Raw genomic sequence first — 114,247 nt, 5'->3', positions numbered from 1 at the left:
CGTTCACCGCTGCCTTCGCGGCAGCCGTCGAACGCATGCTCGATCCGGCGCTGCTCCGGGCCGAGATCCTCACCGACGGCCCCTTGCGCGGTGAAGAGTTCGACATCGTCCACGCCGCGCACCTGCGCGATGCCGGGCCGTGGGGGCAGGGCTTCCCGGAGCCGCTGTTCGATGGCGAATTCGCCGTCGTGGACTGGCGCGTGGTCGGCTCCCGGCACCTGAAACTGACACTGCGCCTCGATGGCCATGCGCGGCCGTTGTCGGCGATCCATTTCGGCGGCTGGCGCGAGATCGCGCCCGCTGCGCGCGAGCGTCTGGTGTACCGCCTCGCACCGGACGACTACCGAGGCGGCGATGCCGTGCAGCTCGTGGTCGAACACCGCGAGCCGCTGCCGACCGCCTGAGCCGTTCGACCGCGTGCGCCACCATGAATGCGGGTGCAGAATGCATCGCCGCGCATGCGGCTCAGCAGTCGCCGCTCCGGCGCTGCCGTCCAGCCGGGAGAGCTCATTGAAGACCGTCCAGACCTTGACCCTCGCCATTGCGCTTGCCATGGCACCCGCGATGTCTCCCGCCGCCGCCGTGGCCGAACCCGCCGATGCCCTGACGCTCGGCGCGGAACGTCGCGGGGAGATCACCAGCCGGTCCAGCCTCAATCACCAGGACGGCTCGCGCAGCCAGCTCTACCGCATCGATCTGCGCGAGGGCCAAGTCGTCGCCTTCAAGCTCGAGGGCGCGCTGCGTGGCAGGCTCACGGCCTTCCATGACGGTGATCTGGTCGCGACCTCCAATCCCGAGCGCGAATCGGCGCCACTGGTCGTGCGCGCCAGGCGAGCGGGCAGCTACACCATTGCCGTCAGCGGGGTCGATGCCAGTGCATATGGTCCGTTCACGTTGCAGGCCACGGCGATCGAGGCCTACAACGGCGAGACCCTGCGCGTGGGCGCGGCGATCAGTGACTGGACCGATGCGCGTCGCCAGCTGCCGCTGCAGATCGACGAGGCCGGCTTCTACACGATCGACATGATGTCCGACGATTTCGACTCGGTGCTCAAGCTCGATGGTCCTGGCGTTGCGCTGAGCAACGACGACGGCGGCGACGGCAGCAACGCGCGTATCAGCGCACGCCTCGCGCCGGGCACCTACACGCTGACGGCCGAAGGCTATGGCGGCGATCGCATCAACGGGCTGTACCAGATCCGCGTGGCCGCGCGTCCGCTGCCTGAAGGCGGCTTGCGGGAAGGCGGCGCACTGGACGTCGGCAGCACGTTGACCGGCCTGTACGAAGGCAACGCGCATGCGTACACGTTCTCGCTGCCGGCGCGTCGCGTCGTCCGCATCGACATGCGCAGCGACGAGATCGATCCGTTGATGCACCTGGCCGGCAACGGTGTGGAGAAGACCGACGACGACGGCGGCGACGGCCTCAACGCGCGCATCTCGATGCTGCTCGAGCCGGGCGACTACACGCTGCGCGCCGACGCTGCATCCGCGGGCGCCGGTCTGTACACGCTGGCGTTTGCTGCGTCAGAAGCGCCGGACAATGTCGGCGGCGGCACGCTGGCGGCGGGCCGTCCGATCGAGGCCACGTTGCTGCCCGGCATGACCGACCGCTGGACGTTCAACATCCGCAGCGCTGGCGAGTACGCCATCGCAATGCACTCCGACGACGTCGACAGCTATCTGCGCCTGAGCCGCGACGGCCAGGAAGTGGCGACCGATGACGATGGCGGCGGCGCATTGAATGCACGCATCGCACAGCGGCTCGAGTCGGGCAGCTATGTCGTCGAAGCTTCGTCGGTGGACGGCGACACCGGCGGCAATTACCGCATCTCGCTCGAGCGTCGCTGACTCCGGCGACCGGTTCTGCGCAGGGCGGGGCAGGGCCGGTCTGGCAGCAGATCGAGCGGACCGCACGATGCATCGCCGCGGTTATGGCCGTGATTGCGCCGCGGTGGGCTCCGCGTCCACTTCGGCTTCTCCGGCGCCCCAGTGAATCTGCGCCCGGCTGCTGCACGCGGCCGCGGCACCCGATGCGATCGCGGCTTCCGGGTCGCGCAGGATTTCCGCAATCGTCGCGTCAGTGACGGCATCGCTTCCCCACAGACCGGTCCACGCCGCGCGCCCGCCGCGCTTGGATGCGTAGAGCGCGCGGTCGGCCAGGCCGACTGCATCCTGCCAGCCACCGCGGCTCGTCGCACTGCCAGGAAGAAACGGCCAGCAGGCGAAGCCGAGCGAGATCGACAACGGCACTGCGCCCACCTCGTCGATCTCGAACGATGCGCCGCCGATCGCGTTCCCCAGCCGCTCGGCGATCTCGGTGGCGGCACGCAATTCGATGCCCGGGCAAGAGACCAGAAACTCTTCGCCACCCCAGCGCGCCACCAGGTCGCCCGGGCGACAGCAGTCGATCAGCCGGGCGGCAATCTGCACCAGGATCGCGTCACCGGTGGCGTGCCCGTAGCGGTCGTTGCATTGCTTGAAGTGGTCGACATCGATCAGGAACACCGCGTTGCGCAGCGCAGGCCGTGTCGGGAGCGGGGTGGCCCCCAGGCGGCGCATCGCGGCGCCGCGGTTCTCCAGCCCGGTCAGTCCATCGGCTGATCCGAGGTGATGCAGGCGCAGGTTGACCCGGCGCTGGTACCACCAGAATGCGAGCATCAGCACGGCCAGCACGATGGCGCAGATCACCGCGGCATTGCGCAGCCAGCGCGTGTGCATCAGGTTCAGCGCTTCGACCTGCTGCGCCTCGCGCAGCGCGATGATCTCGCGCTCGCGCACCTGGTCCAGCAGTTTCGCCTGCAGCCCGGCCAGGCTGTCGAGGTTCTGCGAGCGCAGGTTCCGGACCTCCGACCCCAGCAGGGCCTCCTGCGCATCCAGCGCTTCTTCGAACCTGCCGCCCGCGCGCAAGGCTGCGATTTTCGCCCGCACCGCATCGCTGTACTCCCTGCACGGCTGCGCCGTGCCGACCAAGGCCATCGCGTGTTCCGCGTGCGTGCGCGCCACGTCCGGCGTGCCGTCGTCGAGCGCAAGCCTGGACATGCGCAGCAGGGTGATGGCAGCGCCCGCCCGGTCACCGGACTCGGACTGCAGGTCGGCGATGCGCCGCAGCTCGACCATGGCGGACGCGGTTCCGCCCTTTGCCAGCCGGGACCGGATGGCGATGCGCTCGGCGCGCGCACGACGCCCGATGTAATCGTCGTCGTCTCCCAACTGCGCAGCGGCGTCGAAGTTGACCAGGGCGTCGCGGTCTCGGCCCGCACGCAGGTAGTTCAGGCCGCGGTTCAAGTGCAGCAGGACCGTCTGCTTTTCGGGCAGATCCGAGCCGGCGATGATCTCGTCGGCCTGCTCGAAGAATCGCTCGGCAGCCTCGTAGGATTCGAGTTCTTCGCTGTAGATGCTGCCGACGTTGATCAGCATCACGGTCTGGGCGATGGCGGATTCGTCGAGTTCCGCCGCTTCGTACGCGCGAATGTAGAGATCGAGCGCGCGCGGGATGAAGCCGACGCTATGCAGGGTCGATCCGGCATTGGACAGCGCGCGCAGCTGGAACGCGGGCGGCATGGGATGCGCCTGCAGCAGCGATTCGACGCGATCGACCGATGCGCTAGCGCGCCTGCCGTCACCGAGCAACGCCGCGGCGCGGCCGAGGCAGCTCTGCAGCTTCATCTCTTCATCGTGTGCCAGCGGGCCGCGCGCGAGGACCGCGTCGGCAAGTTGCAGCGCGGCCGCGGGATCGTGCTGTCGCAGCTCGAAGCAGCGATCGATGTCGGCGGCGGCAGACACCGGAGTCGGCGGCGTCAACGCCGAAACCGGTGCGATCCAGGCCAGCGTCGCGCCCGCCAGAGCGGCGGCCAGCCGGAACGTCCATCTTGTGCGTGTGGTCATGTGGTCGCGTTGTCCTGCCAGGGTCCCCGTTGGCAAGCATCGAGTCTAAACAGATTCGCTATGCACCTGCCCGGGCGCGGTGCGCGGCATGGCCGAGGACTTGTTAGAATCCCCGGTTTTCCGCGGTTCCCAATCCCATGCTTGAACTCAATCCCGTTCGCCAGCGCATCGCCGACCTTCGCGGTCGGCTGGATGCGCTCAGGGGGTTTCTTTGACTACGACGCCCGTCGCGAGCGTCTGGAAGAAGTCGAGCGCGAGCTCGAAGACCCGAACATCTGGAACGATGCCGAGCGCGCACAGGCGCTGGGCCGCGAGCGTTCGTCGCTCGACAAGACCGTCAACGGCATCCGCAGCCTGACCGAGGGGCTGGAAGGCGCCAGTGAACTGCTGGAGCTGGCCGAATCGGAGAATGACGAGGACACCGCGCAGGCGGTGGTCGAGGACGTCGAACGCTTCGGCAGCGAGGTCGACAAGCTGGAATTCCAGCGCATGTTCTCCGGCGAGCTGGACCACGCCGCAGCGTTCGTCGACATCCAGGCCGGCGCCGGTGGCACCGAGGCCCAGGACTGGGCCGAAATGCTGCTGCGCATGTATCTGCGCTGGGCGGAAAGCCGCGGCTGGAAGGCCGAGCTGATGGAGGTTTCCGGCGGCGAAGTCGCGGGCATCAAGTCCGCGACCGTGCGGATCGAGGGCGATTTCGCCTACGGCTGGCTCAAGACCGAGATCGGCGTGCACCGGCTGGTGCGCAAGTCGCCGTTCGACTCCGACAACCGCCGGCATACCAGTTTCACATCGGTGTTCGTATCGCCGGAAGTCGACGACAACATCGAGATCGACATCAACCCCGCCGATCTGCGTACCGACGTGTACCGCTCGTCGGGCGCCGGTGGCCAGCACGTCAACAAGACCGAGTCGGCGGTGCGCATCACCCACATCCCGACCAATACCGTCGTCGCCTGCCAGACCGGGCGCAGCCAGCACCAGAACCGCGACACCGCGATGAAGATGCTGGCCGCCAAGCTCTACGAGCTGGAACTGCAGAAGCGCAATGCGGAGAAGGACGCGCTGGAAGCCACCAAGTCCGACATCGGCTGGGGCAGCCAGATCCGCAACTACGTGCTCGACCAGAGCCGCATCAAGGATCTGCGGACCGGCGTGGAGCGCAGCGATACGCAGAAGGTCCTCGACGGCGATCTCGACGAGTTCGTCGAGGCCGCGCTCAAATCCGGCCTCGAGGCCGGCGCCAAGCGCACCGACGCGAGCTGAGTTTCCAGAGCCAACCCATGGCCGCGCGGTTGCGGCCTGGTGGTCCGTGTCGAGGTTCATCTGGCGCACACGGACCGTCAATGCGCCACTCCGTACGATGGCGCCTTCCCGGCGTCCGGTCGCGCAACGACCGGACGGTCCGCCCCCCGGCAGCCGGCCTTTCATGCCCGGCGTCCGTATTCACCTCCGCGTTTCGATGCAGATCCGCGGTTCCACTTCGCAGAGATCGCCATGAACCAGCAACCCGCCAATCCGCAGCCCGTCGACGAGAACGCTCTGATCGCGGAGCGTCGCAGCAAACTGGCCGCGCTACGCGGGCAGGGCGTGGCCTTCCCGAACGATTTCCGGCGCCGTGACGAGGCCGGCGCATTGCAGGCGCGCTACGGTGATGCCGAGCGCTGGAGCGGCGAGGCGCTGGAGGCCGAGGGGGTGCGGGTCGCCGTGGCCGGGCGGCTCATGGCCAAGCGGCTCATGGGCAAGGCCGCATTCGCGCAGATCCAGGATGTGAGCGGCCGACTGCAGCTGTTCCTTCAGTCGTCGACGCTGGGCGATCGTTACGACGCATTCAAGACCTGGGACGTGGGCGATATCGTCGCCGCCGAAGGCACGCTGATGCGGACGAAGACCGGAGAGCTTTCGGTCAAGGTCGAGACGATCCGCCTGCTGACCAAATCGTTGCGCCCGTTGCCGGACAAGTGGCATGGCCTGTCCGACGTCGAGCAGCGTTACCGCCAGCGTTACGTCGACCTGATCGTCTCGCCGGAAGCACGCGCGGTGTTCGTCAAGCGCTCCCGGATCATCTCCGCGATCCGCCAGTGGCTCGACAGCCGCGACTTCCTCGAAGTCGAAACGCCGATGATGCATTACGTCGCCGGCGGCGCCGCAGCCAAGCCGTTCATGACCCACCACAACGCGCTCGGCCTCGACCTGTACCTGCGCGTCGCGCCCGAGCTTTATCTCAAGCGTCTGGTCGTGGGCGGTTTCGAACGGGTCTACGAGATCAACCGCAACTTCCGCAACGAGGGCGTGTCGACCCGGCACAACCCGGAGTTCACGATGCTCGAGCTCTACGAGGCCTACGTGGCCTACGAGGAGATCATGGACCTGGCCGAGGGGCTGATCCGCGATGTGGCGAAGCAGGCGGTCGGTACCACGGCGCTGGAGTGGGACGGCCATGCGATCGATGTCGGTCCGGCGTTCCGCCGCTGGAAGCTCGAGGAAGCCGTGCGCGAACTCAATCCGGAGATCACGGTTGCCGACTGCCGCGACCGTGACGCCCTGGCCGCGCACTGCGCGCGCCTGGGGCTGCACGTCAAGGCCGGCGACGGCTGGGGCAAGCTGCTGCTCGAGATCTTCGAAGAGACTGTCGAGGCCGGCCTGATCCAGCCGACCTTCATCACCCATTATCCGGTCGAGGTCTCGCCGCTGGCGCGCGAGTCCGATGACGAAGCAGGTATCACCGACCGCTTCGAACTGTTCATCGGCGGCAAGGAGTTCGCCAACGGATTTTCCGAGCTCAACGATCCCGAGGACCAGGCCGCGCGCTTCCGCGCCCAGGTCGATGCGCGCGCCGGCGGCGACGACGAGGCCATGCACTACGACGCCGACTACATCCGTGCGCTGGAGGTCGGATTGCCGCCGACCGGCGGGCTGGGCATCGGCATCGATCGTCTGGTGATGCTGCTGACCGGCTCGGCATCGATCCGCGACGTGCTGCTGTTTCCCTATATGCGACCGCAGGTTGACGGCTGAGGGCCCCAGCTGCCCCCGCCAGACGGCCATCCGGGCCGCGCCACGAGTTGGACATCCCGGTGCGGCGGGGCCGGAATGGCGGATGTTGCTGGCGCGGGACTTGCTTCGGATGAACCCCGGCCGCGATGATGCGGCTGGGATCACTGGAGGAAGCTCGGCATGAACATCGTCATCGTCGACGATCAGACGTCCGCGAGGACCATGCTGCGTCACATCCTCGAGGACATCAGTCCCGAGCTGGAAGTGTTCGACTTCGGAGATCCCGAGGTCGCGCTGCGCTGGTGCGAGGACCACCGCGCCGACCTGCTGCTGCTCGACTACCGGATGCCGATCGTCGATGGGCTGGAATTCGCCCGGCGGTTCCGGCGGCCGATGCTGCATCGCGACGTGCCGATCGTCCTGGTCACCGTGGTCGGCGACGAGCCGATCCGCCAGGCGGCGCTGGAGGCGGGGGTCATCGATTTCCTGGTCAAGCCGGTCCGTCCTCGCGAGTTGCGGGCACGCTGCCGCAACCTGCTGCAGTTGCGGCAGCAATCCGAATCGGTGAAGCAGCGCGCGCTTTCGCTGGAGCAGCGCCTGCTCAAGAGCATGCACGAGGTCGAGGAGCGCGAACGCGAGACCCTGACCCGGCTGGCGCGGGCGATCGCGTATCGCGACGCCAGCACGAGCGCCAACCTCGAACGCGTTGCTGCGGTCGCGGGCATGGTCGCCGAGGCGATGGGGCTGTTCGAGGACGAGGTGCGGATGATCGAGCTGGCTGCGCCGCTGCACGATATCGGCAAGATCGCGATCCCCGACGCCATCCTGATGAAGCCCGGTCCGCTGACCGCCGAGGAGATGGCGACGATGCGTGAACACCCGCAGATCGGCTACGAGCTGCTCAGCAACAGCCAGAATCGCTTCATCCAGCTCAGCGCCCTGATCGCGCTGCGGCATCAGGAACGCTTCGACGGCACGGGCTATCCCGATGGTCTGGCCGGTGAGCAGATTCCGCTCGAGGCACGGATCGTCGCGATTGCCGACGTGTTCGACGCCCTGATGTCCAAGCGCCCCTACAAGCGCGCCTGGTCGATCGAGGAGGCGCTCGCCTACATCGCCGAGAACAGCGGGCGGCATTTCGATCCTCGCTGCGTGGAGGCGATGCTTGCGAACGTGCCCCGTCTGGAGCTGATCTGTGCGCGCTTCGGCGGGCGCCCGGCGGGATCGCTGCAGTGATCCGCCCGGGATGAACGCCGTCAGCTGGCTGGAGGATCGACTGTCGGGCCGCCCCGACAGCGAGCATGGCCAGGCATCGATCCGGCTCGCCCTGCTGTTCGTGGTGCTGGTCTTTCTGCTATGGACGGACCACACCGGAACCCGTCTGCCTGCCTTCGAGCAGGTCATGGCGATGGTGATCGTGGGCTTCTGCATCGGTGCGACATTGCTGATGTGGATCGTCGCGCGCCCGGAAACTTCGCATCCGCGCCGCGTGGTCGGAATGTTTTCCGATTACGGCCTGATGGGCGCGGCCATGACCGTGATGGGTGGGCCGATCGGCTGGGTGTACGTGCTGATCCTGTGGGTCACCGTGGGCAACGGCCTGCGCTTCGGCAATCGCTACCTCTATGCGGCGATGACCATGGCGGCCATCAGCTTCGGCAGCGTGCTGATGCTTACCCCGTACTGGCACGCGAATCTCAGTCTTGGCATCGGCCTGCTGATCGGCCTTGTCGCGATACCGCTGTACCTGTCGGGCCTGCTGCGCGACCTGACCAATGCCACCAGCGAGGCCAAGCGCGCCAGCGAGGCCAAAAGCCGCTTCCTGGCCAATATGAGTCACGAATTCCGCACGCCGCTCAACGGCCTGGCGGGTGTGTCCGAACTCCTGGCGACCACCCGGCTCGACGACGAGCAGCGCGAATATCTGGGCACCATACGCGCGTCCACCTCGAGCCTGCTCTCGCTGGTCGAGGACGTGCTGGACATTTCCGCGATCGAAGCGGGCAAGCTGCGCGTCGTCGTGCAGCCGTTCTCGCTGCGCGAGGTGGTCAACAGTGTCGATCTGGTGCTGCAGCCCGGAGCGCGCGCCAAGCGCCTGGACTACGTGTCCACGGTCGCCGACGACGTGCCGGACCTGCTGCTCGGGGATCCGGCCCATCTGCGCCAGGTGCTCACGAATCTGGTCGGAAACGCGGTCAAGTTCACCCGCGCCGGTTCGGTCCGGTTCGACGTGGGCACCGCCTCCGGCCCGTCGGACACGCTGCGGCTGAAGTTCACCGTCGCAGACACGGGCATCGGCATTCCCGCTTCGGCCAGGGCCCGGTTGTTCGAGGCCTTCGAGCAGGCCGATACGACCCTCTCCCGTGGCTTCGGCGGCACAGGCCTCGGGACCAGCATCGCCAAGCGCCTGACCGAGGCAATGGGCGGGACGATCGGATTCGAAAGCACCGAGAACGCGGGCAGCCGTTTCTGGGTGGAACTGCCGTTCGAGCAGGTGGATGCGCTCGGCGCGGCAGGCCCGGACCAGGCCGGTTTGCTGGAGCCCGTGACGCGTATGGATACGCAGCCGGTCAATGTCATCGCGTTCAGCGATCCCTTCATGCGCCATCGTCTGCGCGTGCGCAGCATGCGCGTGCTGATCGCCGACGACCATGCGGCCAACCGCATGGTGCTGGAACGCCTGCTGCAGAAGGCCGGCCACAGCGTGACGAGTGTGACCGGTGCCGAGGACGTGCTCGATGTGCTGGCCAGTGACGACCATGACGCGATCGTCGTGGATCTGCACATGCCCGGCATGAGCGGCCTGGACATGTTGCGGCAGATGCGGGTGATGGAGGCAGGTTCCGCGCGCACGCCGGTGATCGTGCTCAGCGCCGACGTCACGCCGTCATCGATCGCGAACTGCCGGAAGGCCGGGGCCTACGCCTTTCTGGCCAAGCCGGTGGTCGCCTCGCGCCTGCTGGACCTCCTGGCGGACATCGCGGTGCCCGGGTCGCGACCGGTGCGCGAGGCCGATCCGATTCCGGTGGCGGCGGCGCCACGCGATGGCGTCCTCGACACCGGCGTGCTCGAAGAGCTCGCATCGCTCGGTCTGGGCGACAACTTCGTGGTCACCTTCGTCGCCCAGTGCATGGACGATGCGCGCACCTGTCTGGCGGGGATCGATCAGGCCGGGCAGGGGGAAGACTGGTCTGCGATGCGCGACCATGCGCATGCGCTCAAGGGCGTATCGGGCAACGTCGGGCTGGTGCAGCTGGCGGCTGGCAGTGGCGAGATCATGGCGCTGCCGGACTGGGAGCTGCGACGCGAATGGCGCCGACGTCTCGACACGCTCGCGGCGCAGTTCGACGAGGGCGGTCGCGCCCTTCGCGCGCGCGGACAGGCTGGGTCCGCGCGCGACCGGGGAAGGGAGTGCTGATCTGGTAGATCAGCGGGCAGCGGCACCGGCGTTGGGCAGGTAGCTGCGACGGGTTTGTGCCTTGACGATGCGGTCCATCGTTCTCAGCGAGCGGTCGTCGAGTGCGAGCGCGGTATCCACCCAGACCTCGGTGATCCGCATGAGCTCGTCGAAGCCGACCGGCTGCGCGATACCGCGCACGGTGTTGAGGGCGATGTGCGCATGGGGTGCGCGCTGCTGCCGGCGGACCAGGTCCGCAACCGCAGCCGGGCCTTCGCCGCGCGGCACGAGGACGTCGACCACGCCCATCTCGTGCATCTCTTCGGCGCTGAAGAGGTTGCCTTCGAGAATGATGCGCTCGGCAAGTTGCGGCGCCACCCGCTTGCTGAGGAACGAATAGGCGCCCATGCCCGGGAACAGCCCGAACAGCACTTCGGGCAGGCCCATCTGGGCGCCTGCTTCGGCGACGATCGTCTGGCACGAGAGCGCAAGTTCGAAGCCGCCGCCCAATGCATCGCCCTGGACCAGCGCAATCATCCGCACGTCTCCACCAAGGCCCGAATGGATGTGGTGGACGCCGTCCACGCACTTGCGGGCGTAGGCCAGCAGATGTTCGCGGTCTGCGGCCCGGATCAGCTGGGCGAAGAGGGCAAGATCACCGCCGAGATTGAACGCGTCGGCGTCGGAGGCGACCACCACGTGGCGGAGGCGACCGGGCTGGCGCTGCTGCTCGCGCAGGGTGATGGAATTGAGGAAGCTCCACATGTCGTCCATGAGGCCGGGCCGGAAGCAGGGGCGATCCCCTGCGGCCAGCTGGCTGTGCATGTACATCCAGTGGACGAGATTGGCCGGATCCGACTCCACCCGCATGTTCGGGTATGGGCGGATGCGCAACAGTTGTTCGACATTGTTCATGGTGATCCCCTTGCAGAGGACCCCACCGGCCGGGCCCCGGCAGGGCCCGATTGATACAGATATGCCCGATAGCGCTTCTATGCGCTCATCGGGCCAACAGGGCAAGGATTTCGCCGCCTCCGTCACAGAATGCGGCGGAACCCAGCCTGTTATGTGATGCGTGTCACGCTTTCTTGGGTTCGTCCCGCAATTCGCGCCGCAGGATCTTGCCGACGTTGGTCTTGGGCAGCTCGTTCCGGAACTCGACGATGCGCGGGTGCTTGTAGCCGGTCAGGTGCTGGCGCGCGTGGGCCTTGACCTGCTCGGCAGTCAGCGTCGGATCCTTGCGGACGATGATGACCTTCACCGCTTCACCTGATTTCTCGTCATCCACACCGATCGCCGCCACCTCGAGCACGCCCGGCATCATCGCGATGACGTCCTCGACCTCGTTGGGATACACGTTGAATCCGGACACCAGGATCATGTCCTTCTTGCGATCGACGATGTAGAAGAACCCCTTCTCGTCCATGCGGGCCATGTCGCCGGTATGCAGCCAGCCGTCCGCATCGATCGCATCGGCGGTGTCCTGGGGGCGCTGCCAGTACCCCTTCATCACCTGCGGGCCGCGGATGCACAGCTCGCCGACTTCGCCGACAGGCAGCATCGCGCCGTCTTCATCCTTGATGCAGGCATCGGTAGACGGCACCGGCAAACCGATCGAGCCGTTGTACTCGGGCAGATCCATGGGATTGATGCACGCGGCGGGCGAGGTCTCGGTCAGCCCGTAGGCCTCGACCAGGGTCACGCCGGTGACCTTCTTCCAGCGTTCGGCGACGGCGCGCTGCACGGCCATGCCGCCGCCCAGCGTGAGCCGGAGCGGGCTGAAATCGATCTCGGAAAAACCTGGTGTGTTGAGCAAGCCGTTGAACAGCGTGTTGACGCCGGTGATCGCGGTGAAGGGCTCACGCTTGAGCTCCTTGACGAAGCCCGGCATGTCGCGCGGATTGGTGATCAGGATGTTCTTGGCCCCGAGCCGCATGAAGACCAGCCCGTTCGCTGTCAACGCGAAGATATGGTAGAGCGGCAGCGCGGTGACGATGGTTTCCTGGCCCGGTCGCGCGCGCGGACCGATCCATTCCGAGGCCTGCAGCATGTTGGCGACGAGATTGCGATGGGTGAGCATCGCGCCCTTGGCTACGCCCGTGGTGCCGCCCGTGTACTGCAGGAAGGCAATGTCGTCGAGGGTGATCGTGACCGGCGGCAGCTCGTGCTTGTGCCCGAGTGCAAGCGCCTCGCGGAACCGGATCGCGCCGTGGATGGCGTAATCGGGAACCATCTTCTTCACGTACTTGAGCACGAAGTTGACGATCGGACCCTTCGGGAAACCGAGCAGGTCGCCAAGGCCGGTGGTGATGACCTGTTTGACCTGGGTATCAGGCAGCACGTCCTGGACGGTCTTGCCGAAGTTGTCCATGACCAGCACTGCGGACGCACCCGAGTCCACCAGCTGGTGGCGCAGCTCGCGCGCGGTGTACATCGGATTGGTATTCACCACCGTCAGCCCGGCGCGCAGGACGCCGAACGTCGCGATCGGGTACTGGAGGCAGTTGGGCATCATGATCGCGACGCGATCGCCCTTCTTGAGCTTGAGTTCGCCGAGCAGATACGCCGCAAAATCGCGGCTGCGCGCGTCGAGTTCACCGTAGGTGAGCGTCTTGCCCATGTTGGAGAAGGCGACGTTGTCGCGGAATTTCGCGATCGCCTCGTCGAGGACTGCCGGAACCGAGCCATACTGCTCGGGATCGATCTCCGCCGGTACGCCTGCAGGATAATTCGCCAGCCACGGGCGTCGCTCGGTCATGCATTCCTCTCCCAGATTGAAGGCCGTCACTCGGACTGGCGAACGTGCCTGTGCAATGCGCCAGATTGGAGCATAGGCACCGGGGGGAGGCAAGGCGCGTCGCGGCGTAAATGCAGGCGTTCGGTGCATGGTCGCTGCGAAAATCCCGACGTTTGCCACAACCCGGAGCCTCCATGCCATTGCCATATCTCACCGCGCCCCGCTGGAGGATTGCCGTTCCGGCCGCGGTAATGGTGCTGCTTGCGACGACGCTGGTCGCCTGCGGCGGCGCGTCGTCCCCCGAAGAAGCGGTTCGTTCGCAGGTCGCGGCGCTGCAGTCGGCGATCGAGGAGCGCAGCGCATCCGCCGTGGCCGAACTTCTCGACGAGGATTTCATCGGGCCGCAGAACATGGACCGCCGCGCGGCGCGGCAGATGACCGCAGCCCTGATGCTGCGCCATCAGCGTATCGGGGTGATCACCGGCCCGCTGGACGTGCAGCTCCAAGGCGAGGATCGCGCGCTCGTGCGAGCGCGCGCCGCGCTCACGGGCGGCGAGGGGAGCGCACTTCTGCCCGACAGCGCGCAGGCCTGGCGGATCGAAAGCGGATGGCGGTTGCGCGGCGGCACATGGCGAATCACCAGCCTGACCTGGACGCCGGCCCTGCAATAGGGCCGGCGAGCGGCGACGCTAGTCGAAGTCGTACTGCATGCCGGGCCCTGCTGCGGCCAGGAAGTTGCCCTGCACGTAGTCGATCTCGGCGCCGAACAGGATCGACATGCTCGCTGCGTCCTGCACGAACTCGGCGATGGTGCGGATACCGAACTCGCGTGCACGACGGGCGATCTCGCCGATCCGTTGCTGGTTCTCGGTATTGGTGGGCAGATCGTCGGTGAAGCTGCGATCGAGCTTGAGCAGATGCGGTTGCAGGTGGCTGAGCAGCTGGAACGAGTCGAGGCCGACACCGAACTGCTCGAGGGCGAAACGACCGTCGAAACGGGCGATGCGCGCCGCGAAGGCCTGGGCCGCCTTGAGATGGGTGAACACCTTCGATTCGGGTAGCTGCAGCACCAGGTACTCGCCCGGCACCTGCTGTTCGGCGAGCTGTGCCCCGACGAAGTCGGCGAAGGCATCGCCGTCCAGCGAGGCCTGGCTGACCTTGACCAGCAGGGTGGTGGGCTGGCCGGCGCGGAGGCGTTGCGCGATCGCCGCGATCGCCCGCGAGGCCACGTACCGGTCGATCTCGGCGAGCATGCCGTTGTCTTCTGCGATCTGCAGGAAGGTGCTCGGAGGGATCAGTTCGCCGTCGCCGCCGTCGAGTCGCAGAAGGATCTCGTAGACTGCGGCGTTGTCGCCCTGCAGGTTGATGATCGGCTGGTAATGCAGCACAAACCCGTCTGCATCGAGTGCGCCGCGCAGCCGGGCCACCCAGGCCTGGACGCGCTCTTCCTCGACGCGGTCGACCGCGCTGGGGTCGAACACTTCGCAGCGATTGCCGCCGGTGCCCGATGCGGACTCCAGCGCGTTGCTGGCGCGCGCAAGGACCTGGGCGACGTTGGCGATCTTCTCGCCGACCTGGACGCCGCCGATGCTGATGGTGACGGTGCTCGAGCGTTCGGCGATCTCGACCACATGGTCGGCGAACCCGGCGCGCAGGCGCTCGGCGGTCGTCACCGTTGCGTGGTAGTCGCTGGCGCGTAGCAGGACCGCCAGGGTATGGCCGCCATAGCGGGCGACGGTCGCGTCGTCCCCGAGCAGGGAGCGCAGGCGCGCGGCGACGGCCGCCAGCAGATCGTCGGCATGGTCGAGCCCGATGTCGGCGAGCAACTGCTGGTGGTGGTCCGGCTCGAGCATCAGGAAGCCGTACTGCACGTCGGACTGCGCCGCGTCATCGACCGCATCCTCGATCGCGCGCAGGAACGTGGGCCGGTTCAGCAGCCCGGTGACCTGGTCGCGGTGGCGCAGTTCCTCGAGCTCCAGCACGAGGTCGGCACCGATCTCTTCGCGCCGGCGCAGGATCACCTGCAGGCAGGGCTCGCCCTCGTACTGCGCCGCGGTGAATTCCATCGCGGCCGGGAACGCTTTGCCGTCCAGGCCGCGCGCCTCGATCTCGTGTCGCGGCGGGGGCGGCTCGCCCTTGCTCAGGGATTTGAGCAAAGTCTTGAAGGAGTCGACGTGCTGCGGCGCGACCATGTCGAGCAGCGAGACCCCCTCCATGTCCTCGAAACTCTCGTAGCCGAACACTTCCAGATAGGCCGTGTTCGCGCGGATATGCATGCCCTCGTGGATGTAGGCGATCGCATCGCGCGACGAATCGATCAGTGCATCGCAGCGGCGTTCGGTCTCGCGCACCCGCGCTTCAAGCCTGCGCAGGCTGCGGCGCGCATCGCGATCGGCCCAGGCCTCGCGCACGCAGGCAAGCACCTGCTGGGGCGTGTGCCGGAGCGCGACGGCGCGGGCGCCCGACTGGATCGCGTCCACATAGTCGGCCTCCACCAGCGCATCGACCAGGGCGATCACCGGCAGGTCGCGACCGCTGTCGGCGACCCGCTGCATGACCTGCCCGAACGGCAGCATGCTGGATCCACGCGCGGCGATGACCACGTCCGGAGACTGGCTGCCGATCATGCGGCCGAGCTCGTCGTCGGATTCGGGCCGCAGTGGACGCACGGCGATGCCGGCGTTGCGCAGTCCGCTGGCGATCGCTTCCGCATTCTCGACGAGGTCGTCGACGATCAGCAGGCGCAGGGCAGTGTCGGCTCGGGTCGACATTTGGGTCTCCATGACAGACCGCCTTATGCCATGGGGGGCGCAATCCGTCCATCAGCGGCGGCGCTGATCGCGCGCTTGGATGCATCGCCTGCGACCTCGCGCACAAGACGGGGCACGAGATATCCGGAATGGCGCGCCACGAGGGCCGCATGCAGCGCGAGCGCGGTCTCGTCGTCGACTTCGAAATGCGCGGCGCCGGCCACCCGGTCGAGCTGATGCAGGTAATAGGGCAGTACCCCGGCATCGAAGCTGCGCTCAGCCAGGGCGGCGAGCGCGTCCACATCGTCGTTGACCCCCCGCAGCAGCACGGCCTGGTTGAGCACGGTGGCGCCGGTCGCGCGCAGGTCGCGCATTGCGGTATCCACCGAGGTATCGAACTCATTGGCGTGGTTGGCGTGCACGACGATCGCGACGGGCCAGGGCAGGGACGCGAGCCATCCGGTCAGCTCGGCGTCCACGCGTTCGGGCAGCACGATCGGCAGGCGCGTATGCAGCCGCAGGCGGCGCACGTGCGGCAGCTCGCGCAGCGCATCGGTGAGTTCGGCCAGCTTCGCGGTGGCCAGCGACAGGGGGTCGCCACCCGACAGCAGGACCTCCTCGATGCTCGGGTCGGCCGCGATCGCCGCGATCGCCTCGCGCCATGCACCCGCCGCCGCGGTCTCCTCCGCATAGGGGAAATGACGGCGGAAGCAGTAGCGGCAATGCACCGCGCAGCTGCCGGTCGCGACCAGCAACGCACGGCCGGCGTACTTGTGGATCACGCCTGGCCCGGCTTTGGCCGCGCCATCGCCGACCGCGTCGAGCGTGAAGCCGGGCACGGGACGCATCTCCGCGTCCAGTGGCAGGACCTGGCGCAGCAAGGGGTCGTGCGGGTCTCCGTGGCGCATGCGGGCCACGAAACCGCGTGGTACGCGCAACGGGAACTGTGCGGCGGCTTCGGACGAGACGCCGAGCGCCAGGTCCTGGAGGCCGAGCAGGGCGAGCAGCTCGCGCGGGTCGCGGACAGCCTCGCGCCAGGCCTGCTGCCAGCGGCGCGGCTGCATCGGAAGAAGGGCTGCGGGTATCATGTGCGATTGGATCCAACAGACAGAGCCACCCGCGCGTGTCGCGGGCGGTAACCCCGTAGTGTAGCCGCCGGCGCGCCCGGCCCAGCAGGAGCAGATGATGGCCAGTTATGGCATGAATGACGTCAAGAACGGCCAGAAGATCCTGGTCAACAGCGAGCCGTGCGTCATCATCGACACCGAGTACGTGAAGCCGGGCAAGGGCCAGGCGTTCACTCGCATGAAGTATCGCAACATCAAGTCCGGCCGCGTCGTCGAGCTGACGATGAAGGCAACCGACTCGGTGGAAGTGGCCGACGTCATGGACACCGACATGCAGTATCTCTACAGCGACGGCGAGTACTGGCATTTCATGAACCCCGAGACCTTCGAGCAGGTGCAGGCCGACAAGGCCGGCATGGGCGGCGCGGAGAAGTGGCTCAAGGGCGAGGAAGAATGCGTGGTGACGCTGTGGAACGGCACCCCGATCGCGGTGCAGCCGCCCAACTTCGTCGAGCTGCAGATCACGGAGACCGATCCGGGCGTGCGTGGTGACACCTCCGGCGGCGGCGGCAAGCCGGCGACGCTCGAGACCGGCGCCGTGGTGCGCGTGCCGCTGTTCGTGGGCCAGGAAGAGGTCATCAAGGTCGATACCCGTTCGGGCGAGTACGTCAGCCGGGTCAAGTGATGACGCGAGGTGTCCGGGCCGGTGCCTGCACGCAGCTGCTTGCGATCAAGTCGGGCCCCGCATCCGCGGGCGGCGCATGTCCACTGCGGAGCGTGCATGTATCGCCCCGGGCGTCCGTGTTGCCGGCGGGAGACGATGTCCAGCGCATCGGCCGATCTTCGCTTCATGACGGACTTCCGGTCAGGGGATCGAAGGCGACCCCTGCGGCTGGGCGCGAGGCTGCGCCTGGGGCCGGGGCGGACGCCAACCGCATCGGGGGCGATCGGGGTTTGCAACGCGGCTGCCGATCTGCGCGTCACCGCCGATGTGGTGCGCATCGAAAGCGCGCCCGGCAGTGAAGAGGACACGTTGAAGAGGGCACGTTCCTGCGTCGCCGCACGGGCCGGATCCTGCGCTACGGCGGCACCCGCCATGGCGTGGACGCACTGGTATCGCCCTTCCACTGGCGCCACGCCGCCGAGGACGAATGAGCATGCATGACGAAACCCCGCAGGCCATCGACCTGCTGATCGAAGCGGCGCACGTGGTGCCGGTGGAGCCGCACGCGGTGGTCCTCGACGACCACGCGGTTGCGGTGCATCGCGGCGAGATCCTCGCCGTGTTGCCGATCGCCGAGGCCCGGCAGCGTTATGCGCCGGCCGAAACGGTGGCACGTCCGCAATCGGCGCTGCTGCCCGGGCTGGTCAATGCGCATACCCATAATCCGATGACGCTGCTGCGCGGGATCGCCGACGACCTGCCACTCAAGGTCTGGCTGCAACAGCACATCTGGCCCATCGAAGGCGCAGTGATCGGCCCGGAATTCGTCGCCGACGGCGTTACCCTGGCGCTGGCCGAAATGCTCCGGGGCGGCACCACCTGCGTCAACGAGAACTACTTTTTCCCCGACGTGCAGGCCGCTGTCTACAAACAGCATGGCTTCCGTGCGCGCGTCGGTCTGCCGGTGATCGATTTCCCGACCGCCTGGGCCTCGAGCGACGACGCGTATTTCGAGCGCGCACGCGAGGTGCACGACCAGTGGCGCGACGATCCGCTGATCGCGATGGCCTTTGCCCCGCACGCGCCCTACACGGTCGGCGACGCGAATTTCGAACGCATCCGCATGCTCGCCGACCAGCTCGACCTGCCGGTGCACCTGCACCTGCACGAGACCGCGCAGGAGGTGCAGCAGTCGCTCGACAAGTATGGCCAGCGCCCGCTCGCGCGGCTCGATCGGTTGGGGCTCGTCAACGACCGGCTGATCGCGGTGCACATGACCCAGCTGACCGAGAGCGAGATCCATCTGTGCGCCGAGCGCGGTGTCAGCGTCGTGCATTGCCCGGAATCCAATCTCAAGCTGGCCTCGGGCTTCTGCCCGGCCTGCGCGCTCGAGCGGGCGGGCGTGAACCTCGCGATCGGCACCGATGGCGCTGCCAGCAACAACGATCTCGACATGTTCGGCGAGACCCGCACAGCGGCGATCCTGGCCAAGGCGGTCGCGAACGATGCTGCCGGCTTCGATGCATTCACCGCGCTGCGCGCCGCCACCCTGGGTGGGGCGAAGGCGGTCGGATTCGGTCACCTGGCCGGCTCGATCGAGCCGGGCAAGCAGGCGGACCTGATCTGCGTGGACCTGTCGCCGGTCGAAACCCAGCCGCTGCACCATGTGGTCTCGCAGTTGGTCTACGCGACCGGGCGCCACCAGGTGAGCGATGTCTGGATCGCCGGGCAGCCGAAGCTGCGGTCGCGCACACTGGTCGGGTTCGATCTCGACGCCATCACCGCGAATGCGCGCCAATGGCGCGAGCGCATCGCCACATTGCGCCCCGGCGCATGATGGCATCAAGTCCGAAGTACGTACGCAAGACGAGGGCAGCATGAACGCAGCACGCGACAACTTCCATCAGGCAGAACTGGACAAGTTCGGCGCGCTCGCCAATCGCTGGTGGGATGTCGACGGCCCGCAGAAGCCGCTGCATGCACTCAATCCGGTACGCCTGGACTACATCATCGGCCGTGCGCGACTCGACGACGCGCGGGTGCTCGATGTCGGCTGCGGTGGCGGCCTGCTCAGCGAAGCGATGGCGCGGCGCAACGCCCGGGTCACGGCGATCGACCTGGCCGAGGATCTGGTCAAGGTGGCCAGGCTGCACGGACTCGAGAGCGGAGTGGACGTGGATTACCGCGTGCAGTCGGTCGAGGCGCTCGCCGCCGAGCAGCCGGGCAGCTTCGACGTGGTGACCTGCATGGAGATGCTGGAACACGTGCCGGATCCTGCCGCGATCCTGCAGGCCTGCGCCACGCTGCTCAAGCCCGGCGGAACCCTGTTCGTCTCGACCCTCAACCGCACGCCGGCCGCGTTCGCGCTGGCGATCATCGGCGCGGAGTACGTGGCCCGGCTGCTGCCGCGCGGCACTCATCAGTACGCGTCCTTCATCAAGCCGTCGGAACTTGCGGCGTGGCTGCGCGCGGCAGGCCTGCAGCTCGAAGAGGTCACCGGGCTGATGTACGAGCCCTGGCGCAACGGCGCGCGATTGATGTCGCGCACCGACGTGAACTACCTGGCCTGGGCACGGAAACCCGAGTGAGTCCGTCCGCCCCCCGCGCGGCGTTCCCCGCCTGCGCACTGTTCGATCTCGACGGCACGCTGCTCGACAGCGCGCCGGACATGCTCGCGACCGTCAACCGCATGCTCGCCGCCCGCGGCCGTGCGCCGCGCGCGCTGGCCGATATCCGCCCGGTCGTCTCGCGCGGCGCGCGGGCGATGGCGTCAGTGGCGTTTCCCGAACTCGATGCCGAAGGCATCGCAGCACTGGTGCCCGAGTTCCTGGCGGTCTACGCCGAGGAACTGGGCCGCCACGGCGCGCCGTTCGAAGGAATCGAGCCGATGCTGGCCGCGCTGGAAGCGGCCGGTACCCGCTGGGGCATCGTGACCAACAAGCCCGAATACCTGGCCGCGCGCCTGCTGCCGCAGCTGGGTTGGCAGGATCGCTGCGCGGTGCTGGTCGGCGGCGACACCTTGGCCGAGCGCAAGCCGCATCCGTTGCCCTTGCTGCACGCCGCCGAGGCGATCGGTGTGGCGCCCGGCGACTGCGTCTATGTCGGCGACGACGCGCGCGACATCGCCGCCGCGCGAGCCGCAGGCATGCCTTCGGTGGTCGCGCTGTGGGGCTACCGCCTGGAAGAGGACGACCCGATCGCCTGGCAGGGCGACGTGATGCACGACGCACCGGATGCGCTCGCGGTGCCGCGCGGCTGGCCGGCGCCATGAGCGCTGCATTGCGACCGGCCGACGAGGATTTCGTCGCCAAGTGGCAGGCGCGCTGGCCCGAATGGCGCATCGGCATGGCGTTCGTCGAACCAGCCATGCGCGAGCGTGCAGCCGCATGGTTCTCGCTGCTCGAGGAGTTCGGCGACGCCGCATGGGCAGGGGCCGAGGCGACCCCGGGCCTGGCCAAGCTCGCGTGGTGGCAGGAGGAGCTGCAGGGCTGGGGCAAGGGTGCGCGGCGCCATCCGCTGGGGACGCACCTGCAGCGCGTGGATGCCCCATGGCAGACGCTGGCGCTCGCCCTGCGGCTGCTCCCGGCGACCCGCGAACATCCGAACCAGCTCGCCGGCAACCTGGCGCAGACGCAGGATCTCGCCCTCGCGATCGCCGCATGCGAGGCGCGGCTGTTCGGAGACGGCAGCCGCGACAGTGGCGATGGCCGCATCACGGCGGTCCCGCTGCTCGCCCAGCAGGCCCTCGTGCGCATCGATCGCGCGCTGGCCGCGGAGCTGCTCCAGCAGTGGCCCTCGCGCGACGCCGGCACGCGCCCGCGCCGCATCGCCAACGCCATCAGCGGCGCGCGGCTGGCGATCCTGGCGCGTACGGACGAGGCGCGGCCGGTACCTGCATTGCGCGTGCTGTGGTCGAGCTGGCGCGCCGCCCTGGCGCGCTGAATCCCGTTCCAATAGGGTCGGCGGAAACGCAGCGTTGCGGGGGCCGTGTTGGGCGAGCCGGTAGACTGCGCGTCTTCGCTTCATGTCGGTGCGCGCGCCGCCCGACGCTTCATTTCCCGCATTCCGCCGCGAGCCCGTATTGAACACCGCATCGATCACCGACCGCCTCCCCGACGTTGCCGGCGACCAGGCCCAGGCCGCACGCCTGCTGGACTGGGTCGGCATGGGCAACATCGCCATCCCGCTGCGCATCGAGGATGCCAATGGCGGAACTGTGACGGTCCCGGCTTCCGCAGATATCGGTGTGAATCTGATCGATCCCGATGCGCGCGGGATCCATATGTCGCGGCTGTACCTGCATCTGCAGGATGCATTCTCGAGCCAGACGCTCGACCGCGGCACCATCGCGCGGGTTCTGCGCGACTGCATCGAGTCACAGCGCGGGCTTGCCGACCGAGTCCAGCTGACGCTGCGCTATGGGCAGTTGCTACGGCGCCCCGCACTGGCCAGCGCGCACAGTGGCTGGAAGACATATCCGGTCGAAATCGATGCGGTGCTGTCACCGGATGGGCTGGCGCTGACACTCGCGCTGTCGGTCGAATACTCCAGCACCTGCCCGGCGTCCGCTGCGCTCTCGCGCCAGCTCAATGCTGCCCGCTTCGCCGGCGACTTCACCCCGTCCACCAGCGGTTTCGACGCAGTCCGCGAATGGCTGGAATCGCCGCGCGGTCTGGCCGCGACCCCGCATGCCCAGCGCAGTCGTGCCGATGTGCGCATGCGCCTGGCCGACGACGTCGATGTGTTTCCGGTCCTCGCGATCGTCGATGCCCTGGAGCACGCGCTCGGCACGCCGGTGCAGACCGCGGTCAAGCGCGAGGACGAGCAGGCCTTCGCCAGCCTCAACGCCGAAAACCTGATGTTCTGCGAGGACGCCGCCCGCCGTGTATCGGCGGCCCTGTCGTCGGATCCGCGCATTGCCCGTTTCGAGGCGACGGTCTCGCATTTCGAGAGCCTGCACGCGCACGACGCGATTGCCCGGGTCAGCGGTCCCTGAGGTCTCCGCCAGCGGGGTACGGGCGGGATTGACCGGCCCGGAAGGCCGCATCGACCTGGCGAATCGCAGACCCTCCCGTCACCGCATCCGGTCCAGGGCGCGTCAATGATCGGCTGCTTGTGGCGGCGCGCGGATCGGATTGGATTGCCGCGCTGGCTCCGACTCGCCTGCGGCGTCGCTGCCGGGGAATGATGTACCCATCAGCTGATCTGGATACGCTTGGCGCGCAAGAAGCGCTGGCGCATCCCGTCAGGGCCGCTCCAGCGCAAGCTGGGGATCGACCCGCACATCGAGCCAGTTCATCCCCCAATGCAGGTGCGGCCCGGTGGCGCGTCCGGTCGCGCCGACCGCGCCGATGACCTGGCCCTGTTCGATCCGATCGCCCACCTTGGCATCGATGCGCGAGAGATGCAGGAAGTTCGAACTCACGCCATGCCCATGGTCGAGCAGCAGGGTGCCGCCGGTCAGATAGAGGTCGGGCGCGGCGAAGGTGACGATACCGGCGGCCGGTGCCCTGACCGGAGTGCCGGTCGGTGCCGCAATGTCCATGCCCGAATGCGGCGAGCCCGGCTGTCCGTTGTAGGAACGGGCGCGGCCGAAGCGCCCGCTGATGCGGCCCTCCACCGGACGGATGAACCCGTTGCCGAAATCGACACGGTCGTCGTCGCGCTGGCGGGCCTCGGTGACCTGCGCCTGTTCCCGCCGGATGCGCTCGGCGATCGCCGGCGGCGGATTGACCGTGGCCGGCGGCACACCGTTGACGCGTTCGACCGGCCAGTCGCGTGGCGTGATCGCGATGGAGGCCGGGTGGCGGCTGCCATCCGGGCGTGTCACGTCCAGTTGCACCGGGCCGGTTTCGTCGCGGCCGATGCCCAGGACCACGGTGCCGTAACCGCTGACCCGCAGGTCGCGATCGCGGAACCGGACCCGGCTGCCTGCCGGCACCTTGCCGACGACGAGGCTCCCCTGCTGCACCTGCGCCGGAAAGCGCACATCGCTCGTGTCCTGCGCGACCAGCGGCGCCGCGAGCAGGAGCGAAAGGACGATCAGCGCCAGCGCGAGCTGGGAACGGCGAAGCAGGGTCATGCGTGGTCCGGGTGGGAGTCGGATGGAGGGGCGCGCACGCTACACGTCAGCCGATGAAGGCGGTGCAGCGCGGCGCTCTCAGCGGGCGAAGGCGAGACGCTGCCCGGCCGGCTCACCGACGAGCTGGCTGCCATCCCATGCGAGGCGGCCGTTGACCCAGGTCGAGGCGATGCGCGAGCGGAAGGTCGTGCCCTCGAACGGTGACCAGCCGCACCTCGACAGCACCTGCTCGCGCTGCACGGTGAAGGGGACGTCTTCCACCATGACCAGGTCGGCGAAGTAACCCTCGCGCAGGAAGCCGCGCTCGGCGACATCGAACAGCTGCGCCGGCGCATGCGCGAATTTCTGCACGACCCGGGTGATGTCGAAATGGCCTTCGTGCACGCACTCGAGCGCGGCGACCAGGGCGAACTGCACCAGTGGCAGGCCACTCGGCGCGCGCGTGTACGGGTTTTCCTTCTCGCTCAGCAGGTGCGGCGCATGGTCGGTGGCCAGCACGTCGATGACGTCGTCTGCCAGCGCGCGCAGCAGCGCCTCGCGGTCGGAGGCGTCCTTGATCGCGGGATTGCACTTGATCAGATGACCCAGGCGCGCGTAGTCGGCGCGGTCGAAGCGCAGGAAGTGGATGCAGGTCTCGGCGGTGATGCGCTTGCGCAGGCGGCCCGCGGCATCGACCAGCGGACCGCGCTCGAACAGCGCCAGTTCGTCTGCGGTCGAGATGTGCAGCACATGCAGGCGGGTGTCGTGGCGGCGGGCCAGCGAAAGCGCCAGCTGCGTCGACTTCATGCAGGCCTCGCGCGAACGGATGTCCGGGTGGCATTCGGCGGGGATGTCCTCGCCGTACTTCGCCACGTACTCGCGCTGGATCGCGTCGATCGTCGGCGTGTCCTCGCAGTGCGTGATGATCGGGACCGGCGTTTCGCGGAAGATGCCGTCGAGCGTGTCGGGATCATCGACCAGCATGTTCCCGGTCGACGCACCCATGAACACCTTGACGCCCGGCGTGGTCAGTGGATCGATGCGACGCACGTGGTCGAGATTGTCGTTGCTCGCGCCCATGTAGAAGCCGTAATTGGCCCGGGCGCGGCCGGCGGCGCGGTCGTACTTGTCCTGCAGCACGTCGGCGCTGAGCGTCGGCGGGCTGGTGTTGGGCATGTCCATGAAGCTGGTCAGGCCGCCGGCGACGGCGGCGGCCGACTCGGTCGCCATGTCGGCCTTGTGTTCCAGGCCCGGCTCACGGAAGTGCACCTGGTCGTCGATCATGCCCGGCAGCAGCCAGCGGCCGGCCGCATCGACCACGGTGTCGCCGCTGCGCGCGTCCAGTGCACTGCCGATCGCGGCGATGCGGCCGTCGGCGCCGATACGCAGGTCACCATCGAAAATCCGGCCTTCGTTGACAAGGCGTGCGTTGCGGATCAGGGTCGAAGTCATGCTCGGGGGTCCAGTTTCGGCATCGGCACGGGATCGTGTCCGCCCGGATGCAAGGGATGGCAGCGGAGAAGCCTGCGCAGCGCAAGCCAGCCGCCCCGCAGCACGCCGAAACGGGCGAGGGCAACCATCGCGTAGCTCGAGCAGCTGGGATGGAAACGGCAGCGCTGGCCGAGCAGGGGGCTGACAAAGCGCTTGTAGCCGCGCAACACGAGGATGAGCAGGCGCGCGATCACGACAGGTCGGCGAGGGCGATGAACACAGGGGTGGGGGCGGTTGCCGCTGCAGGGTTAGGCAGGGTATAACACGCCGCTTCCCCGCCCAAGGGAATGACAAGGAAAGCAGCTCGTGGCAGTCAAGAAACCCGCAAAGAAGGCCGTCAAGAAGGCCGTCAAGCCCGCAGCGAAAGCGCCTGCCGGGAAGAAGGCTGCCCCCGCCAGCAAGGCTGCGGCGAAGAAAGCGCCCGCCAAACCGGCTGCGAGCAAGGCACCGGCCAAGGCGCCTGCGAAGAAGGTGGCCAAGACTGCGCCTGTCAAGGCACCCGCGAAGAATACGGCAAAGGCGGCTTCGGCGAAGACCGCACCCGCCAAGGCACCTGCGAAGAAGACGGCGACAGCGGCTCCGGCAAAGACCGCGGCCGCCAAGCCGGCGACGAAGCCGAAGCCCGCAGCCGCTCCCGCGGTTGCGAAGACGCCCGTCGCAAAGAAGACGGCACCGGCGAAGTCGATCAGCGACAAGCCGGTTGCCGCACCGAAGGCGGGGGCCCCGAAGACGGCTTCCGCCCCGGCGAAAACCGCCGCGCCGAAACCGGCGCCGGCATCCACTCCCACAAAGCGTCCACGTCCGGCCGGCAAGGTCGCCGTCGCGGGCGTTGCGCGCCAGCAGGTTCCGGCGCCAAGAACAAAGGTGAAGGTCGTGCAGTACAAGACCGATGCAGAAACAGGTCGTCCCATTCTTCCGCAGGGCTACAAGCCCAGCGCCGACGAGGAGTACATGAGCCCGTTGCAGCTCGAGTATTTCCGCCAGCGCCTGCTCAACTGGCGCGCGGATCTGGTGGAGGAATCGAAGCAGACGATCGAAAACCTCAAGGACGAGGTCCGTGACGTCGGCGACGAAGCCGAGCGCGCAACCCGTGAAACCGAGAACTCGCTCGAACTGCGTACCCGCGATCGCTACCGCAAGCTGATCGGCAAGATCGACAGCACGCTCAAGCGCGTGGATTCGGGCGAATACGGCTACAGCGTGGACTCGGGCGAGGAGATCGGTCTCGATCGCCTCGAGGCACGCCTGACCGCCGAGCGCACCATCGACGAGCAGGAGCGCTGGGAACACCTGCAGAAGCAGATGGGCGAGTGATCACCGCGCCTCGGCGCTGACGAAGGAAGCCCGCGCAAGCGGGCTTTTTTCTTGGCTGTCCGATCCGCGGGCGCTCATTGCAGATCGCGCAGGTCGAGCCGCCGCAGTCTGGGCGCCCGCCAGGCGGTCGTCGCGACCACCCCCATCGTCACGAAGCCACCGAGCACCACCGCCGGCACCAGCCCGAGCAGGCGCGCCATCGAGCCCATGTAGAACGCGCCGATCTCGTTCGAGGAGCCGACGAACAGACCATTGATCGACGAGACGCGTCCGCGCATGTGATCCGGGGTCGCCAACTGCATGATCGTCGAGCGCATGACCACCGAGATGCCGTCGCACATGCCCGACAGCAGCAGGAAAAAGGCCGACAGCCAGAACGCCGTCGACAGGCCGAAGCCGACCATGCACAGCCCGAAGCCCGCAACCGCGAACAGCAGGATGCGCCCCGCGTTGCGCTGGATGGGATGGCGCGCCAGCCAGATACCCATCGCGACCGAACCCAGAGCGGGCGCGCCGCGCAGGATGCCCAGGCCTTCGGGACCGTAGCGCAGGACGTCGTGGATGAAGGCGGGCGCGAGCGAGATCGCACCGCCGAACAGCACTGCGAACATGTCCAGCGCCAGCGCAGCCAGCAGGATCTGGTGCCCGAACACGAAACGTCCACCCTCGGCGATGCTGGCGAAGATCGGCGCGCGCTGCAGCTGCGGTGCGGGTTCGGTGACCTGCATGCGCGCGAGGAACGCGATCACCACGAGGGCCAGCGCCGAGGCCAGCAGGTACGCCGCGGCGGTGCCCGCCCAGCCCACGACGAACCCGCCGATCGCCGGGCCGACCACGACCGCGGCCTGGAAGGCGATGCTGCCGAGACTCGCGCCGCGCACGAACTGATCGCGCGGCAACACCCGCGCGAACAGCGCGTTGTAGACCGGCCCGAGAAATGCCCGGACCATGCCGGTCAGCATGATCGGCAGATAGATCAGCCAGATGCTGCCTTCGAAGACGCCGAGCGCCAGCATCGCCAGCAACAGCGGTGTGATGGAAAGTGCGGCCGCGGCGGCCATGCCGAGTTTTCGGCGAGGCAACTGGTCGACCAGATACCCCGCGAATGGCGCCACACAGAAGTAGGGCAGCACTTCCGCAAGCCCCACGAGCCCGAGCATCCACGGGTCTCCGGTACGCGCGTAGATTTCCCAGCCCACGGTGACCGCGACGATCTGGTAGGACAGGATGGTGAAGATCCGATAGCCGAGCAGGCGCCGGAATCCGGGGTTGCGCAGCGGCGCCGCGCGGCTTTCGGCAGGCGCGGCGTCGGAGCGTCTTCTCACGCCAGTTCGGTCTGGGCCCGTTCGCGGATGACCGCGAGCAAAGCCGCCAGTCCGTTGCTGCGGGTCGGCGACAGGTGCTTGGCCAGGCCGATGTCTGCGATGTAGTCCGCGTCGGTGTCGACGATCTCGCGCGCACTGCGTCCCGAATACACCCGCAGCGCAAGATAGATCAGCCCCGAGACGATCGCCGAATCGCTGGCGGCGGCGAAGTCCAGGCGCCCGGCATCACCGGACGGCACGATCCAGACCATGGACTGGCAGCCCTGCAGGCGGTTGGCCTCGGTCCTGAGTTCATCGGGGAAGGGCGGCAGCTTGCGACCCAGATCGATCAGGTACTGGTAGCGTTCCGACCAGTCGCTGAAGAACGCGAATTCCTCGGCGATCGCGCGCTGCGCCTCGGCCGGTGTGGGTTCGAGCGGGAAGGGGGAGGCGGTCACGGCGGCAATCGGGTCTCTGACGCGGCCTGAGGGCCGGGCCGTTATTGTGACCGATCCTGCCCGCAGCTTCCGTCATGGTCGCAGGGACATGTCGGCACTGCGTCGCGCCTGCCGCCTTCTCGCGCATGGCCCGGCGCGGTCCAATCACAGCCGCGCCGCAGGGGCGCAACAGGAGCGCGCATGGCACAGGCGATCGTGTGGTTCCGCAACGACCTGCGGCTCGACGACAACCCGGCGCTGCGCGCCGCGCTCGACGCGGACCTCGCGCCGGTGTGCGTCTACATCCACGCGCCGGACGAGGAAGGCACCTGGGCGCCTGGCGCGGCCTCCAACGCCTGGCGCCACCGTTCGCTGGCCGCCCTCGACGCGCAACTGCGTCGCCGTGGCAGCCGCCTGCGGCTGTTCCACGGTCCGAGCCTGGCGACGCTGCAATCGCTGGTCGACACCTGCGAGGCGCAGGCAGTGTTCTGGAACCGGCGCTATGAGCCGCGGATCGAGACGCGCGACGCGTTGATCAAGTCGGCGTTGCGTGGATCGGGCGTGCGCGCCGAGAGCCACAATGGCGCGCTGCTGTTCGAGCCGTGGGCGCTGCAGACCGGGCAGGGCGGGCCATACAAGGTGTTCACCCCGTTCTGGCGCAAGGCCCTGTCGGAGTGGCGGCTGCAGACGCCGTGGGAGGCACCGCGAACGCTGCCGTCGAGCGAGGCCGGGCCGGCAGGCGTCGCGCTGGACGCGCTGGGTCTGCGGCCGGCGCGTCCCTGGGACGCGGACTTCTGGCCGCTGTGGCAGCCGGGCGAAGCGGGCGCGTCGGAGACACTCGAAATCTTCATCGATGGCGCGCTGCGCGGCTACAGCGCCGGTCGTGACCGGCCCGACCGGGTGGGCACGTCGCGCCTGTCGCCGCATCTGCACTTCGGCGAGATCGCGCCCTGGCGGGTCGTGGCCGCGATCGAGGCCGGCCGCACCGCCGCGACGGCGCCGGATATCGATGCCTACATCCGCGAACTGGGCTGGCGCGAGTTCGGCCATCACCTGCTGCACCACTTCCCGCATACGCCCGAACAGGACTTCAATCCGCGCTTCGCGCGCTTCCCCTGGGCGCGTGACGCCTCCGCCCTGATCGAAGCGTGGCATCTGGGGCGCACCGGCGTGCCGATCATCGATGCGGGCATGCGCGAGATGTGGAGCACGGGCTGGATGCACAACCGCGTACGCATGATCGTCGGCAGCTGGCTGTGCAAGCACATGCGTGTCCACTGGCGCGAAGGCGCGCGCTGGTTCTGGGACACGCTGGTGGATGCGGACCTCGCCAACAACACCCTCGGCTGGCAATGGATCGGCGGCACCGGTGCCGACGCCGCGCCGTACTTCCGCATCTTCAATCCGGTGACCCAGGCGCAGAAGTTCGACCCCGCCGGCGCATACATCGCCAAGTGGCTGCCGGAACTGGCCGGGATTCCGGTGCCGCTGCGTTTCAGCCCATGGACCGCGCCCGATGTGCTGAAGCGCGTTGCGCCCGGCTACCCGTCGGCGCCGGTCGTGGATCTCGCCGGCGGGCGGGAGGCGGCACTCGCCGCCTACCAGCGTTCGCGCTGAGTGCGCCCGTTGGCGCGCGGAGGGTCGCTTCAGCCGCAAGCATGGCGTCGCGCCCAAAGGGCTGTGTTCCGTCTCGGCGAGCACGTTCTCGATGCAGCGCCGCATACCCGCTGCTTGGCTGAACGGGGCCCCTCGCTGGAAAACTACCGTCACTCCCCGTGCATTCTGAACACGCTAATTTCGGCGCCGATGAATTGCCGGGCATCCGCCCGGAACCAGGAGACCGACACCAATGCGTAGACTCAATACCGCAGGCCTTACCACTGCACTCGCCGGCGCGATGCTGCTCACCAGCTGCGCCACCTATACGGGTCAGACGCAGTCGCCCGACGATCCGAACCGCACCCGGAACAATGCCCTGATCGGCGCCGGAATCGGCGCGGTGGCCGGCCTGCTCAGTGGCGGTGACGCCACCGAGCGCCGCCAGCGTGCGATGGTCGGGGCAGGCGTCGGTGGTCTCGCCGGTGGCGCGGTCGGCGCGTATCAGGATCGCCAGGAAGCGGAACTGCGTCGCCAGACGCAGGGCACCGGCATCCAGGTTGATCGCGAGGGCGATGTCATCAAGCTCAACCTGCCCGACGGCGTGACCTTCGACTTCGGCAAGGCCGATCTCAAGCCGCAGTTCTACCCGGCGCTCAACAACGTTGCGCGCACCCTCGCCGAGTACGACCAGACGATGGTGGAAGTCTCCGGTCACACCGACAGCGTCGGCAGCGACGCGGTCAATCAGCGGCTGTCGGAACAGCGCGCCAATTCGGTCGGCAACTATCTGATCGGCCAGGGCCTGCTGCGTCAGCGCTTCGAAATCGTCGGTTTCGGCAAGAACCGTCCGGTGGCCGACAACAGCACCGAACAGGGTCGTGCACTGAACCGCCGGGTCGAGATCCGTGTGATTCCGCTGCAGTCGTAATGGACTGCAGTCGGTCGGACGCGCGGTAGCCTGCCCGGCACGCTGCCGCGAGTCGACAAGAAAAGCCCCGGCAGTGCCGGGGCTTTTTTTTTGCATTGCGATCGCAAGCGGTCCGGGCGTGCCGCAATGCGGATCAAGACGTCCGCATTACGTAGCCGGATGCTCGCCACTGTGCTGCGGCGAGGGTGCCTGATTGAACGATCGCGCGACGCGTCGAACATTCGCCCCAGCGCGAGCCGGGGCTCATGTTGGCATTCGCCGCGCTGCCGGACTCAGAGCGCCTCGATCACGCCCGCCGCGCCCATGCCGGTACCGATGCACATCGTCACCAGGCCGTAGCGCTTCTTGCGACGACGCATGCCGTGGACGATGGTCGCGGTGCGGATGGCGCCGGTCGCGCCCAGTGGATGACCCAGCGCGATCGCACCGCCCAGCGGGTTGACCTTGTCCGGATCAAGCCTGCTGTCGCGGATCACCGCCAGCGCCTGCGCGGCGAAGGCCTCGTTGAGTTCGATCCAGTCGATGTCGTCGAGGGTCAGCCCGGCCTGCGCCAGCGCCTTGGGAATCGCCGCGATCGGCCCGATGCCCATCACTTCCGGGCGCACGCCGGCGACGGCGAAGCTGACGAAGCGGGCCAGCGGCTTGAGGCCGTAGTCCTGCACCGCGCGTCCGGAGGCCAGCAGGATGCCGGCCGCGCCGTCGCTCATCTGCGAGCTGTTGCCGGCGGTCACGCTGCCACCGAACTGGCCGTTGCGGAACACCGGGCGCAGCTTGACCAGGCCTTCGATGGACGAGTCCGGGCGCGGACCTTCGTCGGTGTCGACCAGCAGCTTCCTGAGCCGCACGGTGTTGCCGGCCAGGTCAGGCTGGTGGGACACGATCTCGTAGGGCGAGATCTCGTCCTTGAACTCGCCGGCCTGGATCGCCGCCATGGCCTTCTGGTGCGAGGCGAGGGCGAATGCATCCTGGTCTTCCCGCGAGACCTTCCATTCCTCTGCGACCTTCTCGGCGGTGATGCCCATGCCGTAGGCGATGGCGACGTGGTCGTCCTTGAACACGCTCGGGGAGAGCGCGACCTTGTTGCCCATCATCGGCACCATGCTCATGCTCTCGGTGCCACCGGCGAGCATCAGGTCGGCATTGCCGAGGCGGATCTCGTTCGCCGCCAGCGCAACCGCCTGCAGGCCGGACGAGCAGAAACGGTTGATGGTCTGCGCGGCGATGGTGTCGGGCAGGCCGGCCAGCAGCACGCCGATGCGCGCCACGTTCATGCCTTGCTCGCCTTCGGGCATCGCGCAGCCGATCACGGCGTCGTCGATACGGTTGACGTCGATGCCCGGCGCCTGCGCGACGACGGCCTTGAGCACGTGCGCGAGCATGTCGTCGGGACGGGTATTGCGGAATACGCCCTTTGGCGCCTTGCCGACCGGGGTGCGGGTGGCGGCGACGATGTAGGCGTCCTGGATCTGCTTGGTCATTGAAAACTCCGGAATTCGATGTCGAGGTTCGGGAAGCGGAACGCGCGCCGCCCGCAGGCGGCGCCCGGACCTCAGTTCCTGAGCGGCTTGCCGGTCTTGAGCATGTGGCCGATGCGTGCCTGGGTCTTGTCCTGCTGGGCGAGCTCGACGAAGTGCTTGCGCTCGAGGCGGAGCAGCCAGTTCTCGTCGACGACCGCGTTGCGGTCCACATCGCCGCCGCAGAGCACGGTCGCGATGCGCTCGGCGATCTCGTAGTCGTACTCGCTGACGAAGCGGCCCTCGAGCATGTTGACCAGGAGCATCTTGAAGGTGGCAATGCCGACGTCGCCGGCCACACGGATGGACCGCGCGGGCATCGGCGGACGGTAGCCGGACTCGGCCAGCGCAGCCGCCTGCTGACGGGCGACATGCAGCAGCTCATACGCGTTGAAGGTCACGATGTCGTCGGCGCGCAGCAGTCCGAGTTCCTTGGCGTTGACCGCGGAATTGGACACTTTCGCCATCGCGATGGTCTCGAAGGTCTTCTTCAGCTCGGCGAACACGTCGCCGCCTGGGCCTGCGGCCTCCGACGCACGCACCGCCAGTTCCTTCAGCCCACCGCCGGCCGGGAGCAGGCCGACCCCGGCCTCGACCAGGCCGATGTAGCTCTCCAGGTGCGCGACGGTACGCGCGCTGTGCATCTGGAACTCGCAGCCGCCGCCCAGCGCCATGCCGCGCACGGCCGCAACCACCGGCACCAGCGAGTACTTGATGCGCTGGCTGGTCGCCTGGAAGTTCTCGACCATCGCCTCGAACGCGTCGACCTTGCCGGCCTGCAGCAGGCCCAGCGCACCGGCGAGGTCGGCCCCGGCAGAGAAGGGCTCCTTCGGCTGCCAGATCACCACGCCCTTGAACTTGCGCTCACTGATGCCGATCGCTTCCTGGATGCCGTCGAGCACATGGTCGGACACCGTATGCATCTTGGTCTTGAAGCTGATCACGCCGATATCGTCGCCATCGGTCCACAGGCGGATGCCGTCGTTCTCGTAGACCGTCTCGCCCTGGTCGAAGCGCTCGCCGAGCAGCGGATCGGGGAAGCGCTGGCGGCGATAGACCGGCAGGGCCGAGCGCGGCAGCTTGGCGTTCTTGGCCGGGCTGTAGCTGCCCTCGGCGGCGTGCACGCCCTCGCGGCCGTCGAACACCCAGTCGGGCAGTGGTGCGCTGCTCATGGTCTTGCCGGCGATGATGTCCTCGGCGATCCAGTCGGCGACCTGCTTCCAGCCCGCGGCCTGCCACAGTTCGAACGGCCCCTGCTGCCAGCCGTAGCCCCAGCGGATCGCGAAATCTACGTCGCGGGCGGTCTCGGCGATCTCCTCGAGGTGCACCGCGCTGTAGTGGAACAGGTCGCGCAGGATCGCCCAGACGAACTGCGCCTGCGGGTGGTCGCTCGCGCGCAGCTTCGCCATGCGCTCGGCCGGATCCCGGGTCTTGAGGATCTCGACGACCTCATCGGCGGCCTTGCGGTCGGAGGGGCGGTAGTCCTGCTTCTCCAGATCGAGGACCAGGATGTCCTTGCCCGCCTTGCGGAAGATGCCGGCACCGGTCTTCTGGCCGAGCGCGCCCTTGTCGATCAGCGCAGTCAGCCACCTGGGTGCGGCGAAATACTTGTGCCACGGATCCTGCGGCAGCGTATCGGCCATCGTCTTGATGACGTGCGACATGGTGTCCAGGCCGACCACGTCCGAGGTGCGGTAGGTCGCCGACTTCGGGCGGCCGAGCAGGGGGCCGGTCAGCGCATCGACCTCATCGAAGCCGAGGCCCGACTCCTGCGTGTGGTGGATGGTCGACAGGATCGAGAAGACTCCGATCCGGTTGCCGATGAAGTTGGGGGTGTCCTTGGCGTAGACGACGCCCTTGCCGAGCTGGGTGGTCAGGAAGGTCTCGAGGCCTTCGAGCACCGCCTTGTCAGTGGTACGGGCGGGGATCAACTCGGCCAGATGCATGTAGCGCGGCGGATTGAAGAAGTGCACCCCGCAGAAACGATGGCGAAGTTCCTCGGGAAGAACGTCCGCCAAGGCATTGATTCCCAAGCCAGAAGTATTGCTCGCCAGCACGGCGTGCGCCGCCACGTGGGGTGCGATCTTTCGGTAGAGGTCCTGCTTCCAGTCCATCCTCTCGGCAATGGCCTCGATGATCAGGTCGCAGTTCTCGAGCTCCGCCAAGCCGGTTTCGTAGTTCGCCGGGACGATCCTGTCGGCCAGCGACTTCGCGGCAAGCGGCGCGGGGCTGAGCTTGGACAGGTTCGCCAGCGCCTTGCGCACCACGCCGTCCTTGTCGCCGTCCTTGGCCGGCAGGTCGAACAGCACCGTGTCGATGCCCGCGTTGGTCAGATGCGCGGCGATCTGGGCGCCCATGACACCGGCCCCGAGGACCGCAGCACGGCGTACAAGCAGTTTCTCAGACATTTGCTCCATCCCTTTGTTTCGAAAGAAATCCGGCATGGCCGGACTGACAGTCAGGCGCGAAACCCAGCGGCCGCGAACGCGATGAGCTCGTTGGCGATGCGGGTGCGGTGCGCGTGTTCGGTGGTGCCCGGCGGGCGTTTGATCAGCCCGAAATCGGCCATTGCATAGGTCAGGGCGCCGGCGAGGAAGTCGAGGCGTCCATAGAGCTCGGCCTTGCCGAGCGAGGGCAGGCACGGCGCCAGCGCCGCCGCGAACTCCCGTGGCACATGGCCATACTGCTCGGACAGGAACTTGCGCAGCGCGTCGTTCTTCTCGACATAGGCCCGCGCGATCACCCGGACGAAGGCGCCGCTGCCGGCGCGGCCGCTGGCCATGTCCAGGGCGGGCTCCACGAACGCAGCGATGATCGGCTCGATCTCGCCCGGGGCATCGGCGATGGCGCGCCGGAGCTGGGCCAGGCGCTGCGCGCTCATCTCGTCCATGCGGCGACGGAACACCTCGTTGACGAGGTTCTCCTTGCTGCCGAAGTGATAGTTGACCGCGGCGATATTGACGTCCGCGCGCCCGGTGACCTGGCGCAGCGAGGTGCCGGCGAATCCATGGGTGGCGAACAGTTCCTCGGCCGCGCCAAGGATCTTGTCTTTGGTGGAGAACTGGGCCGTTCTCGTCATGTCGGTATCGGCTCGATCAAACGCTTGTTTGGATCCTAGGCCCAGGGCGACTGACGCGTCAATGACCGGTCTGGACGGCGCGGCTGGGTAAGTGCCGGCAGATACGTTAGAATCGCCGCAGCCTTGTTGGCTAAACCCGCGTTTTGGCGCGGGTTTTTCCATGCAGATCCGGCCGCTGCCCACGCTGCGGCCCTCATCATTTCCGGAGAACACCAGATGGCGCTCGAGCGCACCCTGTCCATCGTCAAGCCCGACGCCGTTGCCAAGAACGTGATCGGCGAGATCTACACCCGTTTCGAGAAGGCGGGCCTGAAGATCGTGGCCGCCAAGTACAAGCAGCTGACCCGCGAAGAGGCCGAAGGCTTCTACGCCGTGCACCGCGAGCGTCCGTTCTTCAATGCGCTGGTCGAGTTCATGACCTCCGGCCCGGTGATGATCCAGGCGCTGGAAGGCGAGAACGCCGTCGCCGCGCACCGCGATCTGCTGGGCGCCACCAATCCCAAGGACGCCGCGCCGGGTACGATCCGCGCCGACTTCGCTGACTCCATCGACGCCAACGCCGCCCACGGCTCGGATTCGGTCGAGAACGCGCAGACCGAGATCGCGTACTTCTTCAAGAACGACGAAGTCGTCTCCCGCTGAGGGATGCCATCGTGACCGAGGTCGCCATCGACGCCACCGTCGCCAAGCAGAACCTGCTCGACCTCGACCGCGAGGGCATGGAGCGCTTTTTCGCCGAGACCCTCGGCGAAAAGCGTTTCCGCGCCCACCAGATCATGAAGTGGATCCACCACCGGTACGTCACCGACTTCAACGACATGACCGACCTGGGCAAGGCGCTGCGCGCCAAGCTCGAGGCGCATGCCGAAGTCCGCGTGCCGCAGGTGCAGTTCGAAAAGCCATCCACCGACGGCACCCACAAGTGGCTGCTGGCGATGGATGGCAAGAACGCCATCGAAACAGTGTTCATTCCCGACAAGGGGCGCGGCACGCTGTGCGTGTCGTCGCAGGTGGGCTGCGCGCTCAACTGCCAGTTCTGTTCCACCGCGACCCAGGGCTTCAACCGCAACCTGTCGACCGCCGAGATCATCGGCCAGGTCTGGGTGGCGGCGCGGCACCTGGGCAATATTCCGCACAAGCAGCGCAAGCTCACCAATGTCGTGATGATGGGCATGGGCGAGCCGCTGATGAATTTCGACAACGTCGTGCGCGCGATGAGCATCATGCGTGACGACCTCGGCTACGGGCTGGCGAACAAGCGGGTCACGCTGTCGACCGCCGGCGTGGTGCCGATGATCGACAAGCTCGGCGAGGTCAGCGACGTGTCGCTGGCGGTTTCGCTGCACGCGCCGACCGACGCGCTGCGCACCGAGCTCGTACCGCTCAACAAGAAGTACCCGATCGCCCAGCTGATGGACTCGTGCGTGCGCTACGCCGAACGCAAGCGCGGCGCGTCGGTGACCTTCGAGTACACGCTGATGAAGGACGTCAACGACCAGCCCCAGCACGCCCGCGATCTGGTGCGGCTGATGCGCGACTTCGACAACCGCCTGCAGATGAAGGACGCGGCGAAGGTCAACCTGATTCCGTTCAACCCGTTCCCGGGCACCCGGTACGCGCGTCCCGATGACGCGGCGATCCGCCGCTTCCAGAAGCTGCTCAACGAATCGGGCCGGATCGCGCCGGTACGTCGTACCCGCGGCGACGACATCGATGCGGCCTGCGGACAGCTCAAGGGCCAGGTGGCCGATCGGACGCGGCGCCAGGCCGAGCATCTCAAGCGCCTCGACGCGCAGGGCGGTTCCGGTGCCGACGCGGCTGCCTGAGGCAGTCCTGCTCGCCCTCTGCGTGCTGGCCACGGCCGGCTGTTCGCGCCTCGACTTCGTCAAGCCCAGTGGCAAGGGCGACTACCGCTCCGAAGCACGCACCTACAACATCAGCGGTACCCCCGAGTCGCGCCGCAATGAGGCGGCCCGCAACGAGCTCGCCCTTGCGCGGCGCGCGTACGACACTGGGGATCTGAAGACCGCGGCGTCATCGGCCCGCGCAGCGCTGCGCAGCGAAGCGGTGGCGGCGGATGCGCATACGCTGCTGGCGGTGATCGAGGATCGACAGGGGCAGGGCGCGAAGGCGGGCAGCCACTATCGGGCCGCGGCCGAGAGCCAACCTGTTCGCGGCGCCTATCTGAACAACTATGGCGTCTGGCTCTGCAGCAACGGCCGGGCCGCCGAGGCGCTGTCGTATTTCGACACGGCGGTGCGGGATCCCGGCTATGGCGACCCGTCGGGTGCGCTGGCAAATGCCGGCGTCTGCGCGATGACCGCAGGTGACCTCGACCGCGTCGAGCGCGATCTGCGCGCCGCACTTGAGGTCGATCCGGTCAACGTGGTCGCGCTCGATGGGATGGCCCGGTATCTCGAAGCGGGGCAGCGTCATTTCGAGGCGCGAGCTTTTTCGCAACGACTGCTTGCCGCGGCACCTGCAACTGCGGCAGCATTGCAGCTGGCGGCTCGCATCGAGACCGCCCTCGGCGATTCAGGGGCCGCCGAACGTTACCAGCGACGCCTCCGGGACGATTTCCCGGCCGCGCCGTACCTCCAGACCAGGGAAACGAATCCGCCATGAGTTCTTCGCACCAGACCTTGCCAGCGTCATCGCCTGGGGTCGGAGAGCAGCTGCGCGATGCGCGCATGGAGGCGGGCCTGACGGTCGCGGAGGCCGCGACCCGCCTGCGCATGCAGATCCGGGTGGTCGAGGCGCTGGAAGCCGGGAACTGGGCGCGGCTGGGCGCGCCGGTCTTCGTGCGGGGCCAGCTGCGCAGCTACCTGCGCCTGCTGCAGCTGCCGCAGTCACTCGCCGATACCGTGCCTGATGCCGTGTCCGCCGAGCCGCCGGCGCTGACCCCTCGTACCTACACTCCGCCGATGCAGCGCATGCTCGACAAGGCCATGGGTCGCGCGGTTTATGTCGTGATCACCGCGTTGATCGCGGTGCCGGTCTGGGTGGCCACGCGGACCCATGTCGACGACCGCCGCCCGGCCGAGATCGCTTCGCTCGGGCTCGGGGACGCCGAGGTCGGGCAGGCGCAGCGTTCCGTGCGTCCGACGCCGGTGACCGCCTCGCTCGGTGCGATGCCCAAGCGCAATCGCGCCGAGCCGGCCCCCGAGGAGGTCGGGCCCACGGCCGGGTCGGAGCTGCTGCTGCGTTTCAGCGGCGACAGCTGGCTCGAGGTCATCGGCCACGATGGCAAGCAGCTCGAACAGACGCTTGTCCGGGCGGGCCAGGAGCGGCGCTTCGCCGTCGGCTCGGTAGCCCGCGTCAAGCTGGGCAACGCCAGCGCCGTTGACGTGTTGCATGACGGGAACGTTCAGGATCTGTCCCGGTTCCAGCGGGCCAACGTGGCGCGCTTTGCGGTATCCTCCGACGGCGCACTGGCGCCTGTGTCCGAGTAATCCGGACCGGCTGCCTCCGCGTTCGGGACCACCGCTTCGACGCGTGGTCCCGCGATCATTCTTTCCTCAGTTTGACCCGCCTTCCAAGGCGGGCGTAGAGACCATATGGCGATTGACGAGTTGCTGGACGAGCGCGAACAGGGGGAGCGGGTCAAGGCCTGGCTTCGCGACAACGGTCTGGGACTGGTAGGCGGCGTCGTGGTCGGAGCCGCGCTGTTCGGCGGTTATCACTACTGGCAGGACAGGGCCCATGCCGCGGCCGTGGCCCAGCATGCGGCCTACCAGAGCACGCTGCTGGACATCCGTTCGGGCGATCTCGACAAGGCATCGCAGACGCTGGCCGGGCTGCCGGACAGCGCATACAGCGAACTGGGCGCATTGCAGCTGGCGAAGGCGCAGGTCGAGAAGGGTGATCGCGATGCTGCGATCGCGACGCTCGAAGTGGCCGATGGCGCCCAGCCGGGCGTGGCGGCGGTGGTGCAGCAGCGCCTCGCGCGCCTGCTGATCGATGCCGGTCGCGGGGAAGATGCGCTCAAGCTGCTCGCCGGTGCCAGCGACGCGGTCTCGCTGGAAGCCCGGGGCGATGCCCATTTCGCCCTCCATCAAACCGAACAGGCCCGCGCGGACTACGCGCAGGCTCTGCGCGAGCTCGACAGCGCCGCCCCCCAGCGTGGGCTGCTCGAGCTCAAGCTTTCCGAAGTCGGCGGTACGCCGGACGAACCCGAGGTTGAATCCTGATGATCGAACAGATCGCGCGCGACGCATTCCCCCGCGCCCCGGCCCGCCTTGCGCGGATCGCGGCGATCGCGCTCTGCGTGATGACCGTGACCGGTTGCAGCACCGTGCGCGGCTGGTTCGGAAACAGCGAGAAGGCACAGGCCAAGGCCCTGTCGGAACCTGCACCGCTGACCGATATCACGCCGTCGGTCACCGTGTCGCGACTGTGGTCGGCGAACGCGGGCAAGGGCGAGGGCCGTCTGGGCGTACGCCAGGGGCCGGCGGTTGCCGACGGCCGGGTCTACGTCGCCGCGATCAAGGGCGGCGTGCGCGCATTCGACCTGCAGACCGGCGCATCGGTCTGGCAGCACCCCTCCGACCTGCGCCTGAGCGGCGGTCCGGGCGTGGGCGACGGCCTGGTCGTGGCCGGCAGCCTGGACGGCGAGGTGGTTGCGCTCGATGCCGCTACCGGCGCCGAGCGCTGGACCGCGAAGGTCAACAACGAGGTCATCGCCGCGCCGACGATCGGCCAGGGCGTGGTGCTGGTGCGCTCCAACGACGGGCGCATCACCGCATTCGACGCCGCCACTGGCGAACGTCGCTGGTTCTGGGTGCGTGAACTGCCGTCGCTGAGCGTGCGTGGCAACGACGCGCCTGCGCTCGGGCCGGGCTTCGTCTTCGTCGGCAACGACGACGGCACGCTGACCGCGTTGTCGCTGGCCGATGGTCGCGTCCTGTGGGAGCAGGCCATCGCCCAGCCGGACGGCCGCACTGAACTCGAGCGCATGTCCGACGTCGATGGCACCCCGGTGCTCGACGACGCCGTGCTGTTCGCTAGCAGCTACCGGCACCGCACGATGGCGCTGGAAGGCCCCAGCGGCCGCCCGCTTTGGGTCAGCGAGCACGGCGGTTCCAATCGCCCGGCGCTGGCGCCCCAGCGGCTGGTGGTGACCGATGCCGACGGCACGGTGTGGGGCCTCGACAAGTACAGCGGCACCGCCGCGTGGCAGCAGCCTGCACTGGCGCGTCGCAATCTCAGCGGCGCGGCGATCCAGGGCGACTATGCGGTAGTCGGCGATTTCGACGGATACCTGCACTGGTTGCGCCTGGATGACGGTAGTTTTGCCGCGCGTCAGCGCGCCGGTCGTGATCCCATCCGCGGCGCGCCGGTCGTCTCCGACGGCATCCTGGTCGTCCAGAACACCGACGGCGACGTCACTGCCTGGCGTCTGGCCCAGTAAGCCAGCCGCAGATGCGACAATGACGGCCCCGGGCAGCCATCTGCCCGGGGCCGTGTGCTTCTGGGCCCGCCCGGGCGCACGCTTTTCCAGCCCCATTCGAACGGAACACGCCGCATGCTTCCCCTCGTCGCCCTCGTGGGCCGCCCCAACGTCGGCAAGTCGACGCTGTTCAACGCGCTGACCCGTACCCGGGACGCGCTCGTCCATGATGAGCCGGGGGTCACGCGTGACCGCCACTACGGCATTTGCCGGCTCAACCCCGATGCGCCGTTCGCCCTGGTGGACACCGGCGGCATTGCCGGCGAGAACGTCCATCTGGAAAGCGAGGGCCTGGCCGGACCGACCGCGAAGCAGTCGCGCGCCGCGGCTGCGGAGGCGGATCTGGTGCTGTTCGTGGTCGACGGCCGCGAGGGCGCCTCGGCGCTCGACGACGAGATCCTGCGCTGGCTGCGCAAGATCGACAAGCCCACCTTCCTGGTCATCAACAAGACCGACGGCCTGGATTCGCGCGCGGCCGAGGCGGAGTTCTCGCGCTACGGCTTCAGCGACGTGCATGCGATCTCGTCCTCGCACCGGCACGGCATCGACGAGTTGGTCGACGAGATCCTCGAACGGTTGCCGGAAGTGGGCACATCCGAGCAGCTCGACAGCGATCCCGACCGCATCCGCGTCACCTTCGTCGGTCGCCCCAACGTGGGCAAGTCGACCCTGGTCAACCGCATCCTCGGCGAGGAGCGGATGATCGCCTCGGAAGTCGCCGGCACCACGCGCGATTCGATCGAGGTCGATCTCGAGCGCGACGGACGCAAGTACCGTCTGGTCGATACCGCCGGCATCCGCCGCAAGTCGAAGGTCGACGAGGCGGTGGAGACGTTCTCGATCATCAAGACCCTGCAGGCGATCGAGCACTCGCAGGTGTCGGTGGTGATGATCGACGCCAGCGAGGGCGTCACCGACCAGGACGCCAGCGTGCTCGGCGCGGTGCTCGATTCCGGCCGCGCGCTCGTGGTCGCGGTGAACAAGTGGGACGGCCTGAGCGATTACCAGCGCGAACAGACCGAGGCGCTGCTCTCTCGCAAGCTGGCCTTCGTGCCGTGGGCCGAAACGATCCGCATCAGTGCCAAGCACGGCTCGGGCCTGCGCGAGCTGTTCCAGGCGATCCACCGCGCGCACGCGTCGGCCAACTACAAGTTCGGCACCGCCGAGGTCACCAAGGCGATCGAGATCGCCTACGAAACGAATCCGCCGCCGGTCGTGCGCGGCCATGCGCCGAAGATGCGCTTCGCGCATCCGGGCGGGGAGAATCCGCCGACGATCATCGTGCATGGCAACCGCCTGCGGACGCTGCCCGACAGCTACAAGCGCTATCTGGAGAACTTCTTCCGCAAGCGTTTCAAGCTCGTCGGCACGCCGGTGCGCCTGCTGTTCCGCGAAGGCGACAATCCGTTCAAGGACAAGAGGAACGTGCTGTCGGATCGCCAGTTGGCGAAGAAGAAGCGGCTGATCCGCCACGTCAAGCGCAAGTGAGGCGGGCTCGGGGCATTCGGCCGCGATGACGTCGCCGCCGCTCGCACCGGTATTTCCCGAGGTCACCATCGGCATCCTTGCCGGTGGCCGTGCCTCGCGCCTGGACGGACGTGACAAGGCTTGGCTGCAGCGTGGCGGGGTGCCGCAGATCCTGCGCTGGCAGCGCCGGCTCGCCGCGCAGGGTGGTGCCTTCCTCGTCAGCGCAAACCGCGACCTGCCGCGCTATGCCGCGCACGGGCTCGACGCAGTGCCGGACCGGATCGCCGATGCCGGACCGATGTCCGGGCTCGATGCGTTGGCCGGCGCCGCGGGCACGCCATGGCTGATGACGCTGCCGGTGGACCTGATCGAGGTCAACGACTGCCTGCTGCGCACGCTGATGCATCACGCCGGCACGCACGGCGCCTTCGCCTGCGATGCCGACGGTGTGCAGCCGCTGGTCGCGTTGTGGAATGTGGCCGCGCTGCGCGCAGGTGCAGGGCACGCGCTCGCATCCGGCGATCATGCGGTGCGCAATCTGCAGCAGGCGCTCGGCATGAAGCGCGTGGATTTCCACGGTGTACGCTTCGGCAACCTCAACACGCCCCAGGATCTCGATGATGCCGGTATCGCCCCCGACTGACGCTCCGACGGTCGATTTCCCGTTCCGGATCAGTTTTGGAGAAGCGGTCTCGATCGTCGACGCGGTGGCGGTCGAGCGCCGGCTGCAGCCGCAGACGCTGTCCCTGTCGCGCGCACATGGACACGTGCTGGCGCGCGACGTGATCGCCACGATGGCCCAGCCCCCGTTCGACAACTCGGCGATGGACGGCTTCGCGCTGCGGCATGAGGATCTCTCGCCCGAGGGCGCGCCGACGCGGCTGCGCCTGGCCGGCGAGCAGTTCGCTGGACCCGATGCGGCGCTCGCCGTGGAGGCGGGTACATGCGTGCGCGTCACCACCGGCGCGCCGATGCCATCCGGTGCCGATACCGTGGTGATGAAGGAGAACACCTCGCTCGAGGGCGACACGGTCATCGTCCAGGTCGCACCGAGGCCCGGGCAGCATGTGCGCCGCGCCGGCGAGGATTCGAACATCGGCGATCTGCTGCTGCGTGCGGGCGATGTGCTGACCCCCGCGCGGATCGGCCTGGCCGCCTCGCAGGGGCTGGCCCAGCTCGAGGTCGTGCGGCGGCCGACGATCGCGGTGTTCGCGACCGGCGACGAGCTCGTCGAGCCGGGCATGTCGCTCGGTCCCGGGCAGATCTACAACTCGAACCGCGATCAGCTGATGGCGTTGCTGCGCGCCGAAGGTCTGGAGCCGGTCGCGTTCCCGACCCTGCCCGATGACGCTGCGCAGGTCACCTCCGCGCTGCGCCACGCCGGAGAAGCCTTCGACCTGGTGCTGACCTGCGGCGGCGTGTCGGCGGGCGAGAAGGATCTGCTGCCCGAACTGCTGCAACGCCGCGCTCGGGTGCGGATGTGGAAAGTCATGATGAAGCCGGGCATGCCCGTGCTGCTGGCGGAAGGCGGCACGCTCGGCCCGGCCCTGTTCCTGTGCCTGCCCGGCAATCCGGTGTCGGTACTGGCGACCTGGCTCGCGCTCGGCCGTCGCCTCGTGGACGGCCTGCAGGGCAGGGCGCCGCATCCGCTCCGACGGGCGCGCCTCGCGTCGGACTGGTCCAAGCGCCACGAGCGGCTGGAACTGCTGCGCGGACGCTGGTGGATCGATGCCGAAGGCGTTTCCCGGGTCGAGCCCAACCCTGCCGACGGGTCGCACCGGATGCAGGCGGCCGCCGACTCGGACGTGCTGATCGTGCTCGACGCCGGTGCGCGCGACTACGACGCCGGCACGGTGGTCGAGGTCCTGCAGTACTAGGCACACCGCCGGGCGGCCGCCAGGGCCGCCGTCTGCGCGATAATCGCGGCATGCCCGTCCAAGAACTCACGCCGGCGCAGGCCCGGCAACGCCAGCAGCAGGGCGTGCGCCTGATCGATGTGCGCGAGGCGCACGAGCGGGCGACGGGCATGGCCGAGGGCGCCGAAGGCGTCGACCGCAGCACTCTGGAAGCCGCGCCGTTGGCGCATGCCCCGGATCTGCAGGCGCCGCTGCTGCTGATCTGCCAGAGCGGGCGTCGCTCGCTGCAGGCTGCGGAAACCCTGGCGGCGCTGGGCTATGCGGACGTCGCGTCCGTCGCGGGTGGGACAAGCGCCTGGCAGGCCGACGGCCTGCCGACGGTGCTGCCCGAGGGCGACGTGGACCTCGACTTCCACGAGCGCTACTCGCGGCACCTGAAATTGCCGGAGATCGGGCTGGCGGGACAGCGGCGGCTGGGCGAAGCGTCGGTGCTGATGATCGGCGCCGGCGGCCTCGGCTCGCCGGCGGCGTACTACCTCGCCGCGGCCGGCGTCGGCACCCTGCGGATCGCCGACGACGACGTGGTCGACCGCAGCAACCTGCAACGGCAGATCCTGCATGCCGAAGACCGGATCGGCCAGCCCAAGGTGCAGTCGGCAGCCACGACGCTCGGCGCATTGAATCCACGCACGCGCATCGAGCCGGTGGCCGAGCGGGTGACCAGCGCGAACGTCGAGCGCTTGCTCGATGGAGTGGACCTCGTGCTGGACGGCGCCGACAACTTCCCGGTGCGCTATCTGCTCAACGACGCCTGCGTGCTGCACCGCGTGCCGCTGGTCTACGGCGCCGTACACCGCTTCGACGGCCAGGTCAGCGTGTTCGATGCCGGCCGTCACCGTGGCCAGGCGCCGTGCTACCGCTGTCTGTTCCCCGAGCCGCCGCCGCCCGGGGCCGCGCCCAGTTGTTCGGAGGTCGGCGTGCTCGGCGTACTGCCGGGCGTGATCGGCCTGCTGCAGGCCACCGAGGCGCTGAAGCTGTTGCTCGGCATCGGCGCGCCCCTGACCGGGCGCCTGCTGCAGTTCGACGCGCTGCAGATGCGGTTCCGCGAAACACGGCTGTCGCCCGATCCCGACTGCCCGGTCTGCGCGCCCGGTCGCGCGTTTCCCGGGTACATCGACTATGCGGCCTTCTGTGCCGGCTGAGACACGGACCCGGCCTTCACATGGGGCTGGGGCAGGATGCTCGCGGCCGCGCCAGCCCGCGCGGAACGGATGCACCCGATGCGCTCCATGAGTCGATTGTTGTTGCTTGCCTTCCTGCTGTTGGCCGCGCCGCTCGCCGCGCTCGCGACCGATCCCTGCCCCTGGCTGCGTGACCAGATCCATGCCACGGATCCGGCGACCCGCCTGGCGGCTGCGGCGTGCGAGGAACACCAGCTGTGGTATCGCCCCTTCATCGATATCGAAGGACGCTACGCCGGTACGGCCGTGCGCGAAGCCGATGCCACGCCGCTGGCCAACGGCGAGCAGGCCTGGCGCCGTGTCGCCGGCTACTGGCGCGGCACCGATCAGCTCTCCCAGTTGATGCAGCGCCCCGGCGCTGTCGATTGCATGTACGCGTCGTACAGCGATCAGCCCTCCGCCGGCTGCCGCAGCTTCCTGATGGACGTGCCGTGGTCGGCAGCGTTCGTGTCCTGGGTGGCGCGCCGCGCAATGCTGCCCGGGTTCCGCGGCTCGCCAAGCCACATCGACTACGTGCGCGAGGCCTTTCGCAATCCCGAAACCAGCGCATATCGCGTCGCCCATCCGGTGACAGCGCGGCCGGCGCGCGGCGACATGCTCTGTTACGTGCGGCACGCGGACCGCATCTTCGGCTTTCGCGGGCTGGCGCAGCTGCTCAGCAGCGATGACGGTGGACTCGGCATGCATTGCGACATCGTGGTCGGGGCCGGGAACGGGCAGGCGCAGCTGATCGGTGGCAACGTCCTCGACGCGGTGAGCATGCGGCTCTTGCCGCTGACCGCGGGGGGGCAGTTCGCGGGTCTCGCGCAACGCGCGCTCGACGATCCATCGTGCAGTCCCGACGCACTGGTCTTCTGCAATGCCAACCGCCAGGACTGGGCGGTGTTGCTGCAGTTGCGGCCCGCGGGCGAGCTCGCGGGATTGGTGCCATCGATGGGACTGTATGGGGTGCCGTCGCCGATGCCGGCTACGCCAGGCCCGCAGCCGGCGCCGTGCTGCGTCGAATGCAGTGCGGGCGACAGTTTGCCGCGGTGTCCGGGCACCTGACCGCCCCCGTGCCGCCTACGCGGCGTTCAAGTGGCGCCCGGGGCGCAGCTGGACAAGGAAACGGCCCGCCATGTGCGGGCCGTCTTCTTGCCGGGTGGTTGGATCCTTTGGACCGCGCACCCGTGACCGCTGCGGCCGCAGCACCTCTCTCAGAGGGCCATGACCGGTGCGGCAGCATCGATCGCGCGGCGAAACCACGCGGTCGCCGGACGCCCGGCGTGCGCGCCGGGCCGTCCGCCGCTGTCACTCGCGGCCTTGCCTACTTCTTCGCCGCCAGCTGCCGCAGCACGTAATGCAACAGGCCGCCATGCCGGAAGTATTCGACCTCCTTGGGCGTCAGCAGCAGCACGTCGACCTCGAAGCGGATCTCGGTGCCGTCGGCCCTGGTGGCGACGATCTGCGCACGCCGGGCGTTGCCGTTGTCGAGACCGGTGATGTCGATCGTCTCCGAGCCGTCGAGGCCGAGACTCTGTGCATTCTGGCCTTCGCGGAAGCGGCAGGGCAGCACGCCCATGCCGACCAGGTTCGAACGGTGGATGCGTTCGAAGCTCTCGGCGATGACCGCCTTGATGCCGAGCAGGTTGGTGCCCTTGGCTGCCCAGTCGCGCGAGGAGCCGGTGCCGTATTCCTTGCCCGCGAACACCACCAGCGGCACGCCGTCGGCCTTGTACTTCATCGCGGCGTCGTAGATGGGCATTTTCTGCGGTTCGGCGCCGGCGCCGAAGTACAGCGTGTTGCCGCCTTCCTCGCCACCGAAGAACAGGTTCTTGATGCGGATGTTGGCGAACGTACCGCGCACCATGACGTCGTCGTTGCCGCGGCGTGAGCCGTAGCTGTTGAAATCCGCCGGCTGCACGCCGCGTTCCTGCAGGAAGCGTCCCGCGGGCGAATCCTGCTTGATGTTTCCCGCCGGCGAGATGTGATCGGTAGTGATCGAATCCCCGAAGAGCCCCATCACGCGCGCGCCGTGGATGTCGTCGATGGTGCCGACCTCCATGGTCATGCCATCGAAGTAGGGTGGGTTCTTGATGTAGGTGGAGGCGGCATCCCACTCGTAGAGCTCGCCGTCGGGCGAATCGACCGCGTTCCAGCGGGCATCGCCCTTGAACACGTCGGCATAGTTTTTGGCGAACATCTCCGGACCGATCGTCCTGGCGATGAAGTCGCCGATTTCCTTGTTCGAAGGCCAGATGTCGCGCAGATACACCGGCTTGCCGTCCGGGTCCTTGCCCAGCGGATCGTGGGTCAGATCGATGTCGACGGTGCCGGCAATGGCGTAGGCCACGACCAGCGGCGGCGAGGCGAGATAGTTCATCTTCACCTCGCCGTGGATCCGGCCCTCGAAATTGCGGTTGCCCGAGAGCACCGACGCCACAGCGAGATCGTTCTCGGCGATGCCCTTGGAGACGGCTTCCGGCAACGGGCCCGAATTGCCGATGCAGGTGGTGCAGCCGTAACCGACGACGTAGAAACCGAGCTTCTCGAGATGGTCCATCACCCCGGCCTTCTTGAGGTAGTCGGTGACCACCAGCGAACCGGGTCCAAGCGAAGTCTTGACCCATGGCGCGGCCTTCAGTCCCCTGGCCGCGGCGTTGCGCGCCAGCAGGCCGGCACCGAGCATCACCGCCGGGTTGGAGGTGTTGGTGCACGAGGTGATCGCAGCGATGACCACCGAGCCGTCGGTGAGCTCGTGCTCGGCTTCTTCGAGCGTGATGGTGGAGGCCGGCCGGGCGGCCAGGCGCTCGGCCTGCGGCTGGCCGCCGCCTTCCTTCACGAAGCGGTCGATCTGCGGATCGCGGGCGGCGTCGCGGCGTGCAACCAGCGCACCGACGTTGTCACGGAAGTTCCGCTGCATGTTTTCCAGCAGCACCCGGTCCTGCGGCCGCTTCGGGCCGGCCAGCGAGGGGCGTACCTCACCCATGTCGAGTTCCAGCACGCTGCTGTACTCCGCTTCGGGCATGCCGGGCTCGTGCCACAGCTGTTGCGCCCTGGCGTAGGCCTCGACGAGCGCGATCTGCTCTTCGCTGCGGCCTGACAGGCGCAGGTAATTCAGCGATTCCTGGTCGATGGGGAAGATGCCGCATGTCGCGCCGTATTCGGGCGCCATGTTGCCGATCGTCGCGCGGTCGGCCAGCGGCAGGTGCTGCAGACCTTCGCCGAAGAACTCGACGAACTTGCCGACCACGCCATGCTTGCGCAGCATCTCGGTGACGGTCAGCACCAGATCGGTGGCGGTCGCGCCTTCGGGCAGGCGGCCCGTGAGCTTGAAGCCCACCACCTGCGGGATCAGCATCGACGAGGGCTGGCCGAGCATCGCGGCCTCGGCCTCGATGCCGCCTACGCCCCAGCCCAGAACGCCGATGCCGTTGATCATCGTGGTGTGCGAGTCGGTCCCGAACACGGTGTCGGGATAGGCCCAGCTGCCGTCCTCGCGCTCGGCGGTCATCACCACACGGGCGAGGTGCTCGAGGTTCACCTGGTGGACGATGCCGGTATTGGGCGGGACGACCTTGAAGTTGTCGAAGGCCTTCTGCCCCCAGCGCAGGAAACCGTAACGCTCCATGTTCCGCTGGAACTCGATCTTGCCGTTGAGGTCGAGCGCATCGGGACGGCCGAACACGTCGACCTGGACCGAATGGTCGATCACCAGCTCCGAGGGAATCAGCGGGTTGATCTGCTCCGGGCGCCCGCCAAGGCGCACGACCGCATCGCGCATCGCGGCGAGGTCCACCACGCAGGGCACACCGGTGAAGTCCTGCAGCACCACGCGCGCGGGCATGAACGCGATCTCGGTGTTGGAGTCGTTGCTCGGGTCCCACTTCGCCACGGCTTCGATGTGCTGCGCGGTGACGGTCTCGCCGTCCTCGTGGCGGAGCAGGTTCTCGAGCAGGATCTTCATCGAGTAGGGCAGGCGGGTGATGTCGAACCGCTTGCCCAGCGCAGGGAGGCTGGCATAGGCGTAACGACGGCCGCCGACATCGAGGTCGGCACGCGTGGTGAAGGAATCGGTCATGCGGAAGCTCCTGTCGCGGGTTGCTGGCGGTGATCGGATCAGCCGGTGTCTGGCATGCGTGGTGCGCCGAAAATCCATTGATCTGGCGCGACGCCCGGTCGATGCGGGTCACCGCGTCGAGGCGGTCAGTGTAGGCAGATTGATGTGGCGGTCAGGTCATCACGCGCGTGGCGGCACGGCAACAGTGCATTGCGCACGCGCCAGTCGATCTGCGCCTGCTTACGCGCGGAGGCATCGTCTGGCCCTCGTGCATGCCACCCGCGGCGCTGCGCGCCGCTGGACGAAAGGCAGGTGGCGCGGTCGGCGCGCGGTAGTCTGCGCGCGCTTTCCGCTCGCACGCGCGATCGCCCAGGCGCGGCGAGCGGGCGCGGCGCGCTGGAGTATGCGTGTTCAGGTATGTATAATTCGCGCATACCTTGAAGGAGAGGCCTGATGGAGGCGACCGTTGCCGAGCGCGGCCAGATCACACTGCCCAAGGCGGTGCGCGATGCGCTGGGATTGAGCAAGGGGACGATCCTCAAGGTCGAACTGGAAGGCAGCCGCATCGTGTTGCGCAAGAGTGTCGATGACGCCGTCTCGCGTGCCCGGGGCCGGTTCCGGCTCGAAGGCTTTCACGACACCGACGCCGCAATGCGCGCCGTGCGGGGCCAGGCCGGCGACGAAGCTGGCGCAGAGGCAGAGGTAGGGGCCGACGGCAGCGTCGACCGGTGATCGCCGTCGATGCGCCCGTGCTGGTGGATCTGCTGACAGACGGGCCGCAGGCCGATGCCGCAGAAGCCTGCCTGCGCCAGTACCTGAGCGCTGGCCCGGTCGTGGTCTGCGACGTCGCACTGGCCGAGATCTGCGGCGCGCTGCACGACGGCGCCGAGACCATGGCCGTGCTCGAGGACATGGGCGTGCGCTTTTCGGCGATCGAAGCCAAGGCCGCCTTGCGTGCGGGCGAGATGCAGCGCCGCTCCTGGCAACGCGGCGAGCGCATCGGCCGCCCCTCGCGCGATTTCCTGGTCGGCGCGCATGCACTGCTGCAATGCAATGGCCTGATCACCCGCGACGACGCGTTTTTCCGCACTTATTTCAAGGGTCTCAAGCTGATCGTACCGTCGGCATGAGACCGGTTATCCCGGTACCGCACGAATCTGGAGTTGTCATGTTGGAAGCCTATCGCCACCACGTTGCCGAGCGCGCCGCGCTGGGAATCCCGCCGCTGCCGCTCGATGCGCAGCAGACCGCCGACGTCATCGAACTGCTGAAGAATCCGCCGGCTGGTGAGGAAGCGTTCCTGCTGGACCTGCTGACCCACCGCGTGCCGGCCGGCGTCGACGACGCCGCCAAGGTCAAGGCCTCGTATCTCGCCGCGGTCGCATTCGGCACCGAACGCAGTGCGCTGATTTCCCGCGCGCGCGCCACCGAACTGCTGGGCACGATGCTCGGCGGCTACAACGTGCAGCCGCTGGTCGATCTGCTCGATGACGCCGAGGTCGGCGCGATCGCCGCCGAAGGTCTCAAGCACACACTGCTCGTGTTCGACGCGTTCCACGACGTCGAAGAGAAGGCCAAGGGCGGCAACGCCAATGCGAAGGCGGTCATGCAGAGCTGGGCCGACGCAGAATGGTTCACCAGCAAGCCGGAAGTGCCGCAGTCGATGACGTTGACGGTGTTCAAGGTGCCGGGCGAGACCAACACCGACGACCTGTCGCCGGCGCCCGACGCGACCACGCGCCCGGACATTCCGATGCACGCGCTGGCGATGCTGAAGAACCGGCGCGAAGGCGCGGCGTTCGTTCCGGAGGAAGACGGCAAGCGCGGCCCGATCCAGGCCATTCTCGATCTCAAGAAGAAGGGCCATCTGGTCGCCTACGTCGGCGACGTGGTCGGTACCGGGTCGAGCCGCAAGTCGGCGACCAACAGCGTGCTGTGGTGGACCGGCGAGGACATTCCCTACATCCCGAACAAGCGCTTCGGCGGCGTGTGCCTGGGTTCGAAGATCGCGCCGATCTTCTACAACACGATGGAGGATGCCGGCGCGCTGCCGATCGAGCTCGACGTGTCGCAGATGGAGCAGGGCGATGTGATCGAGCTGCGTCCATATGAGGGCAAGGCGCTCAAGGACGGCAACGTCATCGCCGAATTCCAGGTCAAGTCCGAGGTGCTGTTCGACGAAGTGCGCGCCGGCGGCCGCATTCCGCTGATCGTCGGTCGTGGGCTCACCGCCAAGGCGCGCGAGTCGCTGGGCCTGCCGGTGACCGACCTGTTCCGCCTGCCGCAGCAGCCCGCCGATACCGGCAAGGGCTTCACCCTGGCGCAGAAGATGGTCGGCCGTGCGATCGGCCTGCCGGAAGGCCAGGGCGTGCGCCCGGGCACCTATTGCGAGCCGCGGATGACCTCGGTCGGTTCGCAGGACACCACCGGTCCGATGACCCGCGACGAGCTCAAGGATCTCGCGTGCCTGGGCTTCAGCGCCGACCTGGTGATGCAGTCGTTCTGCCACACCGCGGCGTATCCGAAGCCGGTGGACGTCAAGACCCATCACACCCTGCCGGAGTTCATCTCCACCCGTGGCGGCATCTCGCTGCGTCCGGGCGACGGCGTGATCCACAGCTGGCTCAACCGCATGCTGCTGCCCGACACGGTCGGCACCGGCGGCGACTCGCACACACGCTTCCCGGTGGGCATTTCGTTCCCGGCGGGCTCGGGCCTGGTCGCCTTCGCGGCCGCCACCGGCGTGATGCCGCTGGACATGCCCGAATCGGTGCTGGTGCGCTTCAAGGGCAAGATGCAGCCCGGTGTCACCCTGCGTGACCTGGTCAACGCGATTCCGCTGTACGCGATCAAGGCGGGTCTGCTGACGGTGGCCAAGCAGGGCAAGAAGAACATCTTCTCCGGCCGCATCCTCGAGATCGAAGGTCTGCCGGATCTGAAGGTCGAACAGGCGTTCGAACTGTCCGATGCGTCGGCCGAGCGTTCCGCCGCCGGCTGCACCGTGCACCTCGACAAGGCACCGATCATCGAATACATCACCAGCAACATCACGCTGCTGAAGTGGATGATCGCCGAAGGGTATGCGGACCCGCGTTCGCTGGCCCGCCGGATCGAGAAGATGGAGGCCTGGCTCGCCGATCCGCAGCTGCTCAAGGGCGATGCGGATGCCGAGTACGCGGCTGTCATCGAGATCGACCTGGCCGACGTGCATGAGCCGATCGTCGCGTGCCCGAACGATCCGGATGACGTCAAGACGCTGTCGGAAGTCGCCGGCGCCGCGATCGACGAAGTGTTCATCGGTTCGTGCATGACCAACATCGGCCACTTCCGCGCGGCGTCGAAGCTGCTGGAAGGCAAGCGCGACATCCCGACCAAGCTGTGGGTCGCGCCGCCGACCAAGATGGACGCCGCCGAGCTGACCAAGGAAGGCCATTACGGCACCTTCGGCACCGCCGGCGCGCGCATGGAGATGCCGGGCTGCTCGTTGTGCATGGGCAACCAGGCGCAGGTCAAGGAAGGCGCGACGGTGTTCTCGACCTCGACGCGCAACTTCCCCAACCGTCTGGGGCGCAACTCGAACGTCTACCTGGGCTCGGCGGAACTGGCGGCGATCTGTTCGCGCCTGGGCCGCATTCCGACCAAGGCCGAGTACATGGCCGCCGTCGGCGTGCTGGATGCGTCGGCGGACGAGATCTACCGCTACATGAACTTCGACCAGATCGCCGAGTACGTGGACGCCGGCGAAGAGAAGACTGCGGCCTGAGGGCGCGCCGGCTCGCGGCTGCGGGGCTCTACAGGGCCCCCGCAGCACGCGTGCCGGCATGTTGGACCGACCAGCAGGCATCCGGCGCGAGCCGGGTGCCTTTTTGTTTGCGGCAGGGCGCTGCGGGCAGCCGCCGCACCAGGGCGGCGGCCATCGGCCTGGTCCATCGCGGCGGCACGCAATGCGGCCTGACGGCCTCGCCGCGGCGGGATCATGCCGGGGAAAAGCGCCGCGTGCGTTCCCGCATGTCCGAGGACTGGCCGCCGGCAGCGTCCGCCGTGACGCTTCGCATCGGCGTCGGCATCGCCGCTGTACCCGGGCATCCCGCCGGCCGATGACACCGACTCCGCTGGCGACGGTCCTGCGCGCACGGGTGGCGTCGGCGGCGGCCTCGCGCCGGAATCAGACCTGGGCGAGAGCCAGCAGGCGCGCCGCGATGGCTTCCAGCGGGACGATCTCCTGCGCCGCGCCGAGTCTCACTGCCGCGCCCGGCATGCCCCAGACCACGCTGGTGGCCTCGTCCTGGACCAGCGTGGCCGCGCCGGCCTGGCGCAGGTCGAGCAGCCCGCGCGCGCCATCGTCGCCCATGCCGGTGAGGATGGCCGCCACCGCGTTCGCCCCCGCGCTCTGCGCCACCGAGCGGAACAGCACATCCACCGCAGGCCGGTGCCGGTTGACCGGCGGGCCGGGATCGAGCCTGCAGCGCCAGCGGGCGCCATCGCCGATCACGCGCAGGTGGTGGTCGCCGGGCGGCAGATAGGCGTGGCCGGGCAGGATCATCTCCCCGTCGCGGGCTTCACGCACGAGCATCGGCGAATGGCGATCGAGCCGCTCGGCGAACGAACGGCTGAAGCTGCCGGGAATGTGCTGGGTCAACACGACCGCCGGTGCATCGGGCGGCATGCGTTCCAGCACGACCCGCAGGGCTTCGGTGCCGCCAGCCGAGGCACCGATCGCGATCAGCCGGTCGGTGGTGCGGAACCGGGTAGCCATCGGCGCACGGACCGGCGTATCCAGGCGCAGCAGCGGCTGCGCGGTCGTCGTCGGCGGACGGACGCGTGCGCCCGCCGCCGCCTTGACCTTGGCGCAGATCTCCTCCGCATACTCGGACAGGCCCTGCGCCAGTCCGGCCCGGGGTTTGCTGACGAAATCGACCGCGCCCAGGGCCACCGCCTGCAGCGTGACGTCGGCGCCGCGTTCGGTCAGCGACGACACCATGACCACCGGCATCGGCCGCAGGCGCATCAGGTTCTCGAGGAACGCCAGCCCGTCCATGCGCGGCATTTCGACGTCGAGCGTCAGCACGTCTGGGTTGAGACGTTTGATCTTCTCGCGGGCGAGCAGCGGATCGGCCGCACTGCCGACGACCTCGATGTCCGGGTCCTGCCCCAGCAGCTCGGTCAGCAGCTGGCGCACGACTGCCGAGTCGTCGACGATGAGGACGCGACAGGGCTTCATTCGAACAGTTCCACGCCGCCGCTGACCGGCGTGCGGGACAGGCTGGCGCGCACTGCGGTTTCGGCGGCCACCACTTCGGCCTCGTGCGCGTGTGGCAGGCGGTTGACCATCACCCGGCCGGTGTCCGGGAAGAACCACACCTTGCGCGGGTGGATGCCGCGCAGGTCCTCGGCCACGACCGGGATCTGTTCCGCGGCCAGGTAAGCGAGGACGAACTCGGCGTTGCGGGTGCCGACCGGATTGGACGTGAACCCCTTGAGCACGTTGGCACCGCCGAACACCTTGGCCTCCAGCCGGCGGCGGTTCGCGCCCCGCTTGAGCAGTTCGTTGATCAGCATTTCCATCGCGTAGCTGCCGTAGCGCGCCGGCGCGCCGTCACCGACGTTGCCTTCCGGCAGCATGAAGTGGTTCATGCCGCCGATCTGCAGCAGCGGGTCGCGTACGCAGGCGGCGATGCACGAGCCGAGCACGGTGACCAGGGCCGTGCCGTCATCGACCACCAGGTACTGGGAGGGCAGCAGCTTGGCCGCCGGCACCTTGAAGCGGGCGTCCCGGTAGCGCAGGACGTCGTCGTCGCACAGTGCGGTACGGCTCACGCGGCCTCCGCGCCGAAGTTGCGGCGGTAGAGCGTTCGCCCGCAGGGCCGGATGAGATCCGCGGCGTGCAGGTAGTTTTCCGAATGCCCGGTGTAGAGCAGGCTGCCGGCATCCATGTGCGTGACCAGGCGCGAGAGGATTCCGCGCTGGGTGGGCTTGTCGAAATAGATCATCACGTTGCGGCAGAACACGGCCGAGTAGGGCCCGCCGATGTCGTAGCGCGGCGCCAGGAGGTTCAGGGGTCGGAAATCGATCATCGCCTGCAGCGCCGGATGCACGCGGCAGTGGCCTTCGTTGGGACCGGTGCCGCGCTGGAAGAAGCGACGTCGGCGCTGGGGATCGAGGCTGGCGACGCGTTCCACCGGATAGACGCCGCGTTGGGCGGTGGCCAGCACCTGGGTGTCGATGTCGGTGGCGAGGATGCGCACCGGCGGGGTCATCGTGCCGAACGCCTCGCAGGCGGTGATCGCGATCGAGTACGGCTCCTCGCCGGTGGACGCGGCGCAGGACCACAGCGCAAGCGGCGCGCGCGGCGAGGCACCGGACTGGGCCAGTTGCGCGTGGAGGTGTTCGAAATGATGCGGCTCGCGGAAGAACGCGGTGAGGTTGGTGGTCAGGGCATTGGTGAACGCCTGCCACTCGGCGCCGTCGCCGTCGCCCTCGAGCAGGTCGAGGTAGGTGGTGAACTCGGTCAGCCCGAGCGCACGCAGCCGACGCGAGAGGCGGCCGTAGACCATGTCGCGCTTGCTGTCGACCAGGGCGATGCCGGCGCGCTCGCGGATGAGTTGGCAGACCCGGCGGAAATCACGTTCGGAGAAGACGAAATCGCGGTTGCCGACCGGCGAGTGGGGCAGGGATGTCGCGGCCATGGACCGGTCCTCGAACAGGGGATCGTGGGGGTTATCGACCCCGGCGGCCGGAAATTGACTGCCGTTGGGTAGGAAGTCGCTGCAGGCCCGGAATTGAGCGGGTTTGCGTGCGCGGGTCCTCCGGCACCCGGCACCCGGGCAGACGTACCTGTGCGTACTCGCCGCGTAATCGGAATCGCGGCCCCCTGAGCCAGCAACTGCAGTTCGCGGCATCGAGCGTGGTGTCGTAGCGGGTGGAACGACGACGCCCCGGCGGGCCGGGGCGTCGGGATGCGGCATGGCGCCCGGAATCAGAACTCGGCCCAGTCCGCCTCCATTGCCGGTGCGTTTTTCGCGCGCGCAGTCCGCGCGGCGGGCGCCGGACGGCGTGCTGCCGGGGCGGCTGGTGCCGCCGGCTTGCGCGGGGCGGACGGTGCCGCGATGGAGGGCTCGCCATCGAGACGGAACACCGAGACCGTCTGCGCCAGGCTCGAGGCCTGTTCTTCCATCGCCCGTGCGGCGGCCGAGGCTTCTTCCACCAGCGCGGCGTTCTGCTGGGTGGTCTCGTCCATCTGGGTGATGGTCTGGTTGACCTGTTCGATTCCCGACGCCTGCTCCTGCGAGGCGGCGGCGATCTCGGCCATGATGTCGGTCACGCGCTGCACCGACGACACGATCTCGCCCATGGTCTTGCCGGCCTGGCCGGCAAGCGCTGCGCCCTCGGACACCTTGCCGGTGGAGTCGTCGATCAGACCCTTGATCTCCTTGGCCGCGGCCGCGCTGCGCTGCGCCAGCGTGCGTACTTCCGATGCGACCACCGCGAAGCCGCGGCCCTGTTCGCCGGCGCGCGCCGCTTCGACCGCGGCGTTGAGGGCGAGGATGTTGGTCTGGAAGGCGATGCCGTCGATGACCGAGATGATGTCGGCGATCTTGCGCGAGGACTTCTCGATGTCGGCCATGGTGGTGACGACCTGGCCGACGACATCGCCGCCCTGCGAGGCGACCGAGGCCGCGCCGATCGCCAGCTGGTTGGCCTGGCGGGCGTGGTCCGCATTCTGGCGCACGGTCGAGGTGAGTTCCTCCATCGAAGCCGCGGTTTCCTCGAGGTTGGCGGCCTGCTGCTCGGTGCGACGCGACAGGTCGTTGTTGCCCGAGGCGATCTCCGACGACGCGGTGCCGATGGCCCCCGACGCTTCCTGGATACGGCTGACGATGCCGGTGAGCTGGGCGACGGTGGCATTGGCGTCGTCGCGCATCTGGGCGAACACGCCTTGGAACTCGCCGTCCATCCGTACCGTGAGGTCACCATCAGCCAGGGCGGTCAGCACGTTCGACACCTGATCGAGGCTCGATGCATTGGCATCGAGCAGGGTGTTGAGCTGGCCGGCCAGCTGCAGGTAGAAACCCTGCTTGCCGTCGAGGCCGATGCGGTGCGAGAGGTCGCCGGCCGCGGCGGACTGGATCACGCGCGCCAGCTCGACTTCGACCTGGACCTGGGGGGTGCGGTCACGCCACTCGACGACATACCCCAGCAGGTGGCCGGCCGCGTCATCGACGCGGGCGACGGTCTGGCTGAAGTGGGCCTGGCCCATGGTGATTTCGCTGACGTGCACACCCTGCAGGCGCTCCAGCATGCCGGCGACGCGTTCGGGATCCTTGTGGAAGCCGTCGATGCTGGCGCCGACCATGCGGTCGATCTCGAAGTCCGGCAGGTCGGCGCGGATCTCCTCGTCGTACTGGCGCAGCAGCTCGGTGACCGCGCTGTTGGCGTAGATGATGGTGCGCGCAGGATCCGCGATCATCACGCTGGTGCCGGAGCTGTCGAGCGCGGTGCGGATGCGCAGGTTCTCGCCGGCGATCGCCTGTTCGCGTTCGAGGCGTTCGCTCAGGTCGCGCTGCATGCGCTGCATCGCCTTGAGCAGGTCGCCGATTTCGTCGCCGCGGGCGGTGTCGATATGGCTGTCGAGCTTGCCGCTGGCCACGTCGTTGCTGACGGTCACCGCCCTGCGCATGGCGGAGGTCAGGCCGCGTGCCAGCAGCCAGGCGACCACGAGGCCGGCGGCGATGCCGGCCACCAGCAGGATCATCAGCATCGCGCTGGACGCGGAGTACGCGCTTGCCGCGGCGCTGCGGGCTGCGGCGGCGTCGCGGTTCGCGGCTTCGGCCAGCGCCGCCAGCGCGGCGCTGGTAGCGTCGTGCAGCTCACCGGTCTCGCCGATGAAGGTATCGGTGGCGTCGTCGGGCAGGTCGAGGTCGAGCATCTCGTTGACCGATGCATAGGACGCCTTGGCGCTTTCCCATGCGGCCACCAGCTCGGCAAGATCCTGCTGCTGCGCGGGCGTGGTCGTGTACTGCCGGTAGGTCTCGAAGTTCTCCTGGATCTGCGCATCGATCTCGGCCGTGCGCTCGCGCGCCTGCTGCTTGGCCGCGTCGCTCGCGCGGACCAGGCCGCGGTAGGAGGCGGTGCGGAACTCACCGAGGAGGCTGCGTGTTTCACCGACCAGGGTGACGCTCGGCAGTACCTCGTCACCGAGTTCGGTGGTGACGTTGTCGATCGAGCGCAGGCCCATGTAGGCGCCGATGCCCTGGACGAGCATGATGAGCAGGACTACGCCGAACGCCAGCATCAGCTTCGGTGCGAGTTTGAGATTCGAGAACCAGTGCATCGGGTCACTCCCTGGTACGGCACATGAAAAAGGGCCCGATGGCGTTGTACGCCGGGGCAGACCGCATTACTTGATCGTGGCGAGCTTGACGTCGGCAGGCGAGCGCACCGCGATTTCCGCGCGGCTGGCATCACGCACGATGGTTCCCAGGACGCAGACGTCGCGGCCTTCGAGCGCTTCGGGTGAGGGGTTGAACTTGCCGCGCTGGTCGTTCGGGATCCGGGCCGAGAACGTGTGGCGCGGGAAGGCGCCGCCCATGTACAGGAAGGTGGGCTGGCCTTCGGAATTCTCGGCGTAGCGGGTCTTCTCGACCTTGCCGCACACCATGCCGCTCTGGCCGACGAAGCGGGTCGCCTGCTCGGGCCGGATGGCCTCCTGGGCGAGGGCGCCGGAGGCGCAGGCGCTGAGCAGCAGCGCGATCAGTAGGCGGCGGGGCTTGTGGTTCATCGGTATCACTCCAGTCGGGGGTACGGGGCCGGGGTCACGACCGGCTGCCTCCACGTAGCGGCGGCGGCGCGGCGGACTTTAGGCCCGAAGATGGAAATCAGGCGGCGTCGACGAGCGGCGCTTCGACCAGGTCGGCGCTGTCGAGCAGAGTTTCGATGTCGAGCAGGATCAGCATCCGTTCGTCGAGCGTGCCGATGCCGGCAATGAACTTCGTGTCGACCGCGGCCCCGAATTCGGGGGTGGCACGCACCTGCTCGTCGAGCAGCGGCACCACGTCGGACACGCTGTCGACGACGATGCCGACCACGCGGTTCTCGACGTTGAGCACAATCATCACGGTGAAGCTGTCGTAGCGGGCCTCGGCCAGGCGCAGCTTCAGGCGCAGGTCGATCACCGGCACGATGGTGCCGCGCAGGTTGATGACGCCCTTGATGTATTCGGGCGCGTCCGGCAGGCGGGTCACGGCGTCGTAACCGCGGATTTCCTGGACCTTGAGGATGTCGACGCCGTAGTGCTCGTCGCCGAGGGTGAAGGTCAGGTACTCGCCAGCGGCGCTCGGGTTGGAACTGCTCATGCGGTGCGCTCCTGCGGGTGCCGCGGATACGCGGCATGGGTGACACGCAGGAGATCGGCCGCTTCGGCCGCAACTTTAGTCCGCCCGGCTCAGCCGCCGCGCCGTTGTCGCGCGTTGCGCTGGCGCTCGACCTGGAAGATGTACTGGAGCACGCGCTGTTCGAGGGCGGCGGGCAGGTCGACGAAGCGGCAACCGACGCGCCAGTGCGCGACGCCGCGCACATCGAAACGGCCGAGGTGGGCGACCTCGAGTGCGACCGTGAACTCCGGCGCTTCGGCCAGCCGGAGCAGACAGGGGGCGATGCGCGATTGGGGCCGGAACCGGCCTTCCTGGCCGTCGGGAACCGCGATGGCCAGCCCGCCGCCGCTGATGTCGAGGACGCGCAGCCCGCCGAGGCCGGCATCAGGCGGTGCATCACCGTCGCCGACGTGAAGGGTCGCCGGCGCTGCAGGCGAGACCCGCAGCCGATAGAGCTCGCGGCGCTGCAACTGCAGCAGCGAGACGGGCCATGGCGCGCGGAAGGCGAGATATCCCTCGTAGTCGATCCGCGTCGGCGTGGGAAGCCGGAAGCGGATCGGCACCAGATCCAACTGGGTACTGCAGACCAGGCGCGTGGCGCTGTCCATGCGCCGGTTCATTGCTTCGTGGCGGTTACCGTCGAGCACCAGCGTGCCGTCGTCGTGTACCGCCAGCAGCGCCGTCGGACAGGCGTGGCCTCCGGGGACGAGGCTGGCGGTGACGATGGCCCGGGCCTCGACCAGCGCGCGCAGCACCTGCGCGACCTCACGCGGCTCGTGCAACGCGAACGGCGAGGCCTCGTCGTCGTCCTGCAGCGGCGGTTGGTGTTCGGCGACAGGCATCATCCGGGGACGCGGGTTCGTTCGTGGACGTTAACGGCCCGGGACGGCGGAAGTTGAGGGGGCGGTCGTCGCGACGGGTCAGGCGGGCGCCGCCTCGTTGCGGCGCACGCCTGCGGTGATGGTGTGCAGCAGCGCCGTTGCCGCCTCGACCTTGAACACCGCTACGGTCTGGGTCAGCGCCACTGCCTGTTCTTCCATGGCCCGCGCGGCAGCGGAGGCTTCTTCCACCAGCGCGGCGTTCTGCTGGGTGGTCTCGTCCATCTGGGTGATGGTCTGGTTGACCTGTTCGATGCCCGATGCCTGCTCCTGCGATGCAGCGGCGATCTCGGCCATGATGTCGGTCACGCGCTGCACCGACGACACGATCTCGCCCATGGTCTTGCCGGCCTGGCCGGCAAGCGCCGCGCCCTCGGACACCTTGCGGGTGGAGTCGTCGATCAGACCCTTGATCTCCTTGGCCGCGGCCGCGCTGCGCTGCGCCAGCGTGCGTACTTCCGATGCGACCACCGCGAAGCCGCGACCCTGTTCGCCGGCGCGCGCCGCTTCGACCGCGGCGTTGAGGGCGAGGATGTTGGTCTGGAACGCGATGCCGTCGATGACCGAGATGATGTCGGCGATCTTGCGCGAGGACTTCTCGATGTCGGCCATGGTGGTGACGACCTGGCCGACGACATCGCCGCCCTGCGAGGCGACCGAGGCCGCGCCGATCGCCAGCTGGTTGGCCTGGCGGGCGTGGTCCGCGTTCTGGCGCACGGTGGAGGTGAGTTCCTCCATCGAGGCCGCGGTTTCCTCGAGGTTGGCGGCCTGCTGCTCGGTACGACGCGACAGGTCATTGTTGCCCGAGGCGATCTCCGACGACGCGGTGCCGATGGCGCCCGACGCTTCCTGGATACGGCTGACGATGCCGGTGAGCTGGGCGACGGTGGCATTGGCGTCGTCGCGCATCTGGGCGAACACGCCCCGGAAGTCGCCATCCATGCGGGCGGTGAGGTCGCCGCGGGCGATGGCCTGCAGCATGCGGGATACATCGGCCAGGTTTCCGTCCGCTGTCTGCATCAGTCGATTGAGGCCATCCACCATGGCGTGGAAGTCGTACTCGAAGCGGTCGGCATCGCCGCGCACGGCGAAATCGCCCTGGGCTGCGGCGGCGACCAGGCGCCGGATCTCGACGTTGATCGCGGTGAGATTGGCCTTGGCCGTGTCCATGGTCTCGGTGAGGACCGCCTTTTCGCCGGGCAGGCGGTCCATGTCCTGCGTCAGGTCCCCCACGGCGTAGCGCTGGATCACTTCGACCAGGCGCATCTTCACTGCGATGTGCGCGGCGACCAGCTGGTTGGTGCCCGCCACCATGGCGCCGTACTCGCCGGGGAACGCCCCGGCGTCCATGCGGTAACTGATCGTACCGGCCTCGTGCGCCTGGGCCATGTCGTGTTGGGCAGCGATGACCGCGCGCAGCTGGTCCTGCATCCGCTGCATGGCCGCGAGAACGTCGCCGGTCTCGTCACCGCGCCCACGCTCGATCGTCCCGCCAAGGTCTCCGCGGCTGACCCGGTTGGCGGCATCGAGTGCGTGGCGCAGCGGGCGGGTGATGCCGCGCGTCAGCAGCCAGGCGATCGCAGCGCCGGCAAGCAGCGCCACGCCAGCCGCGACGAGCATCACCAAGGCGAAGCCGTCGGCCGTCGCCATGGCGGTGGCTGCCGCCTGGCGGTTATTGGCCTCCTGCAGTTCGATGAAGGCGTTGATCCGCGCCAGCCAGGCCACGAATGCGGGCGCGGCCTCGCTCCCGAGCAGCTGCCGCGCGCCTTCCGGATCGTCCGCAAGGCGCAGTTCCCGCAAGCGGGCGACCAGCGCCCGTGTCTCCGCATCGGCTGCCTGGACAGCGTCGTGCAGCATGCGCTCCTGCGGATCGGCCGAGCGACCAACGAGCGCCGCAAGCGGCGTCGCAGCTTCGACATAGGCGCCAGCCAGCGTGTCGATCGCGGCCTCGGCCGCGGCGGCGGCCTCGGGATCATCGGCCAGCACCAGGTCGCGGATCGCGATGGCGCGGTCGTGCACGCTGCCGCGCAGATCGATCGCATGGCGCTGCTTGACGGCGTTGACGTCGTTGATCACGTGCAGGCCGTCACTGATGCGCCCCACGCGTTCGATGCCCACGGCCGTCAGAACCACCATCAGTGCGATGACGCAGGAGAAGCCGACAGCCAGACGCTGTCCGATCCGCAGGTTGGCAAATTTCATCGAAGTCCATCGAATGTTGCCGGGACGCGCAGCGGCGCTGCGGAAGCGTCTGTCGGCCACGTTGGATAGCGGCGTTCGTCACCATCTCTAAAGCGGTACGGGTACGGATTTTTGAATGTGATTCATGTCGCGGAAGGCAATGTGCGAATGCTGTGAAGACCGGCGCCAGCGCTGGAAAGCGGCCCGCCCCCGTATCTCCACGCCATCAACAAGGGACCGCCGAAGCTGCTTGCGTCAATGAGACGGCAGTCGAAACGCCGCCTTGGCGGGGCCCCTCATAACAGCGGCCGGGCAACGCGTGTCGCACACCATCTTCGTACGTGATACAGGTCCGTCGACGGGCGCGACGGCTGTCGATGCAGCCGCCCACGCCTCGTCATGAAGGTGCTGCACCGGTAATCGGGCGCGCCTCTTCCAGTTGCGGTGGACGAATGCCGATCGCCTGGTTTCGCCCTCGCAAGTCGACAAGGTCGCGAGTCGCATCACGGAGATGTCCTGCGGTTGCAGCGCACGCCTGTCGGACCCTTCGAGCGTGATGCGGGCGTGGCGGGCATCGGGCTACTCATGTGGCCCTGGCAGGGGCCGGTTGCCGCGATGGCTGTACGTGACAGTCGGCGACGCGCGGATCCAGGGCGCGGCGGCGCTGGAAGGCGCGCGGCGGAGCGGCAGTCGCAGGCAAGCGATCAGGCCGCGTGCGGCACCCGCAGCGAGCGCACCAGGCCACCGACGTCGACGATCAGCGCCACGCGTCCATCGCCGAGAATCGTCGCGCCGGAAATGCCCTCCACGCGGCGGTAGTTGTTCTCGAGGTTCTTGACCACGACCTGCTGCTGTCCGACCAGTTCGTCGACTTCCAGCGCGAGCTTCTGGCCGTCGCCTTCGACCACCACGACGAGCGCATCGTCGCGGCGCGGCTGGCCGTAGCGGTAGTACTCGTTGAGCGAGACCAGCGGCAGGTACTCGCCGCGCACCCGCAGCACCCGTCCTTCGCCGACCATGCGGCGCACGTCGGCAGCGTCGGGCTGCAGCGCTTCGATGACGTGCGACAGCGGCAGGATCAGCGTTTCCTCGCCCACCGCGACGGTCATGCCGTCGAGGATCGCGAGGGTGAGTGGCAGGCGGATCACCACGCGGGTGCCATGTCCGAGCGTGCTTTCGAGCTGTACTTCGCCGCCCAGGGCCTGGATGTTGCGGCGGACCACGTCCATGCCGACGCCGCGTCCGGAGAGATCGGTGACCGCGTCGGCGGTGGAGAATCCGGGCTGGAAGATCAGGTCCCACACCTGGGCATCGGTGGGCTTGTCGGGCACGGCCAGGCCGCGCTCGGCGGCCTTGGCGAGGATGCGTTCGCGGTCCAGACCACGCCCGTCGTCCGCAACTTCGATGACGATATGCCCGCCCTGGTGGGAGGCGGCGAGGGTAATGGTGCCGGTGCCGTCCTTGCCGGCGGCCACGCGCGCGTCGGGCAGCTCGAGGCCGTGGTCGATCGAGTTGCGTACCAGGTGCACCAGCGGATCGGCGATCTTCTCGATCAGGCCCTTGTCGAGCTCGGTGCCTTCGCCGAGCGTGCGCAGGCGCACCTGCTTGCCGAGGCGCGCGGACAGATCGCGCACCAGGCGCGGGAACCGGCGGAAGACCGCCTCGACCGGAAGCATGCGCACGCCGATCACGGCTTCCTGGAGATCGCGCGTATTGCGCTCGAGCAGGTCGAGGCCTTCGAACAGGCGCTCGGCCAGGGCCGGATCAAGCTTGGCGCTGATCTGCTTGAGCATCGCCTGGGTGATGACCAGTTCGCCGACCAGGTTGATCAGCCCGTCGATCTTGTCGGTGCTCACGCGGATCGAACTTTCGGCCGCTTCAGGCGTGCCGTTGCGCTGCTCGTTCGCGGCAACGGGGCCGGCCTGGACTTGCTCGAGTTCCGCGGGCATCGCCAGGTCGGGCGCGGAGGCGTCGGCCACCGCATCGGCAAGGATCGCCTCGATCTCGAGTTCGCAATCGTCCTCCACCCAGGCGAAGGCTTCGGTCACGGCGCTGCGCGGCAATGCGCCGATCAGGCCCAGATCCCAGGCGAGATAGGCCTCGAGCGGATCCATCTGCTCGAACCCGGGCAGGCGCTCGGTGCGGCAGGCGACGTCGAGCGTGCCCAGGCGGTCGAGTTCGCGGATGATGCGCAGCGGGTCGTTGCCGCTCATGAACAGCGACGGCGCCGGGGTGAAGCCGATACGCCAGCCGACCGGTTCGACCGCTGGCGCCTCGACCGCCACCAGGGCCGCGGCCGCGGGTGCGTCGTTGCCGGCAAGCACGCCGTTAAGCCGCGCCTGCACCGCCTGCGATGCCTGCGGGTCGGCGGGATGGCCGGTCTCCGCTTCGCCGAGCAGGGCGCGCAGCACGTCGACCGATGCCAGCATCGCGTCGATGCCGGCGCCGGATACGGCACGCTTGCCGGCCCGCAGCTCGTCGAGCAGGGTCTCCAGCACGTGGGTCAGCGCAGCGACCGCCTCGAAGCCGAAGGTGGCCGCGCCGCCCTTGATCGAGTGGGCGGCGCGGAAGATCGAATTGATCAGTTCCGCGTCACGGTCACCCTGTTCGAGCTGCAGCAGGCCCGCCTCCATGGCTTCGAGTCCTTCCCGGCTTTCCTCGAAGAAAGTGGCGTGAAAACGCTGCATGTCCATGCTCATGGGAACTCGGCCTGCGATCGATGTGCGTGATGGGGCAACGGCTGTCAGCCCAGGACCTTCTGGACGGTGGCGACCAGCTGCTCGGGGTTGAACGGCTTGACCAGCCACCCGGTCGCGCCCGCCGCCTTGCCTTCGGCCTTCTTGTCGGCCGCCGACTCGGTGGTCAGCATCAGCATCGGGGTGAACTTGTAATCGGGCAGGCCGCGCAGGGCACGGATCAGCTCGATGCCGTCCATGTTCGGCATGTTCACGTCGGTGACCACCGCGCTGAAGCGCTGGCCCTGGGCGCGTCCGAGGGCGATCTGGCCATCCTCGGCCTCGTCGACGGTGAAGCCGGCCGAGGTGAGGGCGAAGGAGACCATCTGGCGCATCGAGGCCGAATCGTCCACTACAAGAATGCGTGCGCTCATGCGCCGTTCTCCACTGTGCTTGCGTCTGTTGCGTTTGAGGGGTCGGCGGCGCCGAGGCCGAGCGCGGTGCCCAGCCCGAGCAGCCGGGCCGCGTCGTGCAGCGCCTCGCTGCAGCCACGCAGCTCGGTCGGATGGCCGATGCCGGCGCGGCTTGCGAAGAACGCACACAGCACCTGCAGCCCGGCGGTATGCACCCGGCGCACGTCGGCGGCGTCGAGAACGACGGCGTGCGCGGAACTCAGGAAGGGCGCGAGCCGCTCCTTCAATCCGGTGCTGGCCTCGATGCCGAGGTCATCGCCTAGGTGCACGGTGTCCATCAGGTCTCCGACTGGGAAAAGGGGGTGCGGAGTGGATAGCGGCGTCGAGTCGACGATCTTTAGAGCGCCAGCGCGCAGAAGTGCTCAGCGGGGCGGAAACAGCGGGATCGCCATCAGCTTGGCCGAGTCCAGCAGCAGCGTGACCATGCCGCCGAGGCGCGCGATGCCGCGGATGCGATGGTCGCCGACTGGTGCCAGGCGCGAGGTATGGGTGCCTTCGATCTGCGCGTCCCCGATCAGCACAACGTCCTCGACCGCCGACACCCGCAGGCCCAGCACATCGCCGCCGTCGTCGAGCACGATGATCCGGGTCAGCGCGGTCTCCTCGACCGCGGCCGCGCCGAGCTGGAGGCCGAGATCGACCACCGGCACAACCTGGCCGCGCAGGTTCATGACCCCGCCCAGGCAAGGCGCCGCGCCGCGCAGCGCCAGTAGCGGCGATGGCAGCACCACTTCGCGGATCTTCAGCAGCTCGATCGCATAGGCCTGCGCGCCGCAGCGCAGGCGCAGCCAGCGGGCGAGACGATCGGCGCTGCGCCGCGGCTGCGGAGCCGCGGGCGTGGCGTCGCGTACTTCGCCCGGCACGCGCGCCAGCGGCGCGATCGCGATCCTCGCGGCAGGCGGGACCGCACTCGGGGCCGCCCGTCGCGGGGCAGGCGCAGGCGGCGCCTCCGCGACCACGCTTGGCGCAGGCGGCACAGCCGGCACGGGCGAGGCCTGGGCCGCGAGGACCGGTGGCGGCGCGGTCGTGACCGCGGGCTGCGCCGCCGACACGGCCGAAGCGGCGGGCGCTGGCGCCCGCTCGACCGGCGTCGCCAGCAGCATGCCGAGGTAGTCGTCGACGACGCCGGCGGCGCTCATGCTGCCTGCTCCCCGGCCTGCTCCTCGGCCAGCAACCAGTCAAGGGCACGTGTATAGGCGGACATTGCGCGCCCCGGCACGTTGCCGCTGAAGACCTGGCCGGCGAGCACGTCGGCGTTGCTCAGCTGCGTGTCCACCGGAATCGCCTCGCTCCAGATGCGGTCGTGGTACTCCGTCTGCAGCTGGGCGAGCGTGTCGCGGCCGATGCGGGTGCGGCGGTCGTACATGGTCGGGATGATCGAGACCGGCAATGGCCGTTGGCGCGAGCGCTCGACCATCTCGCCCGTGCGCACCATGCCGGCCAGACCGTACAGCGCGAGGGGCTCGCACTGGGTGGGCACGATCAGGCGATCGGCCGCCGCCAGGGCGTTGACCATCAACAGGCCCAGCGTGGGCGGGCAGTCGAGCAGGATCGCGTCGTGGCCCCCGGCATGGCGGGTGATCGCCTGCGACAGTGCCAGGCCCAGGCCCGGCTGGGTGGCGCTGCGCCGCTCCAGCGTAGCCAGGGCGGTCTGCGCGCAGACGAAATCGAGCCCTTCCGTCGATGATGCCCGCAGCAGCGATTCCAGCGAGGGCGGGGGCGAGCCGAACAGTTCGGCGACGCCTGGGGGCGGTGGATCGGTGGGCACGCCGAAGGCGCGGGTCAGCGACGCATGCGGATCGAGATCGACCAGCAGCACACGCAGGCCGCGCGCGACCATTGCGCGCCCTAGGGCGAGGGAAGTCGTGGTCTTGCCAACGCCTCCCTTCTGGTTGGCAATCGCCCAGACGCGCATCAGCTGTCTCCTTGCGGTGGGAGTGGGGGACGGGGGGAGCGCCGCACTGCGGTCGCGGCGACGGCCTGCGGGACAGGCGCGGCGGGATAGGTGGGCGGCGCGGGTGCGGGCGCAGGCGGCGTGGCCGGCCGCGGCGCGGCGGTGTCCGGCGTCGCCAGCACCATCAGCACCACGCGCCGGTTGGCATTACGTCCGGCGTCGGTGGTGTTCTCGGCCTTGGGTCGGTACTGGCCGTAGCCGACCATCACCAGGCGCTCGGGCGCGAAGCGCTCGCTGACGAACAGGTGCACCACGCTCGCCGCGCGCGCCGCCGAGAGCTCCCAGTTGGAGGGGAACTGCGAGGTCGCGATCGGACGGTCGTCGGTATAGCCCTCGATGCGGATCGGATTGGGCAGGTCGCGCAGCACCACCGCCAGCCGGCCGAGCAGTTCGCGGGCGCCGAAGTCGAGCGTGGCCGAGCCGCTCGGGAACAGGATGTCGCTGTTGATCTCGACTTCCAGCCACAGGTCCGAGCGGCGCACGATGATCAGCTGAGCCTTGACCATCTCCGCCAGCGCGTCCTCCAGCTGCAGGGCCAGGCGGGCCAACTGCTGGCGCGATGCCTCGATCGACGCTGCGTCCGCGCCACCGTCGCCCATTCGGTCGCTGCGCATCTTGGATTCGAGCATCGGTCGGAGCGGCGAATCGAGCACTGGACTCGAGGTGGGCCCCTGGTGCGCGCCGCGTGGCACCGGGGTCGGGCGTCCAACTGCGCTTTCCGGCTTCTGATTGTCTCCGATCTGGATCGGTTCGAGTGCACTCGGTGGCGCGTTGAAAGCGCTGGCCAGCGACGCGGCCACCGCACGGTACTTGCCCTCGTTGAGCGAGGACACCGCATACATCACCACGAAGAACGCGAGCAGCAGCGTTACCAGGTCGCCATAGGGAACGGCCCAGGCTTCGTGGTTGGCGTGTTCCTCGTGCTTCCGTTTGCGGGCCATGGCGGTGCCGGATCAGTGCAGGAAGCCGGCAAGCCGAGCCTCGATGTTGCGCGGGTTCTCGCCCTGCGCGATCGCGATGAGTCCTTCGATTGCCAGCTCGCGCTCGCCGCTGCGGCGACCGATCACGCTCTTGAGCTTGGCCGCCATCGGCAGGAAGAACATGTTGGCCGAGGCGATGCCATAGATCGTGGCGGTGAACGCGGCGGCGATGCCGTGGCCGAGCTTGCTGGGGTCGGCCAGATTCTTCATCACCGCAATCAGGCCCAGCACCGCGCCGACGATGCCCAGCGTGGGCGCATAGATGCCCATGCCTTCGAACACCTTGGCCGCGGCGAGATCATGGTGTTCCTCGCCCTGCAGTTCGATCTCCAGCATGTGCCGGATCGCTTCGGGCTCGACGCCATCGACAAGCATCTGAAGGCCCTTCTTGAGGAAGGGATCGGTCTGCGCCGCGACATGGCTTTCCAGGCCCAGCAGACCCTGCTTGCGCGAGACGTTGCTCCACTCGATCAGCTGCGCGATCAGTGCCGCACGATCGGAAACCGGTGGCCTGACCACCCAGCCGGCGATTTTGAAGGCATGTTTGAGGGTGCTGCCGGGCGTGTGCAGCATGATCGCGGCGACAGTGCCGACCATGACGATCACGAAGGCGGCGGGCGACCAGAGCGCGCCCAGCCCCGCACCCTTGAGCACACTGCCGCCGATGATCGCAATCAGGGCAAGTACGAGTCCGGCGACGCTGAAGAGGTCCATGGAATAGGTATCGGCGGAGACAGGCGAGACTTGAATGGAGGCGCCGACGGGCGGCGCCGGCTTCAGCGCAGGCGCAGCGCGTCGACGTCGAGAATCAGCGCCAGCCGCCCGTCACCGATCAGCGTGGCGCCGGCATAACCGGGCAGTCCGCGCAGCGCCCTGGGCAGCGGCTTGATCACCACCTCCTCGCGCCCACGCACTTCGTCGACGACCAGGCCGAAGCGGCTGTCGCCGCGTTGCAGGACGACGATCGTCAGCAGCGCCGCGTCCTCCACGGGCCGGCCCAGCCAGTGGCGCAGGTCCAGCAGCGAGAGCGTGTGCGAGCGGCGGTCGAGCGCGGCGCGCCCGTCGAACCAGTTCACCGTGCGCGACGGCGCGTGCAACACTTCCTGCACGCGCGCCAGCGGCAGCGCGTAGGCGTCGCCCGCGGCATGCACCAGCAGCGTCGGCAGGATCGCCAGGGTCAGCGGCACGCGCAGCGAAAAGCGGCTGCCGCGACCGAGTTCGGAGGTCACCTGGATCTGTCCGCCGAGTTCGCGGATGCGCGATTGCACCACGTCCATGCCGACGCCGCGGCCGGAAATGTCGCTGACTTCGTCGCGGGTGGAAAAACCGGCCATGAAGATCAGGTTGAGGCACTCCTCGGCGCTGAGCCGGGCGGCCGATTCGGCGTCGATCAGCCCCTTGTCGCGCGCCTTGGAGCGCAGACGCTCGGGATCGATTCCGGCGCCGTCGTCCTGGATCTCGATGCCGACATAGTCGCCCTGCTGCTGCGCGCTCAGGCGAACGTGCCCGAGTCGCGGCTTGCCGGTGGCTTCGCGCAACGCCGGCATCTCGATGCCGTGGTCGATGGCGTTGCGCACCAGATGGATCAGCGGATCGGCCAGTGCCTCGACGAGGTTGCGGTCGAGTTCGGTTTCGGCGCCGACGAGCTCCAGCTCCACCTCCTTGTCGAGCGCGCGGGCGACGTCGCGGGCGAGCTTGGGAAAGCGCGAGAACACCTTGCCGACAGGCTGCATGCGCGTACGCATGACCGCCCCCTGCAGGCGGGCGGTGGCGTTGTCGAGCGTGGTCACCGCGCGGTCGAGATCCTCGTCGCGCAGGCGCGCGCGCAGGGTCTTGAGCCGGTTGCGTGCCAGCACCAGCTCGCCGACCAGATCGACGATCACGTCCAGGCGCCTGGTGTCCACACGCACGGTCTGCTCGCGCTCGGCGGCAGGCGATGCGGCCCCGGTCGCGCCCGCCGCCGACGAGGGCGAAGCGCGTCGCGGCGGTGGCGCGGCCACGGCAGCTGCGGCGGCAGGGGCAGCAGGCGCGCCGGCGGGCCGCGTCGCTCCCGGAGGCGCGCCGCCATGCAGCTGGTCGAGCAGCGCTTCGAACTCGTCATCGCCGATCGTCCCGGCAGGCGCCGTTGGACGCCCTGGCCCGGTGCCCGACGTCGTGGCGCCTGGGGCGGCGTTGCCGTGAAGCTGGTCGAGCAGCGCCTCGAATTCGTCGTCGCCGATCGGTTCCGCGGCGCCGGCGGGGGGCGCCTGCAGTCCCGGCGCACTGGCGCCGTGCAACTGGTCGAGCAGCGCCTCGAACTCGTCGTCGGAGATCATCGCGGCCCCGGGCGCGGCGACTCCCGGGGCAGGCGGCGCGGCGCGCGTTGGCGTGGCCACCGGCGCGTCGTAGGGCGCAAAGCCGGCGATCAGCGCATCCGGCGCGCTCGGCACCGTGTCCTCATGTTCGATGGCATCGACCATCGCCTGCAGCCAGTCGAGCGACTGCTGCGCGGCGTCGAAATGACGCGGCAGCAGCGCGGCCTGGCCGGCGCGCACCATGCCCAGGGTTTCCTCCGCGGCATGGCACAGCTGCACCAGCGGCGCCGCGCCGAGGAAGCCGGCGCCGCCCTTGAGCGTGTGGAACGCCCTGAACACCGCATTGAGGCGCTCGCGATCGTCGGGCGTCTGCTCCAGGCCTACCAGCTGGCCGCCGAGATCGTCCAGCAGTTCGCGTGCCTCGAGCACGAAGTCGGCGACGATGTCGGGGGCCTGCACGGCTCAGAGTCCCAGGTTCGACAGCAGGTCGTCGGCATCGCTCTGACCGACGGTGTTGCGGTCCAGGCCGGAAACGGCCGGGCCGTTGCCACGCGCGTCGTCGTCGCGGGGCGGCAGGCCCAGTGCACCGAATCCCTCGTGCACGCCGCGCACGATGCCGGCCACGCGACGGATGATCTGGCCGCCGAGATCCTGGTGGCTCTGCGCCAGCGCCATCTCTCGCAGGTTCTCGCGCAGCGATTCGATCGTGCCGGTCTGGGTGTCGTCGAGCGGGCCTTCCTTGAGTCGGGCTACCAGGGCGCGGCTGTCGTCGATGAGATCGAGCGTGCGATGGGTCGCCTGCTCGGTCATCTCGACCACGTGGTCGAGACGCGCGCAGGCGTCGTCGAGCCCAGGGCCGGCTTCGCCGGGCGCGGCCGGCAGGGTGTCGAGGGCCTGCGACAGCTCGCGCGCCAGCCGGCCCAGGCCGGTGACCAGCGTGCGTGCGCGGGCGTTCGCCAGCGCATTGACGTGCTCGCGCCAGCCGGCTTCGTCGTCACGCTCGAGCGCCTCGAGCGCGTCGTGCAGCAGACTTGCGAGGCGGGCGCGCTCGATGTCGGTGGTGCTCATGCAGCGGTGCCCAGGCGCTCGAAGATCTTGCCGAGCTTCTCTTCCAGCGTCTGCGCGGTGAACGGCTTGATGATGTAGCCGTTCACGCCGGTCTGCGCCGCTTCGATGATCTGCTCGCGCTTGGCCTCGGCGGTCACCATCAGTACCGGCAGGGTGCGGAACCTGGCGTCGGCGCGGATCTCGCGCAGCAGTTCGATGCCGGTCATGCCGGGCATGTTCCAGTCGGTGATCACCAGCTCCACCGCGTCCTGACGCAGCACGGCCATCGCACTGTTGCCGTCCTCCGCCTCGACGGTGTTGTTGAAGCCCAGATCGGACAGCAGGTTCTTGACGATCCGGCGCATCGTCGAGAAATCGTCGACGACCAGGATGCGGATGTTCTTGTTCAAAACGGACTCCAGTGTGAGCGTGACATCAGTCGTCGGCACCGTATCCGGTGTCGGCGAGTTGGAAGGCGGTGAGACGGCCACGCAGCCGCAGCATCGCCTGGCCATGGATCTGGCAGACGCGCGACTCGCTGACGCCGAGGACGGCGCCGATCTCTTTCAGGTTGAGTTCCTGCTCGTAGTACAGCGACAGCACCAGCTGCTCGCGTTCGGGCAGGTGTCCGATCGCGGTCATCAGCTCGCGGCCGAACTCGTCGCGCACCAGATTCTCCTGGGGCGTGGGACCGCCGCCGCGATTCGCGGGCTCGACCTCGCCGTGGTCCTCGATGTGCGAGTCCAGGCTCAGGACCTGGCCGCGGGCCGCATCCTCGAGCAGGCGCTGGTAGTCGTCGAGCGGCATTTCGAGCTTGGCCGCGACGTCCTGCGCACTCGCCGGTCGGCCGGTGCTCTGCTCGATCTGGCGGATCGCCGAAGCGGCTTCGCGGGCCCGCCGGTGTACCGAACGCGGTACCCAGTCGCCGCGGCGGATCTCGTCGATCATCGAGCCGCGGATGCGGATCGAGGCATAGGTCTCGAAGGACGCGCCCTGTTCGGCGTCGTAGCTGCGCGAGGCTTCCAGCAGGCCGATCATGCCGGCCTGCACGAGGTCGTCGATCTCCACGCTGGCCGGCAGTCGCGCGGCGAGATGGTGGGCGATGCGGCGCACCAGTTCGGCGTGCTGGACAAGCGGATCGACCTCTGCGGCCACGCTGCGTTGCACCGCCTGGTAGTGCTGGCGCGCGGCGAGGCTCATGCGACAGCCCCCTGGCGCAGCATGCGCTCGACGAAGAACTCGACATGGCCGCGCGGCGCGGTGGGTGCCTGCCAGCGCGAGATGCGCTGGGCGATCTCCATCAGTGCCCGCGCCGACGGACTGCCCGGGTAGGCGGCGACCACGGCTTGCTGGCGCTGCACGGCCATGCGCAGCCAGTCGCACTGCGGAACCGCGCCGAGATAGTTCAGCGACACGTCGCCGATGAAGCGCTCGCAGACGCGCGAGAGCTTGTCATGCAGGTTGCGCCCCTCCTGCGGACTACGGACCATGTTGGCGACGACCTGCACGCGATCCACGCCGCGCTCGCGCGCCAGCACCTTGATCAATGCGTACGCATCGGTGATCGAGGCGGGCTCGTCGCAGACGACGACCAGGGCGTCCTGCGCGGCCTGGCAGAAGGTGAGCACCGAATCGGTGATGCCGGCGGCGGTATCGACCACCAACAGGTCGAGATCGCGCTGCAGGTCGTTGAAGACATTGACCAGGCCGGCGTGTTCGGCCGGGCGCAGCTCGGCCATGTGGCGTCGGCCGGACGCGGCCGGTACGACCAGTACCCCGTTCGGGCCTTCAAGGATGATCTCGTCGAGTTCGCAGCGACCCGCGACCAGGTCGGCCAGCGTGTGCTTTGGCGAAAGCCCGAGCAGCACGTCGACGTTGGCCAGGCCCAGATCGGCGTCCAGCAGCAGGGTGCGCTGGCCCATGCCCGACAGCGCCACGGCCAGATTCGCCGACACGTTGGTCTTGCCCACGCCGCCCTTGCCGCCGGTGACGGCGAGGGTGCGGACGGGCTGGAAGGGCGGGGACGACATCGGCAGCAGCTCAGGCGACGGCATGGGTGTGTTCCGGGGCAATCGGCTTATCGGCATCTCGGCGCAGATCTTCAAGGCGGAGGACCAGATGGGCCGCGTTGGCCCGGTGCAGGTCGTCGGGAATGCGCTGGCCGTCGGTCACCCAGGTCAGCGGCAACTGGTGATCGACGGCAACCGACAGGGCACTGCCGAGGCGACCGGTCTCGTCGAGCTTGGTGAGCACCACGCCCTGCGGGCGCACGCTGTCGAAGCGGCGCACCACCTCGTCGAGGTCGGCGAAATGGGTATTGGCGGGCAGCACCAGCAGGGTGCGCACGTTGCGCGCGGCGCGCAGCCAGTTGAGCTGGCCGGCCAGGGCGCGGTCGCGCTGGCTCAGGCCCGCGGTGTCGACCAGCACCAGCCGGTAGTCCTGCAGTTTCTGCAGCAGCGTGACCAGCCCGGTCTCGCTGTCGGCTTCGTGCACGGCGATGCCGAGCTGGCGGCCGTAGCTGTGCAGCTGCTCGCGGCCACCGATGCGCGAGGTGTCGGTGGTCACCAGGGCGATGTCGCGCGGCTGGTGCTGGGCGGCGTAGAGCGCCGCGAGCTTGGCGATGGTCGTGGTCTTGCCCGCACCGGTGGGGCCGACCAGGGCGATCACGCCCGCTTCGGTCAGCGGATCCACCGGGCAGATCGGCAGGCGCTTGGACAGCAGCGCCAGCATCAGCCCACGTACGCGCGCGGCCGGTGTATCGGCCGGGATCTGCAGGACGGTGTCGCGGGTGATGCCGGCGTCGAAGCCGTAATCGTCCATCAGTTCCATTGCCTGGGCGCGCGCCGGCGAACCGCGCAGCCGCTCGTCGGTGAGCCGCGCCATTTCGCGCTCGATCATCATGCGCATCTGCGCCAGCTCATCGCGCATCCGCGCCAGTTCCCCGTCGCTGGACGGCGCCGGCAGGGGTGCAACCGCCGTCAGCGCTGCACGTGCGGGGGCTGGCGACGGAATCCTGTCGTCTTCGTCCGCCGGTGCATGAACGGGCGGTGGTGGTGGCGTCGGCAGGCGCGGCGCGAGCGCATGTGCCGGTGTCCCGTCGCGATGGCCGGCGGCCAGCAGCTCGGCGAAGGTCGGGCCGTCGAGGTCGAAGCGGGCCGGCTCTGCAGGTACAGCGAATGCAGCCGGCACCGGGGCCGATGCTGCCGGCGGCGGCGCTGGCGGCTGCATCGTCGTTTTCATTTCGGCGGGCGGCGCGGCGCTTGTCTGCGCGGCAGGCGGGGCACCGGGCGCCGCGAGGTCGCGCAGCCAGCGTTCGGACGGCGCCAGGGCCGGCTCGGCATCGCGTGCGCCGGGGCTGGCCTGCGCGGCCGCAGGCGCTGGCGTAGCGACCGCCGGCGCCTCTCGCTGCGCCTCCGCGATCGCCCGCACATAGCCTTCGTCGTAGTTGCTGGCCGCGACGATCTCGACGCCTTCGTCGGTACGCCGGTTGGACAGGATCACGGCATCGGGCCCGTGGGCCTGCCGCACCATCTGCAGGGCGCTGCGCATGTCTTCGGCGACGAAACGGCGGATCTTCATGGGCGTGGGTTCGGCATGTTGGCGTCGGGATTCGGAACCGCGGCGACTGTCGCCACCCGCGTTCCGCATGTCTTCGTGCTCGATGTCATCGCTTTGTCTCCGCAGTCGCTGGATCCGCTTTCACCGATCCCGGTTCCGGTTCGCCGCACCCGGCTCAATTGATCGTGCCCAGCAATTTCAGGCGCTTGTCTTCAGGGACTTCGTTGTAGGACAGCACCGACAGGCCGGGCACGCTGTGGCGGACCAGGCGCGCCAGTGCGGCGCGCACCTGGCCGGGCACCAGCACCACCGCCGGCTCGTTCCTGGCTTCCTGCTGCCCGGCGCACGTGGCCAGGCTCTGCTGCAGGCGTTCCGCCAGGCCCGGTTCCAGTGCCGCGCCGCCGCCCTGCGCGGAGTCCTGCAAGACGCGTTCCAGATTCGGCGCCAGCGTGTAGACCGGCAGCTCCTCCGCGGGGCCGGCGATCTCCTGGACGATGAAGCGGCCCAGCGCGGTACGCACCACTGCGGTGAGCTGGCCCGGATCCTGGGTATGCGCGGCATGTTCGACCAGGGCTTCGGCGATGCGACGCAGCTGGCGCACCGGAATGCGCTCGATCAGCAGGTTCTGCAGCACGCGCACCACGACCGCCAGCGGCAGGGCCTTGGGCGTGAGGTCCTCGGCGAGCTTGGGCGCGGCGCGGGCGAGGGTGGCCAGCAGTTGCTGCACTTCCTCGTGGCCCAGCAGTTCCGGCGCCTGCTCGCGCACCAGGTGCGACAGATGGGTCGCGACCACCGTGGCCGGGTCGACCACGGTGTAGCCCGCGGCCTCGGCGTTCGCCCGCTGCACGGGCAGGATCCACAGCGCATCCAGGCCGAAGGCCGGGTCCTTGCCCGGAATGCCGTCGATAGGGTGCAGGGCGCCGCCCGGATCCAGCGCCAGCAGCCGGTCGGGGTGGACCTCGGCAGTCGCCACCGGCACGCCGTGGACCAGCAGGCGGTAGGCGGTGGGCGCAAGCTCCAGGTTGTCGCGGATGTGCACCGGCGGGATCAGGAAGCCGATGTCCTGGGTGAGCTTGCGGCGCACGGCCTTGATCCGCGCCATCAGTTCGCCGCCCTGGGCTTTGTCGACGAGCGGAATCAGCCGGTAGCCGACTTCCAGGCCCAGCGGATCGACCGGGCGCAGGTCGTCCCAGCCGAGCTCGGCGTTGGCGACCTGTTCGGGCGAAGGCAGCGCCGCGACCTCGGGGTCGACGCCGGCGCGTTCGGCCTCGAGGGCGCGCTTGCGCATCACCCAGGCGCCGTAGCCGACCACCGCCGCCAGGCTGAGGAAGGCGAGGTTGGGCATGCCCGGCACCAGTCCGACCAGCAGCAGGATGCTGGCGGCGATCGTCAGCGCCTTGTGCTGGCCGAGCACCTGGCCGCTCATCGCGACGCCCATGTCCTGCTTGCGCGAGGCGCGGGTGACCAGCAGGGCCACCGCGGACGACACCAGCAGCGCGGGAATCTGCGAAACCAGGCCATCGCCGATCGACAGCAGGGTGTAGATCTTCGCTGCCTCGCCGACCGGCAGGCCATGCTGCATCACGCCGATCGCCAGGCCGCCGATGATCGTGACGAACAGGATCAGGATGCCGGCGATCGCGTCGCCGCGGATGAACTTGTTGGCGCCGTCCATCGCGCCGTAGAAATCGGCTTCCTGCCGCACTTCCTCGCGCCGGGCCTTGGCCTCGTCGCGGGTCAGCAGTCCGGCATTGAGGTCGGCGTCGATCGCCATCTGCTTGCCGGGCATCGCGTCGAGAATGAAGCGTGCGGTGACTTCCGACACGCGCCCCGCGCCCTTGGTGATCACCACGAAGTTGATGATGGTCAGGATCGCGAACGCGACGATGCCGACCGCGAAGTTCCCACCGACCACGAATTCGCCGAAGGACTCGATGACCTTGCCGGCCGCGCCCGGACCTTCCTGGCCCTTGAGCAGGATCACGCGCGTGGACGCCACATTGAGCGCCAGGCGCAGCATCGTGGTGATCAACAGCACGATGGGAAAGATGCTGAAGTCGAGCGGGCGCTGGACGTAGATCACCGCCAGCAGCACCACCAGCGACATCGCGATGTTGAAGCTGAAAAGGACGTCCAGGATCATCGGCGGCAGCGGCACCACCACCATCGCCAGCAGCGCCAGTACCAGCATCGGTGCACCGAGACCGTTGCGCAGCATCTCGAAGACGCGGCGCGGGCCCGGGGTCATCACCGCGCTCACGCGCCGGCTCCGCCGGTGTCACCCTCGACCACACCCAGATCCGCCAGCTGCGGCTGCGGCGTGCCCGCCCGCCAGTCGCGCAACTGGTAGACGTAGGACAGCACCTGGGCGACGGCTGCGTAGAGTTTCACGGGGATTTCCTGACCGATCTCCGCCTCCCGATACAAGACGCGTGCCAGTGGCGGCGCCTCGACCAGGGCGACCCGGTGCTGCCTGCCCACCTCGCGGATGCGCAGCGCCATTTCGTCGATGCCCTTGGCCACCACGCGCGGCGCGCGCATTGCACCGCCCTCGTACTTGAGCGCCACGGCGTAGTGGGTGGGATTGACCACGATCACGTCGGCGGTCGGGATGTCTTCCATCATCCGGCGCTGCGACATCTCGTGCTGAAGCTGGCGGATGCGGCCCTTGACCTCCGGTCGGCCCTCGCTTTCCTTCATTTCCTCGCGCAGTTCCTGGCGCGTCATCATCAGCTTCCGGCGCCAGTTCCACTTCTGGTAGGGCGCGTCGGCAAGGGCCAGCAGCAGCAGCGCCGCCGCGGTCGCCATCAGCATCCAGAGGGCGAACGTCAGCCCGCCAGCCGCGGCCCGTTCCAGCGGTTCATGCAGCATCGCGCGCAACCGCGGCATGGCCGGCCACAGGAACAGCGTCGCGGCGCCGCCGACCAGCAGCACGCGCAGCAGCGACTTCAGCAGTTCCGCCAGACCTTCCGGGCCGTAGATGCGCTTGAGTCCGGCCAGCGGATCGAGCTTCTTGAGATCCGGCACCAGCCCCTTGGTCGCGAAATTGAAACCGCCCATGACCGCGGGCGCGACGAAGCAGGCCGCCAGGGTGGCGATGATCAAGGGGGCCAGGATCAACAGCAGGCCCAGCAGCAGTTCGCCGAAGTGGCCGAACAGGTGCTGGGGGTTATCGAGCAGGCCGAGGTCGGGGCTCATGGCGCCGCGCATCCAGTCCTTTGCCCGCGCCGTGACGCCGCCGCCCATCGCCAGCAGCGACGCCACGCCCGCGCCGAACACCGCCACGGTGGCCAGCTCGCGCGAGCGCGGCACGTCGCCCTTCTCGCGGGCGTCGCGCAGCCGTTTCTCGCTGGGAAGTTCGGTCTTCTCCTGACCGTTTTCGTTCTCGGCCATGGGCCTGCATGCGCGGGGAGTCGACGTTGCCTTTGCAAGCGCCGTGCCCGCAGGCCGTCGCCGCTATGAAGGCAGCGCGCCTGCACGCGCGCGGGCGGCGGTCGCCCGTCAGCTCACGGGCCGCCGAGCGGCACGCGCCCTGCGGCGTCGAAGGCGCTGTCGAAGAGGCGTTGCACCGGCGGGCCCAGTTCGCCGGCCAGCATCGCGAGCAGGAACAGGCCGATCAGCACCGAGATCGGCAGGCCCAGCTGGATCGGATTGAGCGCGGGCGCGGCGCGCGCGAGCACACCGAAAGCCAGGTTCACCGCCAGCAGTGCCACCATCACCGGCAGCGCCAGGGTCACGCCGCCGCGCAGCACCAGGGCGAAGAACTCCGGCGCGATGCGCAGGGTGGCCTGCACGTCGGGCAGCGCGGTGCCGATGGGCAGCGCCTCGTAGCTGTGCACGAGCATGGCCACCACCGCCAGATGGCCGTTGGCGGCGAAAAACAGCAGGCCGAAGGCCAGGTAGAACCACTGGCTCACAACGCCCGACTGCACGCCGCGCAGCGGATCGCTCATCTGTGCGAACGACAAGCCCGAGCCCTGGGAAATCAATTCGCCGGCCAGTGCACCGGCCTCGAAAACCAGCCGCAGCATGAAGCCCATTACCGCGCCGACCGCCAGTTCGCGGGCGATCGACAGCACCGTGGCGGCGTCGAAGCCGGTCCACGGCGGCGGCGTCGGCAACAGCGGCGCCAGCGCCAGGCTCAGCACCAGCGCGGCCATCACGCGCAGCCGAGCGGGCAGGGCGCGCGTACCGATCAGCGGCATCGCCATCAGCAGCGCGCCGACACGCAGCGCGGTCCACAGCAGGGTGCCGATCATGCCGAAGGCCTGCTGGCCATCGATCGCCATCTGGGTGGCGGAATCCATCAGCGGGTGCCCCGGTGCATCGGCGCTATCCGATCAGGTGCGGGATGCTGCGGAACAGCGTGATGGTGTAGTCCACCAGATAGCCGAGCAGCAGCGCGCCCAGTGCGAACAGCGCGGCGGTCAACGCGGCGGCCTTGGCGACGAACGCGATCGTCGGCTCGTTGATCTGGGTCGCCGCCTGCACGACGCCGACGATCACGCCGACCACGAGAACCGTGGCCAGCAGTGGGCCACCGACCCACAGCGCCACCTCGAGGCCGCGGCGAAGCTCGGTGAGCGCGAGTTCGGGAGACATGCGCGCGCCTTCAGTTGAAACTGGCGGCGAGCGTGCCGACCGTCAGCACCCAGCCGTCGACCAGCACGAACAGCAGGATCTTGAACGGCGCGGACACCAGCATCGGCGAGAGCATCATCATGCCCATCGACATCAGCACGCTGGCCACGACCAGGTCGATGATGATGAAGGGGATGAAGATCAGGAAGCCGATCTCGAACGCGGTCTTGAGTTCGCTGGTCACGAACGAGGCCACCAGGACCTGGAACGGCACGTCGTTCGGACCGGCGTAGGTGCTGTGCCCGGCGAGGCCGGCGAAGGTCATCAGGTCGGTCTCGCGCACCTGCGCCAGCATGAAGCCACGCAGCGGGGCGGTGCCGAGATCCCAAGCGGTGCGGAAATCGATGCGACCGTCGAGATACGGTGCGAAACCGTTGGCCCAGGCCGCTTCCCAGACCGGTGTCATGACCAGCGCGGTCAGGAACAGCGCCAGACCGACCAGCACCTGGTTGGACGGCGTCTGGCCGGTGCCCATCGCCTGCCGCAGCAAAGCCAGCACCACGATGATCCGGGTGAACGCGGTCAGCACCAGCAGCATCGACGGGATCAGCGTGATCGCCGTCATCAGCAGCAGGGTCTGCAGCGGCAGGCTGACAGGCGCGTTGCCGATCTGGCCGACGGTCACGTCTGGCAGGGTGGGGAGCTGCGGGGCGCCGGCGGCGGCCGTGGCACACAGCGGCAACAGCAGGCCGAGAACGAGCGTGACCAGCGCGATCCAGCGCGGTCGGGTGCGGCGGGGCATGTCAGGTGTCCTTGCGCAGGCGCTGCGCGAGCATTTGCTTGAAATCCGGGAGGTTCTTCATCGTCGGCAGCTGCGCCGGCGGCGCCTCGGGCAACGGCTGCGGCAGCACGTGCAGGGTGCGCACACCGCCGGCGCCGATGCCCAGCAGCAGCTGCTGCCCACCGACCTGCACCACCGCCGCGCGCTCTTTCGTGCCCAGCGGAATGCTGGCGACGATGCGCAGCCCGTCCGCCTGGCGGAAACCGCCGCCCGGCAAGCGCTTGAGCAGCCAGGCCAGACCGACGATCAGCCCCAGCACCAGCAACAGCGCAAGCAGCCCACCACCCAGTCCCGGGCCCTGCGGCGCATGCGCGCCGATGACGATCGGGTTCGGCGCAGGGACGATGCTGGCGGTCGTGGCGATGGGCGTGGCCGGCGCGGTGGTCGACGCGACCACCATCGAGAAGTCGATTCCGGCACCGGTCGCCTCAGCGATCGCATCGTCCGTTCCGCCTTCGGCTTCGGCTTCGCCTTCGGCTCGCGCCGCGGCTGCGTCCGCGTGGTCGGAAGTCGGAGCGCTGACCGCGTCCGGTTCGAGGCCGATCTCGGCGGCGATGGTCGGCTGGGCGGTGCCCGGAGCCGGTGTCGCCGCCGGGGCAGGCGATGGCGTCACCGCAGTCTCCGGATCCGCTCGCTGGGGCTGACCACGTCGGTCAGGCGCACGCCGAAGCGGTCGTTGATCACCACCACCTCGCCATGCGCGACCAGCGTGCCGTTGACGTAGACATCAAGCGGCTCGCCGGCGCCACGCTCGAGCTCGATCACCGAGCCGCGGTTGAGCTGCAGCAGATTGCGGATCGGCATGCGCGTGCGCCCGACTTCCAGCGACAGCGCCACCGGCACGTCGAGGATCACGTCCAGGTTGAGGTCGGTTCCGTCCATCACGCCGTCGGCGCGCAGGTCATCGAACTTGGCGGGCGCGGCGGCGTCCTGCGGGAAGGTGTGGTCCTGGGTACTCATGCGGACAGATCCTGGGGTTCGGTACGGCGCGCGGGCATGGCGCCCGGCGGATGGGTCTCGGTGATCTTCACCACGTTGTAGCCACCGGCGGTGCCGAAGCGGCCGGTGAACACGGGGACGCCTTCGACGCAGACCGGTACTTCGGCTGGCAGGTCGATCGGCAGGATGTCGCCCACCTTCAGGCGGGTCAGCTGGCGCAGGTCGATGCTGCGTTTTGCGAGCACGCTCGACACCGTGACTTCGGAGGTCATCAGCTGCTCGCGCATCGAGATGTTCCAGGTTTCGTCGCGGTCGACACGATCGCTCTGGATGCCGGCGTCGAGCAGTTCGCGGATCGGTTCGAGCATCGAGTACGGCAGGGTGATGTGGATCTCGCCGCCGCCGCCTTCGAGCTCGACGTGGAAGCGGCTGACCACCACGTACTCGCGCGGCGTGACGATGTTGGCGAAGTGCGGGTTGATCTCGGAGTTGATGTACTCGCAGTCCACGTCCAGCACCGGCGCCCAGGCCTCGGCCATGTCGGTGAAGGTCTGCTTGAGCATCAGCTGGATCACGCGCATCTCGGTGGGCGTGAACTCGCGGCCCTCGATGCGCGTGGGATAGCGGCCGTCGCCGCCGAAGAAGTTGTCGACCACCGCGAATACCAGCTTGGGTTCGAACACCACCAGGCCGGTGCCGCGCAGCGGCTTGAACTTGATCAGGTTGAGGTTGGTCGGCACGTACAGCTGGTGCAGGTAGTCGCCGAACTTGACCAGTTCGATGCCGCGCACCGACAGGTCGGCCGAACGCCGGATCAGGTTGAACAGGCCGATGCGCCACAGGCGCACGAAGCGCTCGTTGACCATCTCCAGCGTCGGCATGCGGCCGCGGATGATGCGGTCCTGGCTGGCGAAGTCGTAGGTGCGTGCGACGCCGGGGTCCGGCGCCGGCTCGGTGTCCACCGCGCCCGAGTCCACGCCATGCAGCAGCGCGTCGATCTCGTCCTGGGAAAGCAGGTCGTTCATCGCCCCGGGCTCACTGGGTCACGAAGCTGGTGAACAGCAGGGCTTCGGCCGACGGCTTGCCGGTTTCCTCGGTCATCAGCGCCTGGACCTCCGCCAGCGCCTGCGCCTGCAGCGCTTCCTTGCCGGCGCGCGTGGCGACGCCCGCGTGGGTCTGCTGCGCGAACAGCATCAGCAGGCGCGCACGCAGGGCCGGCTCGTGCTTCTGCAGCTCGGCGACCGCCAGCGGGTCACGCGTGACCAGCTGTACTTCCACCTGCAGGTAGCGTGGTCCCATCGGCGTGTCTTCGAGATTGACCACGAAGGCCGGCGCCATCGGCAGGTACTGGGCCGGGGCGGGCAGCCTGGTCGCCGGCTCTGCCGTACGGTTGAACAGGTACCACCCGCCGCCGGCGGCGCCAGCCAGAACGACGATGCCCAGGGCCATCTTGATCAGGCGGCGCTTGTGGGACGGGGAGGCGGTGCGTGCGGGTGTGACGGCGGCCAAGGTGCTGTACCGGTTGGGGATCACCGTGTCGTATGCAAAGCGCGTGCCGGAGCGGTGGCGGGAATCCGTCGCTGCGCTGCAGAGCCCGCGAGGGGACGCTCGAACCCGTCCGCGAGGGGGTTCAACGCGGTCGCCGCGCAGGGCGACGGATTTCCGTCGGCGCGGGGTGGGGCTTTTCCTGGAAGCTGCGTGCGGCGCGGATTGAGCGCAGCGGCGGCGGGACCACGCGCTGTTGCCGTCGGCGGGCTCAGGCGTAGGCGTCGAGCAGGCCCAGGCTGCGCCGCTGTGGGGCTGCCGGCGTCGCCTCCGCGGCCCCGGTGCCGGATCCGTCTCCGGGGTGCGCGGCAGTCGAGGTCGCGCCGCCCCTCGCATCGCTGCCGCCGGCGCCCACGCCGGCATGGGCCAGCTGGAAGCCGTGCTCGCCGAGCAGGTCACGCAGGCGCGGCAGGCCGTGTTCCAGCGCCTGGCGGGTTTCCGCGTTGGCGCTGACGAAGTCGGCGCGGATCCGGTCGCCGTCGAGATGCAGGCGCACCTCCACTGGCCCCAGGTCGTTCGGAGTCACGCGGATGCGCGCCTCGCTGAGCTTCTGGCTGGCCATCCATTCGATCTGGGCGCCGAACCGGGCTTCGAAGTCGTCCGCGCCGACTTCGGGCGTCGGCAGCGGCGCCGCCAGCAGCGGTGGTGGTTCGCGCAGCGCAACCGGCACCGGAAGCGTGAAGGCGACCGGCGCGGGCTCGCCGCCTTCCGCCATGGCGGAAGGCTCGGGCAGCAGCCCGGTCGCGGTGACGGCGGCGTCGTCGATGGGCTGCGCCGCGAGCATGGGGGCCACGGTCGCGGGCATGGCGGCGGTCACGGCACTGGCGCCGGCCGGCGGCCCGCCGGCCAGCAGGGGCGGCACCGTTTGTGCGCCGCCGGACGCCACGGGTTCGGCCTCGTCGGCAAACCCGAGCAGCCCGGCAAGGCCTGCCGGGGGCCAGCCCGGCGCGGGCGGCTGGATGTCGACGGCCACCGGCACGACCACGCCAGACGCCGCGGGCATGGACGCTCCCGCGTCCGGCTCGGCCGCGTCGGACGATGACGCCTCGGACTCGGTCCCGGTGGTGTCGGAAGGTGCCGACGGCGCGGCGTCGGTGGCCTGACGCCGCTGCAGGGCCCGGGCAAAGGCGTCGGGCTGATCGCCGCCACGCGCCGTGGAGGCTGCGCCACCGCGCGGAACCGGGGTGGGCGGCCCGGCCGGCGCGGAGGTGGCCGCGACGCTCAAGCGTCGGCTCCGTCGGCGGCCGCAAGCTGGGCAATCCGCACGCGGCGCGCACCGAGATCGTCGAGTTCGCGCTGCGACCGGCGTTCGTCGACCTGGCGCTCCTGGGCGCGATAGCTCGCGGCCAGCTGCTCGAGTACCTGTTTGTCGCGACTGGCCAGCAGCAGGCGGCCGCGTTCGATCTCGACGGTTTCGCGGCTGTTGTCGACGTTGCGCGACTGCTGGTCGACCGCCGATTGCAGCCGGTCGAGGAAGGCGCGGCGGTTGGCCAGTTGCGCGGGGCTGGTGGCGGCCAGCTGGCTCTGGCCGTACTCGTCCGCGTAGCGGCGCAGTTCGTGCAGCTGCGCCTCGTGCTGGGCCAGCACGCGCTGGCGCTCGGCCAGCAGGCGTGCCGCCGCGTCCTGGGTTTCCTGGGCGCGGTCGAGCAGGGGATCGATGCGGCGGGACTGCTTCATGCGGCGGCTTCCTCGGGATGCAGCAGGCGCTCGAGCGCCTCGCGGCTGTGGTTCAGATCGGCGGCGTGGGCGATGTCCTGGCCGAGGAACTCGACGATCTCGGGCCAGCGGGCCAAGGCCTCGTCGACCGCAGGATCGGCGCCGCGCTGGTAGGCGCCGATCGCGATCAGGTCGCGGTTGGCGGTATAGGCCGAGACCAGCCGCTTGAGCGCGCGGATGCGCTCGCGCCAGGTGTCGTCGGCGATCTCGGTGACCACGCGGCTGACCGAGGATTCGACGTCGATCGCCGGGTACAGGCCGGCATCGGCGATCCGGCGCGACAGCAGGATGTGGCCGTCGAGAATCGCGCGTGCGGCGTCGGCGATCGGATCCTGCGGATCGTCGCCCTCGGTGAGCACGGTGTAGAACGCGGTGATCGAGCCGCGTCCGGCGGCGCCGTTGCCGGCGCGCTCGACCAGCGCCGGGAGTTTGGCGAACACCGAGGGCGGATAGCCGCGGGTGGTCGGCGGCTCGCCGACCGACAGACCGATCTCGCGCTGCGCCTGGGCAAAGCGGGTGAGCGAATCCATCAGCAGCAGCACATTGAGCCCCTGGTCGCGGAACCATTCGGCGATCGCGGTGGCGCGATAGGCGCCATGCAGACGGGCCAGTGGCGGGCGGTCGGCGGGCGCGGCGACCACGACCGCTCGGCGCAGGCCTTCCTCGCCGAGCGTGCTCTCGACGAAATCGCGCACTTCGCGGCCGCGCTCGCCGATCAGGCCCACGACGATGACGTCGGCGGCGGTGAAGCGGGTCATCATGCCCAGCAGGGTCGACTTGCCGACGCCCGAGCCCGCGAAGAGGCCCACGCGCTGGCCGCGGCCGATCGGCAGCAGCGCGTTGATCGCGCGCACGCCGACATCGAGCGGCTGGGTGATGGGCTCGCGCGCGAGCGGATTGATCGATACGCCGGCCATGCCGACCGTGCCCTCGGCACGGATCGGGCCCTTGCCGTCGAGCGGCACGCCGTCGGAATCGATTACCCGGCCGAGCAGGCCCTCGCCGATCTCGACCCCGCCGCGCCGGTGCAGGGGCACCACGCGTGCATTCGGCAGCAGGCCGTGCAGTTCCGCGCTGGGCATCAGTGAAGTGCGGTCGCCGGCGAAACCGACGACCTCGGCTTCGACCCAGCCGCCATCGACCTCCACCTTGCAGGTGGCACCCATCGGCGATTCGCAGCCGACCGCCTCGAGGGTCAGCCCGATCGCGCGGCGCAGGATGCCCTCGCGCACCAGGCCTCGCCCGGCGGCGGGATCCGGGCCGGTCGCATCCAGGCGCGTGACCAGGCGCAGGTTGCGCGCGGTCAACCAGTCGGCCGGGTCGGCGATGGGCAGTTCCGGCGTGGTCATGCGCGTGCCCCGGCACGGCGCAGCACCGTGTCGAGCGCGCCGCGCAGGCGGGCGTCGAGGCTGCCGTCGATGCGTACGGTTTCGGCGTGCACGCGCAGGTCGCCGCGGGCCAGCGCGGGATCGGCCACCAGCCGCGTCGCAGGGGCCAGGGTCAGCACCGGGGTGAGTGCAGCGATGTCATCGGGATGCAGGCGCACCTCGACCTCGCGCGCCGCGCCGCCCGCGGCGTCGACCGCCTCGCCGACGAGCCCGGCCAGCAGTTCCGGATCGGCCTGGTAGGCGCGTCCCACCAGCCCGCCGGCGATGCGTACGGCAAGCTCGCCCAGCGCGGCCACGACTTCGGTTTCCAGCCGCGCCAGCGGGCGCGAGAAATTGTCGAGGATGCCTTCGATCTGCGCGCTCAGGCGGCGCATCTCGCCCTGCGCCTGCGCCAGTCCCTCGGCGCGCCCCTGGGCCAGGCCCTCGGCATGGCCTTCGCGCTGGGCATCGTCGCGGATCTGCTGGATCTCCTCCAGCGACGGCGGGTGCGGGATCTGCTCGGGCGTTTCCTCGCGGGCGACCGGTTGCGGGTCTTCCAGCGGTGGCGCGTACCAGCGCACTGCGTTGCTCATACCAGTTCCTCGGCGGTGCCGCCGCCCAGGGCGATCGTGCCCTCATCGGCCAGCCGGCGAACCAGGGTCAGGATCTCCTTCTGCGCGGCCTCCACGTCGGACAGGCGCACGGGACCGCGGGCGTCCATGTCCTCGAGCAGGATTTCGGCTGCGCGCTGCGACATGTTGCGAGTGATCTTGTCGCGCACCTTGGGATCGGCGCCGCGCAGTGCGATGCCCAGGCGCTCGCCCGACACCTCGCGCAGCACCGCCTGCAGCTCGCGGTCGTCGAGTTCGATCAGGTCGTCGAATACGAACATCAGGTCCTGGATGCGCTGGCCCAGCACTTCGTCCACCTTGCGGATGGCGCCGAGCAGACTCTGGTCCTGACCGGTGTCCATGAAGTTGAGGATGTTGGCCGCGACCTTGATGCCGCCCACGGCCGAGGATTTGAGGTTCTGGTTGCCGGCGAACTGGCGCTCCATGATCTCGTTGAGTTCGTTGAGCGCGTTTGGCGGAATGCCGTCGAGCGTGGCGATGCGCAGCAAGACGTCGGCGCGGGTGCGCTCGGGCAGCAGCTTCAGCGCATCGGCCGCCTGGTCGGCGTCCAGATGCGAAAGCACGATGGCGATGATCTGCGGGTGCTCGTGGCGCACCAGGTCGGCGATCGCCCGCGGGTCCATCCACTTGAGCGTATCGAGCCCGGTGGTGTTGCGGCCGAGCAGGATGCGATCGATCAGGCTGCTGGCCTTGTCGGCGCCCAGCGCCGAGACGAGCACCGCGCGGATGTAGTCGTCGGCGCCGACGCCGAGCGAAGTCTGCCGGTCGAGCGCGGAGGCGAAATCGTCCATTACGGTGCCGACCTGTTCGCGGCTCACCGCGCCCATCGTCGCCATGGCCAGGCCCAGCTTCTGCACTTCCTTGGCGTCCATGTGCTTGAGCACCTCGGCCGCGTCCACTTCGCCGAGCGAGAGCAGCAGCACGGCCGCGCGTTGTACGCCGCTCAGGGCGTTGAGGTCATGCGGCCGCTTCATCGTCCAACCATCCCTTGACCACCTGTGCCACGCGCTTGGAATCCGTCTTCACCGCCTCACGCGCGGTGCGCAGGCGGTCCTCGTAGGCGTCCGACGGCAGCGCGATCTGCGCGCGACCGTCGGCGAGCGCGTCGATCTGTACCGTGTCACTGGCCAGCGCCGGCAGCGGCTCGTCGAGCAGGGTGACCTCGGCCGTCATCGGCGTCTTCGGCGCTGGCGGCTTGGAAGGGCCGGCGATCTGGCGCACTGCCGGGCGCACAACGCCGAACACCAGCGCCAGCACCACCAGCGCGCCGAGCGCGAGCCGGGCGATGTCGCGCAGCATCGGGTTCTGCCACCACGGCGGCGCGTCGAAGCCTTCGGATTGTTCGCGCACGAACGGCGCGTTCATCACCGATACCGTGTCGCCACGCGCTTCGTCGAAGCCGACCGCCTGGCGCACCAGTGCCTCGATGCGCTGCAGTTCGGCGGCCGTCAGCGGCTGCGTCGAGGTCGCGCCATCGGCGCCGGTGCGCGGCACGTGGTCGACCAGCACCGCGGCGCTGACCCGGCGGATGCGGCCGGGCGGCTGGCGGGTGTGGCTGAGCGTGCGGTCGAGCTCGTAGTTGCGGGTGGAGCTGCGCGACGAGTCGCCGGCGCCCGCGCCGTTACCCGTAGCGGCGGCGACCTGGGCATTCAACGGCGCCGGATTGATCGCGGTGTCGGGCAGGTTCGGGGTGGCGCCGGGAATGCCCTGCGCGCCGGTTTCGCGGCTGGCGGACTCGCTCAGCTGCTCGCTGCGCAGCTTCGGCGGGTCGGCGTTGTAGAGCTCCCGCGCCTCTTCGATGGCGGAGAAGTCCATGTCCACCGTGACTTCGGCATTGACCCGGCCGGCGCCGGCCATCGGCTCGAGCAGCTCGCGGATGCGCTGGTTGAAGGAAGTCTCCTGGCGACGCACCTGCTCGAACTGGATCGCGCTCATGGCGGCCGCCGGATCCTGGGCATCGTTGCTCAGCAGGCGACCGTTCTGGTCGACGACGGTGACCCGGTCGGGCGAGAGGTCGGGGATGCTGGACGCGACGAGATGCACGATCGCATCCACCTGGCCGCGTTCGAGCGTCGCGCCACCACGCAGCTCCAGCACGACCGAGGCGCTGGCGACCTCGCGCTGGCGGGTGAACGCCGACGGCTTGGGGATCGCCAGGTGCACGCGCGCGTCGCGGACCGGGCGCAGGGCTGCGATGGTGCGCACCAGTTCGGTCTCCAGCGCATGCTGGTAACGCGCGTTCTCGACAAACTGGCTGACGCCGAAACCCGGATCGCGCTCCATCATTTCGAAGCCGATGCGGCCCGACTCGCCCAGGCCCGAGCCGGCGAGTTTCAGGCGTGCGTCGTGGAGATTGGCTTCCGGCACGGAGATCGCGCCGGAGGCCTGGTCCATCTTGAACGGGATCTGCGCCGCGCGCAGCAGATCGGTGGCTTCCGCGGTGGCCTTGGCGTCGAGTCCGGCGTAGAGCGGCACGAAGCCGGGCTTCTGCGCCCAGAAGAACACGATCAGCCCGACCGCGATGGCGGCGGCCAGCAGCGCCATCTTCGCCAGGCGGCCGGCGAGCTGCATCTTCTCCAGACGATCGAGCACATCGACCGCCTTGCGACTCGCCGCATCGGTGTTGAGGGCTTCCTTGGACAGCGTGATCGCCATGGTCTTCGCTTATTCCGTTCCGGGCCGCATCACAGCGGCATGTTCATGACGTCCTGGTACGCCTGCACCAGTCGATTACGCACTTCCACCGTGGCCCGGAAGGCCACCTGCGACTGCTGCGCAGCCACCATCACCTTGGCCAGGTCCGCGCCGGGTTCGCCGAGCTCGAACGCGCGCACCAGCTCGCCCGAACGCTGCTGGGCGCCATTGACCCCCTCGAGCGCGTTGCGCAGCGTCGCCCCGAAGCTCGGCGCCGCAACACCAGTCGTCCCACCGACCCCCTGCATACCGCCGACGCCGCCCTGGACGGCGATCGCATCGCTGCGCGGCACGTCGCCCGCCATCGGCCGCGCCTGGGACACCTGGCCCTGGTAACTGCGGATCTGCGAGAGGATCGAATTGACGGAATGGCTCATGCGGGACGTCCGGGGACGGAAACCTGTCTGCACCGATGCAAGACGTGTGCCGCAGCGCGCACCCGGGCGCGCGGAGCGCGGAGGTTTGGTCGCAGCGCTCGATCCGGCAGGCGCGGAACCGCGCGGCCACGCCGGTGAAGCCGCCCACGCGACGGTGGCGAGGGCGCGGCCCGCGTGCCTCCCCGCACGCCTTGCGGCGTCGTCGGCAGGGGGGGCGCGGCTATTGGTGCTTGGGCGCGGGATGCAGCACTGTCGGTAGCCTGCGGAGCCCGTGTCGGGCGAGCGAGCGGTCAGTTCGCGAGATCGCGTTCGATGCCGTACTTGCGCAGCTTCTCGGCCAGCGTGGTCCGGCGCAGGCCCAGCAGCTGGGCGGCGTGGGCGACGACGCCGTCGCTGCGTTCCAGTGCCTCGCGGATCAGGCCCAGCTCGATCCGGGCCATGTGGTCGCGCAGGTCCATGCCGTCTTCCGGCAGCTGTGCGCCATCGTCGCTTACCGTCGTCGGGGGCGGCGCCGCTGCGGTGGCCGGCGCCGCCGCGGCGGGAGCGGCCTGCGACTGCGGCATCTCGTCAGCGAACGTGATCGTCTGCGCCAGCAGGTGCTCGCGATAGCGCAGCGGCAGATCCTGCACGCGCACCAGACCGCCGGGATTGAGCACGGCGAGGCGCTCGACCAGGTTGCTCAGCTCGCGCACATTGCCCGGCCAGCCATAGCCGGCCAGCGCGTCGAGGGTCTCGGCCGCGAACCGCACCTCCCCGCGCCCGTTGCGTGCGAGCTGGGCGGCGATCGTACGGACCAGGTCGGGCAGGTCGTCGCGGCGTTCGCGCAGCGACGGCATGTCGATGGGGAACACGTTGAGCCGGTAGAACAGGTCCTCGCGGAACTGGCCGTCGCTGATGCGTGTTTCGAGGTTGCGATGGGTCGCGGCGATCACGCGCACGTCGCACTTGATGCTCTGGTTGCCCCCGACGCGCTCGAAACAGCGCTCCTGCAGCACCCGCAGCAGCTTGACCTGCATCGGCAGGCTCATGTCGCCGATCTCGTCGAGCAGCAGGGTGCCGCCCTCGGCCATCTCGAAGCGCCCCTTGCGCGCCGACAGCGCGCCGGTGAACGCCCCCTTCTCATGGCCGAACAATTCGCTTTCCAGAAGCTCGGCCGGAATCGCCCCGCAGTTGATCGCGACGAAGGGACCGTCGCGGCGGGCGGATCTCTGGTGGATTGCCCGTGCGGCCACTTCCTTGCCCGAACCGGATTCGCCGAGCACCAGCACCGTGGTGTCGAACGGCGCCACCTGGTCGATCATCCGGCGCAGCGCCTGCACCGCGGCGCTGTTGCCGGTGGGGCCGACGCCGGGATCGGCATTGGCCTGCGCCTCGGCGTCGAGGCGCTTGAGGCTGGCCATGCGCAGCAGGTTCTCGAGCTGGGCATGGCGCAGTGGCGCATCCAGGGCCCAGACGCCAGCCTCGTGCAGGCCGTGGGCGGCCGCGAACGGCGCCGGCTCGCCGTCGAGCAGCAGCACCGGCGGCGGCAGCGCATCCTTGCCGAGCCAGGCGAAGAACGTCCGCGCGGCCGGCGCATCGTCGAGCGTGCCCACCAGCACGGCCATCCAGTCGCCGGGCCGGTTGCGCGCGGCGGAGACCTCGCCGGGTTCGGACACCCAGCGCGGCCGCAGGTCCATGAATTCGAGCAGTGTGCACAGACGCTCGGCACGCGCGTCGTCGCTGTCGATCACCAGGATGCGCGGGTCGCTCACGAAACGTCTCCGTCACGCGCGCGATCGGCGTGCAGCGTTTCGAGGATCTGCATGACGTCCTGGATGTAGGACAGCTTGCTGACGAAGTTGTCGGCGCCGGCGCGGGTCGCGTGTTCGCGATGTTCGGCATCGTCGAAATGGCTGGCGATGACGATGTAGGGCGGGGCGTCCTGCGCCTTGATCAGGCGCGTGGCCTGCAGCCCGCCCATCTCCGGCATGGCCAGATCCATCAGCACCACGTCCGGGCGCAGGGCTTCGGACTGGGCAATGGCCTCCAGCCCGTTGGCCGCGGTCCCCACGACCTTCAGCCAGTCCACCTTGCGGAAATGCCGCTGCGCGGCGTTGATGAAGCCTTCGTGGTCGTCGACCAGGAGCACGTGGATAGTCTGCATGTCGCGTCCTCAGCCCGCGCGGGCGAGCAGGGTGGGGCGGGCGCCGCGGCGGCGCGTGCGCGCCGGAGCGATGTCGAGCTGTTCGCGGTACTTGGCCACGGTGCGGCGTGCGATGTGCACGCCCTGCCTGGCCAGCAGCGCGGCGATGGCCTCGTCGGCCAGCGGATTCTGCGCCGGTTCCGCCTCGATCAGCCGGCGCACCATCGCCCTGACCGCGGCGCCCGAGACGCTGGCGCCATCGAGGCGCACGGCGAAGAAGCGCTTCATCTCGATCGTCCCGCGCGGTGTCTGCAGGAACTTGCCATTGGTGATGCGCGAAACCGTGGACTCGTGCATGCCGATCGCATCGGCGACGTCCTTGAGCGTGAGCGGCGCCATCGATTCCTCACCGCGCTCCAGGAACGCGGCCTGCCGCTCGACGATGACCCTGGCGGTGCGCAGCAGGGTGTCGTAGCGCATCGCCAGGCCGCGCGTGAACCAGCGCGCCTCCTGCAGCATCCCGCGCATCGGCGCGCTGCCTTCGCCATCGGCCAGTGCACGCTCATAGCCGGCATTGATCGACACCCGCGGCGCGGCGGCCGGATTGAGCGCGACCCGCCAGCCGGCATCGGCGTGCCAGACCACCACATCCGGCACCACCGCCGTGCTTTCCATCGGCGCACCGGCTTCGGCGGGGCGCGGGTCCAGCGACAGGATCAGGCGTACGGCTTCCTGGATATCCGCTTCGTCGCGTCCCAGCTGGCGGGCGACGCCGGCGATGTCGTGCGCGCCCAGCAGCTCGAGCGCCTCGTCGAGGATCCGGCGCGCGAGCCCACGGCCGGCGACGCGGCCAGGCAGGGCGTCGAGCTGGGCGACCAGGCACTCGCGCAGATTCCGCGCGGCCACGCCGGCGGGATCGCCGGACAGCAGTCGCTGGCGCACGCCCTCGACATCGGCAGGCGCGCGCCGGAAACGCACCGCGGCTGTGGCGAGGAGTTCGTCATGCGGCGCGGCGAGATAGCCGGCGTCGTCGCAATGCTCGAGCCAGAATGCGGCGATCGCGAGGTCGTCCTCGCCGAGCGCCACCGACAGGCGCTGCAGGATACGCAGATGCGGATCGGTGGAGTCGTCGGCCGCGATGCGCTGCAGGCCGTCCGAGTCGTCGCCGTTCCAGCTCGCCCCGCGCACGTCCCACAGCGAGGATTCGGGCAGTTCGTCGAAGGCGGCGACGTCGGACACCGTTTCGGCAGATTCCGGCACCGGACTTGCAGTGGACTCCTCGTCGAGTTCCAGCAGCGGGTTCTGCTCCAGGACGCGACGGATCTCCAGTTCGAGTTGCAGGCCGTCGAGCTGGAGCAGTCGGATCGACTGCAGCAGCTGGGGCGTCATCTGCAGCTGTTGGCCGAGCTGCATCGAGGTGTTGGCGCTTGCTTTCATCGCGGATCCGGAGCCTCGTGGCGCTCCCTGCGCCCGTGAAAGCATCGTGAAGGCGATGCGACGGTTCCGGTATCGGGGCGTTTCTGACGACGACAGGGGTCAGCACTACACCTGTCGGGGTTTCCCCGACAGCTGGCCCAACGCACAGGCGTCGGTTTTCCGGCGCGAGGCTGCCAACCGCTCAGGTCGGATCGCCCCCCTGTCGCGCAGCGAAAAGCACGAGCTCGTTGGCGCGCCGGCAGCCCAGTACTTCCATCATCCGCGCGCGGTGGGTCTCCACCGTCTTGACGCTGATGCCCAGTTCGACGCCGATCTCCTTGCTGCTGAGTCCGCGGCCGATCATGTCCAGGATCTGTCGCTGCCGATTGGACAGCGCATCGATACCGGCCGACCTGGGGCGGCCAAACAGCGGCGCCATCATCCGCGACGACAGCCGCGGGCTCAGGAACACTTCGCCAGCGACCGCGGTGCGCAGGGCCAGTTCCAGTTCCAGCGGCGCCGCGTCCTTGACCACGAAACCGGCGGCGCCACGTTCGAGCGCGCTGCGCACGTGCTGGGTGTCATCGTGCATGGACATGATCAGCACGCGAACCGACGGCAGCTCGGCATGGATCGACCCCATCGCTTCGATCCCGCTGCGTCCGGGCAACGAGAGGTCCATCAGCACGATGTCAGGGCGGTGGATCAGCGCGAGCTCCAGCGCCTCCTCGGCGCGACTGGCCTCGGCGCAGACGTCGATGCCGCCGAATCCCTGCAGCAGGCGGGCCAGGCCCGCCCGCACGAGGGTATGGTCGTCAACGATCAGCACTCGCAACAGCAGCTCTCCCTGCGCCCGGGCCTGCCGGGAATCGGAAGGATACGCGAGGCCGGCGCTCAGCGTCGGCGCTGCTCGGCGACCTCGCGCCGGTGCAGTCGGAAGAGGTGGCGATCGAGTGCCTCGACGAGATCGGCGCGCAGGTCGACGAAGGCCAGCCACAGCCGCACCCCGTTGTCGATGTTCCTGCGGGCGACGACGCGCGCAGGCAGTTCGAGATGATCGGGCAGCCACTGCGCGGGCTGCAGGCGTACGAGCGCGGACGCAGCGAGCGTCAGGTCTGCGGCATCCTCGAGGTCGATCCGCACACCGGCGGCGGACCAGCGCAGCGGGCGTTCGGGCAGGCCATCGGCCCGCATCGCCAGGCGGCCGACCAGTGCGAGGATCAAGTCAAGCTTGGCGTCCATGCGCTGGGCCAGAAGGGGCAGGTCGCCGGACTCTTCGGCCGCGCCCTCGTCCTTGCGAAGATCCTCGATCTGGGCGAGCCCGTGGAGCAACGTAACAGCCTGCGTCTGACGGCCGGGCGCGCGCGAGGGCAAGACCTGCACCGGCAGGACCAGAGACATGTCGAGGCTGTCCTGGAACAGCAGCGCGTCGGCCGGATCGTCGGTGGGGCGCAGATCACCCGTCACAGCACGTCCTCCGCGGACGTATAGGCATTCGCGGCGGTGGCCTGGCGCTGCGTCTGGCGCAGGATCTCGCCGATCCGGGCCTGGCGGTCGCGCATCTGCAGCAGCAGGTCGTTCTGCATCCGCAGGAGTTCGCGCAGCACGTCCACCGGTGTGTGCGGCGCGGTGGTCTCGATGTAGTTGCGCAGCGCCGCATCGTAGCCGGCCATGCGCTCGGCCGCTTCCTCGACCTCGCCGGCATCGACGGCTCCACCGATCGAGGCAAGTTGGGCTTCCAGCGCAGGATGACCGGAATGCGTCACGCGCTGGCTCCGACGCTGGTCGCGGGCGCGGCGGCCGGGCGGATCGCAGTCCAGGCCGAGTCGATCTCGCCCAGCAGAGCCAGGCATTCGCGCAGCGCGGCGGCATCGTTGTGCAGATTGGCCTCGGTCAGGCGCCGCAGCACGTAGTCGTACAGCGACGACAGGTTGGCGGCGATCTCACCGCCGGCCTCGTGGTCGAGCGAGCCATTGAGGTGGCCGACGATCGAGCACGCTTCGCCGATCGCCTTGCCCTTCCGGGCGGGGTCGCCCCTCTCCAGACAGGCTTCGGCCAGGCGGATGCGCTCGCAGGCCCCGGTCAGCAGCAGCGACACCAGCTTGTGCGGATCGGCGTCCATGACCGCGCCTTCGAGCTGGCTCTGGCGGTACTGCTGGGCATAGTTGCGCTGCATCATGATCGAATCTCCGCACTCATCTCTGGGTCTGGGCTGACAGGTTTGTCAGCTGCTGCGCCAATGCGCTGCTGGTGGTGGTCATTTGGGCCATCAAGGAATCCAATGCGACGAATTGCGTGCGATAGCGTTTCGCGGCCGCATCCATGCGCACGTCCAGCGCCTCGCGCTGGCGGGCGACGTCCTTGAGTTGATCGTTAAGTCCCTTGGTGCGCAGGGTGAGTGCGCCATCGGTGCCGACATAGCTCTTCACCACGTCGTTGACTTTCGCCGCCAGGCCGTTCTCGCCGGTGAAGGCCGCGATGACCTGCGCAGAATTGGCCGTCATCGCCTCGTTGAACTTCGTCGCATCCAGGATCAGGGTGCCGTCGGGATTGGGATGCCCCTGCGTCTGCAGACCCAGCGTCTTCGCATCCAGTCCCTGTTCGGCCAGCCCGGCCAGCAACTCGCCCATGACGCCGCGCAGCTGGGCGGCGGCACCGCGCATCTGCGCATCGCCGGTCAGCGATGACGGTGTCTTGGTCTCGGCGTTGTAGGTGGTCGCTGCGCCGATCGCCTTGAGCGCGGCGTTGTACGCTTTGACGAAGCCGTCGACCGCGGCCCGGCTGCCCGCGGGATCGGCCTTCACGTCCACGCGGCTTGTTCCGGCCTGTTTCAGCGCCAGGGTCATGCCGGGCACGGCGTCGGATATCGTGTTGCTGGCGGACGTGGTGACCAGGCCATCGATCGATACGCGTGCATCGGTCGCCGGCGACTGCTCCTCGAGCCCGTCAATCAGCGAGTGGAGATTGCTGCCGCCTTCGACAACCTGGATCGAAATCGCGTTTTCCGCGCCCGTCTTGGCGCTTCCGATCGAAAGATGATGGCCATTGTCGGACGTCAGCAGTGCGGCCTGCACCCCGTGCTTGCCCGCAGCGTCGTTGATCGCACTGCGGATGTCGGCCAGCGTGGCGTCGGCCTGGACGGCGACCTCGACCGACGCCTCACCGATCTGGACGCGCAGCGTGCCGGCGGAAAATTTCATACCGGTCTCGGTGCCGCTGCCCAGCAACTTGTGTGCGCTCGCCAGCGTGTGCACCTCGACCTGGTAACTGCCCACCGGCGTATTGCGGCCAGCCGTGGGGGTGAGGACGGGATCGGTCGTGGCGTTCGCGTTGCCGGGGTTGCCGGCGGCAACCGACAACATGGTCGAGCTCACGGTCCGTGCGCCCAGCGCATCCACCTTCTGCAGGCTGTCGAGCGCCGTCGTGAGCGAACTGAAGGCCGACGTCACGCTGCCGAGGCCCGACAGTTTGAACTTGGTGTTCGATTCGAGGGTGTTGAGGCGGGCGTTCTGCGGTGCACGGTCGGCCGCGACCAGCTGGTTCACGATCGCGCTGATATCGAGTCCGGACCCGATGCCGCCGTAACCGAAGGAATAATCCGCCATGTCGCTTCTCCTGGTCGGGAACTGCCCCGGGTGGGCCGCACATGGCGACCTGATGCTGTAACGGCCACACGCCGCGCTTCTTGAGGGTTGCAAGATGTATGCCGGGGCAGTGTCTTCGCCCTGCTGACGAGCGATGGACCACGGCCCCGGGGGGAGTGCGCGGGACGGGACGTCGGGCCTGTTTGCTGAAGCCGACATCGCGCGCAACGCGCGCCTGGTGGCTCGGTGCGACGATCTTCCGCCTCGAAATGGCTCTGCGGCGACGCGGCCATTAATCGAAATTCCCGTCCAGTTTCGCGACCGGCTCCGCTCCCAAATACAAAAAAACCTCCGGCCTAGGCCGGAGGTCTTCCAAGCAAGGGAGACCGGCGCCGGTCTCCCTGATGTACCGTCGGACTCAGCGCAGCAGGCTGAGTACGTTCTGCGGCAGCTGGTTGGCCTGGGCCAGCATCGCCGTACCGGCCTGCTGCAGCACCTGGGTACGCGACAGCTCGGCCGTTTCCTTGGCGAAGTCGGTATCCATGATGCGGCTGCGCGAGGCGGTCAGATTCTCCGAACCGGTCTGCAGGTTCGCGACGACCGAGCTGAAGCGGTTCTGGATCGCACCGAGGTCGGCGCGGGCCGAGTTGACCGCGCTGAGCGCACCGTCCATCGCCAGGATCGCGTTGTCGGCACCTTCGGCAGTGGAGATGTCGAGATCGGCGAACCCGACCTGGGCCTCGCCAGCGCTGTAGGCCGCGCTGCCAGCCAGAGCACCACCCGCCGTGGTACCGGCGGTCAGACCGGTCAGCGCGGTGAGGTCGGTCGAGGTGCCGCCGACGACAATGTCGCCACCCGTCGATGCCAGACGCAGGTTGCCCTCGACCAGCGAAGCGGTCACGCCGGTGTCGGTGGTCCGGGCGTTGATCGCGGTCACGAGGGCGCTGGCGCGCTCGGAGGCGCTACCCGAGGCGGCGACTTCGATGTTGGTGCCATTGATGGTCAGTGCGTTACCGACGAGGGCGCCGAACGTGCCCCCGGCGGCGGGGCTGCCAGGGGTGCCGACCTGAGCAACTGCTGCAGTACCATTCGTATGAGAGTCGACGAACGCGGAGGTGGCGAATCCACCCTCCGACGACGCACCACCGAAGGTGTTGGTCAGCTCGATGTCGAAGTCGGTGCCGTCGGCCTTGGAGAAGGCGAGGTTGCCCGCTGCGGCGGTACCGGTAAACGTGATGCCCTCGTCCGCCAGATCATCAACTGCCGCAGCAAGCGCTGTGTCGATGTCGGCAGCGGTCACTGCCGCACCTGTACCCGTGCCGTCCGCCGTACCGGTGCGGTTGAGAATTTCGACGCCGCCCACCGAGAACTCGAACGACTGGTCTGTATCGTCGGAGGCCGCGCTCGCGGCAAAAGCGCCCGAGGTACCCGATGTGGTGGCGATGGCCGGGACCGCGGCAGCATAGTCGTCCGAGGCCGGGATTGCCTCCGTTGCGCCGGTACCGGTCGCAGCGGCGCCGGTCAGGCTCGCCGACGTGGCGACGCTGGTCCAGGTGCCGAGCTGGTTGGTGTTGGCGTTGGCGATCTGCGCGATGTTGATCGTCTGGCCCTGGTTGGCGCCGATCTGGAAGGCCTGGTTGGTGAAGTCGCCGTTCAGCAGGCTGGTGCCGTTGAAGTTGGTCTGCTCGGCCACGCGCTGGATCTCGGCCTTGAGCTGGGTGACTTCGGCGTTCAGCGCGGCGCGGTCGGTGGTGGAGTTGGTGGCGTTGCGCGACTGTACGGCAAGTTCGCGGATGCGCTGCAGGTTGTTGCCGATCTCGCCCAGCGAGCCTTCGGCGGTCTGCGCCAGCGAGATGCCGTCGTTGGCATTGCGCGCAGCCTGGTTCATGCCGCGGATCTGGGTGCTGAAGCGCTCGGAGATCGCGAGGCCGGCGGCGTCGTCCTTGGCGCTGTTGATGCGCTGGCCCGAAGACAGGCGCTGGATCGTGGTCGACAGGCTGGCCGAGTTGGTGGCCAGGTTGCGCTGGGCGTTGAGCGAGATGGTGTTGGTGTTGATGACGGACATGATGCAGGTCTCCTGGTATGGGGAATCCGGCACGGGAACAGGGCCTGGCCGGTGGCTCCGCAGGGGGTTGCCGTTGATGCGGCCCTGTCCTCTGCTGTAACCAATAACGGCGTGTCGTCGTCAAGCTTTAATGCTGTTTTTGCCGGCGACCCGCAGTCCGTCTCCGGACCGAAACCATTAACGGCAGGGACGCGCGGCGCTTGACGGTGCGCCCCGGAGATTTACGGCGGGCGAGAAGATCCGTCTGCTTGCAGTCGCACCTGTCTGCATGTGTCACGAGGCGAAGCGGTGCTGCATGAAGGGAGGCGCGACCAGCGAGCGCGTGTCGGTGGGGCTTTCTCTGAAGCGACACGTTGTGGGGAGGACCGGGGCCGCAAGGCACGACACCCATGTCGCCGCGCTAATCCAGCTGTCGCGTGGCAGCCGACCGGCGCGTCCTTCGAAAGAACCCCTCGCATCGACACCCCCGGTTGCGACCGAGGGCGGATGTGCGTCGCGCTGTGGGATGGAGGGCGGCGGACGACGAGTCCCGGGCACGACTTGGCGACGCTGCTTCCGTCACGCGTTCGGCAGCTCCAGCCACGCATGCGCGGGCGTATCGGTCCTGCGCTAGCAGCAAGGCTTGCGTCGCGTGCATCACGTGAGCAGCCGGTATGCCGTCGGCGGCACATCTTGCATATGCGCCCGCATGTGCCGATCGGAGATCGGGTGTCGCGCGTAATGGCACGTCCGATGTCGGCGGATACGCCGACAGGAGCGATGCGATCAGCGCAACAGATCGAACAGCGACAACCGCTGCATCTGCACGAAGCTCAGTTGAGCTGCTTCAACCGCGACCTTTTCCAGGTTGAACCGGCTGATGGCGTCGGCATAGTCCAGATCGCGCAGGCTCGACAATGTGGTGTCGAGGGTCAGGGCCTGCGAGTCGCGCAACGCAGCGGCATTGTCGATTGCGCCCAGCTGCGCGCCGCCATTGGCGCGCACGTCGATCAGATGATCCTGGGCGGTGGCGATGTCGCGCATCGACCCCTGCAGGGCGTTCTGCTGGGCGGCGCGCTGGGCGTCGGTGGTGGGGTTCATCGTCAGCGCGCCGATGAGGCGGTCGATGGTGGCGAACATGTCGCGCGTGCCCGCCGGCTCCAGCGTGAACGCGTCGCCGTCGGCGGGTGCGCCCGAGATGGCGACGCGCACGCCATTGAAGGTGATGGCCTCGCCAGTGGAATGAATTCCGGTTGCGACGGCGTCGCCGGCCGAATCGCTGATCTCGTAGGCGCCATCGGCGCCGAAGGTGATGCGGTAGCGTCCACCGTCCCACTGGCTCGAGTCGGTCACGCCGAACCCGCCGAGAAGCCCGCTCCCGGTATTGGTGGGATCGGCGGCTGCGTCGACCCGTCCGTCGCCTGTGCGTACCCGCAGGAACACCTCGCTGCCGGGCATGGTATCGGCCACGAACATCTGCGGCGCCACTTCCACCTGACGCCGGGTCTGGTCACCGCTGTAGGAAACGCCACCGGCGTCACGTGCGAAGGGTGGGGTGCCGTCCTGGGTGCCGCCGAACAGATAACGACCGGCGCCATCGGGCGTGTTGGCAATATCCAGCAGCGTGCCGCGCAGGCTGGTGAGTTCGGTGGCGATCGCCTTGCGGTCCTCGTGGGACAGCGAGGCGCTGTTGGCACGGACCGCCAGTTCGGTGATGCGCCCCATGACGTCGCCGGCCTGGCTCAGCGCGGCCTCCTGCATGCTGAGGCGATGACTGACAGCGCCGGCATTGGCGCCGAAGCGTTCCAGCTCCGCGCGCGCACGGTCGAGGCCGACGGCGGCGCCTGCGCCCACAGGATCGTCCTTGGCGGTGAGCACCTTCTTGCCGGTGGCCAGTTCGTCCTGGATGCGGGCGAGCGAGGCCTGCTTGGACTGCAGCGTCGCGATCGACTGCTGATACATCAGGCTTGTCGAGATGCGGGTCATCGGCGCACGGCTCCAAGCAGTGACTGGAAGAGGGTGTCGGCGGTAGAAATGATCTGGGCCGCGGCCTGGTAGGCCTGCTGCAGACGCAGCATGTCGGCCGCCTCCTCGTCGAGGTTGACGCCCGAGATGCTCTCGCGCGCCGCCACCGCCTGGGCGTGCAGGGTGGCCTGGGCCTCGGCTGCGTAGCCCGCCTGACGGGCTGCCGAGCCGACGGCGGTCGTCAGACCCTGGATTGCGCCGTTGATGGACAGCGCGCCGCCATTGAGCGCGGCCTTGTCGTCGAAGCCGGCCAGTAGTGCGGCGTTGCCGTTGTCGCTCGAGCCGGGTGCGGCGGCGCGCATCGAGAAGCTGTCGCCGGCCGTCGGGATTCCGTCGAGGACGAACGACCAGCCGTTGGCGCTGATCGTCATGCCCGGGGTGTACGGGAAGGGGCCATCTCCATCGACGAGGTACTGGTCGCCGTCGAGAAACTCCACCGTCGCGGCGGTGCGCAGGGCGGGGTCGGTCGGGTCCACGACGCGCACGGCACCGGGCCGGGCACTGCCGAGGTTGCCGAGGTTGGCCTGCACCTGCACCGGGGACGCCGCGGCGATGCGGCCGGGATCGGTGATCGCCACCGACAGGCCACGCGCCGCCTGCGCGGTCGGCTGGAGCAGGAAGCGGTCGCCCTCCTGCGCGGCGCCGGTCACATCGATTGCCAGGCCTGCGATCCGCAGCGGATCCCCTGCCTCACCGGTACCCGTCATCGGCACAGCCACGCCGGTGGCGGCATCGGTCGCGGTCCAGCGGCCACTGCCGAACTGCAGCACCAGATTGCGACCATCGACGGCCGCCAGCTCGGCGACGCCCGCGCTGAGCAGGGCGGTGCCACCGTTGCCGGAATGCGCCCCGATGGTCGGCGGCGGCAGGTTGAAGAAGGCGCCGCCCATTTCGCCGTACTGGTCCACGCCGGCGGCGTGGCCGGCATTGAACGCGGTGCCCAGGGCAAGGGCGATGCGGCCGAACTCCGCCTGGGTGGGCGCGAGCACCTGCTCGCGGAACTCGAGCAGGCCACCGATCCGGCCGCCCATCACACGCTCGTCGATGCGGATCGTCTGCCCCTGTGCCTCGAGCGCCAGTTGCTGGCGTTCGGGGCGATAGGGGTCGGGCACGGTCGTCAGCCGCGAGGCCTGGATGCCGACCACCAGCGCCTGCCCGCCCGCGGAAAACACGCTCATCGCGCCGCCGTCCTGCTGCACCGCCGTGCCGCCGGTGAGTCCGACGAGCTCGCGGATCATCTGGTCGCGGCGGTCGAGCAGATCCGGCGCGGCATTCTGCGGATTGCCGATGCGTCCATTGAGCTGGGCGATTTCGCCCGACAGCCGGTTGACCTCGGCCGCGCTCGCAGCCAGTCCGCTGTCGACTTCCGAGGAAAGCCGGTCGAACTGGCCTTGCAACTGCTGGAACCGCCCGGTCAGCGCATTGGCCTGGCCAAGCATGTTCTGGCGCTCGGCCGGCGCCGAGGCGCTGGACGACAGAGCGCTGACCGAATCGAAGAAATTCGACCACACGCCGGCGATGCCGGTGGTGGGCTCTGATATCAACCGGTCCACGCGATCCGACAGCGAGGACAGCTGCTCAAGCCGCGCCAGCTCGCCGCCGCTGTCGATCAGACGCGCATTGGCGAGATCGTCCGCGACCCGGCGCACGTCGACGATCTGGGTGCCGCGGCCCACGTAGCCCGCACCGATGAACTGCGGCGAGCGTGCTTCGAAATCCACCCGCTGGCGGCTGTAGCCGGGCGTGTTGATGTTCGCGACGTTGTGGCTGACCGTCGACAGGGCCCGCTGGAAGGCGAGCAGTGCGCTGGTACCGGTGGAGAGGATATTGGCCATTGGGGCACTCAGCGACGCAGGAGCGCCTGGGCCGCGCGTTCTGCGGCCTCGGCGACGGTGTTGATGGAGGCAGGCGCAGTGGCGCGCGTCGGCGAGGCGCTGGCGGCTGCACTGGCGTACTGCGAGATCGTCGACAGCGCACGCCCGAGGGTCGGGCCGTTCGCGATCGCGCTGAGCTTGTCGGCATAACGCGGGTCGGTGGCGTAGCCGGCCTGCTGCAGGGCGCCGGCGAAGCGGCGTACGTCGCCCCCGGCTTCCAGCGCCTGGCGATACCGCGGGTTCTGCTTGAGCAGGCGCACGTAGTCGGCAAAGCTTTCGGCCGGCGAGGCATAGGCGCGGAAGTCGGCGCGCTCGGTGTGGCGCACGCCGTTGCTGTATTCGTGGGTGTTGACGGTGGCGCGGTCGCCCTTCCAGCCGGTGGCCTTGATGCCGAAGAGGTTGTTGGCGGAGCTGCCGTCGCCACGCGAGATGGTGCGGCGGCCCCAGCCGGTCTCCAGCGCCGCCTGCGCGACCAGCGCCTTGGCGTCCACGCCCAGTTCGCGCGCGGCGGCCTGGGCATGCGACCAGATCGACGCCACGAAACGCTCCGGCGAACGCGGCGCGAAGCTCTCGGCCGCCGCGCGCGAGGCCTGTTCCAGCGCCGCCGGTGCCTGTGCCACGGCCGCGGTCGCGATGCGTGCGCCGCCGGTGGCGGCGTCGGCCAGTGGACGGGCGCGCGCCATGAGGCTGTCGATGAAGCCGTCCATCGGCGAGCGCGATGCATCTCCGGATGCGGCCTGGGTCATCGGTCGGCCGGCGATCAGGTCGAGCGTCTGCGCGCCGAGCGCCTCCGGCAATGCGGCCATGCCGCCGCCGATGTCCAGCGCGTCGTCCAGCGGCGCGGCAGGCGGCGCGATGCGCGTGTCGAGTGCCGGCCCGTCAGTACCTCCGCCGAGCTGGCGTGCGATCACCTTGGCCAGTCCCAGGCCTTCGCCATCGGTCAGAGACTTGGCCAGTCGCTGGTCGTAGAGGTCGCGGTAAAGCTGGTTTTCGCCCGGAAACAGTGCATCGCCGAAGCTCGCATCGCGCATGCTCTTGATCAGCTGCTGGGCGAACACGCCCTCGAACTCGCGCGCAGCCTTGTCGATGCGCGCGGCATCGGGCCGTTGCACCGGATTGAGCTCGACAGGGGCGGCGGCGATGCGCATGTCAGATGACCTCGAGCTCCGCGCGCAGCGCACCGGCCTGCTTGAGCGCTTCGAGAATGGCGATCAGGTCCCCGGGCGCCGCGCCGACCGCATTGACCGCGCGCACGATCTCGTCGAGCGACGAGCCGCCGGCGAAGCGGAACATCCGGCTGCCGTCCTGGTCCACCGAGACGTCCGAGCGCGGGGTGATGACCGAGTTGCCGCGTCCGAAGGCCTCGGGCTGGCTCACGTCCACGCTTTCGGTGATGGTCACGCTGAGCGAGCCGTGGGCGATCGCCGCCGGCAGCACGCGCACCTGCGCGCCCATGACCACGGTGCCGGTACGCGAATTGACGATCACCTTGGCAGGCGCGGTGCCGGGCGACAGCTCGACGTTCTCCACCTCGGCCAGGAAGCCGATGCGCGCGCCGGGGTCGAACGGGGCGCGCACGGCCACGGTGACCCCGTCCACGGCCCGCGCGGTGCCCGGGCCGAAACGCGCGTCGAGCGCGCGCACCATGTTGGAGACGGTGCTGAAGTCGGCGCGGTTGAGATTGAGGGTCAGCTCGCCGCTGTCGCCGAAACCGCCGGCCACTTCGCGCTCGACCATCGCGCCGTTCGGAATCCGGCCCACGCTCGGCACGTTCACCGACACCCGCGAGCCGTCGCGACCCTGGGCGCCGAAGCCGCCCACCACCAGGCTGCCCTGGGCGATCGCATAGACCTGGCCGTCGGCGCCCTTGAGCGGCGCCATCAACAGGGTGCCGCCGCGCAGCGAGACCGCGTTGGCGATCGACGAGACGGTGATGTCGATGGTCTGGCCGGGCTTGGCGAACGGCGGCAGCTCGGCGTGGATCGCCACGGCGGCGACGTTCTTGAGCTGCGGGTTGACATTGGCCGGCACGGTCACGCCCAGCTCGTTGAGCATGTTGCGCAGGCTCTGCACGGTGAAGGGCGACTGGCTGGTGCGGTCGCCGCTGCCGTCCAGGCCGACGACCAGGCCGTAGCCGACCAGCGCATTGCCGCGCACGCCGCCCACCGACGCCAGATCCTTGACGCGCTCCTGCGCGTGCACGGGCGAGGCCAGCGTGGCGAGGGCCAGCAGAGCAAGCGGCAGCAGGCGGAGCAGGGAAGTACGCATGGCGGCGGTCCGGTGGAAACTCAGTAGGGATACAGGCGCGAATGGAAGAACCGGCCGAGCCAGCCCATCGCGTTCGACTGGGCGATCGCGCCGCGGCCGCCATAGACGATGCGTGCATCGCCCACCCGGCTCGACATGACGGTGTTGTCCGGGCCGATGTCGGCCGGGCGCACGATGCCCTGTACCTGCACGAGCTCGTTGCCCTGGTTGAGGCGGATCTGCTTGCTGCCTTCCACGACCAGGTTGCCGTTGGGCAGGCGCTGGACGACGGTCACGGTCACGTTGCCCTGCAGGCGGTTGCTCTGCGCGCTGCGGCCGCTCGCGTCGAAATCGCGGCTGCCGCTCGCCGAGGCGCTGAGCACGTCGCGGCCGCCGATGGTGACGGGCGCGCCGAACACCTGGGGCACGCCGATGTCGATGCTGCTTTCCTTGCCCACCTGGGTGCTGGCATTGGTCTGGGCGTTGGTGTTCTCGATCAGCTGGATGGTCAGCAGATCGCCGACGTCACGCGCGCGGCGGTCGGCGAACAACGACATGCCGCTGCCGCCACCGGCCTGGTAGATCGCACCGGGCGAGGCCTGGGCGGGCAGGGCGACGACCGGCTGGATCGGCGCCATGGCCGGATAGGGGCGAACGTCACCGGCAGCGACGCAGCCTGCCAGCAGTGCGGACAGGGCCAGCACGGCGACACGGCGGAAGGAGTGGGCACGGGTCATCGCAGTGCTCAGACGTTGTTGTTGAGGTAGCCGAGCATCGAATCGGTCGTCGAGATCGCCTTGGCGTTCATCTCGTAGGCGCGCTGGGTTTCGATCATGCTCACCAGCTCCTCGACCACGTTGACGTTGCTGCCTTCCAGCGCGCCCTGCTCGAGCAGGCCCAGGCCGTTGAGCCCGGGCGTGCCGCTCTGCGCGGGGCCGGAGGCGGTGGTCTCGAGATACAGGTTCTCGCCGCGCGCCTGCAGGCCGGCGGGATTGATGAAGTCGGTGGTGGTCAGCGAGCCGATCTCCAGCGCCTGGGCTTCACCGGCGATCTGCACGGTGATCGTGCCGTCCTTGCCGATGGTCACCGCCTGCGCGCCCTCGGGCACCTGGATGCCCGGCTGCACCGGAAAGCCGCTGCTGGTGACCAGTTCGCCCTGGGCATTGATCTGGAAGCTGCCGTCGCGGGTATAGGCCGGCGTGCCGTCGGGCATCAGCACCTCGAAGAAGCCGCGGCCGTTGACCATGACGTCGAGCGCGCGGCCGGTCTGCTGCGGGTTGCCCTGCTGGAAATCCTTGGACGTGGACACCACGCGCACGCCGGTGCCGAGCTGCAGGCCGGTCGGCAGCTGCGTCTGCGCCGAACTCGAGCCGCCGGGCTGGCGCACCTGCTGGTAGAGCAGGTCCTCGAAGTTGGCGCGGTCGCGCTTGAAGCCGGTGGTATTGGTATTGGCGAGATTGTTCGACACGACCGACATGCGCGTCTGCTGCGCATCCAGTCCGGTCTTCGCCACCCACAGCGCCTGGTTCATCGGTCCTTCCTCGGTGCGGGCGCCTGTGCGCCTGTCGGATATGCAGATGCAATCGGCGTGCCAGAAGCGCTCGGGTGGTTCGATCGCGGCCGCGAGACGGGACTTGGCGGGGATCTGCAGCCGGGCAGGCTCAGGCATTGCTGCGATGCTGGCCTCACAGGGCAACGTCGTGCCGATCGGCAAACGGGCGGCGCGCACCGCGGCTGACAGGGCATTGGGTTTCGGACGTCAACGACCGCGCAGGTGCACGCGGGCCCATGGGAAGGCAGCAGCGCGCCGACCATTCGGACGAGCGGCGCAGATGGCACGCGGTCCGGCCGAAAACCATTCCGTCGATGATCCGCACGGGTCTCCGGGGACCGTCGCGACGACGCGCGACGATCGCCCGGGGCAGGAGTCCGAGACGATCAGCCGCCCAGGCGCAACAGGCTGTTGGCGGACTGGGCGTTCTCGTCGCCGCGACTGATCAGCTTGACCTGCATCTCGAACTGGCGCTGCAGCTGGATCATCTGCACCAGCGCACCGGCCGCGTCGACATTGCTGGCCTCGAGGGTGCCGGTGGCCATGACCTCGCCCGGCGCCTGCGCGAACGGCTGCTCGGGCGTGGTGTTGCGCATCAGGCCATCGAGGCCGCGTGCCAGCCGGTCGGGCGCGGCTTCCACGACGCGCAGCCGCCCGATCACCGCCATCGTCTGCGGGCCTTCGCCGAGCGGAATGATCGAGACGGTGCCGTCATGACCGATGTCGAGCGCCTGGTGGGGCGGCAGTGCGAACGGCTGGCCGTTCTCGTCGACCAGCGGGTGCCCGCCGCCGGTGACCAGCTGGCCGTTGGGCGTCAGCGACAGATTCCCGGCGCGGGTATAGGCCTCGCCCCCGTCCGGGGACTGCACGGCCAGCCAGCGGTCCGGGCGCATCGACACGTCGAGTGGATTGCCGGTCACGCGTTGCGCCCCGACGCGACTGTTGAAGCCCTGGTCGACATGCATCGCGTCGATGCGCGAGGCGTGCGTCCCGCCCGGTACCCGGTAGGACACCGTATTCGCCAGCGCCGCCTTGAAGCCGGCGGTGTCGGCATTCGCCAGGTTGTGCGACACCGTGCCCTGCGCCTGCAGCGTGGCGCGGGCGCCGGTCATCGCGACGTAGAGGGCCTTGTCCATGGGAGCGGGAAATCCGGATGCGGGAAGAAAGAACCGGACGCGCGGACCGGACGCCTAGGGAACGCCCGGTGCCGCGCGCCGGCTGGCTGGGGTCATCAACGGATGTTGATGACGGTCTGGGTGACCTGGTCCTGGGTCGAAATCATCTGCGCATTGGCCTGGAAGTTGCGCTGGGCCACGATCATGTTGACCAGCTGCTCGGTCAGGTCGACCGTCGACGACTCCAGCGCGCCGGCCTGGATCTGACCGAAGTCAGAACTGTCCGGCGCACCGGTGCGACCCGCGCCGGAGCTGTGGGTCTCGGCCCACACATTGTTGCCCTGGGGCTGCAGACCCTGCGGGTTGACGAAGGTCGTCAGGGCGATCTGGCCCAACGCGGCATCGGCGCCATTCGAATAGCGCGCGAACACCACGCCCTCGGCGGAGATGCTGATCTCGTTGAGCTTGCCGGCGGCGTAGCCGTCCTGGCGCGTGTCGCGCAGCTGGAAGCGGTCGCCGTACTGGGTGGTCCCGGCCAGATCGAGATCCAGCTCCATCACGCCCGCGCCGTTGGCCGGGGTGAACGGATCGAGGGCGATGCGGCCGTCGGGGGGCGTAAGCAGGGCACCGCTGTCGGAGAACTGCAGGGTGGTGGGTGCGCCCACGCTTTCGCCATCGACATAGCTGTGCACCTGCCATTCGTTCGGATTGGCGGTCTTGACCAGATAGGAGGTCTGCACATGGCCTACGCCCAGCGTATCGAAGACGGTGATGCCGCCGGTCGACGCGTTGTAGCTGTTGGGTTCGGCCGGGTCGAAGCTCGTCATCGTCGGCGGCTGCGCGGTGCCGGGCAGGGTGAACATCAGGTTGACGCGGCTGCTGGGGCGCGGCGGGCTGTCGGTGGTCAGCAACTGCAGATCACCCACCCGGCCGACATCGAAGCCCTCGCCGTCGGCACGGGGCTGGTAGACCTGCAGACGTGCGCCCTCGGGCGTGCCGACGAAGCCCTGCGCATCGGTCTGGAAGTTGCCGGCGCGGCTGTAGACGCGTGCGCCGTTCTTGTTGAGCGTGAAAAAGCCTTCGCCATCGACGGCCATGTCCAGGCTGCGCCCGGTGGGATCGATGTTGCCCTGCGAGAACTGCTGGGCCACGTTGCTGAGCTTCACGCCCGAGCCGATCGCATTGCGCGCCAGGCCGTAGGAGCTGTTGGAGAACAGGTCCGCAAACTCCGCACGCGATTCCTTGAAGCCCGTGGTGTTGACGTTGGCGATGTTGTTGGCGGTGACGTTGAGATTGGCGTTGGCCGCGTTGATGCCGGACAGCGAGGTATTGAAGCTCATGGCGGACTCCGTGAGGTCGTGCGCGAAAAAAGCGGGAAGGGGCGGGCGGCTCAGCCGACGCGCAGAACGTGGGCGAGCGGGGCGGTGCCGAGGCCTTCGAGGTCGAGGTAGAGCCCGTCCGAGCCCACCGAGACGCTCTGCACCTTGCCGCGCACGTAGGTGCCGAGGCTGGTCGCCGTCCCGGTCTCGGTGACATGTCTGGCGGTGATGCCGTAGGCGCCGGGCGGTAGTTTTTCGCCGGCGGTATTGGTGCCGTCCCATTCGAACGCCACCTCGCCGGCGGCCTTGGCAGGCACGGTGAACTGGCGCACCGGCAAGCCGTTGGGGTCGGTGATTTCGAAGGTGACCATGCCCGACGAGGGCGCGGCCACGATGCCGCCGGCCTCGCCGCCATCGGGCAGTGCGAGCTTGGCGGACGGCAGCAGCACCTCGCGGCCGACCATCGTCGCGCCGCGCAGCAGCTGGTCGGTCGCCATCGAGCCGGCGAAACCATTGACGGTCGCGTTGAGGCCCTCGATGCCCTGCACGGTGGAGAACTGCGCCAGCTGGCCGAGGAACGCGCTGTTCTCCATCGGCTTGAGCGGGTCCTGGTGCTTGAGCTGTTCGGTCATCAGGCGCAGGAAATCGGCCTGGCCCAGGGACTCGGCCTTCTTGTCGGCGGCCTTCGGCGCGCCGGCAATGCCGAGGCTGCTGTAGATGTCGTTGGCGATCGTGCTCATCGGCGGATGCTCGGGGAATGGGGCGGAGGGCCTAGCGGCCCATCGTCAGGGTGGCCATCGCCAGTTCCTTGGCGGTATTGAGCATCTCCACGCCGGCCTGGTAGCTGCGCGAGGCGGAGATCATGTTGACCATCTGCGAGACCGGATCGACGTCCGGCGCGTAGACGTAGCCCTGTTCGTCGGCCAGCGGATGGCCCGGCTCGTAACGCTGGACCGGCGGGGTGTCGCGCTCGACGATGCCCGCCACCCGCACGTTGGTCAGCGACGGATCGCTGCCATGGGCGGTGGCCCGGAACACGGCCTCGAGCGGTCGGTAGACCTGATCGGGCGAGCCGGCGACCGAGTCGGCATTGGCCAGGTTGCTGGCCAGCGTACTCAGGCGCACCGACTGCGCCTGCAGGGCGGAGCCGGCGACGTCGAAGATCGGCAGATTGCTCATGGCTTACTGTCCCGTGATGGCGGTCAGGAGGGTGCGGACCTTCGACTCGAGGAAGCTCAGCGATGCGCGGTACTCGAGCGCGGCGCGGCCGTAGGCGGCCCGCTCTGCGTCGGGATCGACGGTATTGCCGTCGAGACTGCCCTGGCTGGCGATGCGCGCCACTTCGAAGGGTTGCAGCGTGTCGAAGCCCGACAGCGGAATCCGGTTGCCCTGTTCGCGTGCCGTTGCGTTGCCCGCCTCGCGGACCCGCGCGGCACTGGCGAGGGCGGCGTTGAAATCCAGGTCACGTGCCTGGTAGCCGGGAGTGTCCGCGTTCGCCAGATTGCTGGCGATCAGCTTCATGCGCTGCTCGCGCAACGGCAGAGCGTCGGCCTGCAGCCCGAGATAGGACGAGATCGGATTGGACATCGGCGCCTCCGGCAAACCTGTGCCGGGACAGCTGCAAGCGGCGTGCCAGAACGCGCTGCGGCGGGCACGAGGCGCGACCGGATTCCGACGATGCGCGCGGATGCGCAGCGGCACGTAGCACGGCGGCAGGCCACGTCCACAGTCGCTGCGGCGGTTCGTCCGTTGCGTCGTCGCGACCCCGTTCGCGGCGGCTCCGCGCGCGTAGGGCGGGAGCCAGGCGTGCCGCGATTCGGTCAGGCGACAGGTCCTGCGCCGGGCTGGCGCTGCCGGAGGCCTTGCCCGCCGGTGCTCAGGCGTTCGCGACCAGACGCCCGCCGGCGGCCTCGGCCACGGCGTTCAGGCGTTTGAGCACCTCGTCGGCCAGGTCGTGGGGGCTGTACTTGGCGACGAACGCGTCGGCGCCCACGCTCTGCACCATCGAGGTATTGAACACGCCCGACAAGGACGTGTGCAGCAGCACGAACAGGTCCGACAGGCCCGGGTGTCGACGGATTTCCGTCGTCAGCGTGTAGCCATCCATCGCCGGCATTTCGATGTCCGACACCACCAGGGCGTAGCGCTGCGACGGCGGCTCGCCGGCCGCGTGCAGCTGCAGGAGGTGGTCGAGCGCCTGGCGCCCGTCCGAGAGCAGGGTGACGCCGACGCCGAGCTGGTCGAGCACGCTGCGGATCTGCTGGCGCGCGACACGGGAGTCATCGACCACCAGTACCTGCATCGGCGGCGCGCCCTCGGGCAGCGCGTATTCGGAGGACAGGTCGGCGTCCATGCGTGCCTGGGAGATGTCCGCCAGCACGCTTTCCACGTCGATGACCTGGATCAGTTCGCCCTGGAAACGGGTCACCGCGGTCAGATATCCGCCATCGGCACCGAGATCGGGGGGCGGCAGGATGTCCTCGACCGCGATGTTGACGATGCGCTCGACGTCGCTGACCAGGAAACCCTGCACCGAGCGGTTGAACTCGGTCACCACCAGGTAGCCGGGCAGGTCGTCCTGGGCGCGCTCGGGATGGCCGATTCCCAGGCCGAGATCGAGCACGGGCACGCTGCGTCCGCGCACGTCGGCCACGCCGGCGAACTGCAACGGCAGGCCCGGTACCTGGAACAGGTTGGGCCGGCGCAGCACTTCCTGCACCTTGAACACGTTGACGCCAAAAACCTGGCGCCCGCCGAGGCGGAACAGCAGCAGCGCCAGCCGGTTGTGGCCGGCGAGGCGGGTGCGTTGATCGATGCGGTCGAGCAGATCCTGCGACATGGTCCCGGTATCGGCGCCACGGCCGCGCACTTGAGGGTCGCCCGATCAACCGCCGCGCGGTCCGCCGGTCGCGGCGTGCGGCAAGCCGCCCGGCACGGGACTTGCACCAGTGCCGGCATCCCGTACCGGACCGCCCCATGCTCCTTCCGCTGTCCACCCTCATTGCATGGCGCCGACTGGCAGTCCGCCTCGCCGTGGGCGCGCTGCTCGCGGCCTGGGGCGCCAGCGCCGTGGCCAATCCCTTCCAGCCGGTGGAATCGATCCGCGCCGCCGCGCTGTCGACCGCGGAAGCGGGGGAAGAGGCGGACGCAAGCCTCGACCCGGCGCTGCGGATGCCGCGCTGCGCGCAACCGCTGCAGGCCCGGCGGACCGGCGCCGCCACCGTGGAAGTGGCCTGCCCGGAAGGCTGGCGCCTGTTCGTGCCGCTGCGCGTGCGCCGCCAGCAGAGCGTCCTGGTGCTGTCGCGCAGCGTCGCTGCAGGCGAGGCGATCACGGCCGATACCTTCATGACCCAGCAGCGCGATGCCACCCGCATCGCCGGCGCGGCGATCGCCGATCCGGCAGAAGCGGTCGGCCGCAGCGCCCGGCGCACCCTGGTGGCCGGCAGCGTGCTGACCGCCGGGGACCTGGTGACGCCGCGCCTGGTGCGGCGGGGCGATACCATCGCCCTGGTGTCGAGCCAGGGCGGGATCGAAGTGCGCATGGCGGGGCGGGCGCTGGCCGATGCCGGGATTCGCGAGCGCGTCAGCGTCGAGAACCTCAGCTCGCGCAGAGTGGTGCAGGGAACCGTCGACGAGGCCGGCGACGTGCGGGTCGGGCGTTGAAGCCGTGGTCACATTGCCCCTCAAGCTTCTCCCGATCCGGCCGATACCGGCCATGACCCCATACAAGACCCTCGTGTCAGGAGCTCCGACATGACCAACAGGATCGAAGGCACCGCCGCCCCCGTGAGTCGCGCCCTGGCTGCCGTCGGCACCGCCCAGGCCGGCCGCGCAGGCGAGTCGCGCGCCAGGCCGATCGAGGCTGCCGCCGCCGCGGACAGCCTGCGCCTGACCGGCGAAGCCACCGGGCTGCAGACCCTCCAGCGCGACCTCGCCACGAAGCCCGCATTCGACGAAGCCCGCGTCCAGGCCCTGCGCGAGTCGATCGCGTCGGGCAGCTACAAGGTCGATGCCGAGGCCATCGCCTCGCGCATGCTCGACCTGGACGCCCGGCTGGCCGGCTGATGTCCGACCCTCAGGCCAGCCTGGAACGTCTCGCGGCCGCGTTGTCGGCCGAGCGCGAGGCGCTGATCGGTCACGACGTGGACGCGCTGATGCGCTCCACGCGCGACAAGATCGTCGCCCTGCGCGAGCTGGAAACCTATCCCAGCGGCGAACTGTCGGGCCCGCTTGCCGAACTGGCCGAGTTCAACCGGGCCAACGGCGCGCTGCTGGCGCGGCGACGGCGCGAGGTCAACTGGGCCTTGCGCCACCTCGGGCGGATGGAAAGCGCCCCGGCCTACGACGCCAGCGGCCGGGCCGAGACTGCCCGCCGTCCGCGCGAGCTGGCGGTCGCCTGAGCCCGGCGGCTTAGAATCGTGGGCCCCCTCCAACGGGTCTACGCCGTGCCGCCGCTTTCCCCGCTGTCCGCTCCCCCGGCCCCGTTGGCCGCCATTGCCCTGTCCCGCGTCGACGAGGGCGTCTGCCTGCACGAGGCGGACGGCCGCCTGATCTATGCGAACCCTGCG

106 protein-coding genes (2 of these 106 only partly in view) are annotated in these 114,247 nt (G+C 68.9%); 34 read left to right on the top strand and 72 right to left on the bottom strand.

Going from position 1 to position 114,247, the window contains the following annotated elements:
• Both recJ and EGK76_RS06320 read left to right on the top strand, forming a co-directional pair.
• Positions 1–404, top strand: the end of a protein-coding gene (recJ, locus tag EGK76_RS06325) for a single-stranded-DNA-specific exonuclease RecJ (protein ID WP_233580204.1). Its footprint begins 1,306 nt before the window's first position; 404 of the gene's 1,710 nt are visible here — the last part of the coding sequence; its start codon lies off the left edge, out of view; its stop codon occupies positions 402–404.
• Positions 405–510: 106 nt separating this feature from the next.
• Positions 511–1,851 (top strand): ABC transporter substrate-binding protein, encoded by a 1,341-nt coding sequence (locus EGK76_RS06320; RefSeq protein WP_123831996.1) that lies wholly within the window; start codon positions 511–513, stop codon positions 1,849–1,851.
• A gap of 81 nt (positions 1,852–1,932) precedes the next feature.
• Here EGK76_RS06320 and EGK76_RS06315 read toward each other — a convergent pair whose 3' ends face one another.
• Positions 1,933–3,888: a GGDEF domain-containing protein gene (locus EGK76_RS06315; RefSeq protein WP_096298193.1), complete on the bottom strand. Its 1,956-nt coding sequence runs from the start codon at positions 3,886–3,888 to the stop codon at positions 1,933–1,935.
• A 137-nt stretch (positions 3,889–4,025) separates the two neighbouring features.
• Here EGK76_RS06315 and prfB point away from each other — a divergent pair.
• From prfB to EGK76_RS06295, 4 genes are all read left to right on the top strand, one after another.
• Positions 4,026–5,154, top strand: a protein-coding gene (gene prfB, locus EGK76_RS06310; RefSeq protein WP_096298195.1) for a peptide chain release factor 2 whose coding sequence is annotated in 2 segments (ribosomal slippage) — positions 4,026–4,100 and positions 4,102–5,154 — 1,128 coding nt in all. Because the reading frame shifts where the segments join, the coding sequence is not laid out codon by codon here.
• A gap of 231 nt (positions 5,155–5,385) precedes the next feature.
• Positions 5,386–6,906 (top strand): lysine--tRNA ligase, encoded by a 1,521-nt coding sequence (gene lysS / locus EGK76_RS06305; RefSeq protein ID WP_096298197.1) that lies wholly within the window; start codon positions 5,386–5,388, stop codon positions 6,904–6,906.
• Positions 6,907–7,065: 159 nt separating this feature from the next.
• Complete coding sequence (locus EGK76_RS06300) at positions 7,066–8,121, top strand: two-component system response regulator (protein WP_096298199.1); 1,056 nt, start codon at positions 7,066–7,068, stop codon at positions 8,119–8,121.
• A gap of 10 nt (positions 8,122–8,131) precedes the next feature.
• On the top strand, positions 8,132–10,303 hold the full coding sequence (locus EGK76_RS06295; RefSeq protein ID WP_096298201.1) for an ATP-binding protein: 2,172 nt from the start codon (positions 8,132–8,134) through the stop codon (positions 10,301–10,303).
• 9 nt (positions 10,304–10,312) lie between these two features.
• Here the strand turns inward: EGK76_RS06295 and EGK76_RS06290 are convergent, their stop codons facing one another.
• On the bottom strand, positions 10,313–11,197 hold the full coding sequence (locus EGK76_RS06290; protein WP_096298203.1) for a crotonase/enoyl-CoA hydratase family protein: 885 nt from the start codon (positions 11,195–11,197) through the stop codon (positions 10,313–10,315).
• 163 nt (positions 11,198–11,360) lie between these two features.
• Positions 11,361–13,040 (bottom strand): long-chain fatty acid--CoA ligase, encoded by a 1,680-nt coding sequence (locus tag EGK76_RS06285; RefSeq protein WP_123831995.1) that lies wholly within the window; start codon positions 13,038–13,040, stop codon positions 11,361–11,363.
• 230 nt (positions 13,041–13,270) lie between these two features.
• Here EGK76_RS06285 and EGK76_RS06280 point away from each other — a divergent pair, with 230 nt between their 5' ends.
• Complete coding sequence (locus EGK76_RS06280) at positions 13,271–13,690, top strand: nuclear transport factor 2 family protein (protein ID WP_123831994.1); 420 nt, start codon at positions 13,271–13,273, stop codon at positions 13,688–13,690.
• Between the two features lie 18 nt (positions 13,691–13,708).
• Here EGK76_RS06280 and EGK76_RS06275 read toward each other — a convergent pair whose 3' ends face one another.
• Both EGK76_RS06275 and epmB read right to left on the bottom strand, forming a co-directional pair.
• Positions 13,709–15,790, bottom strand: a complete 2,082-nt coding sequence (locus EGK76_RS06275) for an EAL domain-containing protein (protein ID WP_123831993.1) — start codon at positions 15,788–15,790, stop codon at positions 13,709–13,711.
• Positions 15,791–15,813: 23 nt separating this feature from the next.
• The gene (gene epmB, locus EGK76_RS06270; RefSeq protein WP_123831992.1) at positions 15,814–16,857 is read right to left on the bottom strand and encodes an EF-P beta-lysylation protein EpmB; all 1,044 of its coding nucleotides are present in this window, start codon (positions 16,855–16,857) and stop codon (positions 15,814–15,816) included.
• A gap of 97 nt (positions 16,858–16,954) precedes the next feature.
• Here epmB and efp point away from each other — a divergent pair, with 97 nt between their 5' ends.
• The 6 genes from efp (at position 16,955) to folE2 (ending at position 22,496) form a co-directional block, all read left to right on the top strand.
• Positions 16,955–17,521, top strand: a complete 567-nt coding sequence (gene efp / locus EGK76_RS06265; protein WP_096300494.1) for an elongation factor P — start codon at positions 16,955–16,957, stop codon at positions 17,519–17,521.
• Positions 17,522–17,993: 472 nt separating this feature from the next.
• The gene (locus EGK76_RS06260) at positions 17,994–19,337 is read left to right on the top strand and encodes a TRZ/ATZ family hydrolase (RefSeq protein WP_123831991.1); all 1,344 of its coding nucleotides are present in this window, start codon (positions 17,994–17,996) and stop codon (positions 19,335–19,337) included.
• Positions 19,338–19,377: 40 nt separating this feature from the next.
• Positions 19,378–20,088, top strand: coding sequence for a bifunctional 2-polyprenyl-6-hydroxyphenol methylase/3-demethylubiquinol 3-O-methyltransferase UbiG (ubiG, locus tag EGK76_RS06255; RefSeq protein ID WP_123831990.1), 711 nt, complete (start codon positions 19,378–19,380; stop codon positions 20,086–20,088).
• Positions 20,085–20,771, top strand: a complete 687-nt coding sequence (locus EGK76_RS06250; protein ID WP_096298211.1) for a phosphoglycolate phosphatase — start codon at positions 20,085–20,087, stop codon at positions 20,769–20,771. Before ubiG ends, EGK76_RS06250 begins: the two co-directional genes overlap by 4 nt.
• Positions 20,768–21,442 (top strand): phytoene/squalene synthase family protein, encoded by a 675-nt coding sequence (locus tag EGK76_RS06245; RefSeq protein ID WP_123831989.1) that lies wholly within the window; start codon positions 20,768–20,770, stop codon positions 21,440–21,442. The genes EGK76_RS06250 and EGK76_RS06245 overlap by 4 nt, the downstream gene beginning before the upstream one ends.
• 139 nt (positions 21,443–21,581) lie before the next feature.
• Entirely contained in the window at positions 21,582–22,496 is a 915-nt protein-coding gene (gene folE2 / locus EGK76_RS06240; RefSeq protein ID WP_233580176.1) for a GTP cyclohydrolase FolE2, read from the top strand.
• Positions 22,497–22,745: 249 nt separating this feature from the next.
• On the opposite strand, the gene EGK76_RS06235 is transcribed toward folE2, so the two are convergent.
• The 3 genes from EGK76_RS06235 to yidD all read right to left on the bottom strand — a co-directional run bounded on the left by EGK76_RS06235 (position 22,746) and on the right by yidD (position 25,246).
• Positions 22,746–23,582 (bottom strand): M23 family metallopeptidase, encoded by an 837-nt coding sequence (locus tag EGK76_RS06235; protein ID WP_096298216.1) that lies wholly within the window; start codon positions 23,580–23,582, stop codon positions 22,746–22,748.
• A gap of 78 nt (positions 23,583–23,660) precedes the next feature.
• Positions 23,661–25,013, bottom strand: a complete 1,353-nt coding sequence (locus EGK76_RS06230; protein WP_096298218.1) for a dihydroorotase — start codon at positions 25,011–25,013, stop codon at positions 23,661–23,663.
• Positions 25,010–25,246, bottom strand: a complete 237-nt coding sequence (gene yidD / locus EGK76_RS06225) for a membrane protein insertion efficiency factor YidD (protein WP_096298220.1) — start codon at positions 25,244–25,246, stop codon at positions 25,010–25,012. The genes EGK76_RS06230 and yidD overlap by 4 nt, the downstream gene beginning before the upstream one ends.
• 112 nt (positions 25,247–25,358) lie before the next feature.
• Here yidD and dksA point away from each other — a divergent pair, with 112 nt between their 5' ends.
• The gene (gene dksA / locus EGK76_RS06220) at positions 25,359–26,366 is read left to right on the top strand and encodes an RNA polymerase-binding protein DksA (RefSeq protein ID WP_096298222.1); all 1,008 of its coding nucleotides are present in this window, start codon (positions 25,359–25,361) and stop codon (positions 26,364–26,366) included.
• Between the two features lie 74 nt (positions 26,367–26,440).
• Here dksA and EGK76_RS06215 read toward each other — a convergent pair whose 3' ends face one another.
• Positions 26,441–27,691: an MFS transporter gene (locus EGK76_RS06215; RefSeq protein WP_096298224.1), complete on the bottom strand. Its 1,251-nt coding sequence runs from the start codon at positions 27,689–27,691 to the stop codon at positions 26,441–26,443.
• Entirely contained in the window at positions 27,688–28,128 is a 441-nt protein-coding gene (locus EGK76_RS06210) for a SufE family protein (protein ID WP_096298226.1), read from the bottom strand. The genes EGK76_RS06215 and EGK76_RS06210 overlap by 4 nt, the downstream gene beginning before the upstream one ends.
• Before the next feature lie 180 nt (positions 28,129–28,308).
• Here EGK76_RS06210 and EGK76_RS06205 point away from each other — a divergent pair, with 180 nt between their 5' ends.
• The gene (locus EGK76_RS06205; RefSeq protein WP_096298228.1) at positions 28,309–29,724 is read left to right on the top strand and encodes a deoxyribodipyrimidine photo-lyase; all 1,416 of its coding nucleotides are present in this window, start codon (positions 28,309–28,311) and stop codon (positions 29,722–29,724) included.
• Positions 29,725–30,004: 280 nt separating this feature from the next.
• Positions 30,005–30,634, top strand: coding sequence for an OmpA family protein (locus tag EGK76_RS06200; RefSeq protein ID WP_233580203.1), 630 nt, complete (start codon positions 30,005–30,007; stop codon positions 30,632–30,634).
• Between the two features lie 272 nt (positions 30,635–30,906).
• Here the strand turns inward: EGK76_RS06200 and EGK76_RS06195 are convergent, their stop codons facing one another.
• The 3 genes from EGK76_RS06195 to EGK76_RS06185 form a co-directional block, all read right to left on the bottom strand.
• Positions 30,907–32,112 (bottom strand): acetyl-CoA C-acyltransferase, encoded by a 1,206-nt coding sequence (locus EGK76_RS06195; protein ID WP_123831987.1) that lies wholly within the window; start codon positions 32,110–32,112, stop codon positions 30,907–30,909.
• Positions 32,113–32,183: 71 nt separating this feature from the next.
• Positions 32,184–34,556: a 3-hydroxyacyl-CoA dehydrogenase/enoyl-CoA hydratase family protein gene (locus EGK76_RS06190; protein WP_123831986.1), complete on the bottom strand. Its 2,373-nt coding sequence runs from the start codon at positions 34,554–34,556 to the stop codon at positions 32,184–32,186.
• A gap of 50 nt (positions 34,557–34,606) precedes the next feature.
• Positions 34,607–35,227: a TetR/AcrR family transcriptional regulator gene (locus EGK76_RS06185; protein ID WP_123832084.1), complete on the bottom strand. Its 621-nt coding sequence runs from the start codon at positions 35,225–35,227 to the stop codon at positions 34,607–34,609.
• A gap of 216 nt (positions 35,228–35,443) precedes the next feature.
• Here EGK76_RS06185 and ndk point away from each other — a divergent pair, with 216 nt between their 5' ends.
• The 11 genes from ndk to EGK76_RS06130 all read left to right on the top strand — a co-directional run bounded on the left by ndk (position 35,444) and on the right by EGK76_RS06130 (position 46,287).
• Positions 35,444–35,869, top strand: a complete 426-nt coding sequence (gene ndk / locus EGK76_RS06180) for a nucleoside-diphosphate kinase (protein ID WP_123831985.1) — start codon at positions 35,444–35,446, stop codon at positions 35,867–35,869.
• Positions 35,870–35,880: 11 nt separating this feature from the next.
• On the top strand, positions 35,881–37,053 hold the full coding sequence (gene rlmN, locus EGK76_RS06175; RefSeq protein WP_255409774.1) for a 23S rRNA (adenine(2503)-C(2))-methyltransferase RlmN: 1,173 nt from the start codon (positions 35,881–35,883) through the stop codon (positions 37,051–37,053).
• A complete protein-coding gene (gene pilW / locus EGK76_RS06170; RefSeq protein ID WP_233580175.1) occupies positions 37,034–37,852 on the top strand; it encodes a type IV pilus biogenesis/stability protein PilW in 819 nt (272 codons plus the stop codon). The genes rlmN and pilW overlap by 20 nt, the downstream gene beginning before the upstream one ends.
• Positions 37,849–38,679 (top strand): helix-turn-helix domain-containing protein, encoded by an 831-nt coding sequence (locus EGK76_RS06165; RefSeq protein WP_123831983.1) that lies wholly within the window; start codon positions 37,849–37,851, stop codon positions 38,677–38,679. The genes pilW and EGK76_RS06165 overlap by 4 nt, the downstream gene beginning before the upstream one ends.
• Before the next feature lie 105 nt (positions 38,680–38,784).
• Entirely contained in the window at positions 38,785–39,417 is a 633-nt protein-coding gene (locus EGK76_RS06160; protein ID WP_096298242.1) for a tetratricopeptide repeat protein, read from the top strand.
• On the top strand, positions 39,417–40,637 hold the full coding sequence (bamB, locus tag EGK76_RS06155) for an outer membrane protein assembly factor BamB (RefSeq protein WP_123831982.1): 1,221 nt from the start codon (positions 39,417–39,419) through the stop codon (positions 40,635–40,637). The genes EGK76_RS06160 and bamB overlap by 1 nt, the downstream gene beginning before the upstream one ends.
• 114 nt (positions 40,638–40,751) lie before the next feature.
• On the top strand, positions 40,752–42,164 hold the full coding sequence (der, locus tag EGK76_RS06150) for a ribosome biogenesis GTPase Der (RefSeq protein WP_123831981.1): 1,413 nt from the start codon (positions 40,752–40,754) through the stop codon (positions 42,162–42,164).
• A 25-nt stretch (positions 42,165–42,189) separates the two neighbouring features.
• On the top strand, positions 42,190–42,786 hold the full coding sequence (locus EGK76_RS06145) for a molybdenum cofactor guanylyltransferase (RefSeq protein ID WP_123831980.1): 597 nt from the start codon (positions 42,190–42,192) through the stop codon (positions 42,784–42,786).
• Positions 42,764–44,020: a gephyrin-like molybdotransferase Glp gene (gene glp, locus EGK76_RS06140; protein WP_123831979.1), complete on the top strand. Its 1,257-nt coding sequence runs from the start codon at positions 42,764–42,766 to the stop codon at positions 44,018–44,020. The genes EGK76_RS06145 and glp overlap by 23 nt, the downstream gene beginning before the upstream one ends.
• 50 nt (positions 44,021–44,070) lie before the next feature.
• On the top strand, positions 44,071–45,201 hold the full coding sequence (gene moeB / locus EGK76_RS06135; protein ID WP_123831978.1) for a molybdopterin-synthase adenylyltransferase MoeB: 1,131 nt from the start codon (positions 44,071–44,073) through the stop codon (positions 45,199–45,201).
• An 87-nt stretch (positions 45,202–45,288) separates the two neighbouring features.
• Complete coding sequence (locus EGK76_RS06130) at positions 45,289–46,287, top strand: DUF2272 domain-containing protein (protein ID WP_158613457.1); 999 nt, start codon at positions 45,289–45,291, stop codon at positions 46,285–46,287.
• A 259-nt stretch (positions 46,288–46,546) separates the two neighbouring features.
• Here the strand turns inward: EGK76_RS06130 and acnA are convergent, their stop codons facing one another.
• Complete coding sequence (gene acnA, locus EGK76_RS06125; protein WP_123831976.1) at positions 46,547–49,300, bottom strand: aconitate hydratase AcnA; 2,754 nt, start codon at positions 49,298–49,300, stop codon at positions 46,547–46,549.
• A gap of 432 nt (positions 49,301–49,732) precedes the next feature.
• On the opposite strand from acnA, the gene EGK76_RS06120 reads away from it, so the two are divergent.
• The 3 genes from EGK76_RS06120 to EGK76_RS06110 are packed head-to-tail and all read left to right on the top strand — an operon-like array spanning position 49,733 to position 53,042.
• Positions 49,733–50,011, top strand: coding sequence for an AbrB/MazE/SpoVT family DNA-binding domain-containing protein (locus EGK76_RS06120; RefSeq protein ID WP_123831975.1), 279 nt, complete (start codon positions 49,733–49,735; stop codon positions 50,009–50,011).
• A complete protein-coding gene (locus tag EGK76_RS06115) occupies positions 50,008–50,409 on the top strand; it encodes a type II toxin-antitoxin system VapC family toxin (RefSeq protein WP_096298256.1) in 402 nt (133 codons plus the stop codon). Before EGK76_RS06120 ends, EGK76_RS06115 begins: the two co-directional genes overlap by 4 nt.
• 38 nt (positions 50,410–50,447) lie before the next feature.
• Positions 50,448–53,042, top strand: coding sequence for a bifunctional aconitate hydratase 2/2-methylisocitrate dehydratase (locus EGK76_RS06110; RefSeq protein WP_123831974.1), 2,595 nt, complete (start codon positions 50,448–50,450; stop codon positions 53,040–53,042).
• 402 nt (positions 53,043–53,444) lie between these two features.
• Here the strand turns inward: EGK76_RS06110 and EGK76_RS06105 are convergent, their stop codons facing one another.
• The 58 genes from EGK76_RS06105 to EGK76_RS05820 form a co-directional block, all read right to left on the bottom strand.
• Entirely contained in the window at positions 53,445–54,500 is a 1,056-nt protein-coding gene (locus EGK76_RS06105; RefSeq protein ID WP_096298260.1) for a chemotaxis response regulator protein-glutamate methylesterase, read from the bottom strand.
• A complete protein-coding gene (gene cheD / locus EGK76_RS06100) occupies positions 54,497–55,096 on the bottom strand; it encodes a chemoreceptor glutamine deamidase CheD (RefSeq protein ID WP_123831973.1) in 600 nt (199 codons plus the stop codon). The genes EGK76_RS06105 and cheD overlap by 4 nt, the downstream gene beginning before the upstream one ends.
• A complete protein-coding gene (locus EGK76_RS06095) occupies positions 55,093–55,965 on the bottom strand; it encodes a CheR family methyltransferase (protein ID WP_123831972.1) in 873 nt (290 codons plus the stop codon). Before EGK76_RS06095 ends, cheD begins: the two co-directional genes overlap by 4 nt.
• A 290-nt stretch (positions 55,966–56,255) precedes the next feature.
• On the bottom strand, positions 56,256–58,610 hold the full coding sequence (locus tag EGK76_RS06090) for a methyl-accepting chemotaxis protein (protein WP_123831971.1): 2,355 nt from the start codon (positions 58,608–58,610) through the stop codon (positions 56,256–56,258).
• 66 nt (positions 58,611–58,676) lie between these two features.
• Positions 58,677–59,057, bottom strand: a complete 381-nt coding sequence (locus EGK76_RS06085) for a hypothetical protein (RefSeq protein WP_123831970.1) — start codon at positions 59,055–59,057, stop codon at positions 58,677–58,679.
• 97 nt (positions 59,058–59,154) lie between these two features.
• Positions 59,155–59,631 (bottom strand): chemotaxis protein CheW, encoded by a 477-nt coding sequence (locus EGK76_RS06080; RefSeq protein ID WP_096298270.1) that lies wholly within the window; start codon positions 59,629–59,631, stop codon positions 59,155–59,157.
• 89 nt (positions 59,632–59,720) lie between these two features.
• On the bottom strand, positions 59,721–60,494 hold the full coding sequence (locus EGK76_RS06075; protein ID WP_096298272.1) for a flagellar brake protein: 774 nt from the start codon (positions 60,492–60,494) through the stop codon (positions 59,721–59,723).
• Between the two features lie 75 nt (positions 60,495–60,569).
• Entirely contained in the window at positions 60,570–62,729 is a 2,160-nt protein-coding gene (locus EGK76_RS06070) for a methyl-accepting chemotaxis protein (RefSeq protein WP_123831969.1), read from the bottom strand.
• A gap of 683 nt (positions 62,730–63,412) precedes the next feature.
• Positions 63,413–65,407, bottom strand: coding sequence for a chemotaxis protein CheA (locus EGK76_RS06065; protein WP_123831968.1), 1,995 nt, complete (start codon positions 65,405–65,407; stop codon positions 63,413–63,415).
• A gap of 44 nt (positions 65,408–65,451) precedes the next feature.
• Complete coding sequence (locus tag EGK76_RS06060; protein ID WP_123831967.1) at positions 65,452–65,817, bottom strand: response regulator; 366 nt, start codon at positions 65,815–65,817, stop codon at positions 65,452–65,454.
• Positions 65,814–66,134, bottom strand: coding sequence for an STAS domain-containing protein (locus EGK76_RS06055; RefSeq protein WP_096298280.1), 321 nt, complete (start codon positions 66,132–66,134; stop codon positions 65,814–65,816). Before EGK76_RS06055 ends, EGK76_RS06060 begins: the two co-directional genes overlap by 4 nt.
• A gap of 84 nt (positions 66,135–66,218) precedes the next feature.
• A complete protein-coding gene (locus tag EGK76_RS06050) occupies positions 66,219–66,995 on the bottom strand; it encodes a chemotaxis protein CheW (protein WP_123831966.1) in 777 nt (258 codons plus the stop codon).
• Entirely contained in the window at positions 66,992–67,771 is a 780-nt protein-coding gene (locus EGK76_RS06045) for a ParA family protein (RefSeq protein ID WP_096298284.1), read from the bottom strand. Before EGK76_RS06045 ends, EGK76_RS06050 begins: the two co-directional genes overlap by 4 nt.
• Positions 67,771–68,751, bottom strand: a complete 981-nt coding sequence (gene motD, locus EGK76_RS06040) for a flagellar motor protein MotD (RefSeq protein ID WP_123831965.1) — start codon at positions 68,749–68,751, stop codon at positions 67,771–67,773. Before motD ends, EGK76_RS06045 begins: the two co-directional genes overlap by 1 nt.
• Before the next feature lie 12 nt (positions 68,752–68,763).
• A complete protein-coding gene (locus tag EGK76_RS06035) occupies positions 68,764–69,504 on the bottom strand; it encodes a flagellar motor protein (protein ID WP_096298288.1) in 741 nt (246 codons plus the stop codon).
• Between the two features lie 62 nt (positions 69,505–69,566).
• Positions 69,567–71,543 (bottom strand): chemotaxis protein CheA, encoded by a 1,977-nt coding sequence (locus EGK76_RS06030; RefSeq protein ID WP_123831964.1) that lies wholly within the window; start codon positions 71,541–71,543, stop codon positions 69,567–69,569.
• 3 nt (positions 71,544–71,546) lie between these two features.
• Positions 71,547–72,152, bottom strand: a complete 606-nt coding sequence (locus EGK76_RS06025; RefSeq protein ID WP_096298292.1) for a protein phosphatase CheZ — start codon at positions 72,150–72,152, stop codon at positions 71,547–71,549.
• Positions 72,149–72,541 (bottom strand): chemotaxis response regulator CheY, encoded by a 393-nt coding sequence (cheY, locus tag EGK76_RS06020; RefSeq protein ID WP_179948165.1) that lies wholly within the window; start codon positions 72,539–72,541, stop codon positions 72,149–72,151. Before cheY ends, EGK76_RS06025 begins: the two co-directional genes overlap by 4 nt.
• 25 nt (positions 72,542–72,566) lie before the next feature.
• The gene (locus tag EGK76_RS06015) at positions 72,567–73,331 is read right to left on the bottom strand and encodes an RNA polymerase sigma factor FliA (protein WP_123831963.1); all 765 of its coding nucleotides are present in this window, start codon (positions 73,329–73,331) and stop codon (positions 72,567–72,569) included.
• Entirely contained in the window at positions 73,328–74,185 is an 858-nt protein-coding gene (locus tag EGK76_RS06010) for a P-loop NTPase (RefSeq protein ID WP_123831962.1), read from the bottom strand. The genes EGK76_RS06015 and EGK76_RS06010 overlap by 4 nt, the downstream gene beginning before the upstream one ends.
• Positions 74,172–75,710, bottom strand: a complete 1,539-nt coding sequence (flhF, locus tag EGK76_RS06005; RefSeq protein WP_123831961.1) for a flagellar biosynthesis protein FlhF — start codon at positions 75,708–75,710, stop codon at positions 74,172–74,174. Before flhF ends, EGK76_RS06010 begins: the two co-directional genes overlap by 14 nt.
• Positions 75,711–75,864: 154 nt before the next feature.
• Positions 75,865–77,937 (bottom strand): flagellar biosynthesis protein FlhA, encoded by a 2,073-nt coding sequence (gene flhA / locus EGK76_RS06000; protein ID WP_123832082.1) that lies wholly within the window; start codon positions 77,935–77,937, stop codon positions 75,865–75,867.
• An 8-nt stretch (positions 77,938–77,945) separates the two neighbouring features.
• Positions 77,946–79,082 (bottom strand): flagellar biosynthesis protein FlhB, encoded by a 1,137-nt coding sequence (gene flhB, locus EGK76_RS05995; RefSeq protein WP_096298300.1) that lies wholly within the window; start codon positions 79,080–79,082, stop codon positions 77,946–77,948.
• Positions 79,083–79,195: 113 nt separating this feature from the next.
• A complete protein-coding gene (gene fliR, locus EGK76_RS05990) occupies positions 79,196–79,996 on the bottom strand; it encodes a flagellar biosynthetic protein FliR (RefSeq protein ID WP_096298302.1) in 801 nt (266 codons plus the stop codon).
• Between the two features lie 25 nt (positions 79,997–80,021).
• Positions 80,022–80,291, bottom strand: coding sequence for a flagellar biosynthetic protein FliQ (locus EGK76_RS05985; RefSeq protein WP_096298304.1), 270 nt, complete (start codon positions 80,289–80,291; stop codon positions 80,022–80,024).
• Between the two features lie 10 nt (positions 80,292–80,301).
• Positions 80,302–81,072, bottom strand: a complete 771-nt coding sequence (gene fliP / locus EGK76_RS05980; protein ID WP_096298306.1) for a flagellar type III secretion system pore protein FliP — start codon at positions 81,070–81,072, stop codon at positions 80,302–80,304.
• A 1-nt stretch (position 81,073) separates the two neighbouring features.
• Positions 81,074–81,511, bottom strand: a complete 438-nt coding sequence (fliO, locus tag EGK76_RS05975) for a flagellar biosynthetic protein FliO (protein ID WP_123832081.1) — start codon at positions 81,509–81,511, stop codon at positions 81,074–81,076.
• A 209-nt stretch (positions 81,512–81,720) separates the two neighbouring features.
• Entirely contained in the window at positions 81,721–82,071 is a 351-nt protein-coding gene (gene fliN, locus EGK76_RS05970; RefSeq protein ID WP_123831960.1) for a flagellar motor switch protein FliN, read from the bottom strand.
• Complete coding sequence (gene fliM / locus EGK76_RS05965; protein ID WP_123831959.1) at positions 82,068–83,075, bottom strand: flagellar motor switch protein FliM; 1,008 nt, start codon at positions 83,073–83,075, stop codon at positions 82,068–82,070. The genes fliN and fliM overlap by 4 nt, the downstream gene beginning before the upstream one ends.
• A gap of 10 nt (positions 83,076–83,085) precedes the next feature.
• Positions 83,086–83,559, bottom strand: a complete 474-nt coding sequence (locus EGK76_RS05960; RefSeq protein ID WP_233580174.1) for a flagellar basal body-associated FliL family protein — start codon at positions 83,557–83,559, stop codon at positions 83,086–83,088.
• A gap of 247 nt (positions 83,560–83,806) precedes the next feature.
• Positions 83,807–84,598 carry a flagellar hook-length control protein FliK gene (locus EGK76_RS05955; protein ID WP_123831958.1) on the bottom strand — a complete coding sequence of 264 codons (792 nt, stop codon included), beginning with the start codon at positions 84,596–84,598 and terminating at the stop codon, positions 83,807–83,809.
• A 218-nt stretch (positions 84,599–84,816) separates the two neighbouring features.
• Positions 84,817–85,272, bottom strand: coding sequence for a flagellar export protein FliJ (gene fliJ / locus EGK76_RS05950; protein ID WP_096298312.1), 456 nt, complete (start codon positions 85,270–85,272; stop codon positions 84,817–84,819).
• A complete protein-coding gene (locus EGK76_RS05945; protein ID WP_123831957.1) occupies positions 85,269–86,660 on the bottom strand; it encodes a FliI/YscN family ATPase in 1,392 nt (463 codons plus the stop codon). Before EGK76_RS05945 ends, fliJ begins: the two co-directional genes overlap by 4 nt.
• Positions 86,657–87,271, bottom strand: coding sequence for a FliH/SctL family protein (locus tag EGK76_RS05940; protein ID WP_123831956.1), 615 nt, complete (start codon positions 87,269–87,271; stop codon positions 86,657–86,659). The genes EGK76_RS05945 and EGK76_RS05940 overlap by 4 nt, the downstream gene beginning before the upstream one ends.
• A complete protein-coding gene (fliG, locus tag EGK76_RS05935; RefSeq protein ID WP_096300514.1) occupies positions 87,268–88,257 on the bottom strand; it encodes a flagellar motor switch protein FliG in 990 nt (329 codons plus the stop codon). The genes EGK76_RS05940 and fliG overlap by 4 nt, the downstream gene beginning before the upstream one ends.
• A gap of 10 nt (positions 88,258–88,267) precedes the next feature.
• The gene (gene fliF, locus EGK76_RS05930) at positions 88,268–89,965 is read right to left on the bottom strand and encodes a flagellar basal-body MS-ring/collar protein FliF (protein ID WP_123831955.1); all 1,698 of its coding nucleotides are present in this window, start codon (positions 89,963–89,965) and stop codon (positions 88,268–88,270) included.
• A 29-nt stretch (positions 89,966–89,994) separates the two neighbouring features.
• Positions 89,995–90,381 carry a flagellar hook-basal body complex protein FliE gene (gene fliE, locus EGK76_RS05925; RefSeq protein WP_123831954.1) on the bottom strand — a complete coding sequence of 129 codons (387 nt, stop codon included), beginning with the start codon at positions 90,379–90,381 and terminating at the stop codon, positions 89,995–89,997.
• A gap of 290 nt (positions 90,382–90,671) precedes the next feature.
• Positions 90,672–92,132 (bottom strand): sigma-54 dependent transcriptional regulator, encoded by a 1,461-nt coding sequence (locus tag EGK76_RS05920; RefSeq protein WP_123831953.1) that lies wholly within the window; start codon positions 92,130–92,132, stop codon positions 90,672–90,674.
• Positions 92,129–92,524, bottom strand: a complete 396-nt coding sequence (locus EGK76_RS05915) for a response regulator transcription factor (protein ID WP_123831952.1) — start codon at positions 92,522–92,524, stop codon at positions 92,129–92,131. The genes EGK76_RS05920 and EGK76_RS05915 overlap by 4 nt, the downstream gene beginning before the upstream one ends.
• Before the next feature lie 9 nt (positions 92,525–92,533).
• A complete protein-coding gene (rpoN, locus tag EGK76_RS05910; protein WP_123831951.1) occupies positions 92,534–93,940 on the bottom strand; it encodes an RNA polymerase factor sigma-54 in 1,407 nt (468 codons plus the stop codon).
• Positions 93,941–94,121: 181 nt separating this feature from the next.
• Positions 94,122–94,754, bottom strand: coding sequence for a response regulator transcription factor (locus tag EGK76_RS05905; RefSeq protein WP_123831950.1), 633 nt, complete (start codon positions 94,752–94,754; stop codon positions 94,122–94,124).
• A gap of 59 nt (positions 94,755–94,813) precedes the next feature.
• Positions 94,814–95,386, bottom strand: a complete 573-nt coding sequence (locus EGK76_RS05900) for a PilZ domain-containing protein (protein ID WP_233580173.1) — start codon at positions 95,384–95,386, stop codon at positions 94,814–94,816.
• Positions 95,383–95,685 (bottom strand): hypothetical protein, encoded by a 303-nt coding sequence (locus EGK76_RS05895; protein WP_123831949.1) that lies wholly within the window; start codon positions 95,683–95,685, stop codon positions 95,383–95,385. The genes EGK76_RS05900 and EGK76_RS05895 overlap by 4 nt, the downstream gene beginning before the upstream one ends.
• On the bottom strand, positions 95,682–96,098 hold the full coding sequence (gene fliS / locus EGK76_RS05890) for a flagellar export chaperone FliS (RefSeq protein ID WP_123831948.1): 417 nt from the start codon (positions 96,096–96,098) through the stop codon (positions 95,682–95,684). The genes EGK76_RS05895 and fliS overlap by 4 nt, the downstream gene beginning before the upstream one ends.
• A gap of 16 nt (positions 96,099–96,114) precedes the next feature.
• Entirely contained in the window at positions 96,115–97,722 is a 1,608-nt protein-coding gene (gene fliD, locus EGK76_RS05885; RefSeq protein ID WP_233580201.1) for a flagellar filament capping protein FliD, read from the bottom strand.
• 199 nt (positions 97,723–97,921) lie between these two features.
• A complete protein-coding gene (locus EGK76_RS05880) occupies positions 97,922–99,568 on the bottom strand; it encodes a flagellin (RefSeq protein WP_233580172.1) in 1,647 nt (548 codons plus the stop codon).
• 765 nt (positions 99,569–100,333) lie between these two features.
• Positions 100,334–101,533: a flagellar hook-associated protein FlgL gene (gene flgL / locus EGK76_RS05875; protein WP_123831946.1), complete on the bottom strand. Its 1,200-nt coding sequence runs from the start codon at positions 101,531–101,533 to the stop codon at positions 100,334–100,336.
• Complete coding sequence (gene flgK, locus EGK76_RS05870; RefSeq protein WP_123831945.1) at positions 101,530–103,407, bottom strand: flagellar hook-associated protein FlgK; 1,878 nt, start codon at positions 103,405–103,407, stop codon at positions 101,530–101,532. The genes flgL and flgK overlap by 4 nt, the downstream gene beginning before the upstream one ends.
• Before the next feature lie 8 nt (positions 103,408–103,415).
• Positions 103,416–104,594, bottom strand: a complete 1,179-nt coding sequence (gene flgJ / locus EGK76_RS05865; protein WP_123831944.1) for a flagellar assembly peptidoglycan hydrolase FlgJ — start codon at positions 104,592–104,594, stop codon at positions 103,416–103,418.
• A 1-nt stretch (position 104,595) separates the two neighbouring features.
• Entirely contained in the window at positions 104,596–105,714 is a 1,119-nt protein-coding gene (locus EGK76_RS05860) for a flagellar basal body P-ring protein FlgI (RefSeq protein ID WP_096298348.1), read from the bottom strand.
• Between the two features lie 20 nt (positions 105,715–105,734).
• Positions 105,735–106,430 carry a flagellar basal body L-ring protein FlgH gene (gene flgH, locus EGK76_RS05855; RefSeq protein WP_096298350.1) on the bottom strand — a complete coding sequence of 232 codons (696 nt, stop codon included), beginning with the start codon at positions 106,428–106,430 and terminating at the stop codon, positions 105,735–105,737.
• Positions 106,431–106,438: 8 nt separating this feature from the next.
• Positions 106,439–107,224 (bottom strand): flagellar basal-body rod protein FlgG, encoded by a 786-nt coding sequence (flgG, locus tag EGK76_RS05850; protein ID WP_123831943.1) that lies wholly within the window; start codon positions 107,222–107,224, stop codon positions 106,439–106,441.
• A 407-nt stretch (positions 107,225–107,631) separates the two neighbouring features.
• The gene (locus EGK76_RS05845; protein WP_123831942.1) at positions 107,632–108,381 is read right to left on the bottom strand and encodes a flagellar basal body rod protein FlgF; all 750 of its coding nucleotides are present in this window, start codon (positions 108,379–108,381) and stop codon (positions 107,632–107,634) included.
• 95 nt (positions 108,382–108,476) lie between these two features.
• Positions 108,477–109,700 (bottom strand): flagellar hook protein FlgE, encoded by a 1,224-nt coding sequence (gene flgE / locus EGK76_RS05840; protein ID WP_123831941.1) that lies wholly within the window; start codon positions 109,698–109,700, stop codon positions 108,477–108,479.
• Positions 109,701–109,750: 50 nt separating this feature from the next.
• Positions 109,751–110,419: a flagellar hook capping FlgD N-terminal domain-containing protein gene (locus EGK76_RS05835; RefSeq protein WP_096298356.1), complete on the bottom strand. Its 669-nt coding sequence runs from the start codon at positions 110,417–110,419 to the stop codon at positions 109,751–109,753.
• Positions 110,420–110,450: 31 nt separating this feature from the next.
• Positions 110,451–110,858: a flagellar basal body rod protein FlgC gene (gene flgC, locus EGK76_RS05830; protein ID WP_123831940.1), complete on the bottom strand. Its 408-nt coding sequence runs from the start codon at positions 110,856–110,858 to the stop codon at positions 110,451–110,453.
• Between the two features lie 3 nt (positions 110,859–110,861).
• Positions 110,862–111,266, bottom strand: coding sequence for a flagellar basal body rod protein FlgB (flgB, locus tag EGK76_RS05825; RefSeq protein ID WP_123831939.1), 405 nt, complete (start codon positions 111,264–111,266; stop codon positions 110,862–110,864).
• A gap of 289 nt (positions 111,267–111,555) precedes the next feature.
• On the bottom strand, positions 111,556–112,518 hold the full coding sequence (locus EGK76_RS05820; protein ID WP_096300523.1) for a chemotaxis protein: 963 nt from the start codon (positions 112,516–112,518) through the stop codon (positions 111,556–111,558).
• A gap of 137 nt (positions 112,519–112,655) precedes the next feature.
• Here EGK76_RS05820 and flgA point away from each other — a divergent pair, with 137 nt between their 5' ends.
• The 4 genes from flgA to EGK76_RS05800 form a co-directional block, all read left to right on the top strand.
• Complete coding sequence (flgA, locus tag EGK76_RS05815; protein ID WP_123831938.1) at positions 112,656–113,342, top strand: flagellar basal body P-ring formation chaperone FlgA; 687 nt, start codon at positions 112,656–112,658, stop codon at positions 113,340–113,342.
• Positions 113,343–113,432: 90 nt separating this feature from the next.
• On the top strand, positions 113,433–113,744 hold the full coding sequence (gene flgM, locus EGK76_RS05810; RefSeq protein WP_096298364.1) for a flagellar biosynthesis anti-sigma factor FlgM: 312 nt from the start codon (positions 113,433–113,435) through the stop codon (positions 113,742–113,744).
• On the top strand, positions 113,744–114,079 hold the full coding sequence (locus tag EGK76_RS05805) for a flagellar protein FlgN (protein ID WP_096298366.1): 336 nt from the start codon (positions 113,744–113,746) through the stop codon (positions 114,077–114,079). Before flgM ends, EGK76_RS05805 begins: the two co-directional genes overlap by 1 nt.
• 84 nt (positions 114,080–114,163) lie before the next feature.
• Positions 114,164–114,247: the 5' portion of an ATP-binding protein gene (locus EGK76_RS05800; protein WP_233580171.1), read on the top strand. 1,089 nt of this gene lie beyond the right edge of the window; 84 of the gene's 1,173 nt are visible here — the first part of the coding sequence; it begins with the start codon at positions 114,164–114,166; the stop codon falls past the right edge of the window.

This window comes from Luteimonas sp. 100069, from assembly GCF_003813845.1.
Classification (GTDB): Bacteria; Pseudomonadota; Gammaproteobacteria; order Xanthomonadales; family Xanthomonadaceae; genus Luteimonas; species Luteimonas chenhongjianii.
The sequence above is the reverse complement of the archived record's forward strand: the minus strand, read 5'-3'. Positions and strand labels throughout refer to the sequence as shown.

Bases quoted from the DNA above. Each gene is read 5' to 3' on its own strand.
- EGK76_RS06315 (WP_096298193.1), bottom strand. From the start codon at position 3,888: ATGACCACACGCACAAGATGGACGTTCCGGCTGGCCGCCGCTCTGGCG.
- lysS (WP_096298197.1), top strand. From the start codon at position 5,386: ATGAACCAGCAACCCGCCAATCCGCAGCCCGTCGACGAGAACGCTCTG.
- EGK76_RS06300 (WP_096298199.1), top strand. From the start codon at position 7,066: ATGAACATCGTCATCGTCGACGATCAGACGTCCGCGAGGACCATGCTG.
- EGK76_RS06295 (WP_096298201.1), top strand. From the start codon at position 8,132: ATGAACGCCGTCAGCTGGCTGGAGGATCGACTGTCGGGCCGCCCCGAC.
- EGK76_RS06290 (WP_096298203.1), bottom strand. From the start codon at position 11,197: ATGAACAATGTCGAACAACTGTTGCGCATCCGCCCATACCCGAACATG.
- EGK76_RS06285 (WP_123831995.1), bottom strand. From the start codon at position 13,040: ATGACCGAGCGACGCCCGTGGCTGGCGAATTATCCTGCAGGCGTACCG.
- EGK76_RS06280 (WP_123831994.1), top strand. From the start codon at position 13,271: ATGGTGCTGCTTGCGACGACGCTGGTCGCCTGCGGCGGCGCGTCGTCC.
- EGK76_RS06275 (WP_123831993.1), bottom strand. From the start codon at position 15,790: ATGTCGACCCGAGCCGACACTGCCCTGCGCCTGCTGATCGTCGACGAC.
- epmB (WP_123831992.1), bottom strand. From the start codon at position 16,857: ATGATACCCGCAGCCCTTCTTCCGATGCAGCCGCGCCGCTGGCAGCAG.
- efp (WP_096300494.1), top strand. From the start codon at position 16,955: ATGGCCAGTTATGGCATGAATGACGTCAAGAACGGCCAGAAGATCCTG.
- EGK76_RS06260 (WP_123831991.1), top strand. From the start codon at position 17,994: ATGCATGACGAAACCCCGCAGGCCATCGACCTGCTGATCGAAGCGGCG.
- ubiG (WP_123831990.1), top strand. From the start codon at position 19,378: ATGAACGCAGCACGCGACAACTTCCATCAGGCAGAACTGGACAAGTTC.
- EGK76_RS06245 (WP_123831989.1), top strand. From the start codon at position 20,768: ATGAGCGCTGCATTGCGACCGGCCGACGAGGATTTCGTCGCCAAGTGG.
- EGK76_RS06235 (WP_096298216.1), bottom strand. From the start codon at position 23,582: ATGACCCTGCTTCGCCGTTCCCAGCTCGCGCTGGCGCTGATCGTCCTT.
- EGK76_RS06230 (WP_096298218.1), bottom strand. From the start codon at position 25,013: ATGACTTCGACCCTGATCCGCAACGCACGCCTTGTCAACGAAGGCCGG.
- EGK76_RS06205 (WP_096298228.1), top strand. From the start codon at position 28,309: ATGGCACAGGCGATCGTGTGGTTCCGCAACGACCTGCGGCTCGACGAC.
- EGK76_RS06200 (WP_233580203.1), top strand. From the start codon at position 30,005: ATGCTGCTCACCAGCTGCGCCACCTATACGGGTCAGACGCAGTCGCCC.
- EGK76_RS06195 (WP_123831987.1), bottom strand. From the start codon at position 32,112: ATGACCAAGCAGATCCAGGACGCCTACATCGTCGCCGCCACCCGCACC.
- EGK76_RS06190 (WP_123831986.1), bottom strand. From the start codon at position 34,556: ATGTCTGAGAAACTGCTTGTACGCCGTGCTGCGGTCCTCGGGGCCGGT.
- EGK76_RS06185 (WP_123832084.1), bottom strand. From the start codon at position 35,227: ATGACGAGAACGGCCCAGTTCTCCACCAAAGACAAGATCCTTGGCGCG.
- ndk (WP_123831985.1), top strand. From the start codon at position 35,444: ATGGCGCTCGAGCGCACCCTGTCCATCGTCAAGCCCGACGCCGTTGCC.
- EGK76_RS06165 (WP_123831983.1), top strand. From the start codon at position 37,849: ATGAGTTCTTCGCACCAGACCTTGCCAGCGTCATCGCCTGGGGTCGGA.
- EGK76_RS06160 (WP_096298242.1), top strand. From the start codon at position 38,785: ATGGCGATTGACGAGTTGCTGGACGAGCGCGAACAGGGGGAGCGGGTC.
- bamB (WP_123831982.1), top strand. From the start codon at position 39,417: ATGATCGAACAGATCGCGCGCGACGCATTCCCCCGCGCCCCGGCCCGC.
- der (WP_123831981.1), top strand. From the start codon at position 40,752: ATGCTTCCCCTCGTCGCCCTCGTGGGCCGCCCCAACGTCGGCAAGTCG.
- EGK76_RS06145 (WP_123831980.1), top strand. From the start codon at position 42,190: ATGACGTCGCCGCCGCTCGCACCGGTATTTCCCGAGGTCACCATCGGC.
- glp (WP_123831979.1), top strand. From the start codon at position 42,764: ATGCCGGTATCGCCCCCGACTGACGCTCCGACGGTCGATTTCCCGTTC.
- moeB (WP_123831978.1), top strand. From the start codon at position 44,071: ATGCCCGTCCAAGAACTCACGCCGGCGCAGGCCCGGCAACGCCAGCAG.
- EGK76_RS06130 (WP_158613457.1), top strand. From the start codon at position 45,289: ATGAGTCGATTGTTGTTGCTTGCCTTCCTGCTGTTGGCCGCGCCGCTC.
- acnA (WP_123831976.1), bottom strand. From the start codon at position 49,300: ATGACCGATTCCTTCACCACGCGTGCCGACCTCGATGTCGGCGGCCGT.
- EGK76_RS06120 (WP_123831975.1), top strand. From the start codon at position 49,733: ATGGAGGCGACCGTTGCCGAGCGCGGCCAGATCACACTGCCCAAGGCG.
- EGK76_RS06110 (WP_123831974.1), top strand. From the start codon at position 50,448: ATGTTGGAAGCCTATCGCCACCACGTTGCCGAGCGCGCCGCGCTGGGA.
- EGK76_RS06105 (WP_096298260.1), bottom strand. From the start codon at position 54,500: ATGAAGCCCTGTCGCGTCCTCATCGTCGACGACTCGGCAGTCGTGCGC.
- EGK76_RS06095 (WP_123831972.1), bottom strand. From the start codon at position 55,965: ATGGCCGCGACATCCCTGCCCCACTCGCCGGTCGGCAACCGCGATTTC.
- EGK76_RS06090 (WP_123831971.1), bottom strand. From the start codon at position 58,610: ATGCACTGGTTCTCGAATCTCAAACTCGCACCGAAGCTGATGCTGGCG.
- EGK76_RS06085 (WP_123831970.1), bottom strand. From the start codon at position 59,057: ATGAACCACAAGCCCCGCCGCCTACTGATCGCGCTGCTGCTCAGCGCC.
- EGK76_RS06080 (WP_096298270.1), bottom strand. From the start codon at position 59,631: ATGAGCAGTTCCAACCCGAGCGCCGCTGGCGAGTACCTGACCTTCACC.
- EGK76_RS06075 (WP_096298272.1), bottom strand. From the start codon at position 60,494: ATGATGCCTGTCGCCGAACACCAACCGCCGCTGCAGGACGACGACGAG.
- EGK76_RS06070 (WP_123831969.1), bottom strand. From the start codon at position 62,729: ATGAAATTTGCCAACCTGCGGATCGGACAGCGTCTGGCTGTCGGCTTC.
- EGK76_RS06065 (WP_123831968.1), bottom strand. From the start codon at position 65,407: ATGAGCATGGACATGCAGCGTTTTCACGCCACTTTCTTCGAGGAAAGC.
- EGK76_RS06060 (WP_123831967.1), bottom strand. From the start codon at position 65,817: ATGAGCGCACGCATTCTTGTAGTGGACGATTCGGCCTCGATGCGCCAG.
- EGK76_RS06055 (WP_096298280.1), bottom strand. From the start codon at position 66,134: ATGGACACCGTGCACCTAGGCGATGACCTCGGCATCGAGGCCAGCACC.
- EGK76_RS06050 (WP_123831966.1), bottom strand. From the start codon at position 66,995: ATGAGCGCCGCCGGCGTCGTCGACGACTACCTCGGCATGCTGCTGGCG.
- EGK76_RS06045 (WP_096298284.1), bottom strand. From the start codon at position 67,771: ATGCGCGTCTGGGCGATTGCCAACCAGAAGGGAGGCGTTGGCAAGACC.
- motD (WP_123831965.1), bottom strand. From the start codon at position 68,751: ATGGCCCGCAAACGGAAGCACGAGGAACACGCCAACCACGAAGCCTGG.
- EGK76_RS06035 (WP_096298288.1), bottom strand. From the start codon at position 69,504: ATGGACCTCTTCAGCGTCGCCGGACTCGTACTTGCCCTGATTGCGATC.
- EGK76_RS06025 (WP_096298292.1), bottom strand. From the start codon at position 72,152: ATGAGCACCACCGACATCGAGCGCGCCCGCCTCGCAAGTCTGCTGCAC.
- EGK76_RS06015 (WP_123831963.1), bottom strand. From the start codon at position 73,331: ATGAGCCTCGCCGCGCGCCAGCACTACCAGGCGGTGCAACGCAGCGTG.
- EGK76_RS06010 (WP_123831962.1), bottom strand. From the start codon at position 74,185: ATGCCGTCGCCTGAGCTGCTGCCGATGTCGTCCCCGCCCTTCCAGCCC.
- flhF (WP_123831961.1), bottom strand. From the start codon at position 75,710: ATGAAGATCCGCCGTTTCGTCGCCGAAGACATGCGCAGCGCCCTGCAG.
- flhA (WP_123832082.1), bottom strand. From the start codon at position 77,937: ATGACCCCGGGCCCGCGCCGCGTCTTCGAGATGCTGCGCAACGGTCTC.
- flhB (WP_096298300.1), bottom strand. From the start codon at position 79,082: ATGGCCGAGAACGAAAACGGTCAGGAGAAGACCGAACTTCCCAGCGAG.
- fliR (WP_096298302.1), bottom strand. From the start codon at position 79,996: ATGGATTCCGCCACCCAGATGGCGATCGATGGCCAGCAGGCCTTCGGC.
- EGK76_RS05985 (WP_096298304.1), bottom strand. From the start codon at position 80,291: ATGTCTCCCGAACTCGCGCTCACCGAGCTTCGCCGCGGCCTCGAGGTG.
- fliP (WP_096298306.1), bottom strand. From the start codon at position 81,072: ATGCCCCGCCGCACCCGACCGCGCTGGATCGCGCTGGTCACGCTCGTT.
- fliO (WP_123832081.1), bottom strand. From the start codon at position 81,511: ATGGTGGTCGCGTCGACCACCGCGCCGGCCACGCCCATCGCCACGACC.
- fliN (WP_123831960.1), bottom strand. From the start codon at position 82,071: ATGAGTACCCAGGACCACACCTTCCCGCAGGACGCCGCCGCGCCCGCC.
- fliM (WP_123831959.1), bottom strand. From the start codon at position 83,075: ATGAACGACCTGCTTTCCCAGGACGAGATCGACGCGCTGCTGCATGGC.
- EGK76_RS05955 (WP_123831958.1), bottom strand. From the start codon at position 84,598: ATGCCCGCGGCGTCTGGCGTGGTCGTGCCGGTGGCCGTCGACATCCAG.
- fliJ (WP_096298312.1), bottom strand. From the start codon at position 85,272: ATGAAGCAGTCCCGCCGCATCGATCCCCTGCTCGACCGCGCCCAGGAA.
- EGK76_RS05945 (WP_123831957.1), bottom strand. From the start codon at position 86,660: ATGACCACGCCGGAACTGCCCATCGCCGACCCGGCCGACTGGTTGACC.
- EGK76_RS05940 (WP_123831956.1), bottom strand. From the start codon at position 87,271: ATGAGCAACGCAGTGCGCTGGTACGCGCCACCGCTGGAAGACCCGCAA.
- fliF (WP_123831955.1), bottom strand. From the start codon at position 89,965: ATGGCGATCACGCTGTCCAAGGAAGCCCTCAACACCGATGCGGCGAGT.
- fliE (WP_123831954.1), bottom strand. From the start codon at position 90,381: ATGAGCCATTCCGTCAATTCGATCCTCTCGCAGATCCGCAGTTACCAG.
- EGK76_RS05915 (WP_123831952.1), bottom strand. From the start codon at position 92,524: ATGCAGACTATCCACGTGCTCCTGGTCGACGACCACGAAGGCTTCATC.
- rpoN (WP_123831951.1), bottom strand. From the start codon at position 93,940: ATGAAAGCAAGCGCCAACACCTCGATGCAGCTCGGCCAACAGCTGCAG.
- fliS (WP_123831948.1), bottom strand. From the start codon at position 96,098: ATGATGCAGCGCAACTATGCCCAGCAGTACCGCCAGAGCCAGCTCGAA.
- fliD (WP_233580201.1), bottom strand. From the start codon at position 97,722: ATGTCGGCTTCAGCAAACAGGCCCGACGTCCCGTCCCGCGCACTCCCC.
- EGK76_RS05880 (WP_233580172.1), bottom strand. From the start codon at position 99,568: ATGTCCGTCATCAACACCAACACCATCTCGCTCAACGCCCAGCGCAAC.
- flgL (WP_123831946.1), bottom strand. From the start codon at position 101,533: ATGACCCGCATCTCGACAAGCCTGATGTATCAGCAGTCGATCGCGACG.
- flgK (WP_123831945.1), bottom strand. From the start codon at position 103,407: ATGGCCAATATCCTCTCCACCGGTACCAGCGCACTGCTCGCCTTCCAG.
- flgJ (WP_123831944.1), bottom strand. From the start codon at position 104,594: ATGCGCATCGCCGCCGCCCCTGTCGAGCTCAATCCGGTGCAACGGCCC.
- EGK76_RS05860 (WP_096298348.1), bottom strand. From the start codon at position 105,714: ATGCGTACTTCCCTGCTCCGCCTGCTGCCGCTTGCTCTGCTGGCCCTC.
- flgH (WP_096298350.1), bottom strand. From the start codon at position 106,430: ATGACCCGTGCCCACTCCTTCCGCCGTGTCGCCGTGCTGGCCCTGTCC.
- flgG (WP_123831943.1), bottom strand. From the start codon at position 107,224: ATGAACCAGGCGCTGTGGGTGGCGAAGACCGGACTGGATGCGCAGCAG.
- EGK76_RS05845 (WP_123831942.1), bottom strand. From the start codon at position 108,381: ATGGACAAGGCCCTCTACGTCGCGATGACCGGCGCCCGCGCCACGCTG.
- flgE (WP_123831941.1), bottom strand. From the start codon at position 109,700: ATGAGCTTCAATACCTCGCTGTCCGGCATCAACGCGGCCAACGCCAAT.
- EGK76_RS05835 (WP_096298356.1), bottom strand. From the start codon at position 110,419: ATGAGCACGATCGCCAACGACATCTACAGCAGCCTCGGCATTGCCGGC.
- flgC (WP_123831940.1), bottom strand. From the start codon at position 110,858: ATGAGCAATCTGCCGATCTTCGACGTCGCCGGCTCCGCCCTGCAGGCG.
- flgB (WP_123831939.1), bottom strand. From the start codon at position 111,266: ATGTCCAATCCGATCTCGTCCTATCTCGGGCTGCAGGCCGACGCTCTG.
- EGK76_RS05820 (WP_096300523.1), bottom strand. From the start codon at position 112,518: ATGTCGCAGGATCTGCTCGACCGCATCGATCAACGCACCCGCCTCGCC.
- flgA (WP_123831938.1), top strand. From the start codon at position 112,656: ATGCTCCTTCCGCTGTCCACCCTCATTGCATGGCGCCGACTGGCAGTC.
- flgM (WP_096298364.1), top strand. From the start codon at position 113,433: ATGACCAACAGGATCGAAGGCACCGCCGCCCCCGTGAGTCGCGCCCTG.
- EGK76_RS05805 (WP_096298366.1), top strand. From the start codon at position 113,744: ATGTCCGACCCTCAGGCCAGCCTGGAACGTCTCGCGGCCGCGTTGTCG.